Here is a 113,513-nt window from a genome sequence, read left to right as displayed (position 1 = left end):
CTGGCGCAGCGTGCCGGCCCCGCGCCGTGGCGAACTGGTGCGGCTGTTCGGCGAAGTGCTGCGTGAGCACAAGGCCGATCTCGGCGAGCTGGTATCGATCGAAGCCGGCAAGATCACCCAGGAAGGCCTGGGCGAAGTGCAGGAAATGATCGACATCTGCGACTTCGCCGTTGGCCTGTCGCGTCAGCTGTACGGCCTGACCATCGCTTCCGAGCGCCCTGGCCACCACATGCGGGAAACCTGGCACCCGCTGGGCGTGGTCGGTGTGATCAGTGCCTTCAACTTCCCGATCGCGGTCTGGGCCTGGAACACTGCCCTGGCCCTGGTGGCCGGCAACTCGGTGGTGTGGAAGCCGTCGGAGAAGACCCCGCTGACCGCCCTGGCCTGCCAGGCACTGTTCGACAAAGCCCTGAAAGCCTTCGGTGATGCCCCGGCTGGCCTGGCGCAACTGGTAATCGGCGGCCGTGAAGCCGGCGAAGCCCTGGTCGACGACCCGCGCGTACCGCTGGTCAGCGCCACTGGCAGCACCCGCATGGGCCGTGAAGTAGGCCCGCGCGTGGCGGCCCGCTTCGGCCGCAGCATCCTGGAGCTGGGTGGCAACAACGCCATGATCCTGGCCCCGAGTGCCGACCTGGACCTGGCCGTGCGCGGCATCCTGTTCTCCGCTGTCGGTACCGCCGGCCAGCGTTGCACCACCTTGCGCCGCCTGATCGTGCACCGCTCGATCAAGGACGAAGTGGTTGCCCGCGTCAAGGCCGCCTACGGCAAGGTGCGTATTGGCGACCCACGCAAGGACAACCTGGTTGGCCCGCTGATCGACAAGCAGTCGTTCGATGCCATGCAGGGTGCGCTGGCCAAGGCCCGTGACGAAGGCGGCCAGGTGTTTGGCGGCGAGCGCCAGCTGGCCGACCAGTACCCGAATGCCTACTACGTGTCGCCTGCCATTGCCGAAATGCCGGCGCAGAGCGACGTGGTGCGCCACGAAACCTTCGCCCCGATCCTGTACGTGCTGGCCTACGACGATTTCGAAGAGGCCCTGCGCCTGAACAACGAAGTGCCACAAGGCCTGTCGTCGTGCATCTTCACCACCGACATCCGGGAGGCCGAGCGCTTCCAGAGTGCTTCGGGCAGCGACTGCGGTATCGCCAACGTCAACATCGGCACCAGCGGCGCCGAGATCGGCGGTGCGTTCGGTGGCGAGAAGGAAACCGGCGGTGGCCGTGAGTCCGGTTCAGACGCCTGGAAAGGCTACATGCGTCGCCAGACCAACACCGTGAACTACTCGCGCGAGCTGCCGCTGGCGCAGGGTATCGTGTTCGACTGATGGATTGATGCTGCATGGCCGGGGGCCTGGCCCCCGGTTCGCGGGTAAACCCGCTCCCACAGGTTCTCCACTGCCCTTGAGGCCTGTGTGGGTGTCTGTGGGAGCGGGTTTAGCCGCGAATGGGCCGCTTTTGCGGCCCCAACAAGAACAAATCGCTGGAGCCGGGCCATGTCCGAACTGCGTCAACAATGCTTGTGGGAATTCGTCACAGAACCGACCATCGCCGCCCAGGCCCTGGCTGGTGAGCACAAGGCCGATGTCTGTGTGATCGGTGGCGGCATTACCGGCCTGTCAGCGGCCATCCACCTGCTCGAGCAGGGCAAGTCGGTGGTCCTGCTGGAGGCCTGGAAGATCGGCCATGGCGGCTCCGGGCGCAACGTCGGCCTGGTCAACGCCGGCACCTGGATTCGCCCTGACGATGTCGAAGCCACCCTCGGCCTGCAGCAGGGCAGCCGCCTGAACAAGGTGCTGGGTGAGGCCCCGGCTGAAGTGTTCGCCATGATCAAGCGCCTTGGCATCGACTGCCAGGCCCAGCACAAAGGCACCTTGCACATGGCGCACAACGCCACCGGCATCGCCGACCTCGAGGCCCGCCACGAACAATGGCGTCGCCGGGGGGCCGATGTGGAGCTGCTGACCGGCGCCCAATGCCAGGAATACTGTGGTACCGACAAGATCTCCGCCGCGCTGCTCGACCGCCGCGCCGGCACCATCAACCCCATGGGCTACACCCAGGGCCTGGCTGCTGCGGTAGCGCGCCTGGGCGGCAAGCTGTTCCAGCAGTCGTCGGTCGAAGGCCTGGCGCGTGACGGCGATGCCTGGCGGGTGAAGACCGCACGTGGCGCGGTGCGCGCCGACAAGGTGGTGATTTCTACCGGCGCCTATACCGAAGGCGACTGGAGCAACCTGCAGAAGCAGTTCTTCCGCGGTTACTACTACCAGGTGGCGTCCAAGCCGTTGCACGGCGCTGCCGCCGACAAGGTACTGCCGGATGGCCAGGGTTCGTGGGACACCCGCACCGTGCTCAGCAGCATCCGCCGCGACGACCAGGGCCGCCTGCTACTGGGCAGCCTTGGCCGGGTCGACAACAAGCCGGCCTGGTTCATACGCAGCTGGGCCGACCGGATCCAGAGCCACTACTACCCCGAGCTGGGCAAGGTCGAATGGGAGATGCACTGGACCGGCTGCATCGACTTCACCCCCGACCACCTGATGCGCCTGTTCGAGCCGGCGCCGGGGCTGGTCGCTGTCACCGGGTACAACGGGCGTGGCAATACCACCGGGACCGTGATCGGCCGGGCGTTCGCCGAATTCCTGCTGAAGGGCGAGGCGGGCAGCCTGCCGATTCCGTTCTCGCCGATGAAGGGGGTGAGTGCACCCTCGCTGCGCACCGCGTTCTACGAGTCCGGGTTCTCGCTGTATCACGCGGGGCAATGCTTGAGGGTTGTGCTGTAAGCCCTGGGTTGCGCTTGTAGGCGCGGCGGGCCGGCTTACTTGTGCAACCAGCTGAGGAAGCCGCCCTTCTTGATTGAAGCCGGCTTCTGCAGCAGCAGCGACTCCCGGCTCTGCCGCCTGAACCGCTGCAACTTGCCAAGCGCTGCCTGCACCTCGCCACGTTGCACCAGGCAGCTTTTAACCTGTTCCTTGTCGATTCGATACAGCACGCAACTGGTCAACGTGCGGAACTCGGCAAACGAGTCGTCCTCATCGATGATGCCCTCGATCCCCAGCACCTCACCCGGCCCCATGCGCCCGGCTTCCACCAGCCGGTCGCCATCCCGGATCGACGCCGACACCACGCCGCTGCCAATCACCAGCAGGTGCTCGGAATGCTCGCCCACACCCAGGATGACCTGGTCCGCCAGGTATTCCACCGCAGTCATGCGCTGGCTCAGGGCATCGCGTTCTTCATCGGTCAGCGAGCGGAACACTCGTACTTCGTCCAGCACCTCGCGCTGACGGCTGCGTGGCGGCATGGCCAGGTCCACGTTCCACATCACCCCGCTGGCCTCCAGGTGCCGGTGCGCAAGGTCGAACAGCTGGTTGCGCGCATCACCCTTGACGCCTGCGTCGGCGACGAAGCAGCTGGCCTCGTACTCTACTGACTCCAGCGTCGACGCCTTCACCGCGACCTTCGGTTTTGGCGTGGCAAGAATGGCGCTGACACCTTGCAAGGCTTTTTCCAGCGCATCGAACACGCGCTTGGGGCGCACCTTGGCTGGCACCACCACGCTGATCGATACGCCATGTACGTCGGCCGGGCGGCTGTGGTTGAGCAGCCGCGCCTTGGCCGCCACCGAGTTGGGGATCACTGCCAGGCTCCCGCTGCCGGTGAGCAGGCGGGTAGCACGCCAGTCGATTTCCAGCACCTTGCCTTCGGTGCCGTCAATCGAGATCGAATCGCCAATCTGGTAGGGCCGCGTGGTGTTCAGGATGATGCCGCTGAACACGTCGGCCAGCGTGCTTTGCAGCGCCAGGCCGATGACGATGGCCATTACCCCGGAGGTGGCCAGCAGGCCCTTCACCGGCAGTTGCAGCACATAGCCTGCCGCGGCGACCACGGCGGCCAGGAAGATCAACGCCCCCAGCACATCCTGCAGCAAGCGCCCGCCATGGCTGCCACGGGCCACCAGCAACAGGCCGAACACCACCGTTACCGTACGCGCGCCGAACAGCCACCAGCCGATGGCCAATACCGTGGCCAACAGGTTGCGTGAGACATCGTCGGCCCAGGGGGGCGGTTGCAGCGGGCTCATGCCGGCGGCCACCAGTACCGAGCTGAACAGCAGGAACAGCACCAGCCGCGCGCCGATGCGCCAGGCCCGGTGCTGGAGGGGAATGAGCTGCCAGAGCACGAGGTCGAGCAGGATCAAGGCGATGCCGAGCAGCAGCGGGTATGACTGGATGAACGCCAGCATGGAGGTCTCGGGGGCAAGGGGAGGGCTGTGGGTAGTAATAGAGCAGGTTGGCCGGACAGGCAATGGGGCCTGTGCCGGCCTCTTCGCGCCTAAAGCCGCCCCCACAGGTACTGCGCACGATTCAAATCCAGCGCAATCCCTGTGGGAGCGGCTTTAGCCGCGAAGAGGCCGGTACAGCCTACACAAAACCATCGTTCATAAAACAGAACGCTAGAGCCAAGAATCGCTATCTACCGCCAAAAAGGTCATGGTTTTAATCTTCTCCCATCAACGCGAAACACCCAACTTACTGAACTTCAAAACCTTAGGAGCAACGACCATGACCAACTTCAAATACAACCGCCTGAACAAAGACGACGCCGCTGTCCTGCTGGTCGACCACCAGGCTGGCCTGCTGTCGCTGGTGCGCGACATCGAGCCGGACGCGTTCAAGAACAACGTGCTGGCGCTGGCCGACCTGGCCACGTTCTTCAAGCTGCCGACCATCCTCACCACCAGCTTCGAGCAAGGCCCCAACGGCCCGCTGGTTCCCGAGCTGAAAGCGCTGTTCCCGGACGCCCCGTACATCGCCCGCCCAGGCCAGATCAATGCCTGGGACAACGAAGACTTCGTCAAGGCAGTGAAGGCCACCGGCAAGAAGCAGCTGATCATCGCCGGCGTGGTGACCGAGGTCTGTGTGGCCTTCCCGGCGCTGTCGGCCCTGGAAGAAGAGTTCGAAGTGTTCGTGGTGACCGACGCCTCTGGCACCTTCAATGCCATGACCCGTGACGCCGCGCACGACCGCATGAGCCAGGCCGGTGCGCAGCTGATGACCTGGTTCGGCGTGGCCTGCGAGCTGCACCGCGACTGGCGCAACGACATCGAAGGCCTGGCGGCGCTGTGCTCCAACCACATTCCGGACTACCGCAACCTGATGACCAGCTACAACGCCTTCAACGCCAACAAGTAAGCCACGGTCCCGGGCGCCGCCAGTCGGTGCCCGGCCAGTGCAGCACACCCGTCCAATCCTCCGCCCGTCCGTCGTTGCACAGTTGCTGCGGGCAAGCTCATCCCAAGGAACGCCGATGAACACCGCATTCCAAGACAACCGCAACGTGGTGACCCTGGTCATCCAGCACAAGGTCCGCACCGCGTCGCTGGCCGCCTACGAAGTCTGGCTCAAGCGCACGGTCAGCGCTGCGCGCCGGCAGCCTGGGCACCTGGACGTCAATGTCATCCGCCCCGATGACGGCGGGCTGCACTTCACCACCGTGGTGCGCTTCGCCGACGCCAGCCTGTTGCAGGCCTGGGTCAACTCGGCCGAGCGCCAGGCACTGGTCAACGAAGTATTGCCATTGCTCGAAGGCGGAGACCACACCCAGGTGCATGACGACCCGGAGTTCTGGTTCACCCCGCCGAGTAACCGCGCGGCGCAACCGCCGCGTTGGAGGCAGGCGCTGCTGACCTACCTGGTGATCTGCCCGATGACCCTGATCGTTCCGCATCTGTTGGCGCCGCTGTTCGCGCGCTTTCCGCAGTTGGGTGGCGCAATCACCGGCAACCTGATCGGCAACCTGTTCGTCATCCTGCCCGTGGTGTTCTACATCATGCCCTGGGTCACCCGTCGCTGCGCCAACTGGTTGCGCGGCTGAGCAAGCCTTCACCTCGACATTTTCAAGGAGATACCAACATGAGCACGTTCGTTACCCGCGATGGCACTTCGATCTATTACAAGGACTGGGGCAGTGGCAAGCCTGTGCTGTTCAGCCATGGCTGGCCGTTGGATGCCGACATGTGGGATTCGCAGATGGAGTTCCTGGCCAGCCGCGGTTACCGCGCCATCGCCTTCGACCGCCGTGGCTTTGGCCGTTCGAGCCAGCCGTGGAGCGGCTACGACTACGACACCTTCGCCGACGACATCGCCCAGCTGATCGAACACCTCGACCTGCGTGAGGTGACCCTGGTGGGCTTCTCGATGGGTGGTGGCGATGTCAGCCGCTACATTGCCCGTCACGGTAGCGAGCGTGTGGCCGGCCTGGTCTTGCTCGGTGCGGTGACGCCGATCTTCGGCAAGCGTGACGATAACCCACAGGGTGTCGACCAGTCGGTGTTCGAAGGCATCCGCGCCGGTCTGCGTGCCGACCGGGCGCAGTTCATCGCCGATTTCGCCACGCCGTTCTATGGCCTGAACCATGGGCAGCAGGTGTCCCAGGGCGTGCAGACGCAAACCTTGAACATCGCGCTGATGGCGTCGATCAAGGGCACCCTGGACTGCGTGACGGCATTCTCCGAGACCGACTTCCGCCCGGACATGGCCAAGGTCGATGTGCCGACCCTGGTGATCCATGGCGACGACGACCAGATCGTGCCGTTCGAGACCACCGGCAAGCAGGCGGCGGAACTGATTCGTGGGGCTGAACTGAAGGTGTATGCCGGAGCGCCGCACGGGTTTGCCGTGACGCATGCGCAGCAGCTGAACGAGGACCTGTTGGCGTTCTTGCAGAAGTAATTGTGCCAGGCATTCGCGGGCTCGCCCGCTCCCACAGGTACGGCGCAGGCCTCAGGCCTTGTGACCTACCTGTGGGAAACGGGCTTGCCCGCGAAGAGGCCGGCCCAGGCAGCACAAAGCTTGAACAGGGCTAACCTTCTACAACCCACCGCACATCCATCCAAGCCCTGGCCTTGCACCAACCGGCATGCTCCGCAGTTGCGCCTGCCGGCGCCGCCACCAGACGGAGAAGACCATGTCCCAGGACCGCAACGACAAGACCCGTCGCCAGTTCCTCGCCACCAGCAGCGTGCTCGGTGCCGCCGGCGCGCTCTGGTCCGCATTGCCCTTTACCGGTTCCGCTTACGCATCCACTCAAGGAGGTTCCATGACCGCCGACCTGATTCTGTTCAACGGCAAACTGCACACCGTTGATCGTGAAAAGCCCATCGCGACCGCCGTCGCCATCAAGGATGGCCGCTTCATCGCCGTGGGTAACGACGCCGAGGCCATGGCCCACAAGGGCGCCTCCACGCAAATTATCGACCTCAAGCAGCGCACGGTCATTCCGGGCCTGAATGACTCGCACCTGCACCTGATTCGTGGCGGCCTGAACTACAACCTGGAGCTGCGCTGGGAAGGCGTACCCTCGGTGGCCGATGCCCTGCGCATGCTCAAGGACCAGGCCGCGCGCACGCCTACCCCGCAATGGGTGCGCGTGGTCGGTGGCTGGAACGAATTCCAGTTCGCCGAAAAACGTATGCCCACCCTGGAAGAGATCAACCAGGCCGCGCCGGACACGCCAGTGTTCCTGCTGCATCTGTATGACCGCGCATTGCTCAACCGCGCTGCGCTCAAGGCTGTCGGCTACAGCAAGGACACGCCTAACCCGCCGGGTGGCGAGATCCAGCGCGACAAGTTCGGCAACCCGACCGGCATGCTGATCGCCCGCCCCAACGCGATGATCCTCTACGCCACCCTGGCCAAGGGGCCGAAGTTGCCGCTGGAGTACCAGGTCAACTCTACCCGCCAGTTCATGCGTGAACTCAATCGCCTGGGCCTGACCAGCGCCATCGATGCCGGTGGCGGGTACCAGAACTTCCCGGACGACTATCAGGTGATCCAGCAACTGGCCGACAACAACCAGTTGACCGTGCGCATCGCCTACAACCTGTTCACCCAGAAACCCAAGGAAGAGCTGGACGACTTCCGTAAGTGGACCTCCAGCGTCAAGCTGCACAGCGGCACCGACTTCCTGCGCCACAACGGCGCCGGCGAGATGCTGGTGTTCTCCGCCGCCGACTTCGAGGACTTCCTCGAGCCGCGCCCGGACCTGCCGCAGACCATGGAGCAAGAGCTGGAGCCGGTGGTGCGCCACCTGGTCGAACAGCGCTGGCCATTCCGCCTGCACGCCACCTACAACGAATCGATCACGCGCATGCTCGACGTGTTCGAGAAGGTCAACCGCGACATTCCGTTCAATGGCCTGCCGTGGTTCTTCGACCACGCCGAAACCATCACCCCGCAGAACATCGAACGCGTGCGTGCGCTGGGCGGTGGCATCGCCATCCAGGACCGCATGGCCTTCCAGGGTGAGTACTTCGTCGACCGCTACGGCGCCAAGGCTGCCGAGCAGACCCCGCCGATCAAGCGCATGCTCGACATGGGCGTGCCGGTGGGTGCCGGTACCGACGCTACTCGCGTGTCCAGCTACAACCCATGGACCTCGCTGTACTGGCTGGTCAGCGGCAAGACCGTCGGCGGCATGGAGCTGTACCCGGAAGGTCTCAGCCGTGACACCGCATTGCAGCTGTTTACCCAGGGCAGTGCCTGGTTCTCCAGCGAGCAGGGCAAGAAGGGGCAGATCAAGGTGGGCCAGCTGGCCGACCTGGCGGCACTGTCGCTGGACTTCTTCAGCGTCGACGAAGAAGCGATCAAGGGCATCGAGTCGGTGCTGACCGTGGTAGATGGCAAGGTGGTGTACGCCGCGGCAGAGTTCGACAAGCTCGGCCCGCCACAGGTGCCGGTGCTGCCGGAGTGGTCGCCGGTGACCAAGGTACCGGGCCACTGGCGCGTCGGTACGCCATCGCTGGCGGCAGTGGCGCACCAGTGCGTCGGGCCTTGCGGGGTACATGCGCACAGTCATGAGAAAGCACGGCATTCGAATGTGCCAGTGAATGACTTCCAGGGCTTCTGGGGGGCGCTGGGTTGTTCGTGCTTCGCTTTCTAAGCTGAGCTGATGTGAAGAAGGGGCCAGTATCTGGTCCCTTTTTTTGTTCCTTCAGTGCTGGCCTCTTCGCGGGCTCGCCCGCTCCCACAGGTACACCACAGCCCTCAGGCTTTGTGCGATCCCTGTGGGAGCGGGCGAGCCCGCGAAGAGGCCGGAAAAGCCAACATCAATGGTGAGCCTTGTGCTCACCTCCAGCCAACAGATGCCGGATCTTCACTTCCACCCCATCGGTCTGCAACATCCGCACTCGGGCCTCGATCTTCAGCTCACCCCGGGTCACCCGGTGGTGGTGCCGCAAATGCTCCAGCCACGACTCTTCAAAAAAGAACTCCAGCCACACTGCCGGATCGGCACTGTCGCGCATCAACCCCCACGACAATGCGCCATTGCGCTTGCGCATCGCCTCCAGCTCCCGCGCGGCCCGTTGGAAGGCTGCGGCCTTGGCCGGTTCGATATGGTATTCGACGGTGACCATCACCGGCCCGTTGTCCTGGTCGAGGTCATCGCTCAGCACCGGCACCGGCCAGTGCAGCGACGGTGTCAGCTCTTCGGCTTCGGTTTCCGGCAGCGTCACCCTGCAGGTCAGCAGGGTGCCGAAGGCCAGCCCGCCTGCGGCCAGCAGCAAGCTCAAGGTGATCGATGCATGACTGGCCAGCGTGCCCCACAGCAGCCCGCCAGCGGCCATGGCACCAAAGAAGATCAGGATGTACACCGACAATGCCCGCGCCCGTACCCAGGCCGGCACCGAGGTCTGCGCCGCCACTTGCAGGTTGGACAGCACCGCGATCCACGCCGCGCCGCTGAGCAGCATCGCCGGCAATAGCACATAAAAGTTGCGCACCAGCGCCAGGGCCAACAGGAACAGGGCATACAGCAGGCTGGCCAGCATCACCAGGCGGTCGCGACTGATGCGTTCGCGCAGGCGTGGCAGCAAGGTGGCGCCAGCCACTGCGCCAATTCCGATGGCCGCCAGCAGCAAGCCGAAATCTGCTGCGCTGCCGCGCATCTCGCCACGCACGATCAGCGGCAGCAGTGACGTACCGGCACTGGCGCAGAAAAAGAACGCCAGCGCGCGTAGCATCACCGCCTGCAACGGCTTGGCACTGCGGGCAAAGCGCAACCCGGTGCGCATGGCACCAACGAAGCGCTCGGCCGGCAGCAGTGGCTCCTTCACCTCGCGTTTCCACAGGAACAACACTAGGATCACGCCAGCGAACGAGACGGCATTCAGGGCAAAGGTCAGCCACGGGCCGACCAGGCTCACCACCACCCCTGCCAATGCCGGGCCGATGGCGCGGGACACGTTGATGCCGACACTGGAAAGCGCCACTGCGTTGGCCAGGTCCTGCTTGCCCACCAACTCCGGCGTCAGCGCGCTCCACGCCGGCATCATCAACGCCGTACCGATGCCCAGCGCCAGGGTCAGCGCCAGCAGCAAGGTGACGTTCATCAGCCCGAGCAGGGTCAAGGCTGCCAGCACAACGGCCACGCCGGACATCCACAGCTGCACCAGCAGCAGGTAGCGGCGTTTGTCGACGATGTCCGCCGCGGCGCCGGCCGGCAGGGCCAGGAAGAACATCGGCAGCGAGCCGGCCACCTGGATCAGCGCCACATGCAGCGGGCTCGCCGACAGCGTGGTCATCAGCCAGCCGGCGCCCACCTCGTGCATCCAGGTGCCGATGTTCGAGGCAATGGTGGCGATCCACAGCATGCGGAAGGTGGTGTTGCGCAACGGGCTCCAGGCGCCTGAAGGGGATGTGCTCATGATCAGAAGCTGCCTTTGAGTGGGTATTCGATGATCAGGTAGAGGCGATCGATGTCATCGCCGGCCTGGGCCTGGTTGGCGCGGTGGCTGACATGGGAGAGCGACAGGCTCAGGTCCTTGGCGGCGCCCGACTGCACCAGGTATTTCAGGTCGATGTCGCGCTCCCAATGCTTGCCGCCATCGCCATATTGGCCTACGTAGGCGCCGCGCGCCGGGGCGTGGCTGCCGTCGATGCCACGGCCGCTGACGTAGCGGCCCATCAGGCTCAGACCAGGCACGCCGAGGGTGGCGAAATCGAGGTCATAGCGCATTTGCCATGAGCGCTCGCCGGGGCCATTGAAGTCGGCGTACTTGATCGAGTTGGCCAGGTAGATGGAGTCGCCTCCGACGAAGTCGAACGGGGTAGCGCCTTCGACCTTCTGGTAGGCCAGGCTCAGCGCCTGGGCGCCGAAGCTGTATCTGCCCAGCAAGCTGTAGGCGAGGGTATCGATCGCCCCGGCGCTGGCGTTGCCGGTGTCGCGGGTCTTGTACAGGTTACCGTCCAGGCGCCAGCTGCCCTCGGCAAGGTTCAGGTTGAGATAGGCCTGGCGCCAGGTGTCCTGCAGCTGCCCGGCGTACAGCGCAGCGCCGAATGGGCCTGGGGGCGCGAAGGTAGCGCCGGCCAGGCTGATGGCGCGGTTCTCGGTGCTGGCGCCGTAGCCGCTGAAATCATCATGGGTAGCGCTGTTGTCCTGGTTGTTGAAGGCGGTGAAGCGCCCGGCCTGCAGGTGCCAGTCGGGCAGGCTGCGGTTCTCCAGCAACCAGCCGGTGGCGTATTCCGGGTGCAGGCGTTTGTCGGCGGTATCGAACACCGGGGTTTCCACGGTCATCTCGCCGTAGCGCAGCTGGGTGTCGCCCAGGCGCAGCTTGAGTGCGGCGCCGGCACTGGAATAGTCGGACTCGGCACGGCCATCGCTGTCGCGCGGCAGCAGGCCGGTACCGGCATGGCCGCGGCCACCGTCGAGCTTGAGGCCGAGAAAACCGTGGGCATCGATACCGACGCCGAGCGTGCCCTCGGTGAAGCCGGAACGGATGTCGCCGATGAAGCCCTGGGCCCATTCCTGGCGGTAGTTCTGGCCGCTGGCGGAGGGTGAGCGGAAGTCGCTGTGCAGGAAATAATTGCGGCTGAGCAGCGACCAGCCAGCTTCGTCGGCCTGGCTGAGCAACGGGCAGAGGGCAAGGGTGGTGAGCAGGACGCGGCCTGGTCCGGGGTTGGCGCGGATCATGGGGGCTCCAGCGGGGATGATCCGGGACTATGGCTGAAGCATAGGCCAGCGGTCTTGTAAGGGTGTGCTGGAAGGCAAGTCGGCTAGTCAGCGAAAGCCTGCACGATAGCTTCGATCACCGCCCGCACGCGTGCCGTACGCCGCACATCCTGATGGGTCACCAGCCAGATGTCATAAGGCTTGCCGTGCGCCCACACCTGCTGCAACCCATCCCGCTCGCCCAGCGGCACCGGCAACTCGCCCAGCCCGAGCCCGCTGGCCAGTGCCCGCCGCACCATCAACCCCGATGTGCAGGTCATGGCAATCCGCCCGCGCGCGATCGGCTCACCGGCCAGCATCACCTCCTTGCCGCTGTCCAGATAAGGTTGGTAGACCACCAGCTCATGCCCGGCAAACCTGCTGCCTGGCGCGGGTTCGCCAAAGCGCTGCAGATAATCCCGTGAGGCGAACAGGCCACTGTGCCAGCGCGCCAGCCGGCGCACCACCAGCTCCGGGTTGTCCGGTTTTTGCGTGCGCACGGCAATATCCGCTTCGCGCTGGCTGAGGTTGAGCATTTGCGTGGATGCCTGCAACTGCACCTCTATTCCCGGATGATCCATGCGCAGCCGGGCAACCGCAGGGATGATGAAGTCCAGGGCGAAGGAGTCGGTAGTGGTGACCCGGACCACGCCGCTAAGGCGGTCGTCGAGGCCGAGTACCTGCCGCTGCAGGCCGGCGGCGGCGGCTTCCATCGCGACGGCTGCGCGCATCGCCGCTTCGCCAGCGGGAGTCAGCGAATAGCCATTGGCCGCACGCAGGAACAGCGTGGCGTGCAGCGCCTGTTCCAGCGAAGCAAGCCGGCGGCCGACAGTCGCCTGGTCGACACCCAGGCTGCGGGCTGCGCCGCGCAGCGTCCGCTCCCGGCACAGGGCGAGAAAAACACGGGTGTCGTCCCAGTTCATCAGGTTGTCCTCCATGATGCAAAAGTGCATGCCTGCAATGAGAAATCGCTGCGTTATTTCATCGCCTTGCGACTTTATGCTTTTCCCATCGCCATCAACAAGCGCTGCCTGCGGCGCAAGGGAAGAACATGACTGCAGAAACTCAACGCACGCCCTGGCTGCCGATCTGGGCCGGGCTGTGTGCCAGCCTGGTCGGTATCGGCCTGGCGCGGTTTGCCTATACACCGCTGGTGCCGGCACTGATCGAGGCGCACTGGTTCGCGAGCTCGGCGGTGGTCTACCTGGGCGCGGCCAACCTTGCCGGCTACCTGGTCGGCGCCCTGGCCGGCAGACCGCTGGCAAGGCGCTGGTCGAGCGCAGCGGTGCTGCGCGGCATGATGGTGTTGGTCAGCCTGGCATTCCTGGCCTGCGCCTGGCCGCTGTCGGTTGCCTGGTTCTTTGCCTGGCGCCTGCTGTCGGGGGTTGCTGGCGGGGTGATCATGGTGCTGGCGGCCAGCGCGATCCTGCCGCATGTCGCTGCCACGCGGCGGGGCCTGGCCAGTGGTGCGATCTTCCTTGGCATTGGCCTGGGCATCGCCGGTGCTGCCAGCCTGGTACCGTGGCTGCTGGGCAAAGGGCTGCAGGAAACCTGGTTCGGGCTGGCCGCGTTGTCACTTTTGCTCAGCCTCAGCAGCTGGCTCGGGTGGCCGGCCGAGCAGGAGCATCAACAGGGCAGCCATGCACCGGGCCCGGCAGCAGTTTCACCGGCGGTGCTGGTACTGTTCGGGCAGTACGCGCTGATGGCCACCGCTTTGGTGGCGCCGATGATGTTTCTGGTGGACTACGTCAGCCGTGGGCTGGGTGCGGGTACCCATGCCGGTGCAATGATCTGGGGTTTGTATGGCCTGGGGGCGATCGCCGGCCCGGTGCTCTACGGGTTGCTGGCTGATCATCTGGGGGCGCGTGCCGGCATCCGCTGGGTGTTGCTGGCACAGCTGGCTGCCCTGGCTGTGTTGCTGGGTAGCCACGACTTGCGCCTGCTGGGGGCCGCAGCGCTGTTGATCGGCTCGTTCCCGCCCGGCATCGTGCCGCTGGCGTTGGCGCGGGTCCATCAACTGGTGCCGGGGCATGCCCGACAGAATGCTACCTGGAGCCGTGCTACGGTGTCCTTCGCCAGCTTCCAGGCCATTGCCGGCTACGCCTATTCGGCGCTGTTCGCCGCCAGCGGTGGCCACTACGGCGTGCTGTTTGCCGTGGCGGCCGCTGCCGTGGTGCTGGCACTGCTGGTGGATATGCTGGTCCGGGACAATCAAGCCATGTCGCTGATGGCGAACTCCTCGGCCAGGTGATCGATCAAGGCCCGTACCGAGGGCAGCAAACCGCGCCGCGACGGGAAGATCGCGTGCACAATGCCGCAGCGCGGGTGCCAACCCGGCAACAGCTCCACCAGCCGCCCGGCCACCAGGTCCTCGCGCACCGCCACCCGCGGCAGGTGCGCGATGCCCACGCCGGCGACGACGAAATGACGCAGTGCGAACAGGTCGTCGGTGACCATGCGGGGCGTATGCGGGATGACGATACTGTGGCTGGTGTCCTCGCCCTGGAACAGCTCCCAGTGGTATTCGCGCTGGGCGCTGCCCCAGTGCAGGCTGGGCAGCGTGCCGAGCAGTTGCGGGTCGAAGCCTTTGGGCAGTTGCTCCAGATACTGCGGCTGGCCGACCAGGCATTGGGTACTGTTGCTCAGCACCTTCATCACCATGTCGGTGTTTTCCAGTGGCGGGAAGCGCACCCGCAGAGCGACGTCGAAACCTTCGTGCAGCAGGTCGACGCGGCGGTTGGTGCTCTCGATGAACAGTTCCACCTGCGGGTACTTGAGCATGTAGCGGGTCAGCATCGGCCCGACCCAGGAGTTGAGCAGGGTCGTCGGGCAGCTGATGCGTACCAGGCCGCGCGGTTCGCTGCGGTTGCGTTCGATGATCTCCGCCGCGCCCTCGGCTTCCACGCGCATGGCCAGGCAGCGGTTGTAGTAGGCCTGGCCGATCTCGGTGAGCGAACAATGGCGGCTGGTGCGGTGCAGCAGGCGCACGCCCAGGCGGTCTTCAAGGTCGGCGATGCGCCGGCTGAGCTTTGACTTGGGCATGTCCAGCGCCCGCCCGGCCGGGGCGAAACCGCCATGCTCGACTACCTGGGTGAAGTAGTAGAGGGAGTTAAGGTCTTCCAATGATCGGTCTCCGGGTACTTGGTTGCCTGTGCCGGCCCTTTCGCGGGTAAACCCGCTCCCACAGGTGCTGCACAGCGCTCAAGCCCGGCGCTATCCCTGTGGGAGCGGGTTTACCCGCGAAGAGGCCGGTACAGCCCCTGCAAATCCATCGTTCATATATCAGAACGCTAAAGCCAAATTCTGCTATCTACCGCCGTAAAGGTGATGATTTTAATCTGTGCCCATCAACACGAAACACCCCGGATTGCTGAAAAATTCATAAACCTTAGGAGCACAGACCATGAGCAAATTCACCTACAACCGCCTGAACAAAGACGACGCCGCTGTCCTGCTGGTCGACCACCAGGCTGGCCTGCTGTCGCTGGTGCGTGACATCGAGCCGGACGCGTTCAAGAACAACGTGCTGGCGCTGGCCGACCTGGCCAAGTTCTTCAACCTGCCGACCATCCTCACCACCAGCTTCGAGCAAGGCCCCAACGGCCCGCTGGTTCCCGAGCTGAAAGCGCTGTTCCCAGATGCCCCGTACATCGCCCGCCCAGGCCAGATCAACGCCTGGGACAACGAAGACTTCGTCAAGGCAGTGAAGGCCACCGGCAAGAAGCAGCTGATCATCGCCGGCGTGGTGACCGAGGTCTGTGTGGCCTTCCCGGCGCTGTCGGCCTTGGAAGAAGAGTTCGAAGTGTTCGTGGTGACCGACGCATCTGGCACCTTCAACTCCATGACCCGCGACGCCGCCCACGACCGCATGAGCCAGGCCGGTGCACAGCTGATGACCTGGTTCGGCGTGGCCTGTGAACTGCACCGCGACTGGCGCAACGACATTGAAGGGCTGGCGGCGCTGTGCTCCAACCATATTCCGGACTATCGCAATCTGATTACCAGCTATAACGCTCTGACTGCGGCTAAGTAACATCAAGCAACTTGATGGATGGCCTCTGCCGGAGGCCATCGTTGACTAGGGCCAAGAGTGTTGTTAGCGTTTCACCTGAGCGCGAAACCAGCTGCCATTCAGCGGCATTAGCTGGTGTAGGAACCCCGTCGATGGCTGAATCATCAGCGTCGGGTGAGACCTCCACACCCCGGCTTGAGGGTGTGTATATGAATATCAAGCACGGACATAGGGCCACTGGTGACAGTGGCCCTTTTCGTTGCTCGCCAGAAAGGTGTACCGCTTGTAAAGCAGCTTACCGTGGCGATGCTTGTTCAGTGCCTTTGCATCGCATTGCATGAAATTCCACAGCATTTTGCCTCTATCGAGCGTCACGACCACCAGCCTCTGCCGCTTGGTTTCGTAGACGCCAATGAAGGCCAGCCTGTGGGTGCGATTGGTGTAGGCGACCTGCCAGATCTCAAATGGTCCGAGCAGCGTATCCAGCGCTACTTTCACATAGCGTTCTCGGGCGTCTTGCCGCTTTTCGAAGATGTGATAGAGACAGCTCCGCTGAATCCGAACATCACCCATTGGGCGTTTTGACAGTTACAACACCGGCTTTATCTGTATCCAAACCCAGATACTGTGCAGCGAATTCAATTGCGGAGTCATGCGAATCGGCAGCAGCCAGCTCTTCGATAGCCTGGGCACGTAATTCACGTGCAAGCGTTCTGAGGTCCGGTAGTTTTTCATCCAGCCAAGTGCTCTGGCCTTTCTTCTCGGCGATCTTCGCGACTGGGTTGTTGGGGCTCAATGCAATACCTGGCTGCGACCAGTGTCGCTGACGCGATGGCGGCAAGTGAGCCTAGGGAGAAGGGTTTCCTCGAACAATCAGACGGGGAGTGACTCGTCTTGTAGGGCGTTTCCTAAATGGGGTTCCAGCAGTCCCGCTATCGCGAGGCAAAAAAAAGAGGGCTGAGCCCTCTTCCTATGTTTATGCGCCTTCCTTCAATCCGCATCCGAAGCAAACAACCGCTCCAACTCCACCCGCGCCTCCTTGGCCGTCTGCATTACCTTGGCCCGGTCATCGCGCACCTGCCCCTGGGCCACCAGCACCTCTTCGTCATGCTGGGTAAACCGCTCGATGCGGTCTGCCGCCTGTTCGTCGCTCAAGCCCAACCCCACCAATGCCCGGCGGGTCATCTCGAGACTGGAGTAGAACGTCTCGCGAATCGGTTCGGCACCGGCATCCACGAGTTTGTGCACATGCTGGCGGTTACGCGCTCGGGCGAGCACTTTCAGGTGCGGGTACAGGCGTTTGACCCGCTCTGCCGTATGGATGGCGGCCTCCGGATCATCGATGGTGATGATGAAATACTCCGCCTCACCCACCTTGGCCGCATGCAGCACCTCAGGCCGCAGCGGGTCGCCGTAGAACACCGGCACCTGTTCGAACATGCGCGTCATCTCGATGGTGTCCACCGATGTTTCCAGGGCAATGAACGGGATCTTCTGGGCGCGCAGGATGCGCGCGACGATCTGGCCCATGCGGCCCATGCCGACGATCACCACCCGTGGCGTGTCGGTCTGGATCTGCTTGTACTGCTCAGGCACTTCACGCACCGCTTGCGGGCGCTTGAGGGCGCGGGCGCAGCTAATCATCAACAGCGGGGTAATCGCCATCGACAGGGTGATGGTCATCAACAGCAGGTCGTAGGTCTGGGTATCGAACAGGCCCTGGTCCTTGCCCAGCTTGAACACCACGAAGGCGAACTCGCCACCTGCGGCCAGCACCATGCCCAGGCGCAGCGCACTGGCGCTGCTCAGGCCACCGGCCAGACGGCCGACGCCGATCAGCAGCACCAGCTTCACCGCCACCAGCAACAGGGTCAGGCCCAGCAGCACCAACGGCATCTCCAGCAGCAGGCGCAGGTTGGCCCCCATGCCGACGCTGATGAAGAACAGCCCCAGCAGCAGGCCCTTGAACGGTTCGATCTGCGATTCCAGCTCGTGGCGGTACTCCGAATCGGCCAACAGCAGGCCGGCAAGGAACGCACCCAGGGCCATGGAGATACCGGCTTGTTCCATCAGCCAGGCGGTGCCGATCACCACCAGCAATGCGGTGGCCGTGGACACTTCCGGCAGGCGCGTGCGGGCCACGGCGCGAAATACCGGGCGCAGCAGGTAACGGCCACCGACGATGACCACGGCGATGCTGGCGAACACCTTCAGGCCATGCCCCAGGCTATCGCCACCGCTGGTGTCCGGACCGCTGGCGGCCAGCAGCGGGACCAGGGCAATCAGCGGGATCGCGGCAATGTCCTGGAACAGCAGGATGGCGAACGCCAGGCGGCCGTGTGGCGCGTTGAGCTGCTTGCTCTCGGCCAGGCTCTGCAGGCCGAGGGCGGTGGACGACAAGGCCAGGCCCAGGCCGAGCACGATGGCTGCCGGTAGCGTCTGGCTGAAGCCGAACAGGGCGATGGCGCCGATCACTGCGCCGGTCAGCAGCACCTGGGCGGTACCGACACCGAACACCGCCTTGCGCATCAGCCACAAGCGCTTGGGCGACAGTTCCAGGCCGATGATGAACAGCAGCAAGACCACGCCCAGTTCGGAAATGTGCGCCACGCTTTCGGTATCGCGGATCAGGCCGAGTGCCTGCGGGCCGATGATCACCCCGGCAAGCAGGTAGCCGAGCACGGCCCCCAGCTGCAGGCGCTTGGCCAGGGGGACAGCGAGGACCGCCGCGAGCAGGAAGATCACGGCGGTTTGCAGAAGGCTGCCTTCGTGTGGCATTGGCTCGTACTCCATGAGCTGCCGGGGCAGCATTAGACCAGTTTGGCGGACAATTCTGGGGGTTGTGATGGAGTCGGACAATCTGCTATTGCGGAGAAACATTGTCCCGGCCCAGGTGACAACCTGTGGTGGTCTCTTCGCGGGCACGCCCGCTCCCACAGGTACAACACTGCCCCTGAGGCCAGTGTTATCGCTGTGGGAGCGGGCGTGCCCGCGAAGAAGGCAGCGCAGATCCGACTATTCACCGCCACCAAACTGTGCCCGATACTGCGCCGGCGTCATGCCAATCCGTTCACAGAACACCTTGCGCATGTGCCGGTCGCTGCCAAACCCGCACCGTGCTGCCACCACCTTCAATGGCAGGTCACTGCCTTCCAGCAACTTGCGCGCGCGGTCGATGCGCGCGTTCTGCAGGTACTGCAACGGCGTGATGCCCACCTCGCGCTGGAACGTGCGGGCAAAGTTGCGCCCACTCATGGCCACCAGGTCGGCCATCTTCTGCACGGTGAACGCCTGCTCGATATGGTCGACGATGTATGCCTGTACCCGGGCAATCGGCGAGTCATCCCGCGGCACCGCCGCCAGCAACGGCCCATAGGGCGTTTGCCCGCCCTGGCGATGACGGGCGACCAGCAGCACTTTGGCCACGTCCAGGGCCAGCGCCTTGCCGTGATCTTCGGCGACCACCGCCAATGCCAGGTCGATACCTGCGGTGATGCCGCCCGAAGTGATCAGGCAGCGGTCGATCACATAGATCTGCTCGGTTTCGACCTTGGCCTGGGGAAACGCCTGGGCCAGGCGCTCTACGTAGTTCCAGTGGGTGGTGCAGCGATAGCCATCCAGCAGCCCGGCCCGCCCCAGCAGGAACACGCCGGTACAGATGGCGCCGAAGCGCCTGGCCCGGCGCACGGCCTGGGGCAGCCAGTGCTCGATCCCGGGCAGCGCGATGTCATAGGCCCCCGGGCCGCCAGGCACCAGCAGCAGGTCGACGGATTCCGGCAGGTCTTCCAGGCGCCGGTCAGCCAGCACTTTCAGGCCGCATGAGCCACGCACCGCTGCTGGTCCCTCGGCCAAGGTCAGCAGCCGGTACTGCCGTTCTGCAGGCAGGAACCGGTTGGCAATGGCGAATGCATCCATGGGGCCGGTGACATCCAGCAGCAACATATCGTTGAACAGCACCATGGCCACGGTGCGGTGGGCGGGTTTTTCCTGCATGCCTCTTTCGCCTTGAATGCCGGCCACTGGCAGCGGCCGGAAGCTGAATACGAAACGCATCTTAAGGTATCGGCAAAACAGCCTGGGCCAGCAGCGCACAATTAACAACAATTCAGGTTTGGCTCAGGACTTTGTCATGCGCCGGGGGCGAGACTTCCTGCCATTGAATAGGAGAGTTGCCATGCACCCTGGGACGCCCGAAGCGCCGCTGCAAACCCCCGGCGCACTAACGCCCGCGCGGCTGCGCCGGGCCAAGGAACTGATGTTGCACAGCCCGTTGTCGATCATCGAGATCGCCACGGTATGCAACCTCACCCGCAGCCATTTCTCCCGCGCGTTCAAAGTAGCTACCGGCCTGTCGCCCCAGGCCTGGCGCCTGCTGGCGCGCATGGAAAAGGCCAAGCGCCTGCTCGCCACCGAGGCGCCCATCACCCACGTGAGCCTGGAATGCGGCTTTTGCGACCAGGCCCATTTCACCCGCGCCTTCAGCCGTCTGGTCGGCCAGCCACCGAAGGCCTGGCGTCAGGCGCAGGTACTTTCTTAAGCCAAAGCTATCCGCCGGTATAACCCCTGCGGAGAGTGCCGGCCCGTTATCCCAACCCAAGGAGTCACCCCCATGAGCCAACCCGATTACAAGCGCTTGAACAAAGACGACGCCGTGGTGCTGCTGGTCGACCACCAGACCGGCCTGATCTCGCTGGTACAGGATTTCTCGCCCAACGAGTTCAAGAACAACGTGCTGGCGCTGGGCGACCTGGCCAAGTTCTTCGGCCTGCCGACCATCCTCACCACCAGCTTCGAGCAAGGCCCGAACGGCCCGCTGGTGCCCGAGCTGAAAGAAATGTTCCCGGACGCGCCCTACATTGCCCGCCCAGGCCAGATCAATGCCTGGGACAACGAAGACTTCGTCAAGGCAATCAAGGCCACTGGCCGCAAGCAGCTGATCATCGCCGGTGTGGTGACCGATGTGTGCGTGGCTTTCCCGACCCTGTCGGCGCTGGCGGAAGGCTTTGAAGTGTTCGTGGTGACCGATGCCTCGGGCACCTTCAACGAGACCGTGCAGCAGGCAGCCTGGGTGCGCATGACCCAGGCGGGTGCGCAGATGATGAACTGGTTCTCGGTGGCCTGTGAGCTGCATCGCGACTGGCGCAACGACATCGAAGGGCTGGCCAACCTGCTGTCGCAGCGCATCCCCAACTACCGCAACCTGATGAACAGCTATGCGGCCTTGAGCTCGCGTTGATGTAGACCTGCGCCGGCCCCATCGCGGGTTTATCCGCGAAGGGGCCGGTACAGGCTAGGCTCTGTACGAAAAGCCTTGATACTTGTTCATGCTGCGTTGAAAACAGCCTCGGAATGCTCATGTACTCCAGTACACTCCGCTTCCTCGGCTGTTTTCGCCTTGCCTGACCTGCGTCTCAAGACTTTTCGTAGAGAGCCTAGGAAGGATTCACCGGCAGGGTGAAACGAATCCGGCAGCCACCCAGCTGCGACACCAGCGCCTGCAACTGCCCGCCGTGCGCCTGGGCCACCGAGCTGCAGATCGCCAAACCCATGCCCATGCCACCGGTCTTGGTGGTATGAAACGCATCGAAGACACGCTCGCGCTCGTCCGCAGCGATCCCCGGCCCATTGTCGTCCACGCAGATCTCCACGCCATCCTCGACCAGCGCCGAGGCAATCCGCAGCAGCCCATCGCTGCGATACCCCGCCAACGCCTCCAGGGCATTGGTGATCAGGTTGAATACCAGCTGTTGCAACTGCACCGGGTCTGCCATCACGCACACCCCGGCCTGCAACTGTGTCTGCACGTCGACCCGGCTCCTGGTGGCATCGGCCGAGGTCAGGCGCACCACCTCGCGGATCAGCTCGTCGAGCTTCACCGCCTTGAGTTGCATCGGCGACTGCTTGGCCAGCGCCCGCAACGCCCGCACGATGTTGGCGGCCCGTTCGCTGTCATTGCGGATGTCTTCCAGGCCGGCAATCGCTTCTTCCAGGTCGGGTTTGGCGCGTTTCAGCCAGCGCAGGCTGGCTGCGGCGTTGGAAGCGATACCCAGCAGCGGCTGGCTGATTTCGTGGGCGATGGATGCCGACAGCTCGTTCATCACCTGCAGGTGCGCGCTGCGCGCCAGCTCGGCCCGCGAGCGGCGCAGTTCGGCTTCCATCTGGGCGCGGGTCTGGTTGTCTTCGGCCAGGCGGGTATAGAACTTGGCGGTTTGCAGCGACACCGCTGCCTGTGAGGCGAGGATTTCCAGCATGGCCAGGCGCTGGCTGCCGAACAGGTTCGGCACCAGGCGGTTTTCCAGGTACACCAGGCCGATCAGCACGCCCTGGATTACCAGTGGCAGGCACAGCACCGAGCGGGCATTGCGCGCCTGCAACTGCTGGCGGAAAGCCTCCGGGCAATCGCTGAGCGCATCGTTGAGTACCAGCGGCTTGCGGGTGCGCATGGTGGCGTTGATGACCGACAGCGGCGCCTGGGTCATGAACTTCTGGCAATTGTCCATGCTCACGTGCAACCCGTCATCGTCGATGTAGGCGAGGGCGGCCATCTGGAACTCGGCGCCGCTGACGATCAGCAACACACCATGATCGGCGCCGGAGTGCTGGGTCAGGTGGCCCATCAGGGTTTCGATCAGGCCTTCGAGCAGCACTTCCTCGGACAGCGCGCGCGCGGCTTCGATGCCGGCTTCCAGGTCCAGCTTGGCCTGCTGGGTGGCGCGATAGGTCTCCTGGATTGGCTGGGTGCGCAGGAACGGGTGCAGCGTCTCCAGCTGGTGCACCTTGCCGGTCGCGCCCCAGATATGGAAGCAGTCGCGGGCGATTCGCAGGTGCAGGTTGGCGCCGGAAATCAGGCCGCTGGGGATGCACACCTCGGCCAGTTGTTCATGGGCCAGCGCCTGCTCGTGGATGAAGCCGGCGGCGGTGGCAGCGATCTGCGCCTGGTCGAAGCAGCGGATCGCGGCCAGGCCGTCGCCTTCGAGCTTGGCGATCATGCCTTCGACCAGCAGCAGCTTGTTGCGGAAGGTGGCCGGGTTGAATCCGGCCCAACGGCTGAAGCGTTCACGCACGGCCTGCAGCTCGCGCAGCTTGTCGGCCAGGCAGCCGGGTGCCTCCGGGCTGCCCAGGGCCAAGCCGCGGAACAAGTGGTAGTCGGCCAGGTTGATATGCGCCGGTGCTGCCCACGCGTTGTCAGCGGCCAGTGCCAGGTTGCGCATGGCCTGCGCAATATCGCCCATGTAGAAGGCGCCCATGCCGCTGAACAGGTGCTGGAAGAACCGCGTGGTGGGCGATTTCGACGGGCTAGCCGAGGCCGGGCAGGGCATGCCGCTCAGGGTGGCGACGACCGCTTGCTGGGCCTGCAGGATCTGTTCGACATCGCGGTAGCCGTGGCGGCGCACGGTGGCCAGGCCTTGCGCCACTTCGTCGATCACTTCCGGCAGATAGCGGCCCATGAACAGCGAGTCGGAAACCAGGTGGTTGCAGGCATAGCAGCTCATTGCCAGATCGCCGCTCAGGCGCGCTGAATCGACCGCATCCAGCGCAGTGCGGCGGGCGAACTCCATGGGCGAAGTCCAGGCGCTGACCTGGTCCAGGGCCAGCAGCACGCTGGTCAAGTCAGCCTCGAAACCGTGCCGTTCGATCAGCTTGAGCGCGGCCAGGCAGCAGGCATGGCCGTCATGGTAAGCGCCGAACCGCTCGGCAATCATTACCCCATACCAGGCCATGCCGTAGGTACTGCCTGGGGCAACGCCGTGCAGCAGCGATATCTCCATGAGTTTGGCCAGGTGCAGGAAGCAGATGTCGTCCTTCACGAAAAACGATGATGACAGCGTGGCCAGCAGGCTGATCGCAACCGTTACCTCCTCCGAGTCGGTGCGCGGCAGCGATTCCAGGCAATGCCGGCCTTGTTGTTCGACCAAAGCCTGTACCTGGGCATGACTGGCCTCGACCTGTTGCCAATCGACGCCCCGTACCGGGCTCATACCCAGCAAGTCCAGGCCGGACAGGGCGCTGTCGATAGCCGCCTGATAGTCGCCGCGCAGGGGTTGCAGCAGCGCCTGCAGCCGGCACGCTCGTGCCTGGTCCAGCAACGAGCGTGCGCGCTGGCGGCACTCGGTGAGGCGCGCCTCGGCGGTGCCCGTCCGCGACAGCTGGATATCGCACTCGGTCGCCATGCAGGCGATGGCAAAGCCATGCGTGGCGCGGCTTTCCCGCGAGGCACAGTGGTGCAGCAACTGCTCGGCGGTGTGCAGATAGTCAGCGGCTTGCTCGAAGGCGCCGCCGTCGCGTGCGCGTGCTGCGGCTTCGCGCAAAAGCTGCAGGAACGCTTCGCAGTCATCCGCTGCAAACCCGCATGGGCTGGCGCGTTGCAGCTGGCTGGCGAGTTCGAACAGCACCTCGTGCAGGTACTCTGGCCAAGCCTTGCGCATGGCCAGGGCAATGCGGGCATGCAGCGAGGGGCGCTCGTGCTCGGCGGTCAGCGCGTAAGCGGCTTCCATCACGCGGTCATGCGTGAAGCTCAGGCCGTTCTGGCCCGGTTGCAGGAAACCCGCGCCAATCAAGGCTTTCAACGGTTCGCCTGGCGGCTGCGCGAGCACCTGCCGGAGCAGGCGTTCATCGCAGCGGCTGCCCGCCGCGCTGGCGACCCGCAACAGCTCGCGTTGCGCTGCCGGCAGGCGCGCCAGGCGCTGCACCATCAGGTCGGCGACATTGTCGGCGTAGCAGTGTCGGGCCACGGCCTGCAGGGACCACGACCAGCGCATGGCCTGGGTGTCGAAGGTGAACAGCTGGTCTTCGACCATGGCCTTGAGGATCTGGTTGATGAAGAACGGATTGCCGGCGGTCTTGTCGTGCACCCGTTCGGCCAGCGGCAACGCGTCCGCGGTGGCGACGTGGTAGCGCTCGCCAATCAGCTCGGTCACCGCCTCCACAGCCAACGGCTGCAGGCTCAGCGTGGTGCTGCGCAGCGCTGCGGGTATGGCCAGCGGCGCGCTGCTGGCGCACGCGTCGTTGCAGCGGGCGAAAATCAGCAACAGGTTATCGGGCGCGTCAGCCAGCAGTTGGGCCAGCAGTTGCCGGCTGGCGTCGTCGGCCCATTGCAGGTCGTCGAAGAACAACACCAGCGGTTGCCCAGGGCGGCTGAACACCTGCAGGAATTCGACGATCGCGTGCGATTCCTTGTGCAGCGCAAGGCGCGTGAGCTTGGCCGGTAGTTGGGGCAGCGGGCCGAGGATGAGTTGCAAATCCGGCGCCAGTTTGCCGAGCAGGCGGCCATGGCCTTTGATGCGGCGCAGGATCTCGCGACGCAGGGTGTCGAGGTCCTGGCTGTTGGTGGCCAGCAACTGGGTGGTCAGCGCACCGAGGATTTCCACCCAGGGCGTGTAGGGCACGGCCTGGTCCAGGCTGTTGCATTTGCCGACGGCCCGGTAGCCCTCGACGTCGGCCTTGAGTGCGGCTTCGACCAGGCTCGACTTGCCCATGCCGGCAGCACCGTTGACGAGCAGTACCTGTGGCTTGCTGTCGCGGCGCATGGCCTTGAGCAGCAGGGCGATGGCTTGCTGTTCGGCGCTGCGACCATACAGGCGTGCGCGGCTGGGCGCGACCGGGTCGGCGCAGCCTGGAGTGAAGGGCGCTATGGCTTGCGTGGCTGCCCACTGCCGCTGGCAGTGAGCCAGGTCCACTGCAAGGGCGCGCGCGCTCTGGTAACGGGCGTCCGGCTCTTTGGCCAAGGCCTTGGCCAGGATCAGGCTGAGGGGGTGTGGCACGTCGCTGTTCACATCGCAGGCCGCTCGCGGCTGTACGCCGGCATGCAGCTGGCGCCAGTGCTGGGTGTCGCGCCCGGCCAGCGGCAGCTCGCCCAGCAATAGCTGGTAGAGGATTGCGCCCAGGGCATAGATGTCACTGCGGCGGTCGCTGCTGCTACCGTGCGGGCAAACCTGTTCCGGTGCCAGGTAGGCCCAGTTGCCGGGCGGGGTACCCTGTTCGCTGATCCGCTGTGCCGGGTCGGCGCGAAAGAAGCCCAGCCGCACCCGCTGCTGGGCACGCAGGCACACATGCTCGGGCTGCAGCGCACCGTGCAGTACATTGCGTTCGTGCGCCAGCGCCAGTGCATGCGCCGCATTCACTGCGATGTCGAGAAACGGCGTCAGCGCCACGGGGCCTTCAGCGATCAGGTCGGCGACTGAGCGGCCAGCCGGATACACCAGCAACGGGCCTTCGGCCGAGCGCACGAATGCCGACGGGATCACCGCCCACTGCGGGTCCAGTTGCAGGCGGTAGTCACGTTCCAGGCGCTGGCAGGCAGTGGGGGCCTCGAGCGGGGCGCGCACCGCAATCCAGGCCTGGTGGGTAGCCGGGTCGCGCAGGCGGAAGTAACTGAGCTCACCTTCCTGGCCCAGTGCGCTGATCTCGCATCGGTTCAGCCAGCCCTCATCGATTGACTGGTCGTAATCGATGGGCCTGTGGGCAAGGCGTTCATCGAGCATAGAGCACCCCCTGCTAGCGACATCCCGAGGCGCGAGTATACGCAGCGAGCCCAGCAAGGATGCGGGTTGCAGCTTGCTTGGCAGGAACGGGCACGCTGTTGTCCGTTATCGTCCCCTTGGGGCTGGCGGGCTTTTGTATAGTCCTCAAGCCAACCTATCCCTCGGGATAGTTGTCTGAACGCGTACGCTGGCCTAGGCTGCCCAGGCAGCGAAAACGCCCGTGCCCGCGCGAGGAAGCCATGATCCGAATAGGCAATGCCCAGGTGTCGCTGGAGCGGCGCGAAGTCTTTGTCGACGGCAAGCCGATCCTGCTGGGTGGGCGTGCGTTCGAGGTACTGGCCACTTTGATCAGGGCCAACGGCCGGGTCGTCGGCAAGGAAGAGCTGTTCAGCCAGGTGTGGGCCGGCACGGTGGTCGAGGACAATAACCTGCAGGTACAGGTGTCCTTGCTGCGCAAGGCCTTTGGTGACCGTGGGCTGATCCAGACCGTGCCGCGTCGGGGTTATCGCCTGGCCGCCGAAATCAGCCTCGAAGTGCCAGGCCAGGCGATGAGCAAGGCATTGCTGCGCAGCGTGGCCGAGACCGTCGAGCCGCTTGGTGAGCGCTTGGAGGTGCCGGTGCTGGTCGTGGATGACGACCCGTCGGTGCGCACTGCTCTGGGCCGCCTGTTGCGCTCGCAGGACATCCCGCATCACTTGTTTGCCAGTGCCGAGGCGCTGTTCGAAGCCTGCCTGGAAACGCCCTGTGCCTGCCTGCTGCTGGACATGCACCTGCCCGGCACCAGCGGCCTGGAGGTACAGGAGGCACTGCGCCGGCTGGCGTTGCCCTGGCCGATCGTGTTCATGACTGGCTTCGGCACCATCCCGATGACCGTCCAGGCCATGCGTGCCGGGGCGGTGGAATTCCTGACCAAGCCGTTCGAGGAAGACCAGTTGCTGACCCTGTTGCAGGCGGTGCGCAGCCGTGCCGTGACCGAGGGGCGCAAGTGGCACCACGCGCGGCAGGTCGAGGAAAAGTACCAGCGCCTGACCCAGCGTGAACGCCAGGTGTTCTCGCTGGTGGTCGGCGGTTTGTCGCACAAGCAGATCGCCCGGCAGATCGGCACCAGCGAGGTGACCACCAAGGTGCACAAGAAGAACATCATGAACAAGATGCAGTCCCGCTCGCTCGTTGAGCTGGTGGCCATGCACAACGTCCTCGGAGCACGACCTGAGGGCCTGGGCGGCGCATGAGCAGAGGGGTGTGCATCGTCGACGACGATGCGTCGGTGCGTAAAAGCCTGGCCAACCTGCTGCGTTCGGCGGGCTTCGAGACCCTGACGTTTGCCGCGGGGGAAGCCTTCCTGGCATCGCCACTGGCGGGCGAGGCGGGCTGTGTGTTGCTGGACCTGAAGATGCCGGGCATGAGCGGGCTGGAGGTACAGCGTGAGCTGGCGCAGCGGAGCTGGCGTTTGCCGGTGATCTGCATGTCGGCGCACTGGGATGATGGCTCGGTGCAGGCGGCGATGGGGCAGGGGGCGCTGGCCTGCCTGGGCAAGCCGTTTTCTGAAGAGGTGTTGCTCAAGGCGGTAGAACAGGCACTCGCCGGTAGCCGGTGATGCGCGGGCTCCGCACCAATACGGCAGTCGACCCAGCACATCTGCACAATCAATTTACCTGGCGCTGCGCAATGCTCCCGGGCTGATCGACCAGAGAGCCAGAGTCATGCCTCGCCTGAAGCCTTTCCTTGATGCCCCATCGCCACGCCTGACCGACAGCGGCCTGTTGTTCCTGCGGGTCATGGCCGCCTTGCTGCTGCTGTTCATCCATGGCCTGCCCAAACTGTTGAATTGGAGCGCAGAGCTGCAGCGCATTGAGGACCCCTTCGGTCTTGGCGCATCGCTGACGTTGGGGCTGGCAGTATTTGCCGAAGTGGTCTGCCCGCTGCTGCTGATGCTGGGGGTGGCCGCACGCCTGGCTTGCCTGCCGGTGCTGGCGGTATTGCTGATAGCGCTGGTGGTGGTGCACCCGGACTGGACGCTGGAGCAGGGGCAGTTTGCCTGGTTGCTGGTGGCCCTTTATGGCGGGCTTGCCTTGACCGGGCCGGGAGCCTATTCGGTTGCCGGGCTTTGCTGCCGGAGCAAGGTTGCCTGACGGATGTTTAGGCCGCTTTGCGACCCATCGCCGGCAAGCCCCACAGGTAAAGCGCAGCCCTGACAAGCTAACTGCTCCCCGGCCGGTACTGCAGGGCCTCGGCCAGGTGCGCCCGGCCAATTGCCTGGCTACCTTCCAGATCGGCCAGTGTTCGCGCCACCTTCAGCAAACGGTGCGCCGCGCGCAACGACAGGGTCAGCCGTTCACACGCACTCTCCAGCCAGGCCTGGTCTGCCGCTGCCAGTCCGCAATTACGGCGCAGCCCGTCAAGGTCGAGAAACGCATTGGCGCATCCTTGCCGTCTTTGCTGGACGTCCCGTGCCTCGGCAACCTTGGCGGCGACGTCGGCACTGGTTTCACCGCAAGGCTGGTTGTTCAGCGTGGTGCTCTCGCGGGCCACGGTCAGGTGCAGGTCGATACGGTCCAGCAACGGCCCGGACAGCTTGTTGCGGTACCGCGCGATCTGCTCGGTGCTGCAGCGACAGCGCCCGGTGGGATCGCCCAGGTAGCCACAAGGGCACGGGTTCATTGCCGCCACCAACTGGAACCGGGCGGGGAAGCGCACCTTGTCGCGGGCCCGGGCAATCACGATCTCGCCGGATTCCAGGGGCTCGCGCAGCACTTCCAGTACCCGCCGTTCGAATTCCGGCAGCTCATCCAGAAACAGCACACCATGGTGGGCAAGGGTGATTTCGCCCGGCTGCGGTCGGCTGCCGCCACCGACCAACGCCGGGCCGGAGGCCGAGTGGTGCGGATCGCGAAAGGGCCGCTGCGGCCAACTGCTCAGCGGTGTATGGCCACTCACCGAGCGGATCGCAGCCACTTCCAGCGCCTCGTGCTCGTCCAGCGGCGGCAGCAGCCCCGGCAGGCGGCTGGCGAGCAAGGTCTTGCCAGTGCCGGGTGGCCCGGTGAACAACAGGTTATGCGCCCCGGCCGCGGCCAGCAGCAATGCGCGCTTGGCCGCCAGCTGGCCTTGCACCTCGCTCAGGTCCGGGTAGGGGCGTTGCTGCAGTATCAGGCCGTTGGCGGCATAAGGCGGCAGTGGTACCTGGCCGTTCAGGTGGGCGACCAGTTCCAGCAGATGCCCCACCGCATACACCACCAGACCGCCAGCCAGGCTGGCTTCCTCGGCATTTTCCCGCGGCACCACCAGCGCCCTGCCTGCATCGCGTGCTGCCAGCGCTGCGGGCAGCACGCCCTGAACCGGGCGCAGCTTGCCAGACAAAGCCAGTTCACCCAGGCATTCAAGTTCGGTTAACGGCGCCGTTGGCACCTGGCCATCGGCGGCCAGGATGCCCAGGGCAATGGCCAGGTCGTAGCGCCCGCCATCCTTGGGCAGGTCGGCGGGCGCAAGGTTCTGGGTGATGCGCCGCGGCGGGTAGTTCAGCCCGGAATTGACAATGGCGCTGCGCACCCGGTCCTTGCTTTCCTTGACCGTGGTTTCCGGCAGGCCGACCAGGGTGAGATGGGGCAAACCATTGGCCAGGTGAGTTTCGACACTGACCGCTGGTGCCTGTACGCCCACCTGGGCGCGGCTATGGACGAGGGCTAGGGACATGGACGCTCCGTTGTCGCTGGAAAAGGCCGCTTCCTGCGGCTTTGCAAGCATAGCGGGCACCCTGCAGGCCAGCGCAGGAAGTGTGCTTCCGGGTTTTGCGAGGCAGGTTTTGTTGCGGACTTTGATGCGCTGCAGAGAATGGATCCAATCACTTTGCGCAAGTGCCAGGTATGGCTTAGTGTTATTGGGCAACAGCGGTTGCCATGGGATGGCACCGCAGCTTCCTTCAAATGGACTTGAGGTGGTGCTCTCGTGCAAACGCTAACCCGCACGCGACAGGTAATCCGCGACCTGGTGCAGGCCAACGCATTCGTTGAACTCAACCGCTTTTTCGACACCCTCGAAGGGCAATGGCGGCAAGCCCCGCCCGGTGAATTTCCCCTCTATTTGGCAGCTGTCGAAGGGCATCTGCTGACCGACCTGGACTGCCAGGGTGACAAGGCCCTGAGCCAGGTGCTCAAGGCGTGGATCGACGCCTGCCCCAAGGCTTATCACCCCCAGGTGGTCATGGGCTTTCACTGCTTCCAGCGGGCTTGCCAGGTGCAGGAAAGTGGCAGGCACAACGCGGCGCGTGCGCTGGCCGTCGAGCAGATCTGCGAAACCGCGACCGCGCACCTGCTACGGGCCATGGGCCGCTCCACCCAGCCCGTGGCGGCAGCCATTGGCATGCTGCATGTCTGTGCCCGGTTTCGTGAGCCGGGCTGGCTGGCCGAACTGTTCCAAGGGCAGCCGGCGCGCTACCGGCCCAGCGCTCACGCTGATGTGGAAGTGCAAGAGGCCGTGGCCCCGATTCTGGTGAGGCACGGGTTGCAGCCATTGGCCGAACTGCCGCAGGCATTGCCAGCATGCCTGGGCTGGCGAGCCGAGCGCGAAAGCCAGGACCCTCGCTATTACTGGTTGCGCCATGCCCTGGCTGCGCGCCCCGGTTGCTTCGAGGCGGTTCAGGCCTTGGCTATTTACCTGCAGCCTCGACCGGGTACCAGCCCGGATGCGATCGAGTTGCTGGCCAATGGTCCGCTGTGCGAAGCGTGGGACGAGACCATGCGTAATGCGCTGCGCTGGATGCCTGTCGAAGAGCGGCTGACGCTGCCCCATGCTGACCAATTGCAAGCCATTGCCGAGTGGCAGCAGCTGTTCGAAGCCTGGTCGCAGCGCCCGCTGAGGCCCAGGGAGCGTGCCGTCCTGCTGGGCTGGCGCGGGGCGTTGTACAGCCTGGTGTTGCAAGACCCTTCTGGCGGCATGCGTGACATCGCCGCGAGCCTGGCGTGCCAGGCTGATCTTGCGGCCATTCCGGCCATGGGAGCGCCTTTTCGCTGTCTGGTCGAACTCATACTGCTGAACGGCATGACCGATGAAAAGCAGCTGTTACGCAGTGCCATCGAGCAGCTGTGCGAGGGCCGCTCGCATGCAGCCGCCTGCGCATTGCGTGCCGCCGGGCACCGCTTCGGCCTGTGGGGCTTGACACGTTCCGACGAACAGGCCAAAGCCTGGGTACAGATTGCGGTAAAGCGCCAGCGTGCGGGCCGGGCGCCGGGTTTCGGAGTGCTCGACGCGGCACGACTGCTGTGGGCAGGTAACCGGCATGAAGTGGCCTGCTATCTGTACGAACGTTTTGCCGAGCTGAACCTGCCGGGGGCGGCCCTTGCACTGTACGGCTTGTATCACGGCGAGCTGGGCGACACCCCTGAGCAATACCTGGATGACGAGGCGGCCCGGCACTGGCTGCAGCGCGCCGTGGAGGCGGGCAGCCGGCACGCCAAGTACGAACTGGCCCGTCTGCGCATGGAGGGCGATGAAGACCTCAACGATCGCGATGCCATGCTGGCGGTCCGGCATTTGCTGGTCGACGCGCTGGGCAACGCGCAGACCAATGCACAAGCGCGTTTGCACCTGGGGATCTTGTTGCGTCAGTTTGGCGAGCCGCAGGAGCGGGCCGAGGCGGTCGCCTACCTGCTGAGCCTGGTCGAGCACCCCGACCCATGGATTGCCGGGCGCGCCAGCGCCGAGCTGGGGCTGGCCTGGATGCAGGGGCGCGGTACCCGCAAACAAAGCCGTTTTGCCGCCATCGAATGGGTGAACCGGGCCGCCACCTTGCAGCCGGGGGATTCGGCCATCGGCGAAATCCAGGCCGAGATCCTCAATTCACGCAACCGGGTGAAGACCTTGTTCACCCAGTGCGGTGCGGCCTTGTTCCGCGGCACCCTGCACGCCAGCGAGCTGCCGCCCGTGTGAACGGTGCAGCCTGGAGGGGTTCAGGCGCGCACGTAGACCCAGGCAGTCAGGCCCGAGGCGAGGGTGACGGCGATGCGCTTGTAGTCAGCGACTTCATAGCGGTCGGCAGCCGCCAGCTCTTCTTCGCTGATCTGGAAGACCATGCCGGCGACGCTGTCGTCGGCCTGGCTGCTGGGGGACACGATGGGGTGGTGGGTCTTGCCGCTGGTCGCCAGCACGGCCGGGTCGGTAATTTCGACCCAGTCCTGCCGGTAGCCAGGCATCCGGTCGGCCTGGCCAGTCAGCTCGCGGCCGAAATTGGCCAGTTGCACGGCCTTGTCCTGCAAGGTGCCGTAGGAGAACAGCAGTACCGGGTATGCGCTGGAGGGCTGCATTCAGTTGTCCTGTGGGTTCGGGTTCAGCCGTGCTTCCAGCTCGGCTACTTGTTGTTCCAGGGCTTCGAGGCGGGCACGGGTGCGCGCCAGCACGACCATCTGGCTGTCGAATTCATCGCGGCTGACCAGGTCCAGCTTGCTGAAGGCACCTTGCATCAGCACCTTGAACTGGCTTTCCAGTTCGGCACGGGGCTGGGCGGTATCGCTGCTGAACAGGCGCGAGGCCTGGTCGCTCAGGGCGTCGAGGAGGGCTTTGGGCGCGAGCATGGTTCGGCTGTCCACTGATACTGGGAAATGGCCGGCAGTGTAACACGCACAAACCGGGCCTTTGAGTGGACGTTGGCCAGTGCTGCAGGAACGCGCAGTTGCACATTTTTCGAGCAAGGCGGCGAACCGCTACGCACCGAATTTGTGCATGTTTCCGGTGCTGGCGACTGGCCAATCCCCACTTGTTCCCATAAGCCGCTGTTTTCTCGTGGCTTGGTAGAACTGGCAAGGTTTCTGCAAAGACCACTACGAGCCATGCACTGATGCGGTTCTTTGTGACCAGGCAGTGCGCATGCGGAGCCGGATGCCGACGACGCGTTACAAAGCCAACTGCTGCGCTTAGACTTGAGACGGGTTTGTTTTCCTGGGGCAAGTCCACCAAATCGGGAGAGAGTTTCATGAAGCTAGTCACAGCCATCATCAAGCCGTTCAAGCTGGACGACGTGCGCGAGTCGTTGTCGGAAATCGGCGTGCAGGGCATCACCGTCACCGAAGTCAAAGGCTTCGGTCGGCAGAAAGGCCACACCGAGCTGTATCGCGGTGCTGAATATGTGGTCGATTTCCTGCCCAAGGTGAAGATCGATGTCGCCATCGATGACAAGGACCTTGATCGGGTAATCGAAGCCATCACCAAGGCAGCCAACACCGGCAAGATCGGTGACGGCAAGATTTTCGTGGTGAATCTGGAGCAGGCGATCCGAATCCGTACCGGCGAAACCGATACCGACGCGATCTAAGCAGCAAAAAAAGCCTCACCAAACCCAACGCCCCAGGAGAAAACAACATGACTCTGCGTAAGATCGCAGGGCTAGGAGCCCTATTGTCCCTCGTAATGCCCGGGCTTACCCTGGCAGAGGAAGCTGCCCCAGCGCTGAACTCCGGCGACACCGCCTGGATGCTGACCGCAACGGCGCTGGTGCTGTTCATGACCATTCCAGGCCTGGCCTTGTTCTATGGCGGCATGGTGCGTTCCAAGAACGTGCTGTCGGTGATGATGCAGTGCTTTGCCATCACTGGCCTGATGAGCATTCTCTGGGTCATCTACGGCTACAGCATGGCCTTCGATACCAGCGGTATGGAAAAGGGCGTGCTCAACTTCAATTCCTTCGTCGGTGGCTTCTCCAAGGCGTTCCTCAGCGGCGTCACGCCCGGGAACCTGACCTCGGCCACCGCGCTGTTCCCCGAGGCGGTGTTCATCACCTTCCAGATGACCTTCGCCATCATCACCCCGGCGCTGATCGTCGGTGCCTTCGCCGAGCGCATGAAGTTCTCCGCGATGCTGGTATTCATGGGTATCTGGTTCACCCTGGTCTACGCGCCGATCGCCCACATGGTCTGGAGCGGTGACGGTGCCCTGATGTGGGACTGGGGCGTACTGGACTTCGCTGGCGGCACCGTGGTGCACATCAACGCCGGTGTCGCTGGCCTGGTCTGCTGCCTGGTGCTGGGCAAGCGCAAGGGCTACCCGACCACCCCGATGGCCCCGCACAACCTGGGCTACACCCTGGTGGGCGCGGCCATGCTGTGGGTCGGCTGGTTCGGCTTCAACGCAGGTTCGGCCGCTGCCGCCAACGGTACCGCCGGCATGGCCATGCTGGTGACCCAGATCGCGACTGCCGCTGCCGCACTGAGCTGGATGTTCGCCGAGTGGGTTGGCCACGGCAAACCGAGCGCCCTGGGTATCGCTTCGGGCGTGGTCGCCGGCCTGGTCGCGATTACCCCGGCTGCCGGTACCGTGGGCCCGATGGGCGCCTTGGTGATCGGCCTGGCCGCAGGTGTGATCTGCTACTTCTGCGCCACCAGCCTGAAACGCAAGCTGGGCTATGACGACTCGCTGGATGCCTTCGGCGTACACGGCATCGGCGGTATCGTCGGCGCCATCCTCACCGGCGTGTTCGCGGCCCCGGCACTGGGTGGCTTCGGTACCGTGACCGACATCGGCATGCAGGTCTGGATCCAGGCCAAAGGCGTGATCCTGACCGTGCTGTACACCGCCATCGTCACCTACGTGATCCTCAAGGTGCTGGATGTGGTGATGGGCCTGCGGGTCAACGAAGAAGAAGAGTCGGTCGGCCTCGACCTGGCTCAGCACAACGAACGCGGCTACAACCTGTAACCGCGGCGCGGTAAAAAACTTGCCCGGCTTGCCGGGCATTTTTTTTGCCAGATTTTTAGCATTTCGCGTACGGCAAACGGTTTATTCGCTACGTTTGCGACGTGGGCATAAAACTTACAAAACGTAGAGCGTTCAGGGTGCTTTGCTTTTTCTTCTGGCGCGCTAGAATGCGCGCCGAAGGGTGTTTGACAGTTGTCCGCACGCTTCGCCAGCCTTTGCTAGGCTTGCCAATAGCGAGTGGCCAGCAGGGGCTTATGGATTTGTCAGGTCCTGCCAGGAGCAGGGTCTGCTGGGTACCGCCTCCCATCAGGAGCGCCGACCCTAGGGCAGTGGCCTTACCACGGCCAGTTGAATTTTCACTGGTGGCTGCCGGTCTACGGCTGCACTGGTCTATAACTAACCTGCTTTTCGCAAGTCATGAGGTAGAACATGAGCGACGACGATCTGGAAAATGATGACCTCGAAGTAGGCGACGAAGACGAGGCTGATGATGGCCTTGAAGCTGCGGCTGATGATGTCGCCGAAGATGCCGGCGATGATGACAGCAGCCCGGCACCCACTGCCAAGGGCAAATCCAAGGCGGCCGTCTCGGTAGACGAGATGCCGAGCATGGAAGCCAAGCAGAAGGAACGTGATGCCCTGGCCAAGGCCATGGAAGAGTTCCTCGCTCGCGGTGGCAAGGTTCAGGAGGTCGAGGCCAACGTGGTCGCCGACCCACCCAAGAAGCCGGACAACAAGTACGGCAGCCGCCCTATCTGAGTGGCTGATCGTCAAGAAGCCCGCCGTCGCTGCGGGCTTTTTTGTGCCAGTTTCACAGCCTGTTCTTTGGCCCCTGTAGGAGCGGCCTTGTGTCGCGATAGGGGTGCGCAGCGCCCCCAAGGTTTCAGCTTCGCTGCATGAATTGATGGGGCCGCTTTGCGGCCCTTTCGCGACACAAGGCCGCTCCTACAGGGGTTCGCGAGGGGCAGGAGGGGAGTCTGTCAGCGCCAGCGCGCGAGCACGTCGGGTAGCTGCGACAGGCGCTGGATCTCGGCATCGGGCGCCTGATCGCCGATCCAGGCCTTGCCCTGCGGGTTGAACCACACCGCCCGCAGCCCGGCGCGCTGGGCGCCGGCGATGTCGTCGCCGGGGTGATCGCCAATGTGCACGGCGGCACTGGCTTCCACTTCACCGCGGCGCAGCGCCTCCAGGAATGGCGCCGGGTCGGGCTTGCCGATGCCGAGGTCTTCGGCACACAGGGCAAAGCGGAAATAATCGGCCAGGCCCAGCCGGCTCACGTCGGCATTACCGTTGGTTACTACACCCAGGGTGTAGTGGTGGCGCAGGATTTCCAGCACCGGCTGCACTTCCGGGAAGATCTCGACCTGGTGGCGGGCATGCAGGAACACTTCGAAACCTTCGTTGGCCAGCGCCTGCGCCTGCTTCTCGCTGTAGCCAACCTCTTCCAGGGCATGGAACAGCACCCGTCGGCGCAGGGCGCTGATACGGTGCTTGAGGCCAGGCTCGGCCTGCACCAGGCGCTCGCGGATGGCGAACAGGTGTTCCACCGGCACGCCACCGAGGATCGGGGCATTGGCTTCGAGCCAGTCGCGCAGCACCACTTCTGCGCTGGCAATCACCGGCGCGGTGTCCCACAGGGTATCGTCGAGGTCGAAGGTGATCAGCTTGATGCTCATGAGTCTGTGCCTTTGCTGCGTTTGGCCCGAGGGTGGGCGCTGTCGTACACCGCGGCCAGGTGCTGGAAGTCCAGGTGGGTGTAGATCTGTGTGGTGCCGATGTCGGCATGGCCGAGCATCTCCTGCACCGCGCGCAGGTCCTGGGACGATTCCAGCACATGGCTGGCGAAGGAATGGCGAAGCATGTGCGGGTGCAGGTGCTGGCCCAGCTCGCGCTCGCCAGCCGCCTTCACCCGCTGCTGGACTGCCCTTGGGCTGATGCGGTTGCCCTGGCGGGTGATGAACACCGCGCGGTCGCGTGGGTTGCCGATGCCGCGCAGGCGGTACCAGGCTTGCAGCGCTTCGCGGGCCTTGCGACCTACTGGCAATACGCGCGTCTTGCTGCCCTTGCCCAGCACCTGCACCAGGCCGGCGGCGAGGTCGAGGTGGTCGAGGTCGAGGTTGGTCAGCTCGGACAGGCGCAGGCCCGACGAATAGAACAGTTCGAGCATGGCCTGGTCACGGCGGGCGATGAAATCGTCGTCGACGCCACCATCCAGCAGTTGCAGAGCGCGGTCGGTGTCCAGGACCTTGGGCAACCGGCGTTCACCCTTGGGCGGGCTCAGGCCGCTGGCCGGGTCGTGCTGGCACAAGCCCTCGCGATTGAGATAGCGGTACAGGCCGCGTACTGCCGACAGCAGCCGCGCCAGGCTGCGCGAGGACTGGCCATGGTGGTGCTGGCGGGCGATCAGCTGGCGCAGTTGCTGGATCTGCAGCGCCGGCCAGCCGGCAATGCCATGTTCCTTGCAGTAGGCAACGACCTTGTCGAGGTCGCGACGGTAGCCCAGCAGGGTATGCTCGGACACCTGGCGCTCGTTGCGCAGGTGTGCGCAATAAGCCTCCAGCTGGCGTTCCATCAGCGTACCGGGCGTAGCGGCTGGGTTACGCGCGGCACAACGCGGCCAAGCACTTCGGCGATATAGCCGAGGAACAGGGTGCCGACGCTGCTCTTGTAGTGTTGCGGGTCGCGGCTGCCGATTGCCAATACCCCGTGCAGGCCTTGATATTCCAAGGCGGCAACGGCGCTGGAGCCCACTTCCCGGCGCTGCTCTTCACCAAACAGGAAGGCCAACTCATGCTCGCGCAGGTTGCCGCTGACGGTCTTGCCGCCGCCCAGCAGGGCGCCGATGGCCTGCTGCGCGTCGGCATTGCTGACCCAGCGCCCGACCGGCGCAACGTTATCGCCGAACAGGATCAGGCTGACGAAGGGCACCTGGAATTCCTGGCGCAGGCTGTCTTCGACCGCCATTACCACTTCCTCCAGGCTGCCGGCATCGAGCAGGTCGAGGATCAGCCGACGGGTCTTGTCGAACAGCCGGTCATTGTCACGGGCCACGTCCATCAACTGCGAAAGGCGGTGGCGCATTTCGATGTTGCGATCGCGCAGCAGCTTGAGCTGGCGTTCCACCAGCGACACGCTGTCGCCGCGTTGGTGCGGGATGCGCTGCTCGAGCAGCAATTCATCGTGCTCGGCGAAGAAGGTGGGGTGTGCGCGCAGGTACGCGACAACCGCATCGGCATCGAGCTCGGCGGACTGCTTGGGTACAACCTTGGGCTGATCGGTCATGGCGGTTACTCGCTTAGAGACGAACCTGTCCTTCGTAGACGCGTACGGCCGGGCCAGTCATCAGCACCGGTTTGCCGGGGCCGGCCCATTCGATGTGCAGGCGGCCACCGGGCAGGTCGAGGGACACCGGGGAATCCATCCAGCCCTGGCTGATCGCCGCGACGGCAGCGGCGCAGGCGCCGGTGCCGCAGGCCTGGGTTTCACCCGCGCCGCGTTCCCACACGCGCAGGTTGGCGCGGTGACGGTCGACGATCTGGAGGAAGCCGGCATTCACCCGCTGCGGGAAGCGCGGGTGGTTTTCGATTTTCGGCCCCAACTGGTGCACCGGCGCGCTACGCACGTCGTCGACCCGCAGCACGGCATGCGGGTTACCCATGGACAGGGCGGCAATCGGATACACCTGGCCGTCGACTTCCAGCGGGTAGCTCAGCGCCTGCTCTTCGGCGACGAAGGGAATGTCCGCAGGGCTGAAGCGTGGCGGGCCCATGTCGACACTGACCTGGCCGTCGTTCTGCACGTCCAGTTCGATGATGCCGCTTTTGGTTTCCACGCGAATGCGCTTCTTCGCGGTCAGGCGCTTGTCCAGCACGAAGCGGGCGAAGCAGCGCGCACCGTTGCCGCACTGCTCGACTTCCGAGCCGTCGGCGTTGAAGATGCGGTAGCGGAAGTCCACTTCCGGGTTGTTCGGCGCCTCGACGATCAGCAACTGGTCGAAGCCGATGCCGGTGTGGCGGTCGCCCCACTGTTTGGCATGCTTGGGCTGGATGTGCGCGTGCTGGCTGACCAGGTCGAGGACCATGAAGTCGTTGCCCAGCCCATGCATCTTGGTAAAACGCAGCAGCATGGGCTTACTCCGGCAGCAGGCTTTCGCCAGCGTACAATTCGGCGATGGTCTCGCGGCGGCGTACTTCGAAGGCCTGGTCGCCGTCGACCAGGATTTCAGCGCAACGGCCACGGGTGTTGTAGTTGGAGCTCATGACAAAACCATAGGCGCCCGCGGACTGAACGGCCAGCAGGTCACCTTCGGCCAGGTTCAGCACGCGGTCCTTGGCAAGGAAGTCACCGGTCTCGCAGATCGGCCCGACCAGGTCGTAGGCACGGCCTTGGCCTTCACGCGGGGTGACCGCGCTGACGCTCATCCAGGCCTGGTACAGGGCCGGACGGATCAGGTCGTTCATCGCCGCATCGACGATGGCGAAGTCCTTGTGTTCGGTGTGCTTGAGGTATTCCACACGGGTCAGCAGAACGCCGGCATTGGCGACGATGTAGCGACCCGGCTCGAACACCAGGGCCAGGTCGCGGTCGCCGATGCGCTCGCGGATGGCCTTGATGTAGTCGGCCACCAGGGGTGGCTGTTCATCGCGATAGCGCACACCGACACCGCCGCCCAGGTCCAGGTGGCGCAGGTGGATGCCACATTCGGCCAGGCGGTCGACCAGCACCAGCAGGCGGTCGAGGGCGTCAAGGAAAGGCTCGACGCTGGTCAGCTGCGAACCGATGTGGCAGTCGACCCCGACCACTTCCAGGTTCGGCAGCTGCGCGGCGCGCACGTAGATGGCCTCGGCGTCGGCGATGGCGATGCCGAACTTGTTTTCCTTGAGGCCGGTGGAGATGTACGGGTGGGTGCCAGCGTCGACGTCCGGGTTGACCCGCAGCGAGACCGGGGCAACCTTGCCCATCTCGGCGGCCACCACCTGCAGGCGTTCCAGCTCGTCGGTGGACTCGACGTTGAAGCAGTGCACGCCGACTTCCAGGGCACGGCGCATGTCCTCGCGGGTTTTGCCAACGCCGGAGAACACCACGCGGTCGGCGCGGCCGCCAGCGGCCAATACGCGCTCCAGCTCACCGCCGGAGACGATATCGAAACCGGCGCCCAGGCGTGCCAGTACGTTCAGCACGCCCAGGTTGGAGTTGGCCTTGACCGCGAAGCACACCAGGTGCTCGGTGCCTTGCAGGGCATCGGTGTAGCTGCGGTACTGGGCTTCGATGTGGGCGCGCGAATACACGTAGGTGGGGGTGCCGTAACGTTCGGCGATGGCCGACAGGCCCACGCCCTCCGCGCACAGCTCGCCGCCGCGGTAGTTGAAAGCGTTCATCTGGTTTCCTTACTGCGCTGGCGCCTGCTCGGGCTCGGGTTGCAGCTCGGGCTGCTGCTCTTGCGTCGGGGCCGGCTGCGCTTTTGGCTGGTACTGGTGCGACTTGTGGTTGGCCTTGCCGTCCTTGCCGTCTTCAGGCAGGTACAGCGGGCCTTTCTGACCGCAGGCCGAAACGAGGCAGGCAACAGCGACCAGCGCCGCGAGGGAGGAAATCAGGCGCTTCATGGGTGAAATCCTTAGAAATATGCAGTATTGCGCCGAGTATACCGAGCGACCGACGGCTTGCCTATGCAAGGGCAGGGCCGCCGGGCGGGCTATCCTTGGTGCTTGCAACGGCCCTTTCCCAAACCCACAGGCAATGCGCTGGCCTCGAGTTCGTGCCGGTGCAGGCAACGGCTAAAACTTTGCATTCGGCGGCAAGCGCCCGTATCTTGCCCGGCATGCCAGTAACGCAGCCAATTTCGAGGTTCCTGCAATGAGTTTGAGTGAAGCGCGTTTCCATGATCTGGTCGACACTACCCAGCAGGCCCTGGAAGACCTGTTCGACGAGAGCGGCCTGGACCTGGACATGGAGAACTCCGCTGGCGTCCTGACCATCAAGTTCGACAACGGCAGCACGCTGATCTTCAGCCGCCAGGAGCCGCTGCGCCAGCTGTGGCTGGCCGACCGTTCCGGTGGTTTCCACTTCGACTACGACGAGGACAGCGGCAAGTGGGTGTGCGAGAAGAGCGAGGAGCTGCTCGGCGAAATGCTCGAGCGCATCGTCTGGGAACGGGCCGGCGAAAAGCTGGACTTCGACGAGATCTGACATGAGCGACACCCAGGCCCGGCCGCCCAAGCCGCTCTACAGCAATGTCAGCCCCGCCGTACCGTCGCCGTGCATCAGCGTGTGTCGGTTGGACGCGCAGCGTATCTGCACGGGCTGCCACCGGCATGTCGAGCACATCCGCGAATGGCGTTCAGCCGATGACCAGCGGCGCCGACAGATCTGCCGCGAAGCCCAGGCCCTGCGCGACCAGGCTAAGGCACACTGATCGCAGGGGCTTGAGTATTTGCCCGGCTGTGGTAGTGTCGGGTTCTGCGTCGCTGACGCAACGCCATTACAAACCCCGCCCTTGGGCGGGGTTTTGCTTTATCTGCACAATGAAAACCGCCTGTTCAAAGGAGTCTGACTGGATCATGAGCACCAAGCCTTCCCTCATCCTCACCCGATTGGACGTACAACGTCTGGAGCGTCTGATCGACAGCCTCGACGAGAATACGCCGGGTGTGCTTGCCTTGATGGGCGAGCTGGACCGCGCCGAACAGGTGGTCGGCCATGAGGAAGTGCCAGCTGGCGTGGTGACCATGAATTCACGCGTGCACTGCCGCGAGGAAGCCAGTGGCAAGGACTACCACCTGACCCTGGTGTACCCGAAGGATGCGGGGCCTGAAGGCACGGTCTCGATTCTTGCGCCGATTGGCTGCGCCTTGCTGGGGTTGTCGGTGGGCGAGCAGATCGACTGGCCGGCACCGGGGGGCAAGACCCTCAAGCTGAAGCTGCTGGAAGTCGAGTACCAGCCGGAAGCGGCGGGCGATTTCGACCTTTGAGACCCTTGGGGCTGCAAGGCAGCCCCGGTCATTCACTGAATACCTGTTCCAACCCCTCGTTCAACGCCTGCTCCAGCTCCCGCTTGTAGCGCAGGTACAGCTGCGTCGACCCCAGTTGGTCATCCAGCAGCTCGGACAAGTCCAGGTCAGTGATGTAGCACCGGTAGTGCCTGTCACCGCGCCGCTGCCCAATGATCTGGCTGGCAACCACCGCATACAGCTGCTCGCCATGCTCCAGCTCGGAAAACTCCTGCTGGTCGCAGTACAGCGTCACATGCGCAGCACCCGCCACGCCTGCCTGGATAATGGCCTGCACCTCGTAGTAGGGCTGGTCGTTGCCTTCGAAGGGGACCGGGCGTGGCTCGCTGCTGCGCGCCTTGCCTGGGCCGGAAGGCAGCAGTTGTGCGTAATGGATATCCAGCGACGCCGGCCGCAGGGTGTCCATCGGCAGTCGGGCATCGCGGCGCATCACTACCGAACGTAGGAAACGCTGCAGCGGCAGCAGCAGGTGCGCTTCGTCATGCAGCGGCAGGCGTTGTTGCCACAAGGCATTGTATTCATCCAGCACATACAGTTCGGCCCAGCTCCCCTGCAGGCGGTAGAACACCTGGATGCAGGCTGGCTGGCCCTGTTCCAGGACCAGGCGCAGGTCGTGGTCCAGCAGGGCGTTGGCGTCCAGGTACAGCGGGCTGTAGCTGCTGCGCTCTTCGCCCAGGTACGCCAGTAATGCCTCATGCTCGGCCAGGGTCGTCAGGCTGACGTGCCCGGCCAGCAGCTCGAGCACATGCGTATGCTGGGCAACCTGCAGCAGGTAGCGGTGCTCAAGGCCCTGGTCCAACAGAAGTTGCACAGTGTCGAAGACTTCTTCCACGCGCTGGGCGATGGCCTGGGCGCGGCTCTGGCAGAAACAGCGCACCCGTATCCGTGGCCGCTGGCCGTGCAGCACCGGGCTGTTGAGGAAGTCGCGCAGGCAGCGCACCAGCGCATGTTCGCCCTCATAGCGCTGAACCAGCACCTCGTTCCAGCTGTTAAGGGTGACCTGGTCCAGGGTCAGCACCAGGTTTTCGCGTACCCCGGCATAGCTCAGCGAGTCGGTGCGCTCGGTGGTCATCAGGATGTTCAGGTCACGGTGGTGACGCAGCGGGTCGATGGCGACGTTGACCAGCAGCAGTACCTCGTCGGCAACGCTGGGCTGCAGCAGGCGCACCTCGCTGACGATCGGCAAGGGCAGGGGAATGCTCTGCTGCAGGCAGCCCACCAGGTTGAACAGCTCGATTTCGCTGAGGTCGCTGACGCCGGGGTGCAATGCCAGGCGTGTGCTGCTGTCGATCACCCCGTTGCGGTGCGCCCAGGCCAGCAATTCGATCAGTTCGCGGCAGCGTTTCAGCGGGCTGAAATGCTCCACGTCATGCGTGCTCAGGTTGCCGGTGTACAGCCCCCAGTGATGGCTGCCGGGCTCCTTGCGGTTGGGCGCCTGGACCAGCGTCAGGGTGCCTTCGGCGAGGTCCGGGGCGATGCCGGGGTTGATCAGTTCGACCTTGCCGGCGCGGCGCTCGAACGCTGCGTACAGGCGTCGGCCCAGCACGTTGAGGTCGCGCTGGTCGGCGCGGCTGCTGGCGTTCTGGGTGCGGGCGAACTGGCTGAGAAAGCGGTAGCTGTGGTTCAGTTCGGCTACCAGGTCACGGCGCTCCACGGCGACTTGCTGGACTTTCCACTGGCTGCGGCTGTCCAGCAGTGCCAGCTGGCGCCTGTCCCAGCCCCATTCGTCGGTCAGGCGCTGCAGCAGCCGGCGTTGCCAGCCATTGGTCCGGGACGGGTCGCTGAGCTTCTTGTTCACCTTCAGGTACAGGCTGCGGCGTACCAACTCCAGGCGGGCCCGCTCGCCACGCTGCAGCAGGTAGTGTTCTATGCGCCGATAGACCATCACGTAGGGGTCCAGCTCGTCGAGGTCGAGCTGGTTGGCGAATACGGCTTGCTTGTAGTCCAGGCTCAGGCAGCGCACGGTAGGATGTTCGCTGGCATAGGCCTCGGTCAGCAACAGCTTGAGCAGTGACTTGTAGGGCGAGTCGATGCCTTTGAACAACTGCCACAGGCCGGCCCCGACGAACTCACCAGGCGGGATGTTCGCCAGGCTGCCGAGGTCGAGAGCGTCCTGGCTGCGGATGAAGCGCTTGGACAGCAGGGTCTGGGTGTAGGTGTGGTAGTGCTGTTCCTGGTATACCGGCACCAGCCACCACAACGGCGTGCGCCCGGCCAGCCAGATGGTGGTGCGGTAGAACTCGTCCAGCAGTAAGTAGTGCTGGGTCGTACCGCAATCGTCGGAGCCGAGCTGGCCGTCGCGTTGGCCCTGGGCGAAACCTTGCGTGTCGATCAGGAAGAAATGCGCCTCGGCACCCAGGCTTGCTGCCCATGCCTCCAGCAGTTGGCATTTGCGCCGCAGTTCGCCCAGCAGTTCGTCGGCCAGGCCGGGGGCATGGCATACCCACAGGTCCATGTCGCTGTGCTCGGCCTGCGCCAGCGAGCCCAGGCTGCCCATCAGGAACAGGCCATGGATCGGGCGCGGCGGGTTGCCGTGGCGGGCCTTGTAAGTAAACGAGCGGGCCAGGCGCTGGGCCTCGAGCACCAGCTCGGCACCTGGTTCGTAGCCTGATACACCGGCAGGTGTGCTGCCCGAAACATAGCCTGGCAGCAGCGGATGGTTCACGTGGAACAGCAGCGGCAGCAGCGTCAGTACCTGTTGCTGGCGCGTCGACAGGCCTTCCAGTGCCCGCTGCAGCCGGCCCTGGTTAAGCCGCAGGAACCGCGCACGCAATGTCGCCAGGACCTTACGGTCTATGCCTTCGTCCAGGTCGGGGCGGATTTCGTGAGGGTGGTTCATTGCGCACTCGGCAGGCCAGTGGAGCTGTGGCGAGTGTAGCCTGAGGCATCGGTGGTGGATAAGCGCCAATTGAAAGATTGACGCCATTTTGCCAGCACGGGTGGGCGGCAAGCTCCAGCTTTCCCTGCCGTTGAGGCATGATGGGAGCCTTGAGTTAATGACGAGGTTACCCGATGCGTGTGTGGATCGATGCCGACGCCTGCCCCAAGGCGGCCAAGGATCTGGTCGTCAAGTTCGCCCTCAAGCGCAAGTTCGAAGTGGTCATGGTCGCGGGCCAGGCTGTGGCCAAGCCGGCGTTCGCCATCGTGCGCCTGATCGTGGTGCCCAGCGGCATGGACGCGGCGGACGACTACCTGGTGGAGCACGCCGTGCCCGGCGAGCTGGTGATCTGCAGTGACGTACCGTTGGCCGACCGCCTGGTGAAAAAGGGCGTGGCAGCGCTGGACCCGCGTGGGCGCGAGTTCGACGAGCGCAACATGGGTGACCGGCTGGCGGCGCGCAACCTGTTCACCGAACTGCGCGAGCAGGGCCAGGTGGGGGGAGGGCAGGCGCCTTATGGCGAGCGCGAGAAGCAGGCGTTTGCCAATGCGCTGGACCGGATCATTGCCCGGCTTTCGAAAGCCTGAAGCATACGCGCCCCTGTGCAGGCGCGGCCTCGCGTCGCGATCGGGCTGCGTAGCAGCCCCTCGATTGCAGCTGCAACGCAGATAACGCTGGGGTTGCCTTGCAGCCCGATCGCGACGCAAGGCCGCGCCTACACCCGGCGCGCCAGCAAGAACCTATCCGTGCGCCAGCTCCATCACCCGATCCACCAGCTTGTAGATGCCGCCAGCCGCTTCACTGATCGACTTGGCCTCCATGTACGCCGGGGTAGTCACCAGTTTGCGCTGGGTGTCTTCGACGATATCGTGCACATCGCATTGTTCATGGGTGCCGCCCATCTTCACCACGGCCGCCGCGGTGTCTGCGTCGGTACCGATGGTGCAGACCACACCCGGCCCGTAGATCTTCGCCGCCAGCGCCGGCGATATGCAGATCAGGCCAACCGGCTTGCATGCGCTGGCGAAGGCTTCGGCCAGAGCCAGCACGTCCGGGTTGACGCTGCAGTTGGCGCCTTCCACGGCAAAGTTGGAGAGGTTCTTCGCCGCACCGAAACCGCCCGGCACGATCAGCGCATCGAAGTCCTCGGCCTTGGCTTCGCGAATGTCCTTGACCTGGCCGCGGGCGATACGTGCCGACTCCACCAGTACATTGCGCGACTCGGGCATCTCCTCGCCGGTCAGGTGGTTGATCACGTGCAGCTGCGCAATGTTGGGCGCGAAGCACTGCACCTGCGCACCGCGCTGGTCGAGGCGCAGCAGGGTGATCACGCTTTCGTGGATCTCGGCGCCGTCGTAGACGCCACAGCCGGAAAGAATCACCGCTACTTTTTTTGTCATGCTTATTACTCCAGTGTCGAGGCGCTAAATGTCCTCTAGTTTGGCAGATGTCGCCATAGGGGTTCTGGCACGCGCGGCCTAATCTTGGTGGATAACGCCTGAGTTCGTGCCCATGGACCTGATATTGCTGGCCGTGCCGTTCTTCTTCGTGCTGATCGCCGTGGAACTGGTAGCCGACCGTGTGCGTGGCCAGCGCAACTTCACCCTGGCCGACTCGATCAACAGCCTCAGCACCGGCGCACTGTCGACCAGCACCGGGCTGCTGACCAAAGGGCTGGGGCTGCTGACCTATGCCTTCGCCTTCGAGCACCTGGCGCTGCTGCGCCTGCCGTCGCAGGCTTGGTGGGTGTGGTTGCTGGCCTTTGTCCTGTACGACTTCTGCTACTACTGGCTGCACCGTCTGGGGCACGAGCGCAACGTGCTGTGGGCTGCGCATTCGGTGCATCACCAGAGCGAGGAGTACAACCTCACCACTGCACTGCGCCAGACCAGCAGCGGTTTCATCTTTTCCTGGATCTTCTACCTGCCGCTGGCGCTGGTCGGGGTGCCGCCAGTGGTGTTCATCACCGTGGCGTCGCTCAACCTGTTGTATCAGTTCTGGGTACATACCCGGCATATCGCCAAGCTTGGCTGGCTCGAGTGGGTGTTGATCACGCCATCCAACCATCGCGTCCACCATGCGCAAAATCCTGCTTACTTGGATCGCAACTACGGCGGCGTGTTCATTCTCTGGGACCGTCTGTTCGGCACCTTCAAGGAGGAGGATCCGGCCGAGCCGGTAGTGTTCGGGGTGACTACGCCGCTGGCCAGCTGGAACCCGCTGTGGGCCAACCTGCAGTTCTATGCCCAGCTCTGGCACGACGCCCGGCGTGCCGACAGCGTGTGGGACAAGCTGCGCATCTGGTTCATGCCCACGGGCTGGCGCCCGGCCGATGTGGCCGCACGCTATCCGCAGGCCAGGCAGGACCTGGCGCGGTTTCGCAAGTTCGCGGTGGCCCTGGGCCGCCCGCAGCAGGCCTACGTGGCGGCGCAGTTCGTGGTTTACGTGGCGTTGGGCAGCTATCTGATGGACGTGGCCGAGCGTGTGCCAGGTGCCGCGCTGGTGCTCGGCTGGGCGCTGATGGCGTTTGGCTTGTTCGTGCTGGGCGCGCTGCTGGAGAACCGGCCGTGGGCCACGCGCCTGGAGCTGGTACGGCTGCTGGCCACTGTGCCGGCGCTGTACCTGGCCGGCGCCCTGGGCCTAGCGGTGGTCGTGCCGTTGGCCTGGCTCGTGCTCGTGGCTTATTGCCTGCTCAGCTTCTGGGGCCTGGGCCTGGCCCGCCGCCTTGCGCTCCGCACGCAAGGTCCGGAAGCGTCGGCGCAGCCATAGCAGGCCCCCCAGCGCCAGCAAGCCACCCAGCACCCATAGCTCGTAGCGCTTCACATTGCCCAGCAGGCCTTCGAGAATGGCGCCGAAGTGGTACGCGGCGGCGCCCAGGGCCACTGCCCAGATCGCCGCGCCCAGGCCGTTCAGCAGCAGGTAGCGGCGCGGCGGGTAGCCCGACAGGCCGATGGCCACCGGCATGACCGTGCGCAGGCCATAGACGAAGCGGAAACTCAGCACCCAGATGTCGGGGTGGCGGCGGATGTGGTCCAGCGCCCGGTCGCCCATTGCCTGCCAGCGCGGTTTGCGGGCCAGTATCCTGCGCCCATGGCGACGGCCCATGAAGTACCACAGCTGATCGCCGGCATAGCTGCCGAAAAACGCCACCAGGCACACCAGGTTGATGTCCATGTAGCCGCGGAACGCAAGGAATCCCGCAAGCACCAGAATGGTCTCGCCTTCAAAGAAGGTGCCTAGAAAAAGGGCGAAGTAGCCGAAATCCTGCAGGAATTGTTGAAGCATTTTCTGAGGTGCTGGCGAAATGAACGCGCAGCCTACCCCTTCGCGCGCATTCGTGAAAGTGTCCAAATGTGTCTCGACGTGAACATTTCCTACACGGAGAATGCCGGAAGGCACGCGCCACGGCTTGCCCTGCTGTGTAACACAGGCGTCATAATGGGCGCTTATCTTGCCGCTCAATTGATGATAGGGCGTTAACGTCCTCAGGAACGCCAGATGAATAATGAAGTGCTAACCCCTGTCGCGATCAAGGATGCTCAGGAACTCCCCGAAGAGATGGTGCAGACCCCGCCAGACCTGCCGCCGGCGCCCCAGCCCGTGGTAGAACCAGTGGCCCCGGCGCCTGCGCCGGCCCCGGCGATCACCGTCCCCGGCCTGGACGACAGCAGCCTGTACATTCATCGCGAACTCTCGCAGCTGCAGTTCAACATCCGCGTACTGGAACAGGCGCTGGATGAAAGCTATCCACTGCTCGAACGCCTCAAGTTCCTGCTGATCTTTTCCAGCAACCTCGACGAGTTCTTCGAGATCCGTGTCGCCGGCCTGAAGAAGCAGATCAATTTTGCCCGGGAACTGGCCGGCGCCGACGGCCTGCAGCCACACCAGGCACTGGCGCGCATCAGCGATCTGGTACACAGCGAAGTGGAGCGCCAGTACGCGATCCTCAATGACGTGCTGCTGCCAGAGCTGGAAAAGCACCAGATTCGCTTCATCCGCCGCCGTTACTGGACACCCAAGCTCAAGACCTGGGTGCGCCGCTATTTCCGTGACGAAATCGCCCCGATCATCACCCCGATCGGCCTCGACCCGACCCACCCGTTCCCGCTGCTGGTGAACAAGAGCCTCAACTTCATTGTCGAGCTCGAGGGGGTCGACGCCTTCGGCCGCGATTCCGGCCTGGCGATCATCCCGGCCCCGCGCCTGCTGCCGCGGGTCATCCGCGTGCCGGAAGAGGTGGGTGGCGCAGGGGACAACTATGTGTTCCTGTCGTCGATGATCCACGCACACGCCGACGACCTGTTCCAGGGCATGAAGGTAAAGGGCTGCTACCAGTTCCGCCTGACCCGCAACGCCGACCTGGCGCTGGATTCCGAAGAGGTCGACGACCTGGCCCGCGCGCTGCGCGGCGAGTTGTTCTCGCGTCGCTACGGCGATGCCGTGCGCCTGGAAGTGGCCGATACCTGCCCGAAACACCTGTCGGACTACCTGCTCAAGCAGTTCAGCCTCAGTGAAAGCGAGTTGTACCAGGTCAACGGCCCGGTCAACCTCACCCGCCTGTTCAGCATTACGGGCCTGGACAGCCACCCCGAGCTGCAATACACGCCGTTCACCCCGGCGATCCCCAAGCTGCTGCAAAACGCTGACAACATCTTCAGCGTGATCGGTAAGCAGGACATCCTGCTGATGCACCCGTTCGAGTCGTTCACCCCGGTGATCGACCTGCTGCGCCAGGCTGCCAAGGACCCGCACGTGCTCGCCGTGCGCCAGACCCTGTACCGCTCCGGTGCCAACTCGGAAATCGTCGACGCGCTGGTGGACGCGGCGCGTAACGGCAAGGAAGTCACTGCGGTGATCGAACTGCGTGCGCGTTTCGACGAAGAATCCAACCTGCAGATGGCCAGCCGCCTGCAGGCCGCTGGTGCGGTGGTGATCTACGGTGTGGTCGGCTTCAAGACCCACGCCAAGATGATGCTGATCCTGCGCCGCGAACAGGGCGAGATCGTGCGCTATGCGCACCTGGGTACCGGTAACTACCACGCCGGCAACGCCCGCCTGTACACCGACTACAGCCTGTTGACCTCCGACGACGCCCTCACCGAGGACGTCGGCAAGCTGTTCAGCCAGCTGATCGGCATGGGCAAGACCCTGCGCATGAAGAAGCTGCTGCACGCGCCGTTCACCCTGAAGAAGGGCATGCTCGACATGATCGCGCGGGAAACCCAGTTCGCCCTCGAAGGCAAGCCGGCGCACATCATCGCCAAGTTCAACTCGCTGACCGACGCCAAGGTCATCAAGGCGTTGTACAAGGCCAGCCAGTCGGGCGTGAAGATCGACCTGGTGGTGCGTGGCATGTGCTGCCTGCGCCCGGGTATTCCGGGGGTTTCGCACAACATCCAGGTGCGCTCGATCATCGGCCGCTTCCTCGAGCACACGCGGGTGTTCTACTTCCTCAATGGCGGCGAAGAGCAGATCTACCTGTCCAGCGCCGACTGGATGGAGCGCAACCTCGACAAGCGTGTCGAGACCTGCTTCCCGGTGGAAGGCAAGAAGCTGTTGCTGCGGGTGAAGAAGGAGCTGGAAGGCTACCTGACCGACAACACCCACGCCTGGACCCTGCAGCCAGACGGGCGCTACGTGCGCAGCACGCCGACCGGCAACCAGAACCCGCGGAGTGCCCAGGCGACCCTGCTGGAGCGCCTGAGCAACCCGGTCCTCAACGTACGCTGAGGACGAAGCCGACCCGGGCCAGCCACTCCGCCTCGTTGGCGAAGTCGGCCTGGGTCAGCTGGTTCTGTTCCAGCCAGCCTTGCGGGAATACCACGTCCAGGCAATCGCCGGCAGCCTTCAGTTCCACCTTTGGCATCTGCTGGTTGCCGCGGATGTGGTGGAACAGGATGGCGAAGCGCAGCAGCACGCACAGGCGCAGCAGCTTGACCCCTTCCTCGCCCAGCTCGGCGTATTTGTCCTTGGGGATGTTGCGGCGGTGGCCGCGTACCAGCAAGGCCATCATCTGCTGATCCTCGCGGGAGAAGCCCGACAGGTCGGAGTGCTCGATCAGGTAGGCGCCGTGCTTGTGGTAATGGTAATGGGCGATGTCCAGGCCGATCTCGTGCACCTTCGCCGCCCAGCCCAGCAGGTCGCGCCAGTTTCCGTCTTTCAGGTCCCAGGCTTCGGCGACCTGGTCGAACGCGTGCAGCGCCTTGCGCTCGACGCGTGCAGCCTGGCCCTGGTCCACGTGGTAGCGCTCCATCAGCGAGTTCAGGGTGCGCTCGCGCACGTCTTCGTGGTGGTGGCGGCCCAGCAGGTCGAACAGCACACCCTCGCGCAGGGCGCCGTCGCAGTGGTCCATGCGCTGCAGTTCCAGCGCATCGAAGATCGCCTCGAGAATCGCCAGGCCGGCCGGGAAGATGGCCCGACGGTCGGGTTTGACGCCGTCGAAGTCGATCTTGTCGACCTCACCCAGCTTGAACAGTTTGCGCTTGACCCAGGCCAGGCCCTCGGCGTTGACCTCGCCATTGCCCAGGCCACCGGCCTTGATGGCTGCGCCGATGGCGCGGATGGTACCGGACGAACCGATGGCCTCATCCCAGGTCAGGCGATGCAGGGCATTCTCGATGCTCATCAGTTCCAGGCGCGCGGCGGTGTAGGCCTGGGCGTAGCGGGCCGGGGTGATCTTGCCGTCGCGGAAGTAGCGCTGGGTGAAGCTGACGCAGCCCATCTGCAGGCTTTCGCGCAGCAGCGGCTCGAAGCGTTGGCCGATGATGAATTCGGTACTGCCGCCGCCGATGTCGGCGACCAGGCGCTTGCCCGGTGTATCGGCCAGGGTGTGCGACACGCCGAGGTAGATCAGGCGCGCTTCTTCGCGACCGGAGATGACCTCCACCGGATGACCGAGGATGGCTTCGGCGCGCTGGATGAATTCGTTGCGGTTGCGCGCTTCGCGCAAGGCGTTGGTACCGACGATGCGCACCGAGCCGGCGGGCATGCCGTTGATCAGCTGGGAAAAGCGCTTGAGGCAGTCCAGGCCCCGTTCCATGGCTTCTTCGCTGAGCTTGCGCTCGTCGTCGATGCCGGCGGCCAGCTGAACCTTCTCGCCGAGCCGCTCGAGGATGCGGATTTCGGTATGGTGGGCCTTGGCCACGACCATGTGAAAGCTGTTGGAGCCAAGGTCGATGGCGGCGATCAGGGACAGGTTCTTCGCGATGGTATGCGGCATGATCTGGTTGTTCTCGGTCGTTAACCCGGCAATCGTGCCACGATAGCAGGCTATCGCCAACGCGTGGCATACAGCCGTTGAGCAGGCCTTGATGCAAGGCAATGTGCCATTCGATGCTATGACACTGGCATGACAGTTTCGATTCGTGGCGTCTTGCACAACTATAGTTACACTCAATCGTCCGCGGCTTCCTGTAGGAGTCGGGTGCGGCTATGATGGGCAACGTTTTTTATTGCTTACGACCTTGGAGATTTCCATGAGCGACAAAATCAAACACGTCACCGACGCCAGCTTCGAAGCCGAAGTACTGCAGGCTCAGGGCCCGGTGCTGGTCGACTACTGGGCTGAATGGTGCGGCCCATGCAAGATGATCGCTCCGGTTCTGGACGACATCGCTGCCACCTACGAGGGCAAACTGACCGTCGCCAAGCTGAACATCGACGAGAACCAGGAAACTCCGGCCAAGCACGGCGTGCGTGGCATCCCAACGCTGATGCTGTTCAAGAACGGCAATGTCGAGGCCACCAAGGTCGGCGCACTGTCGAAATCGCAGCTGGCCGCGTTCCTCGACGCCCACCTGTGATAGCAAGAAGCCCCGCGAATGCGGGGTTTTTTTTGCCTGCAAAGGTCTGCGGCGGTACGATTTCCACCGTCAAAACCACTAGACGTCGAAAAAAGCAAGTGTTACATTCGGCCTCGCACTGCTTCTCCAGTGCCCTCTACACGCCGTCGCCGAAGCATCCCTAATTCGAATCAGTACGCGATCCTGTCGCCATCTAGCGGCGCGGCTTCATTAAGCCAGAAGCTTAATTCTCCCTTCTTACATGATTACGTCATTCCCCTTATGAACCTGACTGAACTCAAGCAAAAGCCGATTACCGATCTTTTGGAAATGGCCGAACAGATGGGCATCGAAAACATGGCCCGTTCGCGCAAACAGGACGTGATTTTCGCCCTGTTGAAGAAGCACGCGAAAAGCGGCGAAGAGATCTCGGGTGACGGCGTGCTGGAGATTCTCCAGGATGGTTTCGGTTTCCTGCGTTCGGCTGATGCGTCCTACCTGGCCGGCCCCGACGATATCTACGTCTCGCCCAGCCAGATCCGCCGCTTCAACCTGCGTACCGGCGACACCATCGTCGGCAAGATCCGCCCACCGAAGGAAGGGGAGCGTTACTTCGCCCTGCTGAAGGTCGACACCATCAACTTCGACCGCCCGGAAAACGCGAAGAACAAGATCCTGTTCGAAAACCTGACGCCGCTGTTCCCGAACAAGCGCCTGAAGATGGAAGCCGGTAACGGCTCCACCGAAGACCTGACCGGCCGCGTCATCGACCTGTGCGCGCCGATCGGCAAAGGCCAGCGTGGCCTGATCGTGGCGCCGCCGAAGGCCGGCAAGACGATCATGCTGCAGAACATCGCGGCCAACATCACCCGGAACAATCCCGAGTGCCACCTGATCGTCCTGCTGATCGACGAGCGCCCGGAAGAAGTGACCGAAATGCAGCGTACCGTGCGCGGCGAAGTGGTTGCCTCCACCTTCGACGAGCCACCAACCCGCCACGTGCAGGTTGCCGAGATGGTGATCGAGAAGGCCAAGCGCCTGGTCGAGCACAAGAAGGACGTAGTCATCCTGCTCGACTCCATCACCCGTCTGGCGCGTGCCTACAACACCGTGATCCCGAGCTCCGGCAAGGTACTGACCGGTGGTGTCGACGCCCATGCCCTGGAGAAGCCGAAGCGCTTCTTCGGTGCTGCGCGTAACATCGAGGAAGGCGGCTCGCTGACCATCATCGCTACCGCGCTGGTCGAAACCGGCTCGAAGATGGACGAAGTGATCTACGAAGAGTTCAAGGGCACCGGCAACATGGAACTGCCACTGGACCGTCGCATCGCCGAGAAGCGTGTGTTCCCGGCCATCAACATCAACCGCTCGGGTACCCGTCGCGAAGAGCTGCTGACCGCCGACGACGAACTGCAGCGCATGTGGATCCTGCGCAAGCTGCTGCACCCGATGGACGAAATCGCCGCCATCGAGTTCCTGGTCGACAAGCTCAAGCAGACCAAGACCAACGATGAGTTCTTCCTGTCGATGAAGCGCAAGTAAGCGTCCCGGCCAGGTATTGAATGGGGCTGCTTCGCAGCCCATCGCGACACAAGGCCGCTCCTACAGGGAATACGTAACCTGTAGGAGCGGCCTTGTGTCGCGATGGGACGCGAAGCGGCCCCAAGTCATTTTTGGCCACTGAGCCCCGAACGGCGCTACACTCTGCACCCCGACCGATACGGCCAACATGAGGCTCCTGCATGCAGTATCGCGACTTGCGCGACTTCATCCGTGGCCTGGAACAGCGCGGCGAGCTCAAGCGCATCCAGGTTCCGATCTCCCCAGTGCTGGAAATGACCGAGGTCTGCGACCGCACCCTGCGCGCCAAGGGCCCAGCGTTGCTGTTCGAAAAGCCCACCGGCTTCGACATCCCGGTGCTGGGCAACCTGTTCGGCACCCCGGAGCGCGTGGCCATGGGCATGGGCGCCGAATCGGTGGCGGAACTGCGCGAAATCGGCAAGCTGCTGGCCTTCCTCAAGGAGCCCGAGCCGCCGAAAGGCCTGAAGGACGCTTGGTCCAAGCTGCCGATCTTCAAGAAAGTCGTGTCGATGGCGCCAAAGGTGGTCAAGGACGCGGTGTGCCAGGAAGTGGTGGTCGAGGGTGACGATGTCGACCTCGGGGCACTGCCGATCCAGCACTGCTGGCCGGGCGACGTCGCACCGCTGATCACCTGGGGGCTCACCGTCACCCGTGGCCCGAACAAGGACCGCCAGAACCTGGGCATCTATCGCCAGCAGGTGATCGGCCGCAACAAGGTCATCATGCGCTGGCTCAGCCACCGTGGCGGTGCCCTGGACTACCGCGAGTGGTGCGAGAAGCACCCCGGCCAGCCGTTCCCGGTCGCCGTGGCCCTGGGGGCGGACCCGGCAACCATCCTTGGCGCGGTGACGCCGGTGCCGGATACCCTGTCGGAATATGCCTTCGCCGGCCTGCTGCGTGGCAACCGTACCGAGCTGGTCAAGTGCCGGGGCAGCAGCCTGCAGGTGCCGGCCACCGCCGAGATCATTCTGGAAGGGGTGATCCACCCGGGCGAGATGGCCCCGGAAGGCCCGTATGGCGACCACACCGGCTATTACAACGAAGTGGACAGCTTCCCGGTGTTCACCGTCGAGCGCATCACCCACCGGCAGAAACCGATCTACCACAGCACCTATACCGGCCGCCCACCGGATGAGCCGGCGATTCTCGGTGTGGCACTGAACGAAGTGTTCGTGCCGATCCTGCAAAAGCAGTTCCCGGAAATTGTCGACTTCTACCTGCCGCCGGAAGGCTGTTCGTACCGCATGGCGGTGGTCACCATGAAAAAGCAGTACCCAGGCCACGCCAAGCGCGTGATGCTGGGTGTGTGGTCGTTCCTGCGACAGTTCATGTACACCAAGTTCGTTATTGTCACCGACGATGACATCAACGCCCGCGACTGGAACGATGTGATCTGGGCCATCACCACGCGCATGGACCCCAAGCGTGATACGGTAATGATCGACAACACGCCTATCGACTACCTCGACTTTGCGTCGCCGGTATCGGGGTTGGGGTCGAAGATGGGCCTGGACGCCACGCACAAGTGGCCGGGCGAGACGACACGCGAATGGGGGCGGGTCATCGTCAAGGACGAAGCCGTTACCCGCCGTATTGATGAGCTGTGGGATCAGTTGGGAATAGATTGATGCAGGTAACGTTGCAGCCGTCCGGGGCGGTGCTGGCGCTCGAACCCGGGGAACGGATCCTGGATGGAGCGCGGCGGCTGGGCTATGACTGCCCGAACAGCTGCCGCAATGGCAATTGCCATGTTTGCGCCGCGTTGCTGGTCGAAGGCCGGGTTTGCCAGGATGGCGAGGTCCGCGACCATGGTGAGCTGTTTACCTGCATAGCCGAACCGCTGGAGGACTGCGTGTTGCTCTGGGATGGTGTGCTCGCCCTGGGCGAGCTGCCGGTGCGCAAGCTGGCATGCAGCGTCAGTGAGTGCGTCGAGGTGGGTGGCGATGTTTGGCGTGTGCGCTTGCTCGCACCAGCCGGCAAGCCGCCGCGCTATCACGCTGGGCAATACCTGATGATCGAGCGCGACGGTGGCAAGCAGGCGGCGTTTTCGCTGGCTTCCGCCCCTCATTCCGGGCGTGAGCTGGAGTTGCATGTGCTGGCGCGCGAGCCCAGCGCGGTGCAACTGATTGCCCAGCTGCAGCGCGACCGCCTGGCGCGCATCGAAATGCCGTTCGGCGACACCCACCTGGCCGAGCTGCCTGACGGGCCGCTGGTGCTGATCGCCGCCGGCACAGGCATGGGCCAGATGCACAGCCTGGTCGAGCATTGCCGGGCGCAGGGCTTCCGCCACCCGGTGCACCTGTACTGGGGCGTGCGCCGGCCCGAGGACTTCTACCAGATCGAGCATTGGCAAGAATGGCAGCGCCTGCCCAACCTGTTCCTGCATCAGGTCGTCAGCGACCTGTGCGGCTGGGAAGGCCGTTGCGGCATGCTGCATGAGGCGGTCTGCGAAGACATTGCCGACCTCAATACCGTGCATGTCTATGCCAGCGGCTCGCCAAACATGATCTATGCCACCCTCGATGCCCTGGTCGAAGCTGGCATGGATGCGCACCGCATGCGCGCAGATGTGTTTGCCTACGCCCCGCGCGGTTAATAACCAAAGTTTCAAAGTGCGGCCATAAGGCGGTAATTGTTACCGCCTTGGCTAATAACTTTCATGCTGCCTGGAATAATAATTCCCAATCGTCGGAATGCCCGATGAAAATTTCGACATATACTTGAGCTAGTGCACCGGTCTGCCTTAGGTTATGCATGACTCCCCTGCGGGAGCTGGCTTGCCGGCGACAAGGTCGGCACAGGCGGTACATTACGACTGCCTCGAATCGTTTTTTCGCTACATGTGTAGTTCACAGGGAATCATGGCGGCAGCTTATGTCGGCACTTGAAAGTTCGTCCTGGAAAGTTACTTATCCTCCCTCGCTCGACTTCGGTCAGCAACTGACCCACGAGCAACTGTACAACTCCATGCAGAGCACCATGTCTCGCCATCAGGGTGGGCCGGTCTGGCTGTTTGCCTATGGTTCTTTGATATGGCGACCAGAGTGCAACTCCGTGGAACGCCAGCGCGCCCGGGTGCACGGTTACCACCGGGGCTTGTATTTGTGGTCGCACGAACACCGCGGCACCCCGGAAACTCCTGGGCTGGTATTCGGCCTGGACCGGGGTGGCTCCTGCAGCGGCTTTGCCTACCGGTTGGATGAAAGCAACCTGGACGACTCACTGATGGCCCTGTGGCAACGCGAAATGCCGTACCCGGCGTATCGGCCGCACTGGCTCAACTGCCGGCTGGGTGATGGCAGCAAGGTGCAGGCGCTGGGCTTTGTGCTGGAGCGGCACCTGCCGTGCTATGCCGGGAATTTGCCCGATACCTTGCTGAGCCAGATCCTGGCCAGCGCCAAGGGGCGCTATGGCACTACCCGTGATTATGTCGAGCAGACCTTGAATGCCCTGCGTAGTCACCAGATGCCCGATCGCAATCTCGAAGCGCGGTTCCGCCGCTGCCATAACCTGCGGGAAGTTTGAGTATTTCCGGGGCCGCTTTGCGGCCCATCGCGACACAAGGCCGCTCCTACAGGGGAATGCGTAACCCTGCAGGAGCGGCCTTGTGTCGCGATGGGCTGCGCAGCAGCCCCAAAATCAGTGAGCCAGCACCACCAACTTACCCACAGCCTGCCGCTGCCCCAGCCTTTCAATGGCCGCGCCCGCCTCGGCCAGTGGATAAGTCTGCGACACCAGCGGCTTAAGCTTGCCTTCGGCATGCCAGGCAAACAGTTGCTGGAAGTTGGCCGCGTTGTCCTGCGGCTGGCGTTGCGCAAACGCTCCCCAGAACACCCCCAGCACCGCTGCGCCCTTGAGCAGCACCAGGTTGGCTGCAAGTTGCGGGATGGTCCCGCTGGCAAAGCCCACCACCAACAGCCGGCCATTCCAGGCCAGCCCGCGCACCGCCTGCTCGAACAGCTCACCGCCCACCGGATCATAGATCACGTCCACGCCCTGGCCGCCGGTCAGGCACTTGATCTCGTCACGCAGGCTGGCCTGGCTGTAGTCGATCAGTTCATCGGCGCCGGCCGCCTTGGCCACGGCCAGTTTTTCCGCACTGCTGGCCGCCGCGATCACGCGCGCGCCCATGGCCTTGCCGATCTCCACCGCCGCCAGGCCGACCCCACCGGATGCGCCCAGCACCAGCAGGGTTTCACCTGCCTGCAGCTGGCCACGCTGGCGCAGGGCATGCATGGAGGTGCCGTAGGTCATGCCGAATGCTGCTGCGGTGGTGAAGTCCATGCTCGCTGGCATCGGCAACACGTTGTAGAACGGCACCGCCACCTGTTCCGCGAACGCCCCCCAGCCGGTGAGCGCCATGACCCGGTCGCCGACCTTGAACGCGCCGGCCTTTTCTCCGACTGCGGCGACCATGCCTGCCGCCTCACCGCCGGGAGAGAATGGCAAGGGTGGCTGGAACTGGTACTTGCCTTCGATGATCAGGGTATCGGGAAAGTTGACCCCGGCAGCTTGTACATCCAGCAGGATCTCGTTCTTCTTCGGTACCGGGCTGGCCACTTCTTCCAGCACCAGGTCACGCGCCGGGCCCAGGGTTTTGCACAACACAGCTTTCATCGGGGCTATTCCTTTGCGGGTAGTGGCCGATAAGTGTAGGAGGGCCGCCTTGCCGGTCAACGAGCATGGCTCGTCCTGATGGCGCGGCATAAGCCCGGGCTTGGGTTTGAGCGGTGGGCTGGGTAAGCTGGCGACAACTGTATTGAGGAGCGAATTCGTGAAAGCGTGGATCTTGATGGTGCTGGCGCTGCTGCTGCCGGCTGCGGCCATGGCCGAGGAAGCCAAGGAAGGGGCGCCCAAGGTCGCCTACATCAGCCTGAGCCCGCCCTTTGTCGGCAACTATGCCCTCGACGGCAGCCCGCGGCTGCGCGTGTACAAGGCCGATGTGGCCCTGCGCGTGACCGGCGACGAAGCCGCCAAGGCGGTGAAGCACCACGAGCCGCTGATCCGCAACCAGCTGGTGGCGCTGTTTACCCAGCAATCGGTGGACAGCATGAGCAATGTCGAGGCCAAGGAGCATCTGCGCCAGGAAGCGCTGAAGCAGGTGCAGCAGGTGATGGAAGCGGAAGAGGGCAAGCCGATCGTTGAAGACTTGCTGTTCAATAACCTGATTGTGCAGTGACCGGTAAGCCGGCTCTCTCAGGAACAGTGCATCCGGACTGTGGCGCAATCCCTGTGGGAGCGGCTTTAGCCGCGAAGAATCCAACGCGGTGCGTGGCACCGGCTGCGCCGGTGTTCGCGGGTAAACCCGCTCCCACAGGAATCGCGCAATCTTTCAGATTTTGAGCCGGGTATGCTTGGGTCAGGACGCCAGGCTACGGCGAAACCGTGCCAGGGCCACGCTGAAGAACACCAGGCCAATCACGGCCAGTGCCAGGATGTCCGGCCACACCACTGTCCACCCGGCATCACGGAACAGGATCGCCGCGCCAAGGCTGACGAAGTGCGTCGATGGCGAGCCCTGCATCAGCCATTGCAACCATTGCGGCATGCTGTCCAGTGGTGTGCTGCCGCCGGACAGCATCAGCATCGGGATGATCACCGGGATCGCCAACAGGCCGAACTGCGGCGTCGAACGCGCCAGGGTGGCGAGGAAGATGCCCAAGGCAGTACTGGCGAACAGGTACAGCGCCGTCACCGCCAGGAACAACCCCATCGAGCCGGACAGCGGCACGCCCAGCGCACCCTTGACCACCACCACCAGCGAAATCCAGGTGCAGATCACCACCACCAGCGCATTGCTGGCGATTTTCGCCAGCATGATTTCCAGGGCGGTCAGCGGCAGCACCAGCAGGTGGTCGAGGGTGCCATGTTCGCGCTCGCGCAGCAGCGCGGTGCCGGTGAGGATGATCGCCAGGATGGTAATGTTGTTGACGATCTGGATCACCGCCAGGAACCAGCCACCCTCCAGATTGGGGTTGAACAGGGCCTTGGCGTTGAGCGCGATCGGGCTCTGGGCGTCCGCCCGCTGGCCGTAGTCGAGCAGCTCGCGTTCGAAGATGCGGCCGATATAGCCGGCGCCCATGAACGCCTGGCTCATGGCGGTGGCATCGACGTTGATCTGCAGCTCTGGCGAGCGCCCTGCCAGCAGGTCGCTCTGGAAGTTCACCGGCACATTGATGACGAAGGTGTACTGGCCGCTGTCCATGGCCTGGTCCAGGCGCTCCGGGGCCAGCGGCACGGCGGGCTGGAACTCGGGCGGTTGCAAGGCTTCGCTGAGCTTGCGTGACAGCAGGCTGTGGTCTTCGTCGACCACTGCCACGCTGGCATTGTGCACGCCGATCACCGAACCGGCTGCCGGCATGTAGATGGCCACGCTGAAGGCGTAAAGCAGGAACAGCAGCAACACGCTGTCGTGGCGCAGGCTGGTCAGCTCCTTGAGGCCCAGGCGCAGGGTATGGCTCAGGTGCGACATGTCAGGCCTCCTGCTTCTTCAGCATGGCCAGGCTGAGGCCGGTGAATACGGTGAAGAAGCCCAGCAGGATCAGGCACTGCGGCCACAGTTCGCGCAGGCCCAGCGCCTTGGTGAAGGTGCCCACCGCAATATCGAGAAAGTAGCCCGCCGGGAACAACTGGCCCATCACCGCCGCTGCACCGTCCAGCGACGAGCGTGGCACGATCAGGCCGGAAAACTGGATGGTCGGCAGGCTGGTGATGATCATGGTGCCGAGGATGGCGGCGATCTGGGTGCGAGTGAAAGCCGAGATCAGCAGGCCCAGGCTGGTGGTTGCCAGCAGGTAGGCAACGCCGCCACAGGCCAGGGCCAGCACGCTGCCCTTGAGCGGTACGGCGAACAGCCAGCGGTTCATCGCCACCAGCAGCGCCAGGTTGACCAGGCTCACGGCCAGGTACGGCATCTGCTTGCCGAGCAGGAACTCCAGGCGGGTGAGCGGTGTGGCGTAGAAGTTGGTGATGGCGCCAAGTTCTTTCTCGCGGACGATGCCCAGCGCGGTAAGCATGGCCGGGATGAAGGCCAGGATCAGGGCCATCACACCCGGGCCGATGGCATTCACGCTGACCACGTCCTGGTTGTAGCGAAAACGTGTTTCCAGGCGCACCAGGTCCTGGCGTGGCTGTGGCTGTTTGCTGGCCTTCGCCAGCTGTTCGAGGTTGGCCTGGTGCACGGCTTCCACGTAGTTGCGGCTGGTTTCGGCGCGGAACGGCATGCCACCGTCGAGCCAGGCGGCCACCACCGGTTGGCGGCCGGCATACAGGTCGCGGCCAAAGCCGGGCGGAATCTCCAGCGCCAGCTTGATCTCCGAGCGCTGCAGGCGCTGGTGCATGTCGCGGGAATCGCGGATCAGCGGTTGCTCGGCGAAATAGCGCGAGCCACGGAAGGCTTCTAGGTAGGCGCGGCTTTGCGGGCTCTGGTCTTGATCGTGGACGGCGAAGGCGAGGTTTTCCACATCCAGCGAAATGCCATAGCCGAAGATCACCATCATGAACATCGCACCCAGCAGGGCGAAGGCCAGGCGTACCTTGTCGCGCAGCAGTTCCTTGCCCTCGCGGCTGGCCACGGCCAGCAGGCGCCGCAGGCTGAAGCCTTGGCGTAGCGCTGGTGCAGGCGTGGCAGCCTGCTCCAGCACGGTGCTGTCGGTGGTCGACGGGGCCAGCTCCTGGGCTTGTTCCAGGCAGCGCACGAACGCGTCTTCGAGGGTGTCGCCCTGGTACTGGCGCTGCAGGGCATCCGGCGTGTCGCAGGCCAGTACCTGGCCGGCGTGCATCAGCGAGATGCGGTCGCAGCGCTGCGCTTCGTTCATGAAGTGAGTGGACAGGAAAATGGTCACGCCCTGCTCGCGTGACAGTTCTACCAGCAGGCGCCAGAAGTCGTCGCGGGCGGCCGGGTCGACACCGGAGGTGGGTTCGTCGAGGATCAGCACTTCCGGGCGGTGCAATACTGCGACCGCCAGCGACAGGCGCTGGCGCAGGCCGAGGGGCAGGGCGCCGGACGGCTGGTTGGCAATGGCGCCGAGGTCGAAGCGCTCGATCAGTTCATCGATGCGTTGGGCGCTCTCCGCCTTGGGCAGGTCGAACAAGCGCGCATGCAGGGTCAGGTTCTGCCGTGTGCTGAGCTCGCCATACAGCGAAAAGCTCTGCGACATGAAACCGACCCGCTTGCGTGTGGCCAGGTCGCTGGCATCCACCGGACGGCCGAGCAGGCTGGCGCTGCCCTCACTGGCCGGTATCAGCCCGGTGAGCACTTTCATGGTGGTAGTCTTGCCGCAGCCGTTGGAGCCGAGAAAGCCGAAAATTTCCCCGCGGCCAATGGCGAAACTGACCTTGTTCACCGCCGTGAAGTCGCCAAAGCGCAAGGTCAGGTCGTGGGCTTCGATCGCCACCGGGCCGTCAGACGCCGGGCGTGGCGGGATGATCAGCGGCGGGTGTTGCGCCTTGCCCGCACCCTGGTACTGGGTGAAGGCATCGTCCAGCTTGCCGCTGGGGGTGGCCGCAGCCAATTCGTGGCTAGGCCCGGCGGCCAGCAGGTGGCCGCCATCGAGCATCAGGCAGTGCTCGAACTGTTCGGCTTCTTCCATGTACGCGGTGGCCACCAGCAGGGTCAGTTGCGGGCGCTGCGCGCGAACCTCTTCGACCAGCTCCCAGAAGCGCCGCCGCGACAGCGGGTCGACGCCAGTGGTCGGCTCATCGAGGATCAGCAGGTCCGGCTCGTGGATCAACGCACAACACAGGCCCAGTTTCTGTTTCATGCCGCCTGACAGCTTGCCCGCCGGGCGCTCGGCGAAGCGCTGCAGGTCGGTGGCCTGCAGCAGGTTGGCCATGCGCTGCTCGCATTCGCGGCGGCCAAGGCCGAACAGGGTGGCGAAAAAGCGGATGTTCTCGCTGATCGACAGTTCCGGATAAAGGTTGTTGCCCAGCCCTTGCGGCATGAACGCCACTTTGGGGTACAGCGCCGCGCGGTGGCGCCGCTGACGGATCGAACCACCCAACACCTGCAGTTCGCCCTGTTGCAGGCGCTTGACCCCGGCGATCAGGCCCAGCAGGGTCGACTTGCCAGCCCCGTCCGGGCCGATCAGCGCGCAGCGGGTGCCCGCCGGCAGGCTGAAGCCGAGGGTGTGCAATGCCACCAGGTCGCCATAGCGGTGGCTGATGCCTTCGGCCAGCAGTGCCGGGGCGTTCATTGCAGGTTGGCCGGCCAGTCCACCTCAGCCGTGCGTACATAGCCGGCGCCTGGCATGCCCGGTTTGGCCTGCGGCACGGCGCCCGGGTCGCTCAGGCGCAGCTTGACGCGGAACACCAGCTTCTGCCGTTCGTCGCGGGTTTCCACCTGCTTGGGGGTGAACTGGGCCTTGGCGGCGACGAAGGCTACCTTCGCTGGCAGCGCCCGCTCGGGCAGGGCGTCGAGCACGATGCGCGCCTGATCGCCGACGGTCAGGCGGCCGCTGGTGGAGGCCGGCAGGTACAGGTTCATGTACTGGTCGCTGGGGTCGATCAGCATCAATACACGGCCGCCGGCACCCAGCACTTCACCGGGTTCGGCCAGGCGCAGTTGAATGATGCCGTTGATCGGTGCGCGCAGGCTGCTGTCGTCGATTTCGCTGGTGAGTTGCGCCACCTGGGCTTCGGCAGCACCGATGGCAGCCTTGATGGCGGCCAGCTGGGCGCGGGCGGCGACCACCGCTGCGTTTGCCGTGTCGAAGCGCGCCTGTTGCTGGTCAAGCAACTGCTGGCTGGCGTATTTGCGCTGGAAAATCTCGCGCACACGCTTGAGTTCCTGGCTGGCCAGCAGCAGTTCGCTCTGGCGCAGCTGCACGCTGGCCTGGGCCGCGGCATAGTTTTCCCGGGCGCGCAGCACTTCGGCTTCGGCCTGGCTGCGTTGGGCTTCCATGGTGCGCGTGTCGATACGTGCAAGCAATTGCCCGCGGGTGACCTTGTCACCTTCATCGACCAGCACTTCGGCCAGGCGGCCGGGGATCTTGCTGGCGATTTGCACTTCGGTGGCTTCGAGGCGACCGTTGCCCATGCTCAGGCCTTCGGGCAACTGGTCGTGCAGCGACTTCCAGTACCCCAGCCCAGCGGCTGCCGCAAGCAGGGCGAGCAGCGCGGTGGCGAAGATTCTGGGGGCGTATCGGTTCATCGTTCTGCATCCTTGCGGTCATGCACACTGCATCATGGCCTGCGGCCATGGGTGGTGTGTTGATATTGGTCAAATCCATGACGGGGCCTGCCCCGCAGCCCCATTTGGTTTATGACCTTAGCCGCAGTTTCAACGCAAAGCGACAATCACCGCCCATTGCTCTGCAGTCACCGGCATCACCGACAGGCGGCTGCCCTTCTGTACCAGCGGCAGTTCGGCCAGGCCGGCCTGCTGTTTCAGCCAGCCCAGTTCCAGCACCCGTGGCAGCGTCTGCACATGGGCCACATCCACCGCGCTCCACGGGTTCTTTTCCGGCGTGGCCTTGGCATCGTGATAAGGGCTTTGCGGGTCCAGCGCGGTCGGGTCCGGGTAGGCCGCGCGGGTGATTCTGGCAATGCCGGCGATGCCCGGTTGCGGGCAACTGGAGTGGTAGAAGAAAAATTCGTCGCCAACGCTCATGGCCCGCAGGAAGTTACGTGCCTGGTAGTTGCGCACGCCGTCCCAGCGCGCTTCGCCGAGGCGGCCAAGGGCTTCGATGGAGAGCTCGTCGGGCTCGGATTTCATCAGCCAGTAGGCCATGGAGGTGCTCCTGAAATGGTTTGAAATAACCTGTTGCACGAAACCGACAGCCGGTTGACGTCAAGGTTTGCGTGTAGACGCAGGTTGTCGGAAAATGCGCCCCGATAAAAGCACGATGCTCCGGCGATACCCAGAAAATCGCCGAGCGCTGGACAGTTTGCCGGGGGGGCAATCTTCGATGAATCAACGCAACAAGCCAGACTTGCTGTGGGTCTTGGTGTTCATTTTCGGCCTGGGTGTGGTCACTACCGGTTATGCGCAAGGGTTCTGGGAGCGCAAGCTGGACAATGCCTACCAGATGCCGGTCGATGCCAGCCAGCCACAACGTTGATCCCCCTCGCTGGCGCCCTTCAACGTGGCGCCAGGTACCAGCCGCGGTCCGAGACCGTGCCCTGCAGCGGTACATCCCAGCTGGCCTGCGCCAGCCGCTCGACCTTCTGGCATTCATGCGCCAGCCCTAACAGCAATGGCTTTTTCCAGGTCTGGCGACGCGCCTGGTAGGCCAGGCTGCGATCATAGAAGCCGCCGCCCATTCCCAGGCGCCCGCCCACTTCGTCGAAACCGACCAGCGGTAGCAGGATCAGGTCCAGCGACCAGATCGGGCGCTGGCGCTTGCGCTCGGTGACTGGCTCGGGAATGCGAAAGCGGTTGGGCTTGAGCTTTTCGCCCTGTTCGAAGCGCTGGAACACCATTCGTGTGCGTGGCCAGGCATGGAGTACCGGCAGGTAGACACGCTTGCCACGGCGCTGGGCCTCGCGCAGCAGCAGGGCAGGGTCGATCTCGCCGTCATTGGGCAGGTACAGGGCAATGTGCCGGGCCCGGCGGAATAGCGGGTGTTGCGCCAGCTGGCGGTACAGGCCGACAGCGGCCTGGCGTTGCTGGGCCGGGGTGAGGGCGCGGCGGGCATTGCGCAGCAGGCGGCGAAGCTGGGGGCGGGTGAGCGGCGCGGTGTCGGTCATGGCACGAGCGGTCCCAAGTGTGTTGGCCGACATGGCCGACCAAAACGAATTGCCCGCCGGTAGAGGCGGGCAAGAGAATTCAGGCTCCCCGATAAGACCGCTATCGGTGTAGCCCTTGAACCCGAAAGTTCAAGGTGGAGATTGCAGGGGGCGTTAAGGCTTTCCGTCGGGCGGACATGCACACCGGCCCCAGCGTGCAACCCCCGTGGTTGTGCGTATCGGCTCAGGGACATAACCGACTGGCGCATCCCCCAGGGAGTGGCGCCAGTATACCAACCTCAGCCGATTTTGGTATCCGCATCGTCGGACAGCGCCTGATCGACCCGCTCCAGCAGGTCGCGCACCTGTTCGCGGGTGGTACCGCCGGCCGGCGCATCATTGCGGTCTTCCTGGCGGTGCAGCATTTCGTGGGTGATGTTCAACGCGGCCATGACCGCGATGCGGTCGGCGCCGATCACCTTGCCGCTGCTGCGGATCTCGCGCATCTTGCCGTCCAGGTAGCGCGCCGCGCTGACCAGGTTGTTGCGCTCTTCCGGCGGGCAGATGATCGAATATTCCTTGTCGAGGATCTGCACGGTGACGCTATTGCTTGAACTCATGAGTCTTGCTCCAGAGCCTTGAGGCGTAAAATCATCGACTCGACCTTGCGCCTGGCGATCTCGTTCTTTTCGATGAGGTGGGCGCGCTCTTCGCGCCAGGATTTTTCCTGAGCTACTAGGAGTGCATTTTGCCGTTTTAGTTGCTCGACGCGTTGGATCAGCAACTCGAATCGGCTCATCAGTGCCTGCAGGTCGTTCTCTTGCGTGGGTTGCACTCGATTCGCTCCGTCATTGAGTCACCGTGGCGATGATGATGCCTCTCGCCGGGCGGCGACGGCCAGTGCCGATGGTCTTGGCGCGCCTGCCGGTGCTAGGATACAAGGTCTCCATTCTAGTCATTGCGCCGTCTGGCGCCTAGCTGCCCATGCCCAATACCCAATCGCCCTACATCGCCTTCGCCATGCTGCTGTCCAGCAATGGCCATCCTGTCACCCCGGCCGAACTGCACGGCCTGCTGATCGGCCGCAGTTGCGCCGGTGCCGGCTTCGACGCCGAAGGCTGGCTGGCCGATGCCGCCCAGCTGCTGGAAACCGAACCTGGCGACACTGTGCGCAACGCCCTGGTTGGCCTGCAGGAAATGGTCAAGGGCGAGCTGACCAGCGACGACATGGCGATCGTCCTGCTGCTGCCTTCCGACGACGCCGCCCTGAGCGACCGTGCCACCGCGCTCGGCCAGTGGTGCCAAGGCTTCATTACCGGTTTCGGTCTGAATGCCGGTGGCAAGGAGCTGTCCGACGAGGCCAAGGAAGTGCTGCAGGACCTGGTGGCCATTTCCCAGGTCCAGGAAGCCCTCGAAGAGTCCGAGGACGGCGAGAGCGACTACATGGAGGTCATGGAATACCTGCGTGTGGCGCCGCTGCTGCTGTTCTCCGAGCTGGCCAAGCCGGCCGCCCCCGCGCCCAAGCCATCGCTGCACTGATCAACCGGGGTAGTCTGCCCATGAGCCACATTCCCAAAGCCGAATATGCCCGTCGGCGCAAGGCGCTGATGGCGCAGATGGTCCCCAACAGCATCGCCATCCTGCCCGCCGCTGCGGTTGCCATTCGTAACCGCGACGTCGAGCATGTGTACCGCCAGGACAGCGACTTCCAGTACCTCAGCGGCTTCCCCGAGCCGGAGGCGGTGATCGCGCTGATCCCGGGGCGCGAGCATGGCGAATACGTGCTGTTCTGCCGTGAACGCAACCCCGAGCGCGAGCTGTGGGACGGCCTGCGTGCCGGCCAGGAGGGCGCGGTGCGCGACTTTGGCGCCGACGATGCCTTCCCCATCACCGACATCGACGAGATCCTGCCGGGCCTGATCGAAGGCCGCGAGCGGGTCTACAGCGCCATGGGCAGCAACCCCGAATTCGACCGCCGGCTGATGGACTGGATCAACGTGATCCGCTCCAAGGCACGCCTGGGCGCCCAGCCGCCGAACGAGTTCGTTGCGCTGGATCATCTGCTGCACGACATGCGCCTGTATAAATCAGCGGCGGAAGTGAAAGTGATGCGTGCTGCCGCAGACATCTCGGCACGGGCCCACGTGCGGGCCATGCAGGCCTGCCGGGCCGGGCTGCATGAATACAGCCTGGAAGCCGAGCTGGACTACGAGTTCCGCAAGGGCGGGGCGAAGATGCCGGCCTACGGCTCGATCGTCGCGGCCGGGCGCAATGCCTGCATCCTGCACTACCAGCAGAACGACGCGCCGCTCAAGGATGGCGACCTGGTGCTGATCGATGCCGGCTGCGAGATCGACTGCTACGCCAGCGACATCACCCGTACCTTCCCGGTCAGCGGGCGTTTTTCGCCCGAGCAGAAGGCCATCTACGAGCTGGTGCTCAAGGCCCAGGCGGCGGCGTTTGCCGAAATCGCCCCGGGCAAGCACTGGAACCACGCCCACGAGGCGACCGTGCGGGTGATCACCGAGGGCCTGGTGCAATTGGGCCTGCTCCAAGGCGAAGTGCAGGCCTTGATCGACAGTGAGGCCTACCGCGCCTTCTACATGCACCGCGCCGGGCACTGGCTGGGCATGGATGTGCATGACGTGGGCGAGTACAAGGTTGGCGGCGAATGGCGGGTGCTTGAACCCGGCATGGCGCTGACCGTCGAGCCGGGCATCTATATCGGCGCCGACAATCAGGCCGTGGCGAAGAAGTGGCGCGGCATCGGTGTAAGAATCGAGGATGACGTGGTGGTGACCAGGCAAGGCTGTGAAATCCTGACTTCGGGCGTGCCGCGCACGGTCGCCGAGATCGAGGCGCTGATGCAGGCAGCGCGCAAGGACGTCGCATGAACCGGGTGAATCTGGCGATCATCGGTGGCGGCCTGGTCGGCGCAAGCCTGGCCTTGGCCCTGCAAGCCGGGGCCAAGGCGCGCGGCTGGAAAATCCTGCTGATCGAGCCATTCGCCCCCGGCGACAGCTTCCAGCCCAGCTATGATGCGCGCTCGTCGGCACTGTCGTTCGGCACCCGGCAGATCTACCAGCAGTTGGGCTTGTGGCAAGCGATCGAGCGCCGCGCCGAGCCGATCCGGCAGATTCATGTTTCCGATCGTGGCCGCTTCGGCGCTACCCGCCTGGATGCCCAGGAAGAAGGCGTGCCGGCGCTGGGTTACGTGGTGGAAAACGCCTGGTTGGGCCAATGCCTGTGGCAAGGCCTGGACACTGACGTGGTGAGCTGGCGCTGCCCGGCGGAAGTGACCTCGATGCAGGCGATCGAAGGTGGCTACCGGCTGATGCTGAACGACGACACCCAGCTTGAATGTGACCTGGCGGTGCTTGCCGACGGTGGTCGCTCCGGCCTGCGCGAACAGCTGGGCATCCATGTGCGTCACACGCCCTACCAACAAAGCGCGTTGATCGCCAATATCACCCCGGGCGAGGCCCACGGTGGCCAGGCCTTCGAGCGTTTCACCGAAGCCGGCCCCATGGCCCTGCTGCCGCTGCCGGAAAACCGCTGCGCGCTGGTCTGGACCCGCCAGGGCATGGATGCGCGGCGCCTGGCCGATATCGACGAGCGCCACTTCCTGCGCGAGTTGCAGGCGGTGTTCGGCTACCGCCTGGGCGCGCTGCGCCAGGTTGGCGCGCGGCACCTCTACCCGTTGTCGCTGATCGAGGCCGAGGAGCAGGTGCGGCCGCACCTGGTGGTGCTGGGCAACGCCGCGCACAGCCTGCACCCGATTGCCGGGCAGGGCTTCAACCTGTCACTGCGTGACGTGCAGGCGCTGGCCGAAGCATTGCTGGCCGGCCCGCAGCGGCCTGGCGACCTGACCACCCTGCAGGCTTATCAACAGCGCCAGCGCCTGGACCAGGCCTTGACCATCGGTTTTTCCGATCAGGTTACCCGCCTGTTCGGCAGCAGCCAGCCGTTGCTGGCCGCCGGGCGCAACCTCGGGCTGCTCGGGCTCGACCTGCTGCCGCCGGCGAAAAGCTGGTTTGCCCGCCAGGCCATGGGCCTGGGCACCCGCGCCGATTCGCGGGGGCAGGCATGACCGCTGATGCACGCCGGCTGGCGCGCCGCGCGCGCCTGTTGCGTTGGCGCCTGAACCTGTTCCCGCCGCACCTCGGCGCCGGTATCCGCGTGCAGCACATCAGTGCCGACCTGCGCAGCGTCAAGGTAGCGATGAAGCTGACCCGCTGGAACCGCAACTACGTTGGTACCCAGTGCGGCGGCAGCCTGTACGGCATGGTCGACCCGTTCTACATGCTGTTGCTGATCGAGCAGCTGGGGCGTGACTACATCGTCTGGGACAAGGCCGCCAGCATCGATTTCATTTCACCGGGCAAAGGCCCGGTGTATGCCGAACTCCACGTCGATGACGCGTTGCTGGACGAGATTCGCCAGCAGACCGCCACTGGCAAGAAGTGCCTGCCGCGGCTGCAGGTCGATATTCGCGACGGCGCCGGCGAGCTGGTGGCGCGGGTCGATAAAACCCTATATGTGCGGCTCAAGCCGCAAGCGAGGCTGGCGTAAGGCATGGAAATGCGCGCAGATCTGTTGATTGTCGGTGCCGGTATGGTCGGCAGCGCCCTGGCCCTGGCGTTACGCCACAGCGGCCTGCAAATCCTCTTGCTCGACGGTGGCCCGCTGGCGGTCAAGCCGTTCGATGCCCAGGCCCCGTTCGAACCGCGAGTCAGCGCGCTGTCGGCGGCCAGCCAGCGCATCCTCGAACGCCTGGGCGCCTGGGATGGCATTGCCCGGCGGCGCGCTACGCCCTACTCGGACATGCATGTGTGGGACGGCAGTGGCACCGGCCAGATTCACTTCTCGGCTGCCAGCGTGCATGCCCAGGTACTTGGCCACATCGTCGAGAACCGGGTGGTGCAGGATGGCCTGCTGGAGCGCCTGCATGACAGTGACATCGGCCTGCTAGCCAACGCGCGGCTCGAACAGTTGCGCCGCTCGGGCGATGAATGGCTGCTGACCCTGGCCGACGGCCGTCAGCTGCGCACGCCGCTGGTGATCGCCGCCGACGGCGCCAACTCGGCGGTGCGCCGTCTGGCTGGTTGCGAAACCCGCGAGTGGGATTACCTGCACCATGCCATCGTCACCAGCGTGCGTTGCAGCGCCGGGCACCAGGCCACGGCCTGGCAGCGTTTCACCGATGAAGGGCCGTTGGCGTTCCTGCCGTTGACCCGCGATGGCCAGCAGGACTGGTGCTCGATCGTCTGGTCGACCACGCCGGAGCATGCCGAGCAGTTGATGGCATTGGATGAAGCGGCCTTCGTGAAGGCCCTGCAGCAGGCTTTCGAGGGGCGCCTGGGGGATGTCCTGCAGGCCGACCCGCGGGTGTGCGTGCCGTTGCGCCAGCGCCATGCCAAGCGTTATGTGGATGAAGGCCTGGCCTTGATCGGCGATGCCGCGCATACCATTCACCCGTTGGCCGGGCAGGGTGTCAACCTGGGCTTCCTCGATGCGGCAGTGCTGGCCGAGGTGCTGGTAAATGCCTGCGAGCGTGGCGAGCGGCTGGCGGATGTGAAAGTGCTGAGCCGTTACGAGCGCCGACGCATGCCGCACAACCTGGCGCTGATGGCGGCGATGGAAGGGTTCGAGCGGTTGTTCCAGGCCAACCCGTTGCCGTTGCGCTGGTTACGTAACACTGGCTTGAAGCTGGTGCAGCAGATGCCGGAGGCCAAGGCGCTGTTCGTGCGCCAGGCGCTGGGTTTGACCGGTGATCTGCCGGATCTCGCCAAGGCATGAGATTGCTGGAATCTGTGGGAGCGGGCATGCCCGCGAAACAGGCAACGCGGTGTATGGCGCCGGCTTTGCCGGTGTTCGCGGGCATGCCCGCTCCCACAGGAACCTCGCAACTGTTATCCCTCTGCAACATCCAGTAACGGCTAGGTAGATGAGCCGGAAAATGGGATTCACTACCATTTGCGCCTCTCATACGATCCGAGGAGCGCTTTCCATGTTGCCACGCAAGCCCCTACTGGCCGCCCTGGCCCTGACCCTGTTCGGCGGCACTGCCCAGGCGGCGGACGAAGTGGTGGTGTACTCCTCGCGCATCGACGAGCTGATCAAGCCAGTGTTCGATGCCTATACCGCCAAGACCGGGGTGAAGATCAAGTTCATCACCGACAAGGAGGCCCCACTGATGCAACGCATCAAGGCCGAGGGCGACAACGGCGTGGCCGACCTGCTGCTGACCGTCGATGCCGGTAACCTGTGGCAGGCCGAGCAGATGGGCATCCTGCAGCCGATCCAGTCCGACATCATCGACCGCAACATCCCGCCGCAGTACCGCGCTTCGTCGCACGACTGGACTGGCCTGAGCCTGCGCGCGCGCACCATCATCTACTCCACCGAGCGGGTCAAGCCGGAGGAGTTGAGCACCTACGAGGCCCTGGCCGACAAACAGTGGGAAGGCCGCCTGTGCCTGCGTACGGCAAAGAAGGTGTACAACCAGTCGCTGACTGCCACCCTGATCGAGACCCACGGCGAGGCGAAGACCGAGCAGATCGTCAAAGGCTGGGTCAACAACCTGTCCACCGACGTGTTCTCCGATGACAACGCGGTGATCCAGGCCATCGAGGCCGGCCAGTGCGACGTGGGCGTGGTCAACACCTATTACTACGGCCGGCTGCACCAGCAGAACCCGAAACTGCCGGTGAAGATCTTCTGGCCCAACCAGGGTGACCGTGGCGTGCACGTGAACCTGTCCGGCATCGGCCTGACCAAGCATGCGCCACACCCGGAGGCGGCGAAGAAACTGGTGGAATGGATGACTACTGAAGAGGCGCAGAAGCTGTTTGCCGACATCAACCAGGAGTTCCCGGCCAACCCCAAGGTCAAGCCATCGGACGAAGTGGCGGCGTGGGGCAGCTTCAAGGCCGACAGCATTCCGGTGGAGATCGCCGGCAAGCGTCAGGCTGAAGCGATTCGCTTGATGGACCGGGCTGGCTGGAACTAAGCGCCAGGCTTTATCCTTCCGGGGCTTATCAGGCCTTTTCGCGGGCACGCCCGCTGCTACAGGTTGGCCACTGCCTTTGGCGCATGTGGGGTCCCTGTGGGAGCGGGCATGCCCGCGAACGACCGCAAGGCGGTCGCAAATCATCCACAGAGACATTCTACTTGCCGCACACCGCCCAACGCCGCTGGTACCTCCCGGTCGCCCTGATCGCCGCCCTGGTGCTCCTGCCCCTGAGCGTGTTGCTGCTGTCGTGGCAGTCGATCGACCTGCAGATCTGGTCGCACCTGCTCGACACCCAGATGAGCCGCCTGCTGGGCAATACCCTGACGCTGGTGGTGGGCGTTGGCATCGGCGTCACCCTGCTGGGTGTCAGCCTGGCCTGGCTGACCAGCCTCTGCGAGTTCCCCGGCCGGCGCTGGCTGGACTGGGCGCTGATGCTCCCGTTCGCCATCCCTGCCTACGTGCTGGCGTTCGTCTTCGTTGGCCTGCTGGACTTCGCCGGCCCGGTACAAAGCGCCTTGCGCGAGCTGTTCGGGCCAATGCGCCTGCCGCGGGTGCGTTCGACCGGTGGGGTGATCATCGTGCTGGTGCTGGTGTTCTACCCCTATGTCTACCTGCTGGCGCGCAGCGCCTTCCTGGCCCAGGGCAAAGGCCTGATGGAAGCGGCGCGGGTGCTTGGGCTGTCCCCGCTGCAAGCATTCTGGCGCGTGGCGCTGCCCATGGCGCGGCCGGCTATCGGCGCCGGGATAGCCCTGGCGTTGATGGAAACCCTGGCGGACTTTGGCGCTGTGGCGGTGTTCAACTTCGACACCTTCACCACCGCCATCTACAAGACCTGGTACGGCTTCTTCAGCCTGTCCAGCGCAGCCCAGCTGGCCAGCCTGCTGTTGCTGGCGGTGATGCTGGTGCTGTACGGCGAACGCCGGGCACGCGGCGCCAGCCGCAGCGGCAACGAGCGCCCGCGCGGGCAGGCGCTGTACCACCTGCGTGGGATCAAGGCGTTGCTGGCCAGTGGCTGGTGCCTGCTGGTGTTCGCCTGCGCCTTCGTCATCCCGCTGTTGCAACTGCTGAGCTGGTTCTGGCAGCGCGGCCGGCATGACCTGGACGAGCGCTACGTCGGCCTGGTGCTGCACACCCTGTACCTGGGCGGCATGGCGGCGCTGGTCACGGTGAGCGTGGCGCTGCTGCTGGCCTTTGCACGGCGCCAGGCACCGACGAATGCCATCCGCGCCGGGGTCGGCCTGGCCAACCTGGGCTATGCCTTGCCTGGTTCGGTGCTGGCGGTATCGATCATGCTGGCCTTCAGCTACCTCGATAACCAGCTGGTCATCCCGCTGTCCAGCTGGCTGGGCGGGGCTGGCAAGCCACTATTGCTGGGTAGCCTTGCTGCGTTGCTGCTGGCCTACCTGGTGCGCTTCATCGCGGTGGCTTACGGGCCGCTGGAAAGCAGCCTGGAGCGTATTCGCCCGTCGCTTCCCGAGGCATCGCGCAGTCTGGGTGTCGGTGGCATGAGATTGTTTTTCAAGGTGTATCTGCCGCTGCTGGTACCGGGTGCCCTCAGCGCCGCCTTGCTGGTATTCGTCGACGTCCTCAAGGAAATGCCGGCCACCTTGCTGATGCGCCCGTTCGGCTGGGACACCCTGGCCGTGCGGGTGTTCGAGATGACCAGCGAGGGTGAGTGGGCACGTGCATCGCTGCCGGCACTGAGCCTGGTGCTGGTGGGGTTGCTGCCGGTCATCGGCCTGATTCGCCGTTCGGCTCGTCGACCCGGTCACAGTCACTGAGGGTGTCAGCCCGCGCCCTTGCGGCTACAATGCGCGGCACTCGCGCGGCGGGTCCTGTACAAGAAGAGCTGACGACCCAACGTCATCGACCGCCGCCGCTTCGCCACGCCCGGAAGGAGAAACCCATGGGACAGCGCACGCTTTTGTACGACCTGCACCTGGCGCTGGGCGCCAAGACGGTCGATTTCGGTGGCTGGGACATGCCCCTGCACTATGGCTCGCAGGTCGAGGAGCACCATCAGGTGCGCAGCGATTGCGGGGTGTTCGATGTGTCCCACATGACCGTGATCGATGTCGACGGCAGCGACGCCACTGCCTGGTTGCAGCGCCTGCTGGCCAACGACGTGGCCCGTCTCGACGATATCGGCAAGGCACTGTACAGCCCGTTGCTGCAGGAGCAGGGCAAGGTCATCGACGACCTGATCGTCTACCGCACCGAAACCGGCTACCGCCTGGTCACCAACGCCGCCACCCGGGCCAAGGTACTCGATTGGCTGGCCGCACAGCGTGCCGGTTTTGCCGTGGATTTCCGGGCCCGTCCCGATCTGGCCATCCTCGCCATCCAGGGCCCGCATGCACGCGAAAAGGTCGCTGCCCTGCTCAGCCCTGCGCGCGCCGCGCTGATTCGCGAACTGCGCCCATTCGAGGGCATTGCCGAAGGCGACTGGTTCATTGCCCGCACCGGGTATACAGGTGAAGACGGCCTGGAGATCATCCTTCCTGGCGAGCAGGCCGTGGCCTTCTTCAACGACCTGGTCGGCGCCGGTATTGCCCCAAGCGGCCTTGGCGCCCGCGACACCCTGCGCCTGGAAGCCGGCATGAACCTGTACGGCCAGGACATCGACGAAGCACACACACCACTCACTTCCAACCTGGGCTGGAGCATCGCCTGGGAGCCCGCCGAGCGCGACTTCATCGGCCGCGCCGGCCTGCTGGCGGAAATCGAACAAGGTGTACAGGAAAAACTGGTCGGCCTGGTGCTGGAAGAGCGTGGTGTACTGCGTGCCCACCAGGTGGTCCGGGTGGCAGGGATTGGCGAAGGGGAGATCACCAGTGGTAGTTTCTCGCCTACGCTGAGCAAGTCCATTGCCCTTGCACGCGTACCCATGGCCACCGGCGACCGGGCCGAGGTGGAAATTCGCGGTAAGTGGTACCCGGTGCGGGTGGTCAAACCGACCTTCGTGCGCCACGGCAAGATCCTGATCTGAACAATTTTCAACCGGCGGGCGTACCGCTGAGCCAATCGAGGAATTCAAGACATGAGCGATATCCCTAGCGACCTGCGTTATGCCAAAAGCCATGAGTGGGCCCGCCTGGAAGCCGACGGCACTGTGACCGTGGGTATCAGCGACCACGCCCAGGAAGCCCTGGGTGACGTGGTGTTCGTCGAACTGGCCGAGGTCGGCAAGGCGTTTGGCGCTGGCGACGCCGCCGGTGTGGTCGAGTCGGTGAAGGCCGCTTCGGACATCTATGCCCCGGTGGGTGGCGAAGTGATTGCGGTCAACGAGGAGCTGGCTGAAAGCCCGGGACTGCTCAACGAAGCACCTTACGAAGCGTGGATCTTCAAGCTGAAGCCAAGCAACCCGGCCGAGCTGGACAAGCTGCTGGATGCTGCTGGCTACAAGGCTGCCATCGGCGAGTAACAGCAGGATCCTTGGGGCTGTTTCGCAGCCCTATCGACACCAGGCCGGTCCTATAGGCGATCGCGATCCATTGTAGGAGCGGCCTTGTGTCGCGATAGGGGCGCAAAGCGCCCCCGGCAGTCGCCAGGCGAAAACAAGTTTCCCCGCACAATCGGCAATCCCTTCCTAGACTTGTAAGTCTCCATGAGAGCTGTTCCAGGAAGAGAGCGTCGTCATGTCCCAGTCGCCATCCCTGCATCAACTGCAAGAGCCCAACCCTTTCCTGCGTCGTCACCTGGGCCCCGATGCTGCAGAGCAGCAGGCCATGCTCAATGCGCTTGGCGTCGCCAGCCGCAGTGAGCTGATCGAGCAGACCGTACCGCCAGACATCCGTCTCGATCGCCCGCTCGACTTGCCCGCTGCGCTGGACGAACAGGCCGCCCTGGCCAAACTCGCCAGCTACGCCGAACAGAACCAGGTCTGGACGAGCCTGATCGGCATGGGCTACCACGGCACCATCACGCCGACGGTCATCCTGCGCAACGTGCTGGAAAACCCCGGCTGGTACACCGCCTATACCCCGTATCAGCCCGAAATCGCCCAAGGCCGGCTGGAGGCGCTGCTGAATTTCCAGCAGATGGTCATCGACCTTACCGGGCTGGCCCTGGCCAATGCCTCGCTGCTCGACGAGGCTACTGCTGCCGCCGAAGCCATGGCATTGGCCAAGCGGGTGGCACGCAACAAGAGCAAAGCCTTCTTTGCCGACGAACATTGCCACCCGCAGACCCTGTCGGTGCTGAAGACTCGCGCTGAGGGCTTTGGCTTCGAACTGATCGTCGACGCTGTGGATAACCTTGGCAAACACGCGGTATTCGGTGCTTTGCTGCAGTACCCCGACACTCATGGCGAAGTACGCGACCTGCGCCCGCTGATCGACCAGTTGCACAGCCAGCATGCACTGGCCTGTGTGGCGGCGGACCTGCTCAGCCTCGTGCTGTTGGCGCCGCCTGGGGAACTGGGTGCGGATGTGGTACTGGGTTCGACCCAGCGCTTTGGCGTACCGATGGGGTATGGCGGCCCTCATGCGGCCTATTTCGCCTGTCGCGACGACTACAAGCGGGCCATGCCGGGGCGCATCATCGGCGTATCGCGCGATGCCCGTGGCAACACCGCCCTGCGCATGGCCCTGCAAACCCGCGAGCAGCATATTCGCCGCGAAAAGGCCAACTCCAACATCTGCACGGCGCAGGTGCTGCTGGCCAACATTGCCGGCTTCTACGCGGTCTACCATGGCCCCGAAGGCCTGCAGCGCATCGCCCAGCGTGTGCATCGGTTGACCTTCATCCTGGCCGCCGGCCTCGAAGCCAAGGGTATCCGGCGGTTGAACCAGCATTTCTTCGACACGCTGACCGTGGATGTCGGTGGCGCCCAGGCGGCCATCATCGAAAGCGCCGAAGCTGCGCAGGTCAATTTGCGTATCCTTGGCCGCGGGCGCCTGGGCGTGAGCCTTGACGAGACCTGTTCGGAGCAGACGGTGCTGCGCCTGTTCGACATCTTCCTGGGCGTGGACCACGGCCTGGACATTGCCGCTCTCGACCAGCTCGCCCTGCCCGAAGGGATTCCAGCGAGTCTGGTGCGGCGCACGCCGTTCCTCGCGCACCCGGTGTTCAACCTGCACCACAGCGAAACCGAAATGCTGCGCTACCTCAAGCAGCTGGAGAACAAGGACCTGGCGCTGAACCAGTCGATGATCCCGCTGGGCTCGTGCACCATGAAGCTCAACGCCACCAGCGAGATGATCCCTATCACCTGGCCGGGCTTTGCTCAGTTGCACCCGTTTGCCCCAGCCGCCCAGGCCGCCGGCTACAAGGCGATGATCGACGAACTGGAAAGCTGGTTGTGCGCCATTACCGGCTTCGATGCCATCTGCATGCAGCCCAATTCCGGTGCCCAGGGCGAATATGCCGGCCTGATGGCCATCACCCGCTACCACCGCAGCCGTCACCAGCCGCAACGCACCTTGTGCCTGATCCCGTCCTCAGCCCACGGTACAAACCCGGCCTCGGCGCAGATGGCCGGCATGGAGGTGGTGATCGTTGATTGCGACGACCATGGCAACGTTGACCTGGCCGACCTCAAGGCCAAGGCGCACGCCGCCGCAGACCGCCTGTCGTGCCTGATGATCACCTACCCGTCGACCCACGGCGTATACGAAGAGGGCATTCGCGAAATCTGCGAAGTTGTGCACCAGCACGGTGGCCAGGTGTACATGGATGGCGCCAACCTCAATGCCCAGGTGGGGCTGGCGCGCCCGGCCGATATTGGCGCCGACGTTTCCCACATGAACCTGCACAAGACGTTCTGCATACCCCACGGCGGTGGCGGCCCCGGCATGGGCCCGATCGGCATCCGCGAGCACCTCAAACCGTTCGTTGCCAGCCACCCGGTGGTGCCGGTACCCGGCCTGGAGCCGAACAACAGTGCAGTCAGTGCCGCGCCCTGGGGGAGTGCGAGCATCTTGCCGATCAGCTGGATGTACATCGCCATGATGGGCCCACAGCTGGCTGATGCCAGCGAAGTGGCGATCCTTTCGGCCAACTACCTGGCCAGCCAGTTGAGCGGCGCCTTCCCCGTGCTCTACCGCGGGCGCAACCAGCGGGTGGCGCATGAGTGCATCCTCGACCTGCGCCCCCTGAAGGCGCTGACCGGTATCAGTGAAGAGGATGTGGCCAAGCGCCTGATGGACTATGGCTTCCATGCGCCGACCATGTCCTTCCCGGTGCCGGGCACGCTGATGGTCGAGCCGACGGAGAGTGAGTCGAAGGCCGAACTGGACCGGTTCGTCGAGGCGATGCTGGCGATTCGCGCGGAAATCGGCGAAGTGCAGGAGGGTAACTGGCCGGCGGAGAACAACCCGCTCAAGCATGCGCCGCATACGCTAGCTGACGTGCTGGGGGCGTGGGACAGGCCCTATAGCCTGGAGCAGGCGGTGGCGCCCAGTGCTCACGTACGACAGCACAAGTACTGGCCGACGGTGAACCGGGTCGACAACGTTTATGGGGACAGGAATCTGTTCTGTGCTTGTGTGCCGGTGGAGGCTTATCGGTAGGGCTGCAGATCGCTGTTGAATGCTTCGCGGGCATGCCCGCGAAGCAGGCGACGCGGTTACTCGGCTACGGCATTCTTGGCCAGAATGGCATTGGCCAGTTCCATGTCGGTGGCCTGCAGGCCCGGGTTCTCGGCGCGGGCCTGACGAATTGCCGCTTCCAGGAACGGCCCACGAATCGCGCCTTCGCTGGCCACGAAGCTGCCGGCGTCATCCTGCGCCGCCATCACCAGCTTGTGGTCCCCCGAGGTCAGGTAGCTCGATGCCGTGGTAGCACCAGTGGTCATCACGTTACGCCAGAAGGTATCGGCCATGGCCGAGCCAATAGGCAGCGAAAGCAAGGCAGCGGCGGCGATGGCGGTTTTGAGACGCATGTTGAAACACCTCGAAAGGGGTGAGGGTTGAAGATGCGCGGTTGGATTTGCGGCAACGAGCTAAGTTCCTTGAATACAAGCCGTTTTTGCCTACGAACAGACCCGTAGCACTTCCTCTTGTCGGGTCTGCCCGCAGGCTACCTTGGTCTCCCCACAAGTCCGCAAGTCGAGCAGGCCATCGGCCTTTGCCTGGCGCCGCAAACTGGCCAGATCGCTGCCGGGGCCTATTTGTGCGCGCAGGCTATCGCTGGGCACCAGCAGTTCGAACAAGCCAGTGCGGCCGTGGAACCCAGTGCCCCGGCAGGTACGGCAGGGCTGGGCGGCGGGCATTGTCACTGCGCCGCGGCAATCTGCGCACAGCGTACGCACCAGGCGCTGAGCCATGACGCCTACCAGGGTCGCCTTGATCAGGTAGTCGGCCACGCCCAATTCCTGCAGGCGGGTGATTGCACTGCAGGCGTCGTTGGTATGCAGGGTGGATAGCACCAGATGACCGGTCAGCGCCGCCTGTACCGCCACCAGGGCAGTTTCGCGGTCGCGAATTTCGCCGATCATGATGATATCCGGGTCCTGGCGCAGCAGGGCCCGTACCCCATTGGCAAAGCCCAGGTCCAGGGCGGGCTGTACCTGCAACTGATTGAATGCGGGCTCCAGGCGCTCGATGGGGTCCTCGATGGTGCACAGATTGACTTGCGGCGTGGCCAGCAGCTTGAGGCTGGCGTACAGCGTGCTGGTCTTGCCGGAACCGGTCGGGCCGGTGACCAGGATGATGCCCTGGCGCTGCTGCAGCAGGCCTTGCCATTGCGCCAGTTGCGACCCTTCCAGGCCGAGGCGATCGAAGCCCTCTTGCAACTGTTGCGGGTCGAACAGGCGCAGCACCAGTTTCTCGCCGAACGGGGTCGGCAGGGTCGACAGCCGCAGCTCCACCTCGGCGCCGCCAGGCAGGCAGCTTTGCAGGCGGCCATCCTGTGGCCGGCGTTTTTCCGCGACGTCCATGCGTGCCAGATGTTTCAGGCGGCTGACCAGCGCCAGGGTGACCCCGGCCGGGAAGGCATACACGCAGTGCAGCAGACCATCGATGCGGTAGCGCAGCTGGCCCTGGTCACGGCGGGGCTCCAGGTGGATGTCGCTGGCGCGTTGTTCGATGGCGTACTGCAGCAGCCAGTCGACGATATGCACGATATGGGCGTCGTCGGCGCTGGCCTCGGCCTGGCGCTTGCCCAGTTCCAGCAGCTGCTCGAGTTCACCGAGGCTGGCCGATTGCTGGTTTTGCGCACCCTTGACCGACTGAACCAGCCGGTGGAATGACTGTCCTGCCTGACGAATCTGCAGCGGGCTGGCCAGCACGCGACGTATCGGCCGGCCCAGGCTGCGGGCCAGGTCGGCCTGCCAGTCATCCTGGTACGGCTGGGCGCTGGCGACTGTGACACCGGTGTCGTCGGCGGCGACGATGAGAATGCCATGGCGCTGGGCGAAGGCAGGGGAGATCAGGCCGCTGATCTGCGTCAGGTCGAGTTGCATCGGGTCGATGCGCAGATAGGGCTGGCCGACCCTGTGGGCCAACCATTGGCAGAGGCGATCCAGGTCCAGGGGCTGACCGGGGTGCTGGCGGTCCTCCAGGGCGCAGGCGGCGATCTGCTCCAGTGGGTGAGTGCTGGGGTGGGTGTTGGCGTGCTCAAGTACTGGCAGGGTGTCGTTGGCGTGCAGGTGCTGGTCGGCGAGCAGGGCCTGGAGCACGCGCCTGAGGTCGAGTGCCGGGTTGTCGGGGGTGTGCATTGGGGCGTCCGTGCCTGATGGGGAAGTGCTGATCAAGCCTAGCCGGGCGCTGGAAAATGGTTGGCGTGAAGCGTTTCTGAATCTTGCTGTTTGCGCTGGTAAACCCGTTTCCACAGAAACAGCGAACCGTTCACACCACAGACAGCTCCATCCGCTGCAGGTTGGTCAGGCTCACCTCGCCCACACACACCAGGTTACGCAGCTTCTGCGCGATCACTTCGGCCCGGTGCCAGCTCAGGCCGCCGATGCCGACCTCGATGTCCAGCCAGTCATCCTGCTGGCTGACCTGCACGCTGTGCGGGGTCAGGAATTGCAGGGCGAACAGGTTGAGGACCCGGCACAGGCTGTCAGGCTCGGCTTCGGCCTGCAGGCGGTAGTGCACGGTGCTGTGGGCGTTGGTGGCGGCCCAGGCGTCGGTACGGGATTGTGCGTTCATGCTGGTCTCCGCAGATGTGGGAGAAATTCTTGCACGTTGGCAGGGGTATTTTTTCGCTATGATTCAATCAATTCGCTGTATTGGCGAATAGAAGTGTTCGTAGTTTGACTTTCTGGAGAATAATCAATGCACAGCGAGCTGGACGCCTACGACCGCCGCATCCTCGAGCTCTTGCAGGAGGATGCTTCGCTCTCCAGTGCGCAGATCGCCGAACGTGTGGGGCTGTCGCAATCGCCGTGCTGGCGACGCATCCAACGCTTGAAGGAGGAGGGGGTGATCCGTGGGCAGGTGACACTGCTGGACCGCAAGAAGGTCGGCTTGAATACGCAGATCTTCGCCGAAGTGAAACTGAATGCTCATGGCCGCTCCAACTTCACCGAGTTCACCGAGGCGATCCGCGGGTTTCCGGAGGTGCTGGAGTGTTATGTGCTGATGGGGTCGGTGGACTTTCTGCTGCGGATCGTTACGTCGGATATCGAGGCTTATGAACGGTTCTTCTTCGAAAAGCTATCGAACGTGCCAGGGATTCAGGAGGTGAACTCGATCGTGGCGCTGTCAGAGATCAAGTCCACCACCAGCCTGCCTCTGTCGCGGTGAAGCAACGCTATCCCCTGTAGGAGCGGCCTTGCGTCGCGAAAGGGCCGCGAAGCGGTCCCGGCGATATCAGCATCGTGGGGGCGCTTCGCACCCCTTTCGCGACGCAAGGCCGCTGCACAAAGGCTGCATGAGCCTTCAGAAGGGCTCAAGCCTTGAGCAAGTGCTTCCAGCCGCGGCTCTGGTCGACAACCCGGGCCTGCTCGACACGCGCTTCCAGCACCTCATCGCTGATCGGCTGCTCGGCCAGCTCGTGCAGCTTCTTCAGGTCGCCGTACAGGCGGTCCATCTGTGGTGCCTCCAGCACCTGGCGGGCATGGTGCAGCCAGGCCAGCAACTGCTCGATACGCGGCAATTGCTCGGCCAGGTCTTCCGGGCGCTGGGTGTACAGCGGCAGCTTCAACGCACGGCCCTCTTCGCCCAGCAGGTGTGCCAGCCAGCTGGCCAGTTGCGCCTTGCCCTGGCGCTCGCCACGGCCCTTGCGCTCCACGGTCCAGGCACGCGCCAGCAGCCAGCGCGAGGTTTCCAGCGAGAACTGGCCCCAGCGCACGTCCTCCAGCTCTTCGGCGAACTGTTCGGGGGCGGCACGGCGGATGTCTTCGTCATCGTTGCCAGCCTGCACCAGCGGGCGCCAGTCTTCCAGCAGCGCGTCGAGGCTGCTGCGCAGCTCGCGGGTGGTGGCGCGCGGGGCGGCCTGGCCCAGGCTGGCGGTCAGGGCCCGCAGTTCGCTCAGGCACTCGACCCAGTCCTGCAGCAGGCGCCAGTGACCGTTGTGGCGGTACTGCTCGGCCAGGCGCTGGCTGCTGCCCAGCAGTTGCCAGGCCAGCGCGGCGTAGGCATCGTCCACGGCGGTTTCGGCTTCCAGCTCGGCGTGTGGCAGGCCCAGCTCGTAGCTGTCCGGCTCCAGCAGGCGGTAGCCGCGCTCGGCCTTGCTGATGTCGCAGGGCATCAGCGGCAGGCTGGCGGCCAGCTCGGCAGCCAGTTCCAGCAGGGCCTGGGGCTCACCTTCGCGCAGCTCCAGTTCCAGCTCGCAGATCTCTTCCTTGCGCTTGCCGGCGATCACGAAGCCTTGGTCAAGCGCCGCCTCGATCACCACCTTGCTCTTGCCACGGCCCCAGGCGATTTCGGCGTATTCACGGCTGAAGTCGGTGGTGAACAGCGGTTTGATGGTTTTCTTGTCGAGGTCGGCCAATTGCGCGGGCCAGCAGGTGGCGTCGAGCTTTTTCAGGTCGAGCTTGACCTTGTCCAGCGGCCATTCGTACTCATTGCGCTCGGACAGGCCGGCGACGCTCTGGCCGCGGCACTTGAGGGTCTGGATGATGGCCTCGCCGTCGCGGCGCAGGCGCAGGGCGACACGGGCGGCGGAAAGCTCGCGCTCGGGTGTGTCGAAGTACTGGTTGAGCAGTTCGCGGGTCTGCCAGCCGGACTTGTTGCGCTTTTTCAGCAGAGGGTGCTCGCGCAGGGCGGCAAGGGTCTCGCGGCTGGCGCGGAGCTTGAGTTCGGTTTCTTTGTGCATCACAGGCTCGAAGGAGGGGCGTGGTTGGCGGAGAGTCTACAGCAGTCGGCCGTCAACGGTTTATTCCAGACAGCGGATAGTCCTATGATGGGGGACGTTTCCGAGGAGTACGGGCATGCCGTTGCCAATGTTGAAAGACCAGTTCGCCGCCTTGATTGCCGCGCCCTCGGTCAGTTGCACTCAGCCCGCACTGGACCAGTCCAACCGCCAGGTCATCGACCTGCTGGCCGGCTGGCTGGGCGACCTTGGCTTCAACTGCGACATCCGCCAGGTCAGCCCCGGCAAGTTCAACCTGCTGGCCAGCCGTGGCAGTGGCCCAGGCGGCCTGGTGCTGGCGGGGCACAGCGACACCGTACCGTATGACGACCAGCTATGGGCCAGCGATCCGCTGAAGCTGACCGAAGTCGATGGCCGCTGGGTCGGCCTGGGCAGCTGCGACATGAAGGGGTTCTTCGCCCTGGTCATCGAAGCGGTTATCCCGCTGCTGGAGCACGACTTCAAGCAACCGCTGCTGATCCTGGCCACCTGTGATGAAGAAAGCTCGATGTCCGGGGCCCGCGCCCTGGCCGACGCCGGCCAGCCGCTTGGCCGGGCGGCAGTGATCGGTGAGCCCACCGGCCTGCGGCCGATCCGCATGCACAAAGGTATCCTGATGGACCGCATCGACATCCTGGGGCGTAGCGGTCATTCCTCGGACCCAAGCCTGGGCCGCAGCGCCATGGAGGCCATGCACGCCGTGATGGGCGAATTGATGGGCCTGCGCCAGCAATGGCAGCAACGCTACCGCAATCCGCAATTCACCGTGCCGACCCCGACCCTTAATTTTGGCTGCATCCATGGCGGCGACAACCCCAACCGCATCTGCGGCCAGTGCGCCCTGGAGTTCGACCTGCGCCCGCTGCCGGGCATGGACGTGGAGCAACTGCGCGCGGCCATCCGCGACAAGCTGGCACCCGTGGCAGAGCGCTTCGAGGTGCGCATCGACTATGCGCCGCTGTTCTCGGAGGTGCCGCCATTCGAGCAGGCTGCCGACGCCGAACTGGTGCAGGTGGCGGAGCGTCTTACCGGCCATCGTGCCGAAGCGGTGGCGTTCGGCACCGAAGCACCTTATCTTCAGCAACTGGGCTGCCAGACCATCGTGCTGGGCCCTGGCGACATCGCCTGTGCCCACCAGCCCGGCGAATACCTTGAAATGTCACGAATCGCGCCTACCGTGCGTCTATTGCGTGACCTGATCCGGCATTATTGCCTGGACTAAACGTCAACCCAATTGATTCGTTCCTGCCTAGAGGAGACCGCGCGTGACCGCAAGCCTGTTCCGACGATGATCCTGAACGCCCCCTGTATCGCCGTTCTCCGTCCACTTATCCACAGGCCCTGTCATGCCCGACTACGTCAACTGGCTGCGTCATGCCTCCCCGTACATCAACGCCCATCGCGACTGCACCTTCGTGGTCATGCTTCCTGGCGATGGGGTGGAACACCCTAATTTCGGCAACATCGTCCACGACCTGGTATTGCTGCACAGCCTTGGCGTGCGTCTGGTGCTGGTGCATGGTTCGCGCCCGCAGATCGAGAGCCGCCTGGCCAACCGTGGCCTGACCCCGCACTACCACCGTGGCCTGCGCATTACCGATGCCGCCACCCTGGATTGCGTGATCGATGCCGTCGGTGCCCTGCGCCTGGCCATCGAGGCGCGCCTGTCGATGGACATCGCCGCTTCGCCGATGCAGGGCTCGCGGCTGCGCGTGGCGTCCGGCAACCTGGTCACGGCGCGGCCGATCGGCGTGCTCGAAGGGGTGGACTACCACCATACCGGCGAAGTGCGCCGGGTCGACCGCAAGGGTATCAGCCGCCTGCTCGACGAGCGTTCCATTGTGCTGTTGTCGCCGTTGGGCTACTCACCCACGGGGGAAATCTTCAACCTGGCCTGCGAAGACGTAGCCACCCGTGCTGCCATCGAGCTGGGTGCCGACAAGCTGCTGCTGTTCGGCGCCGAGCCGGGCCTGCTGGATGAGGACGGCAAGCTGGTGCGCGAGCTGCGCCCACAACAGGTTGCCCCGCATCTGCAGCGCTTGGGCAGCGACTACCAGGCTGAATTGCTGGATGCTGCCGCAGAAGCCTGCAAAGGCGGGGTGGCGCGTAGCCATATCGTCAGCTATGCCGAGGACGGAGCCCTGCTGACCGAGCTGTTTACCCGTGGCGGTGGCGGTACGCTGGTTTCGCAGGAGCAGTTCGAAGTGGTGCGCGAGGCGACCATCGATGATGTCGGCGGCCTGCTGGAACTGATCAGCCCCCTGGAAGAGCAGGGCATCCTGGTGCGCCGTTCGCGCGAAGTGCTGGAGCGGGAGATCGAGCAGTTCAGCGTCGTCGAGCGCGAAGGCATGATCATCGCCTGCGCGGCGTTGTACCCGATTGCCGACTCCGATGCCGGCGAGCTGGCGTGCCTGGCGGTGAACCCGGAGTACCGTCACGGCGGGCGCGGCGACGAGCTGCTGGCGCGTATCGAGGGCCGGGCGCGGGAGGCGGGGCTCAAGACCCTGTTCGTGCTTACCACGCGCACCGCGCACTGGTTCCGCGAGCGCGGGTTCGCACCGAGTGGCGTGGAGCGGCTGCCGGCGGCGCGGGCTTCGCTGTACAACTACCAGCGCAATTCGAAAATCTTCGAGAAGCCTCTGTAAGCCTGTACCGGCCTCTTCGCGGGCTCGCCCGCTCCCACAGGTACACCGCAGGCTTCAGACTTTGTGATTACCTTGTGGGAGCGGGCAAGCCCGCGAAGCAGGCGACACCGATCTCGAACAAAAACGCCGCCCTTGTGGGCGGCGTTTTTGTTTACACGGTATGCAGGTACCAGTTGTACTCGAGGTCGGAAATCGAATGCTCGAATTCCTCCAGCTCGCTCTCCTTGCACGCGACGAAGATGTCGATGTACTTCGGATCGATGTACTTGTTGAGGATTTCGCTGTCGTCCAGTTCGCGCAGTGCGTCGCGCAGGTTGTTCGGCAGGCTCTGCTCCAGCTGCTCGTACGAGTTGCCTTCGATCGGCTCACCCGGCTCGATCTGGTTGGTCAGGCCATGGTGCACGCCAGCCAGCACGGCAGCCATCATCAGGTACGGGTTGGCATCGGCACCGGCCACGCGGTGTTCGATACGTACGGCGTCCGGCGAGCCGGTCGGCACGCGCAGGGCCACGGTGCGGTTGTCCAGGCCCCAGCTTGGCGCGTTCGGTACATAGAACTGCGCACCAAAGCGACGGTACGAGTTGACGTTCGGGCAGAGGAACGCCATGGACGCGGGCAGGGTCTCGAGCACACCGCCGACAGCGTGACGTAGCGCGGCGTTCTGCTCGGGATCCTCGCTGGTGAAGATGTTGTTGCCATCTTTGTCCAGCACGGAAATATGTACATGCAGGCCGTTGCCTGCCTGGCCCGGGTAGGGCTTGGCCATGAAGGTGGTGTCCATTTCATGGTCGTAGGCGATGTTCTTGATCAACCGCTTCAGCAGTACGGCGTAGTCGCAGGCCTTGAGCGGGTCGGCAACGTGGTGCAGGTTGACTTCGAACTGCGCCGGGGCGCTTTCCTTGACGATGGCGTCGGCCGGGATGCCTTGTTCCTTGGCGCCTTCGAGGATGTCCTGCAGGCAGTCGGCATATTCGTCGAGGTCGTCGATCAGGTAGACCTGGGTCGACTGTGGGCGTTTACCCGAAATCGGCGAGCGCGGCGGCTGCGGGCGGCCGTTCACGTTCTCCTGGTCGATCAGGTAGAACTCCAGCTCGAACGCGGCACAGATGGTCAGGCCCATCTCGGTGAACTTGCTCACGACTTGGCGCAGTACTTCACGCGGGTCGGCGAAGAACGGCTCGCCTTCGAGCTCGTGCATGGTCATCAGCAGCTGGGCGGTCGGGCGCTTCTGCCAGGGTTCGTTGGAGAGGGTGCCAGGAATCGGGTAGCAGATGCGGTCGGCATCGCCGATGTCCAGGCCAAGCCCGGTGCTCTCGACGGTGGAACCGTTGATGTCCAGGGCGAAGAGGGAGGCAGGCAGGTTGATGCCTTTCTCGTAAACCTTGTGGAGGCTGGTGCGCTCGATGCGCTTGCCACGCACCACACCATTCATATCTGCAATCAGAAGGTCAACGTAGAGAACCTCAGGATGTTCCTTAAGGAACGCGTTCGCTTCGTTAAGCTGAACGGCACGCGGGGGTACCGACATGATGCAACACCTTTGTTGTTAAAAATATCAATCAAGGGGGGCTTGCAGGTCCAGTCAATCGAAAACCCAAACTGATGTCAAGCCAACCCCATGATGCCCTGAAATGGCTCATCGAAGGCAGATTTGCTGCATATCGGGGCAAGCCATTATCCGCTATTTACCGCACGAAGGGCTATCTCCGACGAGCCGTGTTTTATTTTTTACGGAGGTGTTGTGTAAAAAAATGAACAAAGCTAAGCTCGGTCTCAACCCAGAACACAATAATACGAGGGTCACATGGTCCGCTTGCCGCGACCTGAATGCACTGCCTGCGCAGTGCTATCGGGTACCTCCGTCAATTTTGCAAGCTTCGTCAATGGCGTGGCCGCCATGGCCGCAATAATTGACGTTTGGCAGCCCCGGACTCGCCCTCGCAGCGGCTTGCCGCCCTTCGTTTCGTCTTCCTGCCCTTCGAACTCATTACGGATGCAGCTGTTTTCAGTGTATCCACTGTGGCTCTGCGCGGGGGTTTTTGCTTTAGCAATCTACTCCATCCAGAATCAATGCGCGGCCCACCTTACCTCCTGAGGTATTTATGAGTAACAACCTCGACCAGCTCACCGATTGGTTGAAAGAGCACAAGATCACCGAAGTCGAATGCATGATCAGCGACCTGACCGGCATCACGCGCGGCAAGATTTCGCCCACCAACAAGTTCATCGCCGAAAAAGGCATGCGCCTGCCCGAGAGCGTGCTGCTGCAGACCGTGACCGGCGACTACGTCGACGACGACATCTATTACGAACTGCTTGACCCGGCGGACATCGACATGATCTGCCGCCCCGACGAGAAGGCTGTGTTCCTGGTGCCGTGGGCCATCGAGCCGACCGCGCAGGTTATCCACGACACCTACGACAAGAAGGGCAACCCGGTCGAGCTGTCGCCGCGCAACGTCCTGAAGAAAGTCCTCAAGCTCTACGCTGACAAGGGCTGGCAGCCGATTGTCGCGCCGGAGATGGAGTTCTACCTGACCAAGCGTAGCGAAGACCCGGACTTCCCCCTGCAGCCCCCGGTAGGCCGTTCGGGCCGCCCGGAAACCGGCCGCCAGTCGTTCTCGATCGAAGCCGCCAACGAATTCGACCCGCTGTTCGAAGACGTCTACGACTGGTGCGAACTACAGCAGCTGGACCTGGACACGCTGATCCATGAAGACGGCACGGCGCAGATGGAGATCAACTTCCGTCACGGCGACGCCCTGCACCTGGCCGACCAGATCCTGGTGTTCAAGCGCACCATGCGCGAGGCCGCGCTCAAGCACAACGTGGCCGCCACCTTCATGGCCAAGCCCATGACCGGCGAGCCTGGCAGTGCCATGCACCTGCACCAGAGCGTGGTCGACCTGGCCACCGGCAAGAACATCTTCAGCAATGAGGATGGCAGCATGAGCGAGCTGTTCCTGCACTACATCGGTGGCCTGCAGAAATTCATCCCCGAGGCGTTGCCGCTGTTCGCGCCCAACGTCAACTCGTTCCGCCGCTTCCTGCCCGACACCTCGGCACCGGTGAACGTGGAATGGGGCGAAGAGAACCGCACCGTCGGCCTGCGCGTGCCGGACGCCGGGCCACAGAGCCGTCGGGTCGAGAACCGCTTGCCAGGCGCCGACGCCAACCCCTACCTGGCGATTGCCGCCAGCCTGCTGTGTGGCTACATCGGCATGGTCGAAGGCATCGCGGCCAGTGCGCCGGTGCAGGGCCGTGGCTACGAGCGCCGCAACCTGCGCCTGCCGCTGACCATCGAGGACGCCCTGGAGCGCATGGAAAACAGCCGCGCGCTGGTGCAGTACCTGGGCAAGAAATTCATCACCGGCTACGTCGCCACCAAGCGCGCCGAGCACGAGAACTTCAAACGCGTCATCAGCTCCTGGGAGCGTGAGTTCCTGCTGTTCGCTGTCTGATCAACCCTGAGGCCGCCCGCGCGGCCGCCGGAAACTGGAGAGGCACATGAGCGTCAACAACCCGCAAACCCGTGAATGGCAGAACCTGAGCGGCGAGCACCACCTGGCACCTTTCTCTGACTACAAGCAGCTGAAGGAGAAGGGGCCGCGCATCATCACCAAGGCGCAGGGTGTGCATTTGTGGGACAGCGAGGGGCACAAGATTCTCGACGGCATGGCTGGCCTGTGGTGCGTGGCGGTGGGCTATGGCCGTGAAGAACTGGTGCAGGCGGCGGAAAAGCAGATGCGCGAGCTGCCGTACTACAACCTGTTCTTCCAGACCGCCCACCCGCCGGCGCTGGAGCTGGCCAAGGCGATCACCGACGTGGCGCCGGCAGGCATGACCCATGTGTTCTTCACCGGTTCCGGCTCCGAAGGCAACGACACCGTGCTGCGCATGGTCCGCCACTACTGGGCACTGAAAGGCAAGCCGCAGAAGCAGACCATCATCGGCCGTATCAACGGCTACCACGGCTCCACCGTGGCCGGTGCCAGCCTGGGCGGCATGAGCGGCATGCACGAGCAGGGCGGCCTGCCGATTCCTGGCATCGTGCATATTCCGCAGCCGTACTGGTTCGGCGAAGGCGGCGACATGACCCCGGACGAGTTTGGCGTATGGGCGGCCGAGCAGCTGGAGAAGAAAATCCTCGAAGTTGGCGAAGACAACGTCGCTGCCTTCATCGCCGAGCCGATCCAGGGCGCCGGCGGCGTGATCATCCCGCCGGAGACCTACTGGCCGAAGGTGAAGGAAATTCTCGCCCGGTACGACATCCTGTTCGTCGCCGACGAAGTGATCTGCGGCTTCGGCCGTACCGGCGAGTGGTTCGGCTCCGACTACTACGACCTCAAGCCAGACCTGATGACCATCGCCAAGGGCCTGACCTCCGGTTACATCCCCATGGGTGGTGTGATCGTGCGTGACAAGGTGGCCCAGGTACTGAGTGAAGGCGGCGACTTCAACCATGGTTTCACCTACTCCGGGCACCCGGTGGCGGCTGCGGTGGGCCTGGAAAACCTGCGCATCCTGCGCGACGGGCACATCGTCGAGAAAGCGCGCAGCGAAGCGGCACCGTATTTGCAAAAGCGTTTGCGTGAGTTGCAGGACCACCCGCTGGTGGGCGAAGTGCGCGGCCTGGGCCTGCTCGGCGCGATCGAGCTGGTCAAGGACAAGACCACCCGCAGCCGTTACGAAGGCAAGGGCGTAGGCATGATCTGCCGCACGTTCTGCTTTGAAAACGGCCTGATCATGCGGGCGGTGGGTGACACCATGATCATCGCGCCACCGCTGGTCATCAGCCACGCAGAGATCGATGAATTGGTGGAAAAGGCGCGCAAATGCCTCGACCTGACCCTTGAGGCGATTCGTTAAGCGTTTGCTAGTCTAGCGATGTGACATGTAAGTGCTTTACAAGGCCCTGCTTTCCTTGAAACAGAGCCTTGTAACTTGCCAGACTAGCGGTTGTTTCAGTCGCCGCGCGCTCTGCACCGTAGGTCCTGGCTACTGAACAGATGGCTAAATAAAAAATTCCGGAGCATTACGCATGAATAAAATGGGCAAGACGTTGCTGGCTGCGGCCCTGATGGGCGCCATGGCCACCGCTGTTCAGGCTGAAGACAAAGTGTTGAACGTCTACAACTGGTCGGACTATATCGCACCAGACACCATCGCCAAGTTCGAGAAGCAGACCGGTATCAAGGTCAAGTACGACGTGTTCGACAGCAACGAAACCCTCGAGGCCAAGCTGCTGGCGGGCAAGTCGGGTTACGACATCGTGGTGCCGTCCAACAATTTCCTGGCCAAGCAGATCAAGGCCGGCGTGTACGAGGAACTGGACCGCTCGAAACTGCCGAACTGGAAGAACCTCGACCCGGACCTGCTCAAGGCCGTCGGCGATGCCAGCGACAAGGACAACAAGCATGCCTTCCCATACATGTGGGGTTCGATCGGCATCGGTTACAACCCGGAGAAGGTCAAGGCCGCGCTGGGCGTGGACAAGATCGATTCGTGGGATGCGGTGTTCAAGCCTGAGAACATCGCCAAGCTCAAGAGCTGCGGCGTGAGCTTCCTCGACGCACCGACCGAAATGCTCCCGGCTGCGCTGCACTACCTGGGCAAGCCGACCGACAGCACCAAGAAGGAAGACCTGAAGGCCGCCGAGGAGCTGTTCCTCAAGATTCGTCCTTCGATCACCTACTTCCACTCGTCCAAGTACATTGGCGACATGGCCAACGGCAACATCTGCGTAGCCGTCGGTTACTCGGGTGACCTGGAACAGTCCAAGGCCCGTGCGCACGAGGCTGGCGACAAGGTCAAGGTTGAGTACGTGATTCCGAAAGAGGGTGCCGGTACCTTCTACGACATGGTCGCCATCCCCAAGGATGCCGAGCACAAGGACGCTGCCTACCAGTTCATGAATTTCCTGATGCAGCCGGAAATCATGGCTGAAATCACCAACGCCGTGCGCTTCCCGAACGGTAACCAGGCGGCTACCCAGTTCGTCGACAAGGAAATCACCAGCGACCCAAGCATCTATCCGCCAGCCGAAGTGAAGAAACAGCTGTATGCCATCGCTGCTCCTGAAGCCAAGGCCCAGCGTGACATCACCCGTAGCTGGACCAAGATCAAGTCGGGCAAGTAAGCCCGATGCAGCACCTCTGGGCCGGGATACCCGGCCCAGAGCCAGTGAAAGGCAATTGATGATTGCGGCATCGAAGCTGCGAAGGTAAGTTGCGCGCCGGTTTTGCGTGTGCGGCAGCATTGTCGCTACCCAGGCACTGATTGTGAGGAGCACCCACTTGTCCATTTCTGTATTCCGCAAGGCCTTGCTGGCTGGTGCGGGCCTGACGCTGGCATGCAGCGTCCAAGCGGCGCCTACGGTGCACTTCTACAACTGGTCCGACTACATCGGCCCGACCACACTCGCGGACTTCGAGAAAGCGACGGGCATCAAGCCCGTGCAAGACGTGTTCGATTCCAACGAAACACTGGAAGGCAAACTGCTGGCCGGCAACACCGGCTATGACGTGGTGGTGCCATCCAACCATTTCCTCGGCAAGCAGATCAAGGCGGGCGCGTTCCAGAAGCTCGACAAGAACCTGCTGCCCAACTATTCCAACCTGGACCCGGCGCTGATGAAGCGCCTGGAAAGGAACGACCCGGGCAACCAGTACGCCGTGCCTTACCTGTGGGGCACCAACGGCATCGGTTACAACGTCGACAAGGTGAAGGCTGCGCTGGGCGTGGACACCATCGACTCCTGGGCAGTGCTGTTCGAGCCCGAGAACATGAAGAAGCTCGCCAAGTGCGGCGTGGCCTTCCTCGACTCGGCGGACGAAATGCTGCCGGCGGTGCTCAACTACATGGGGCTGGACCCCAACAGCAGCAACGCCAAGGACTACCAGGCCGCCGAGAAGAAACTGCTGGCGGTACGCCCGTACGTGACCTATTTCCACTCATCCAAGTACATCACCGACCTGGCCAACGGCGACATCTGCGTCGCGGCAGGTTTCTCGGGCGATGTGTTCCAGGCCAGGACCCGCGCCGAAGAAGCGAAAAAGGGTGTGCACCTGGCCTACGCCATTCCCAAGGAAGGCGGCAACCTCTGGTTCGACGTGCTGGCGATTCCCAAGGACGCCAGGAATGTCAAAGAGGCGCATGCCTTCATCAACTATTTGCTGAAGCCTGAGGTTATCGCCCAGGTCAGTGATTACGTCGGTTACGCCAACCCGAACCCCAAGGCTGGCGACCTGATGGACCAGGCCGTGAGGACTGACGCCGCGGTTTACCCACCGCAGGAAGTGCTGGACAAGATGTTCGTGAATGCAGAGTTGCCACCCAAGGTGCAACGGCTGATGACCCGCAGCTGGACCAAGGTCAAGTCGGGCAAGTAAATATCCAGGCCCGTGGCGGCACCTGCAGAGCAGGCCACGCGGGCACAAAAATCTTGTTGGGAGTTTCACTCATGGCAGTTGCCTCCGGTGCCTATAAAAAAGCCCTCGAGGGTGGCCAGCAACCCAAGCAGGTGCTGGTCAAGATCGACCGGGTCACGAAAAAATTCGACGAAACGGTAGCCGTGGACGATGTGTCCCTGGAAATCCGCAAGGGTGAGATTTTCGCCCTGCTGGGTGGCTCCGGTTCCGGCAAGTCGACCTTGCTGCGCATGCTGGCCGGCTTCGAGCGCCCGACCGAAGGGCGGATTTTCCTCGATGGCGTCGACATCACCGACATGCCGCCCTACGAGCGGCCAATCAACATGATGTTCCAGTCCTACGCGCTGTTCCCGCACATGACCGTGGCGCAGAACATCGCCTTCGGCCTGCAGCAGGACAAGATGCCCAAGGCCGAGATCGACGCCCGCGTGGCCGAGATGCTCAAGCTGGTGCACATGACCCAGTATGCCAAGCGCAAGCCGCACCAGTTGTCCGGTGGCCAGCGCCAGCGCGTGGCCCTGGCCCGCTCGCTGGCCAAGCGCCCCAAGCTGCTGCTGCTCGACGAGCCGATGGGCGCACTGGACAAGAAGCTGCGCTCGCAGATGCAACTGGAACTGGTGGAAATCATCGAGCGCGTAGGCGTGACCTGCGTGATGGTGACCCACGACCAGGAAGAGGCCATGACCATGGCCCAGCGCATCGCCATCATGCACCTGGGCTGGATCGCCCAGATCGGCTCGCCGGTGGACATCTACGAGACCCCCACCAGCCGCCTGGTGTGCGAGTTCATCGGCAGCGTCAACCTGTTCGACGGTGAAGTGGTCGACGACGCCGAGGGCCACGCGATCATTGCCAGCCCCGAGCTTGAGCGCAAGATCTACGTTGGCCATGGCATCACCACCTCGGTGGAAGACAAGCACATCACCTACGCCCTGCGCCCGGAAAAAATGCTGGTCACCACCCAGCAACCGACCTGCGAGCATAACTGGTCGCGCGGCAAGGTCCACGACATCGCCTACCTCGGTGGCCACTCGGTGTTCTACGTCGAGCTGCCGAGCGGCAAGATCGTCCAGTCGTTCGTGGCCAACACCGAGCGCCAGGGCACCCGGCCGACCTGGGGCGATGAAGTGTACGTATGGTGGGAAGACGACAGCGGCGTGGTACTGCGGTCATGAAACCTCGCAAGCTCAAGCGAGCCTTCCAGCGCATCATCCCGGAGGGGCGGCACCTGGTGATCGGCGTGCCGTTCATCTGGCTGTTCCTGTTCTTCATGCTGCCGTTCTTCATCGTGCTGAAGATCAGCTTCGCCGAAGCCGACGTGGCGATCCCGCCCTACACCGAGATCTACAGCTACGTCGAGGACAAGGTCCAGCTCGTGCTCAACCTGGCCAACTATGGCCTGCTGACCGAAGACGAGCTGTACATTTCGGCCTACCTGGGTTCGCTGAAGATGGCCTTCTTCAGCACCCTGCTGTGCCTGTTGATCGGCTACCCGATGGCCTATGCCATTGCCAATGCCAAGAAGGAAACCCAGACGGTCCTGCTGTTGTTGATCATGATGCCGACCTGGACTGCGATCCTGATCCGCGTCTACGCCTGGATGGGCATCCTCAGCAACAACGGCCTGCTCAATGGCTTCCTGCTGTGGATCGGGTTGATCGACCAGCCGCTGCAGATCCTCAACACCAACCTGGCGGTCTATATCGGCGTGGTCTACTCGTACCTGCCGTTCATGATCCTGCCGCTGTTCGCCAACCTGGTAAAGCACGACCCGAGCTTGCTCGAGGCTGCCTCGGACCTGGGTTCGAGCACCTTCAACAGCTTCTGGAAGATCACCGTGCCGTTGTCGAAGAACGGCATCATCGCCGGCTGCATGCTGGTGTTCATCCCGGTGGTGGGTGAGTTCGTGATTCCGGAACTGCTTGGCGGCCCGGAAACCCTGATGATCGGCAAGGTGCTGTGGCAGGAATTCTTCAACAACCGTGACTGGCCGGTGGCGTCCGCGCTGGCGGTGGTGATGCTGGCGATCCTGATCGTGCCGATCCTGCTGTTCAACCGCAGCCAGGCCAAAGAAATGGAGGGCAGGGCATGAAGCGCTTCAGTTTCTCCAAGCTGATGCTGGTGCTCGGCTTGCTGTTCATCTACCTGCCGATGCTGATCCTGGTGATCTACTCGTTCAACGCCTCCAAGCTGGTGACCGTGTGGGGCGGCTGGTCGGTGAAGTGGTACGTCGGCCTGCTCGACAACACTCAGCTGATGGGTTCGGTGATGCGCTCGCTGGAGATCGCCTGCTACACGGCGGTGGCTGCGGTGGCGCTGGGTACCCTGGCGGCATTCGTGCTCACCCGTGTCACCCGCTTCAAGGGCCGCACGTTGTTCGGCGGCCTGGTCACCGCACCGCTGGTGATGCCCGAGGTGATTACCGGCTTGTCGCTGTTGCTGCTGTTCGTGGCCATGGCGCAGATGATTGGCTGGCCGCAGGAGCGTGGCATCGTCACCATCTGGATCGCCCACACCACGTTCTGTGCGGCGTATGTGGCGGTAGTGGTGTCGGCACGCCTGCGTGAGCTGGACCTGTCGATCGAAGAAGCGGCGATGGACCTGGGTGCCAAGCCGTGGAAGGTGTTCTTCCTGATCACCATCCCGATGATTGCGCCGTCGCTGGCGGCGGGCGGCATGATGTCGTTCGCGCTGTCGCTGGATGACCTGGTACTGGCCAGCTTCGTGTCCGGCCCGGGTTCGACTACCTTGCCGATGGAAGTGTTCTCGGCGGTGCGCCTGGGTGTGAAACCGGAAATCAACGCCGTGGCCAGCCTGATCCTGCTGTCGGTGTCGTTGGTGACCTTCCTGGTCTGGTACTTCAGCCGCCAGGCCGAAGAACGTCGCCGCAAGGCGATTCAGCAGGCGATCGAAGAGGGTGCGGCAGCCAATGCTTCGCAGCCGCAGGTCAAGCGCCCGGCGCAGGTGGCTGCTTCGGCCTGATCCGGCCTCTTCGCGGGCTTGCCCGCTCCCTCAGGGACATCACAGCCTTAAGGTCAATGGTGATCCCTGTGGGAGCGGGTTTACCCGCGAAGGCCGCAGCACCTATTCAAAGCCAGGCTGCATCCCAATGTGGATAGTCCCTGATGCTTCTGACCAAGCCGGCTCGCAAGGGGTTGGCAATAATGTATCTGGCAACATGCACCGTGCTCTCCTCCCGCCGCAGTGCACGGTCCTGATATCCAGGCTGCCACACCGGATCATGCTCAACCCCCGCCTGATGCAAAACCAGACTGGACCTGGATTTGAACCTGCGCATCAAAGTGCCTAGCGTCGTGCCTTTCAATTCGATTAACCAATGCAGATGGTCGGGCATCAGCACCCAGGCCAGAGACCGGCATGCGTATTCCTGGTCAGATTTCCGAAGTTGGTGAATGACCAGCCGGGCATGGTGGAAATCATGGAACAGCGGCTTGCGCTGGTGGGTGACGGTGGTCAGCAGATAGAGCCGGCCAAGTTCTGAATAGCGACCGCGGCGAAGCAGGTGAGACTGAGCTCGCGACATTGGCTTCTTCCTTGAAAAGCAGATGACTTTTCAAAGGTAGTGGCTGAGATGCAGGTGCTGTGTAGATGATGGTTTCTGGATATGGCAGAGATTTGTGGATGGCAGTACCGGCCCTTTCGCGGGTGAACCCGCTCCCACACGGTCATGTGCAGCCTCAGGGTTTGCGCAATCTCTGTGGGAGCGGGTTTACCCGCGAAGAGGCCCGCACAGGCGCTGAAAATGCCGAACTGATCCTCGACAGTGCTGTTTATCGAACCCTGAACTACGCTGACAGTCGCATCCCACAAATCATTTGTGCGCAAGCAAGGAGCCTGCATGACGTGGTTACGTCCGCTGTCGGTCGTTTGCCTGGGGCTGTTGTACCTGCTCACGGGCTGCAGCAAGGAAGAAGTCCCCGAGACACTGCCCCGGGTTGGCGTGCAGCAGGTCCAGCCGACTGACTTCGCCGCCAGGGTCACCCTGACCGGTGACGTACAGGCGCGGGTGCAGACCGACCTGTCGTTCCGCGTCGGCGGCAAGATCATTTCGCGCAGCGTCGATGTCGGCGACCACGTCAAGGCCAACCAGGTGCTGGCGCGCCTGGACCCGAAAGACCTGCAAAACAACGTCGACTCGGCCAAGGCCGAAGTGTTCGCCGCCCAGGCGCGGGTCACCCAGAGCAGCGCCGCTTTCGTACGCCAGCAGAAACTGCTGCCCAAGGGCTACACCAGCCAGAGCGAATACGACGCCGCCGAGGCCGCCCTGCGCAGCGACCAGAGCGCACTCAAGGCCGCCCAGGCGCAATTGGCCGATGCCAATGAACAACTCAGCTACACCGCCCTGGTTTCCGAAGCCGATGGCGTGATCACCGAGCGCCAGGCCGAGGTTGGCCAGGTGGTGCAGGCGACCATGCCGATCTTCAGCCTGGCCCGCGACGGCGATCGCGATGCCGTGTTCAACGTCTATGAGTCGCTGCTGGTGGCGCCGCCCAGTGATGCCGGGGTGATCGTCAGCCTGCTGGATGACCCCAAGGTAAAGGCCCATGGCTTCGTTCGCGAAATCACCCCGACGGTGTCCGCGCAAAGTGGCACGGTACAGGTCAAGGTCGGGCTCAGGGATGTGCCGCCGGCAATGCAGCTGGGCGCACCGGTGACCGCCACCACCAATGCCGAGGGGCGACCCAGTATCGAACTGCCGTGGTCTGCCTTGACCAAGGCGCTGCATGAACCAGCGGTGTGGGTTGTGGGTGAGGGCGACAAGGTGGAACTGCGCAAGGTCGAGGTCAGCCGGTATCTCACCGGCAGGATCGTGGTTGCCCATGGCCTGAAGGGAGGGGAGACCGTAGTGGTCAATGGCGGGCAATTGCTGCACCCCGGCATGCAGGTACAGAAGATCGATGCCAAGGCCAAAGGGGGGGAGCTATGAAGCACCTGCTGATGATGGTGTCGGCCGGCATGCTGTTGCTCGGCTGCAGCAGCGAGGACGAAGCGCCGGAGCCGATTCGGCCGGTGCTGTCGATCAAGGTCGAACCCCAGGTGCAGTCGCAGCTGGGCCGCTTTGCCGGCTCTATCCAGGCGCGTTTCGAAAGCACCCTGGGCTTTCGCGTATCTGGGCGCATCGCCCGGCGCTGGCTGGATGTGGGTGCCCAGGTGAAGCCGGGTGACACCCTGGCCACGCTCGACCCCACCGACCAGCAGAACCAGTTGCGCGCCGCCGAAGGCGACCTGGCCAAGGTGCAGGCCCAGTGGATCAACGCCCAGGCCGATGCCCGTCGCCAGCAGCAGTTGTATGACCGCGGCGTAGGTGCCCAGGCCCAGCTGGATATTGCCCAGACCAACCTGAAAACCACCAGCGCCGCATTGGAACAGGCGCGCTCGGCGGTCAGCCAGGCCCGTGACCAGCTCGACTACAGCACCCTGCGCAGCGACCATGCTGCGGTGATCACCGACTGGAAAGCCGAAGCCGGGCAAACCGTCACCGCCGGCCAGGCCGTGGTGACCCTGGCCCGGCCGGACGTGAAGGAAGCGGTGATCGACCTGCCGATCGGCCTGGCCGAACAGTTGAACAAAGGCCTGACCTTTACCGTTGCCTCGCAACTCGACCCGACCATCAACACCACGGCCAGCCTGCGCGAGCTGGAACCCCAGGCCGACGCCACCACCCGTACCCGCCGCGCCCGCCTGAGCCTGGCCAGCACACCCGCGGCGTTCCACCTGGGCACTGCCATCAGCGTGACCCTGAGTTCGGCGGTGACGCCACGCAGCGAGTTGCCCTTGAGCGCCTTGCTCGAGCGGGATGGCAAAACCCAGGTGTGGGTGATCGATCCGCAGCAGAAAACCGTGGCCACCCGTGACGTGGCCCTGATCGACCGCACCGACCAGAGCATCGTCCTGACCTCTGGTGTACAGCCCGGCGAGCGGGTGGTGACGGCAGGCGTGAACAGCCTCAAGCCTGGCCAGAAGGTGACCTTCGACGAGGATGCGCAATGAAAGGAAGCTTCAACCTGTCCGACTGGGCACTCAAGCATCAATCGTTCGTCTGGTACCTGATGTTCGTTGCGCTGCTGATGGGGATCTTCTCCTACTTCAACCTGGGCCGTGAGGAAGACCCGTCGTTCACCATCAAGACCATGGTGATCCAGACCCGTTGGCCCGGCGCGACCCAGGACGAGACCCTGTACCAGGTCACCGACCGCATCGAGAAGAAGCTCGAAGAACTCGACTCGCTCGACTACACCAAAAGCTACACCCGCCCGGGTGAATCCACGGTCTATGTGTATCTGCGCGACACCACCAAGGCCAAGGACATCCCGGAAATCTGGTATCAGGTGCGCAAGAAGATCCAGGACATCCGTGGTGAGTTCCCGGCAGGCATCCAGGGCCCGGGGTTCAACGACGAGTTCGGCGACGTGTTCGGCTCGATCTATGCCTTTACCGCCGACGGCCTGACCCTGCGCCAGCTGCGCGACTATGTGGAGCAGGCGCGGGCTGAAGTGCGTGACGTACCCAACATCGGCAAGATCGAGCTGATCGGCACCCAGGACGAAGTGCTGTACCTGAACTTCTCCACCCGCAAGCTGGCAGCCCTGGGCATTGACCAGCGCCAGGTGATGCAAGCCCTGCAATCGCAGAACGCGGTGACCCCGGCCGGAGTGATCGAGGCCGGTCCGGAGCGCATTTCCGTGCGTACCACCGGGCAGTTCGCCTCGGAAAAGGACCTGCAAACCGTCAACTTGAAGATCAACGACCGCTTCTTCCGCCTGGCCGACATCGCCGACATCGAGCGCGGCTATGTCGACCCGCCCTCGCCGATGTTCCGCTACAACGGCCAGACGGCGCTGGGCCTGGCTATCGGCATGAAAGCCGGGGGCAATATCCAAGTGTTCGGTGCGGCACTGAAAAAACGCATGGACCAGGTGATCGAGGACCTGCCGATAGGCGTTGGGGTGCATACCGTTTCCGACCAGGCCGTGGTGGTCAAGCAGGCGGTCGGCGGCTTCACCAGTGCGCTGTTCGAGGCGGTGGTGATCGTGCTCGGGGTGAGCTTTGTCAGCCTGGGGGTGCGCGCCGGGCTGGTGGTGGCCTGTTCGATCCCGCTGGTGCTGGCCATGGTATTCGTGTTCATGGAATACAGCGGCATCACCATGCAGCGTATTTCGCTGGGTGCGCTGATCATCGCGCTGGGCCTGCTGGTGGATGACGCGATGATCACCGTGGAGGTCATGGTCACGCGGTTGGAGATGGGCGAGAGCAAGGAGCAGGCGGCAACCTTCGCCTATACCTCCACGGCGTTCCCGATGCTCACCGGCACCTTGGTCACCGTGGCCGGGTTCGTGCCCATTGGCCTCAATGCCAGCTCGGCGGGCGAATATACCTTCACCCTGTTCGCGGTGATTGCCGTGGCCCTGCTGGTGTCGTGGATCGTGGCGGTGTTCTTTGCCCCGGTGCTAGGGGTGCATATGCTCAGCAGCAACCTCAAGGCCCATGATGCCGAGCCTGGAAGGCTCGGCCGGGCCTTCGAGCACGGCTTGCTGTGGTGCATGCGCAACCGCTGGCTGACCATCATCGGCACCGTGCTGCTGTTCGCCCTGGCGATCTTCTGCCAGCGCTTCGTGCAGAACCAGTTCTTCCCGTCTTCGGACCGCCCGGAAATCCTCGTCGACCTCAACCTGCCACAGAATGCCTCGATCGAAGAGACGCGCAAGGTGGTCGACCGCTTCGAGGCGCGGATCAAGGACGACCCGGACCTGGTGCACTGGAGCACCTACATCGGCCAGGGCGCGATCCGCTTCTACCTGCCCCTCGACCAGCAACTGCAGAACCCGTATTACGCGCAGTTGGTGATCGTCAGCAAGGGCTTCGAAGAGCGCCAGGGCATGATGGCGCGGCTGCAGAAGATCCTGCATGAGGAATTCGTCGGCATCGGTACCAACGTGCAGTCGCTGGAAATGGGCCCGCCGGTGGGCCGGCCGATCCAGTACCGGGTCAGCGGCGCCAATATCGACGAGGTACGCAAGCATGCCATCGAGCTGGCCACCTTGCTCGACCAGAACGAGCACATTGGCGAGATGATCTACGACTGGAACGAGCCGGGTAAGGTGCTGCGGGTGGAAATTGCCCAGGACAAGGCGCGTCAGCTGGGCTTGTCATCGGAAGACGTGGCCAATGTGATGAACAGCATCGTCAGCGGCGTCCAGATCACCCAGGTCAACGACAACATCTACCTTGTCGACGTGGTTGCCCGCGCCCAGGACAGCGAGCGCGGCTCGCCGGACACCCTGCAGAACCTGCAGATCCTCACGCCCAACGGCACCGCGATCCCGCTGCTGTCGTTCGCCACCGTACGCTACGAGCTGGAGCAGCCGCTGGTGTGGCGCCGTGACCGCAAGCCGACCATCACCATCAAGGCCTCGGTCAATGGCGACATCCAGCCCACCGACCTGGTGGCCCAGCTGAAGCCGAAGATCGACGAGTTCGCCAGCAAGCTGCCGGTGGGCTTCGAAGTGGCCACTGGCGGTACGGTGGAAGAGAGTGCCAAGGCGCAAGGCCCGATCCGCAAGGTGATCCCGCTGATGCTGTTCCTGATGGCGACCTTCCTGATGATTCAGCTGCACAGTGTGCAGAAGCTGTTCCTGGTGGTCAGCGTGGCCCCCTTGGGGCTTATCGGTGTAGTGCTGGCGCTGGTGCCTACCGGCACACCGATGGGCTTCGTGGCGATCCTCGGCATCCTCGCGCTCGCGGGTATCATCATTCGTAACTCGGTGATCCTGGTGACCCAGATCGACGAGTTCGAGGCTCAGGGCTTCTCGCCGTGGGATGCAGTGGTGGAAGCCACCAATCACCGGCGCCGGCCGATCCTGCTGACGGCGGCGGCCGCAAGCCTGGGCATGATCCCGATCGCCCGCGAAGTGTTCTGGGGGCCGATGGCCTACGCCATGATTGGCGGGATCATCGTGGCCACCCTGCTGACGCTGCTGTTCCTGCCGGCGTTGTATGTGGCCTGGTACAAGATCCGCGAGCCACAGAAAAACTCCTGAAACCCTACAGCAAACCCTGTGGGAGCGGGTTTACCCGCGAATGCGATGGTGGAGCCGCTGCCGCATTCGCGGGTGAACCCGCTCCCACAGCGGCTTCTGTCGCTTTCAATATCGCCTTTTGGGTTTGGTTATATAAAAATTCTTAAACAGTATTTTTAAGAATAAAACCGTCTCTCTACTATTGCCCTCAAGCCAGGCGCAAATCCCCTTCAAACCTCAGCCCGGCACCCTCATTCCAAGGAGAACGAGCATGAGTGCATCTCTGCGTAGCATCGACGGTCAGGACGAAGCCACCATTCTGCGGGAAATCCAGAGCGCCCTGCGCGACCTGCGTTTCGGTGCGGTGGAGATCACTGTGCACAACGCTCAGGTCGTACAGATCGAGCGCAAGGAGAAATTCCGCCTGCAACAGCCCGGCAACAAGACCGGCTGATCGCTTACCCATCCAAAACTAGAAAAATGCCAATCGGGAGCTTCACCATGTCCATCCGCCGTTATGCGCTCGCCGCCCTGGCCAGTGCTGTTTTTGCCGGTTCCGCCATCGCCAAGGACTACGAACTGCTGAACGTGTCCTACGACCCGACCCGTGAGCTTTATCAGCAATACAACGCCGAGTTCATCAAGCACTGGCAGCAGGCTCACCCGGGCGACACGTTGAAGATCCAGCAATCTCATGGCGGCTCGGGCAAGCAGGCCCGTGCGGTGATCGACGGCCTGCGCGCCGACGTGGTGACCCTGGCCCTGGCTGGCGACATCGACGAAGTCGCCAAGCTTGGCAAGACCTTGCCCGCGGACTGGCAGAAGCGTCTGCCGGACGCCAGCACGCCTTATACCTCGACCATCGTGTTCCTGGTGCGCAAGGGCAACCCCAAAGGCATCAAGGATTGGGGCGACCTGGTCAAGAAGGATGTGTCGGTGATCACCCCCAACCCGAAGACCTCCGGCGGCGCCCGCTGGAACTTCCTCGCCGCATGGGCCTATGGTCTGAAGACCGGGGGAAGTGAAGACAAGGCCAAGGCCTACGTGCAGGAGCTATTCAAGCACGTGCCGGTGCTGGATACCGGCGCCCGTGGCTCGACCATCACCTTCGTCAACAACGGCCAGGGCGACGTGCTGCTGGCCTGGGAAAACGAGGCCTTCCTGGCGTTGAAGGAAGACGGTGGCGCCGACAAGTTCGAGATCGTCGTGCCCTCGCTGTCGATCCTGGCCGAACCGCCGGTGGCAGTGGTCGACAAGAACGCCGAGAAGAAGGGCAACACCGAGATCGCCAACGAATACCTCAAGCACCTGTACAGCCCGGCCGGGCAGAAGATTGCGGCCGAGAACTTCTATCGCCCGCGTGATGCCAAGGTGGCTGCCGAGTTCGGCAAGCAGTTCCCGAAACTGGAGCTGGTCACTATCGACAAGGACTTCGGTGGCTGGAAGACTGCACAGCCAAAGTTCTTCAATGATGGCAGTGTGTTCGACCAGATCTATCAGGCACAGTAAGCGCCACGGAAAAGCGGGGGCCGCTTGGCGGCCCTTTCGCAACGCAAGGCCGCTCCTACAGAACATCGCGTAGTCCTTGTAGGAGCGGCCTTGCGTCGCGAAAGGGCTGCAAGGCAGCCTCAGGATTTACAAGCCTGCACCGGCCCGGGATTGATCCCGGGCTTCGTGCGTTCAACCAGGGATATTTATGTCACGCCGTATTTCCCCCGTCATACCCGGCTTCGGGCTGACGCTGGGCTACACCTTGGTGTACCTCAGCCTGATCGTGCTGATACCGCTGGCCGCCATGTTCGTGCATGCCGCGCAGCTGACCTGGGAGCAGTTCTGGAACGTCATCAGTGCACCGCGGGTGATCGCCGCGCTCAAGCTGAGTTTCGGCACCGCCCTGTTCGCCGCCATCATCAACGGCGTGATCGGCACCTTGCTGGCCTGGGTGCTGGTACGCTACACCTTCCCTGGGCGCAAGGTCATCGATGCGATGATCGACCTGCCATTCGCCCTGCCCACCGCCGTTGCCGGCATCGCCCTGACTGCCCTGTACGCGCCTTCGGGCTGGGTCGGCCAGTTCGCCACCGAGCTTGGCTTCAAGATCGCCTACACCCCGCTGGGCATCACCCTGGCCCTGACCTTCGTCACCCTGCCGTTCGTGGTGCGCACGGTACAACCGGTACTGGCCGACATCCCGCGCGAGGTCGAGGAGGCCGCTGCCTGCCTGGGCGCCAAGCCGCTGCAGGTGTTCCGCCATGTGCTGGCGCCGGCGCTGCTGCCCGCCTGGCTCACCGGTTTTGCCCTGGCCTTTGCCCGTGGTGTGGGGGAGTATGGTTCAGTGATCTTCATTGCCGGCAACATGCCGATGAAGACCGAGATCCTGCCGCTGCTGATCATGGTCAAGCTCGACCAGTACGACTACACCGGCGCGACCGCCATCGGCGTATTGATGCTGGTGGTTTCCTTCATCCTGCTGCTGCTGATCAACCTGCTGCAGCGCCGCATCGAAACCCCTTGAAGGAGGCCGGCATGTCCAGTTCAACCCTGAATGCAACCGCCGCCGCCAACGCCGCCCGCCGTGGCAGTGCGACGTCGCGGCGCGTCCTGATCAGCCTTGGCTGGCTGGTATTCGCGCTGTTCCTGTTGCTGCCGCTGGTGATCGTGGTGTCGCAGGCGCTGAAGAACGGCTTTGGCACATTCTTCGAGGCGATCCTCGAACCGGATGCGTTGTCGGCCTTGAAGCTGACCCTGATCGCGGTAGCCATTTCGGTACCGCTCAACCTGGTGTTCGGCGTCAGCGCCGCCTGGTGCGTGAGCAAATACACCTTCCGTGGCAAGAGCCTCCTGGTCACCCTGATCGACCTGCCGTTCTCGGTGTCGCCGGTGATCGCCGGCCTGGTGTACGTGCTCATGTTCGGCGCGCAGGGCCTGTTCGGGCCGTGGCTGCAGGACCACGACATCCAGATCGTGTTCGCCCTGCCGGGCATCGTCCTCGCCACCATCTTCGTCACCGTGCCGTTCGTGGCCCGTGAACTGATCCCGCTGATGCAGGAGCAGGGCACGCAAGAGGAGGAGGCTGCGCGCCTGCTCGGCGCCAATGGCTGGCAGATGTTCTGGCATGTGACTTTGCCGAACATCAAATGGGGACTGATCTACGGCGTGGTGCTGTGCACCGCGCGGGCCATGGGCGAGTTTGGCGCCGTGTCGGTGGTGTCAGGCCATATTCGCGGCGTGACCAACACCTTGCCGCTGCACGTGGAGATTCTCTACAACGAGTACAACCACGTGGCGGCCTTCAGCGTGGCCAGCCTGCTGCTGATCATGGCGCTCTTCATCCTGCTGCTCAAGCAGTGGAGCGAGAACCGTATTAACCGCCTGCGCCACAGCGCCGCGGAGGAATGATTCATGTCGATCGAAGTTCGTAACGTCAGCAAGCGCTTCAACAGCTTCCAGGCACTGGACAACATCAACCTGGACATCAACAGCGGCGAGCTGGTGGCCCTGCTTGGCCCGTCCGGCTGCGGCAAGACCACCCTGCTGCGCATCATTGCCGGGCTGGAAACCCCCGACCAGGGCAATATCGTGTTCCATGGCGAAGATGTGTCCGGCCATGACGTGCGTGACCGCAACGTCGGTTTCGTGTTCCAGCACTACGCCTTGTTCCGCCACATGAGTGTGTTCGACAACGTCGCCTTCGGCCTGCGCATGAAGCCCAAGGGTGAGCGCCCGAGCGAAAGCAGGATTGCCGAAAAGGTGCATGAGCTGCTGAACATGGTGCAGCTGGACTGGCTGTCCGACCGCTACCCCGAGCAGCTGTCCGGTGGCCAGCGCCAGCGGATCGCCCTGGCCCGTGCGCTGGCAGTGGAACCCAAGGTGCTGCTGCTGGACGAGCCGTTCGGTGCGCTGGATGCCAAGGTGCGCAAGGAGCTGCGCCGCTGGCTGGCGCGCCTGCACGAGGACATCAACCTGACCTCGGTATTCGTCACCCACGACCAGGAAGAAGCCATGGAAGTGGCCGACCGCATCGTGGTGATGAACAAGGGCGTGATCGAGCAGATCGGCTCGCCGGGCGAGGTGTACGAGCACCCGGCCAACGATTTCGTCTATCACTTCCTGGGTGACTCCAACCGCCTGGCCTTGAGCGAAGGGCACCATGTGCTGTTCCGCCCGCACGAGGTGTCGTTGTCGCGGCACGAGACCGAAGGGCATCATGCGGCCGAAGTGCGCGATATTCGACCGTTGGGCGCTACCACGCGGGTGACCCTGAAGGTTGAAGGGCAGAGCGAGCTGATCGAGGCCGAGGTGGTCAAGGACCACGACAGCCTGACCGGGTTGGCACGGGGCGAGACATTGTTCTTCCGGCCGAAGGTCTGGCAGAAACTGGCGGATATCTAAGTCGCCTCAGTACAGAAAAACCCGGGTAACCTCCCGGGTTTTTTCATGCCTGGCAGAAGCCGGAGAACCTCCGCAGTGGGCCAGATCGGTCGAGTCAGGGGGCAACGTTGCGGTGCATCGTGACACAAGGAGTTTCGCGCAAATTTAGTTATTAATAAATAGCTTCTTATTCCTTTACTGGTATAACCACCACCCTATACTGGCCTCCAAGCACGCAAACCCACTGGAGGCGTCCCCATGCGCAACGAGTCGATCCGTTACCTGATTGTGCCGGGCTGGCAAGGATCGCCAGACAACCATTGGCAAAGTCACTGGCAGCGCACCCTGCCCAACAGCGCACGGGTCGAGCAGCATGACTGGTTGACCCCGCAGCGCCAGGACTGGGTACAGGCGCTGGAGCAGGCGATTGCCGCAGAGCACTCGCCGGTGATTCTGATTGCCCACAGCCTGGGCTGCATCACCGTCGCTCATTGGGCCGTGCAGGCCAGCCCGACCTTGCTGCGGCGGGTGCGTGGTGCCTTGCTGGTGGCGCCGGCGGATGTCGAGCGGCCCAGTTGCGCACCCGCCTTGCGCAACTTCGCGCCGATCCCGACCGAGGCCCTGCCGTTCCCCAGCCAGGTAGTCAGTTCGGACAACGACCCGGCCGTGAGCGTGCCACGGGCGCTGTACCTGGCCCAGGCCTGGGGCGCCGAAGCGGGGCTGCTGACCAACGCCGGGCACATCAACGTCAAGTCCGGCCATGAGCGCTGGGAACAAGGTTTCGCTTACCTGTATCGCTTGCAGAACCGGGTCGAGCAGCGCGCTCTGCGCCGCGCCTGATCGCCCTGACTGTCTACCGTTTGCCGACGCCCGGCCATTGCAGGCCAGGGGCGGGAGTTTGTCATGACTTTTCAAAACCCGTTTGGCCAGCCGCTGCTGACTTTCCCCGAACTGGACAAGAGCCCACTGAGCATTCGCGCCAAGGCGCTGGTGTTCATCGACCCGCGTTCCCAGCAGCTGCGCGAGCAACTCGAGCGCCTGGCGCCACAGCCCCTGCCAGTACTGATCCGTGGTGAAACCGGCACCGGCAAGGAGCTGCTGGCTCGGCAGATACACCGCGCCAGTGACCGCGGCGGGTTGTTCGTCTCGGTCAACTGTGCGGCCATCAGCACCAACTATGCCGAAGCCGAGCTGTTCGGCTACAGCGCCGGCAGCCATGGCGGCACGGCCAGCAGCCGCGCTGGCTGGTTCGGTTCAGCCAATGGCGGCACGCTGTACCTGGACGAAATCGCCGACTTGCCATTGGTCATTCAGGGCAAGCTGCTGGCCGCCCTGGAAAACCGCGAGGTTACCCGGGTCGGGGCGCAACAGCCGCAACCGGTGGATGTGCGCCTGGTGGCCGCCACCAGCATCGACCTGGCCCGGGTCGTGCGGGCGGGTCGCTTCAACGAGCGCTTGTACCAGTACTTGCGCGAAGGGGCGCTGGAACTGCCGCCGCTGCGTGAGCGGCCAGGCGATATCCTGCCGCTGGCCGAATATTTCGTGGGTATCTACAGCGTGCGTCTGCAACGGCCAGTGCCGCTGGTGAGCGAGGCCGCGCAACAGGTGCTGGAGGCGCACGCCTGGCCGGGCAATACCCGCGAACTGGAAAATGTCATTCACTTCGCCTTGTTGGTGAACGAGGGCGAGGAAATCGTGCCCGAGGACCTCGATATACCCAGCCCCGCGCGCTAGACCTCGCTAATGAACAAAGTGACTGATAGCAGTTTGATTTTGGAATAAGCAGCAAATTAAAAGATATTTTTACGGAATAAAAAATCTAGGTATCGTCCAGTCCACGCCCACTGATGAATCGGTTGGGCACCCGATTCGCCATCGTCGATGGCCCAGAACCAGAACAAGGACCACCATGAAGAAGACCCTGCTGACCACCGCCCTGGCCGCTGCCCTGTCGTTCGCTGGCCTGGCTGCCGCTGCCGAGAAACTGGTGGTAGCCGCCACCCCGGTACCGCACGCTGAAATCCTTGAACTGATCAAACCGACCTTGGCCAAGGAAGGTGTGGACCTGCAGATCAAGGTGTTCACCGACTACGTGCAGCCAAACGTGCAGGTTGACCAGAAGCGCCTGGACGCCAACTACTTCCAGACCCTGCCATACCTGCAGAACTTCAACGAAGGCAAGGGCACCCACCTGGAAACCGTGATCGGTGTTCATGTCGAGCCGTTTGGTGGCTACTCGAAGAAGGTCAAGAACCTGAGCGAACTGAAAGAAGGCGCCACCGTTGCCATCCCCAACGAGGGTAGCAACAGCGGCCGTGCCCTGCTGCTGCTGCAGAAGGCCGGCCTGATTACCCTGAAGGACCCGAAAAACGCCTTGGCCACGCCCAAGGACATCGCCGAGAACCCGAAGAAGCTGAAGTTCCGCGAGCTTGAATCGGCCATGCTGCCGCGCGTGCTGGATCAGGTCGACCTGGACATGATCAACACCAACTACGCCTTGGAAGCCGGCCTGAACCCGGCCAAGGATGCGCTGGTGATCGAAGGCAGCGACTCGCCATACGTGAACTTCCTGGTCGCCCGCCCGGACAACAAGAACAGCGAAGCCATCCAGAAGCTGGCCAAGGCCCTGACCAGCCCGGAAGTGAAAGCTTTCATCGCCAAGAAGTATGAAGGTGCCGTACTGCCGGCGTTCTGATCCGCAGCCGTATGGAAAAAACGCCGACGCATTCGTGTCGGCGTTTTTGTTTCTACAGGGTTGTCACAGGCTCTGCCGGCGATAGGCTGCAAAGCAGCCCCGGCAATCTCACGGGTTGCGCGGCAGCCAGTTCAGCAGGAATTCATTGACCACCCGTGGGTTCTCCAGGCTGGAGATATGCCCGGCGAAGGGGATCTGCGCCGCCAGGCAACCAATGAGCTGCGCCATTTCGATGGACTCTGCTGGTGGCCGTGGAATGTCCTGGTCGCCACAGACCACGATGGTCCGCTCGCTGGCCAACTCACCCAGCCGTGACAGCAGGTCCGGTCGGCCAAAAATCACTCGCCCCAGGGGATCGAGGCTTTGCCGAATAACTTCGGCACTGCTCGCCTTCAGTGCTGCCCGGAAGCTTTCCCGCACCTGCGGCACCGTCTGCCCGCCCGCGTGGAAGAAGATCGGCACGACGATATCCAGCAAGGGCTCCGGGAACATGCCTGCGCCACTGGCCGCGTCCAGCAGGCCGAAATACTTGAGCCGGGTCGCCTCCGGTTCGGCGCCGAGGTAGGTATCCATCAATACCAGGCGGTCGACCCGCTGGGGATACTCCAGGGCCAGCTGCGCGCCCCACATGCCACCGACCGACAGACCGACCAGATGGCATTGGCCGATATCCAGGGCATCCAGCAGCGCCAGGTGCTGGCGGGCCAGGGCGCTCATGTCGGTGGTCGTGGCGGGCGGGGCGTCGGAGCCGCCGTGGCCCCACAGCTCGGGCACGATGACGCGAAAGTGCGCCGACAGGGCCTCGATCTGTGGCTGCCACATGTCGGCTGACCACAGGTAGCTGTGGCCGAGCAGCACCGGGAAGCCCTGGCCCTGGTCGACGTAGCTCATCCGGGCGCCGTCGATTTCGATGAAGTGTCTTTGCATGGAGTGGGTCTCGGCTGGAGGACTGTAGAGTATTTGAAATTGTCGGGGCCGCTGTGCGGCCCATCGCGACACAAGGCCGCTGCTACAGGGTGGGCGCGGAAGCAGACCCTCACGGCCCTGGCACCAATCGCAAGGTGCTCTGCGCTGGAATCACGCCCATTTGCGCCCGCTGGTACTGCCCCTGCACATAGCCCTCGGCCTGGTCCGCGTAGTGCCCGTCGAACGGCACGCCACTCTGCCCGACCGGGTTGCTGGTCAACGCCTGCCCAGCATCGGCAAAGTCGATCAACCGCCGCGTAGAGGGCCCATAGGTCACCGGCCAGGGCGCCGGGCCAATCTTCGCCGAGAGGTTGTTCGGTACCTCATGGGTACCCGGCGCGGCGAACGGGCCGACGTTGAACAGCAGGTGCAGTGGCTTCTTCACCCCAAGCGGGTGGTTGTGGGTCAGGGTGTGGGCCTTGCCCCACTGCCAGCTGGACGGGTCGTTGCCCAAGGTGTCGCGCAGGTGCTTCAGGCTGTGCTGCCAAGCCGTGCGCACGATGGCGGTACGGTCGCTGCGCTGATTGTCACCACGGCTGTTCCACCAGGGCGAATCGGCATCCGCCGCCAGGCGCGGCAGCGCGGCGTCGATGGCGCGGGTGCTGATCAGCACCGGGAACCAGGTATCGCCCAGTTCGTCATGCAGTGCGGCGAACGCCAGTTCGTAGAGGAACTGGTTGAAGAGCGTGGCGCTGACCGAATCCAGCGGATAGTCACCCGCCCAGGCGGCCAGTTGCTCCACCAGCTCCTTCTCTTCGTCACCCTCGGCCACCGCGCGCAGTGTTGCCAGCAGCGGGGCAAGGGTACGCGGGCCATAATCGCTGGCGGTGCCCAGCTGCAACGTCTGGCTGTTTTGCGTGTCCCACTTCACCTCGGGGCTGGCCAGTTGGTTGTCGAGCTGACGGCCACGGTCCGGCAGGTTGTAGTAACCCGGTATCGGCACCGCTGCCGGCGGTTGGTAATTGGCCGACACGATATAGCCGCGCGCTGGGTTCTCCTGCTGCGGGTTGACGCTGAAGGGGTAGAAGCCGAGCTTGTTGGCCTGGGCGCTGGCGCCGTCGAGAATGAAGGCCGGGTCGACCCCGTCGGGGCGGATCGGCAGCTGCGCCGCCGCCCACCAGCCAATGTCGCCACGGGCATTGGCCCAGACGAAGTTCAGCCCAGGCGCGTGCACCTTGGCGGCGGCTTCGCGCATTTTGCTCAGGGTGTCGGCACGGTTGATCTGGTAGAAGCCATCGAGGATCGGGTTTTCGGTTTCCAGGAATGCCCACCACATGGCGATCGGCGTGGGCCCGGCGGTGGCGCCCAGTACGTCGTTGACGATCGGGCCGTGGGGCGATCGGCGCAGGTTGAGGGTCACCGGCGCTGCGCCTTTCACGGCGACCTGCTGCTCGGTCTTCTCCAGCGCCTGCCATTGGCCATCGATCATGACTTGGTTGGCGTCAGCCGGGTTAGTACGTTCGGCAATCAGGTCGATGTCATCGTTCTGGAACATGGTCAGGCTCCAGCCGAAGTCGCGGTTGTGGCCGAGCAGGGCGAATGGGTTAAGTGCCTGGAAGTAGCCGTACAGGTTGAAACCGGGCGCCGACAGTTCGGCCTCGTACCACACCGCCGGCACGGCGAAGCCGATATGCGGGTCGCCGGCCAGCAACGGCTTGCCGCTGCGGGTACGGCTGCCGGATACGGCCCAGGCGTTGCTGCCTTCGAACTGCGGGATGCCGGCCGCGCCGAGCGCCTCATGGCTAAGGCGGGCGAGCGCCTCCAGGCTGTGCCAGTCGGCAGCGGCCAGCGGCGTACCCAGGGCGCCCTCCGGCTGCCAGGCGAGGTCGAAGATGCCCAGGTACTCGGGGCCCAGCTGGTCACGGATATAAGTCAGTGCCGGCTCGGTACGAAAGGCAGCGGCGAAACTGTAGGCCATGTAGCCGGCAATGCTCAGGGTGTCTTCGGCGGTGAATGGGCGCGGGGTGATACCGAGCAGGTCGAATTCGACGGGCTTGGGGTGGCTGGCCTGCCAGCGATTGACGCCGTCGAGATAGGCC

Annotated in this window: 98 protein-coding genes, 1 other RNA gene and 2 pseudogenes (2 of these 101 only partly in view); 61 read left to right on the top strand and 40 right to left on the bottom strand. The window is 63.8% G+C overall.

The genetic code is table 11. From position 1 onward, the window contains the following. Positions 1–1,324, top strand: the 3' portion of a protein-coding gene (gene amaB / locus JKP78_RS08660) for an L-piperidine-6-carboxylate dehydrogenase (RefSeq protein ID WP_200626551.1). The gene continues 167 nt to the left of window position 1, outside the view; 1,324 of the gene's 1,491 nt are visible here — the last part of the coding sequence; its start codon lies off the left edge, out of view; the stop codon is at positions 1,322–1,324. Positions 1,325–1,492: 168 nt separating this feature from the next. Beyond that, on the top strand, positions 1,493–2,779 hold the full coding sequence (gene amaA / locus JKP78_RS08655; protein WP_200626550.1) for an L-pipecolate oxidase: 1,287 nt from the start codon (positions 1,493–1,495) through the stop codon (positions 2,777–2,779). Positions 2,780–2,814: 35 nt separating this feature from the next. Here the strand turns inward: amaA and JKP78_RS08650 are convergent, their stop codons facing one another. After that, positions 2,815–4,242, bottom strand: a complete 1,428-nt coding sequence (locus tag JKP78_RS08650) for a mechanosensitive ion channel family protein (protein ID WP_200626549.1) — start codon at positions 4,240–4,242, stop codon at positions 2,815–2,817. Positions 4,243–4,561: 319 nt separating this feature from the next. On the opposite strand from JKP78_RS08650, the gene ycaC (JKP78_RS08645) reads away from it, so the two are divergent. The 4 genes from ycaC (JKP78_RS08645) to JKP78_RS08630 all read left to right on the top strand — a co-directional run bounded on the left by ycaC (JKP78_RS08645) (position 4,562) and on the right by JKP78_RS08630 (position 8,939). Beyond that, complete coding sequence (gene ycaC, locus JKP78_RS08645) at positions 4,562–5,191, top strand: isochorismate family cysteine hydrolase YcaC (protein WP_200626548.1); 630 nt, start codon at positions 4,562–4,564, stop codon at positions 5,189–5,191. 115 nt (positions 5,192–5,306) lie between these two features. Further along, the gene (locus JKP78_RS08640; RefSeq protein WP_200626547.1) at positions 5,307–5,873 is read left to right on the top strand and encodes an antibiotic biosynthesis monooxygenase; all 567 of its coding nucleotides are present in this window, start codon (positions 5,307–5,309) and stop codon (positions 5,871–5,873) included. Positions 5,874–5,911: 38 nt separating this feature from the next. After that, positions 5,912–6,730 (top strand): alpha/beta fold hydrolase, encoded by an 819-nt coding sequence (locus JKP78_RS08635; protein WP_200626546.1) that lies wholly within the window; start codon positions 5,912–5,914, stop codon positions 6,728–6,730. A gap of 367 nt (positions 6,731–7,097) precedes the next feature. After that, positions 7,098–8,939, top strand: a complete 1,842-nt coding sequence (locus JKP78_RS08630; protein WP_186684431.1) for an amidohydrolase — start codon at positions 7,098–7,100, stop codon at positions 8,937–8,939. A gap of 166 nt (positions 8,940–9,105) precedes the next feature. Here the strand turns inward: JKP78_RS08630 and JKP78_RS08625 are convergent, their stop codons facing one another. The 3 genes from JKP78_RS08625 to JKP78_RS08615 form a co-directional block, all read right to left on the bottom strand. Next, a complete protein-coding gene (locus JKP78_RS08625) occupies positions 9,106–10,704 on the bottom strand; it encodes an MFS transporter (protein WP_200626545.1) in 1,599 nt (532 codons plus the stop codon). A gap of 2 nt (positions 10,705–10,706) precedes the next feature. Continuing rightward, positions 10,707–11,969 carry an OprD family porin gene (locus tag JKP78_RS08620; RefSeq protein ID WP_200626544.1) on the bottom strand — a complete coding sequence of 421 codons (1,263 nt, stop codon included), beginning with the start codon at positions 11,967–11,969 and terminating at the stop codon, positions 10,707–10,709. Positions 11,970–12,052: 83 nt separating this feature from the next. Beyond that, positions 12,053–12,910, bottom strand: coding sequence for a LysR family transcriptional regulator (locus tag JKP78_RS08615; protein ID WP_186684067.1), 858 nt, complete (start codon positions 12,908–12,910; stop codon positions 12,053–12,055). Between the two features lie 128 nt (positions 12,911–13,038). Between JKP78_RS08615 and JKP78_RS08610 the strand changes: the two genes are divergently transcribed. Beyond that, positions 13,039–14,238: a YbfB/YjiJ family MFS transporter gene (locus tag JKP78_RS08610; RefSeq protein WP_200626543.1), complete on the top strand. Its 1,200-nt coding sequence runs from the start codon at positions 13,039–13,041 to the stop codon at positions 14,236–14,238. Here JKP78_RS08610 and JKP78_RS08605 read toward each other — a convergent pair. Next, entirely contained in the window at positions 14,199–15,110 is a 912-nt protein-coding gene (locus JKP78_RS08605; protein ID WP_186684071.1) for a LysR substrate-binding domain-containing protein, read from the bottom strand. The genes JKP78_RS08610 and JKP78_RS08605 overlap by 40 nt on opposite strands. Before the next feature lie 280 nt (positions 15,111–15,390). Here JKP78_RS08605 and ycaC (JKP78_RS08600) point away from each other — a divergent pair, with 280 nt between their 5' ends. Then, positions 15,391–16,020, top strand: coding sequence for an isochorismate family cysteine hydrolase YcaC (gene ycaC / locus JKP78_RS08600; RefSeq protein ID WP_186684073.1), 630 nt, complete (start codon positions 15,391–15,393; stop codon positions 16,018–16,020). A gap of 195 nt (positions 16,021–16,215) precedes the next feature. On the opposite strand, the gene JKP78_RS08595 is transcribed toward ycaC (JKP78_RS08600), so the two are convergent. The 4 genes from JKP78_RS08595 to JKP78_RS08580 form a co-directional block, all read right to left on the bottom strand. Next, the gene (locus JKP78_RS08595) at positions 16,216–16,572 is read right to left on the bottom strand and encodes a PBECR2 nuclease fold domain-containing protein (protein ID WP_200626542.1); all 357 of its coding nucleotides are present in this window, start codon (positions 16,570–16,572) and stop codon (positions 16,216–16,218) included. Further along, positions 16,565–16,795: a hypothetical protein gene (locus tag JKP78_RS08590; RefSeq protein WP_200626541.1), complete on the bottom strand. Its 231-nt coding sequence runs from the start codon at positions 16,793–16,795 to the stop codon at positions 16,565–16,567. Before JKP78_RS08590 ends, JKP78_RS08595 begins: the two co-directional genes overlap by 8 nt. Positions 16,796–16,989: 194 nt before the next feature. Next, positions 16,990–18,777 (bottom strand): monovalent cation:proton antiporter-2 (CPA2) family protein, encoded by a 1,788-nt coding sequence (locus tag JKP78_RS08585; RefSeq protein WP_200626540.1) that lies wholly within the window; start codon positions 18,775–18,777, stop codon positions 16,990–16,992. Positions 18,778–19,014: 237 nt separating this feature from the next. After that, a complete protein-coding gene (locus JKP78_RS08580) occupies positions 19,015–19,992 on the bottom strand; it encodes a GlxA family transcriptional regulator (protein WP_186684432.1) in 978 nt (325 codons plus the stop codon). A gap of 181 nt (positions 19,993–20,173) precedes the next feature. On the opposite strand from JKP78_RS08580, the gene JKP78_RS08575 reads away from it, so the two are divergent. Both JKP78_RS08575 and ycaC (JKP78_RS08570) read left to right on the top strand, forming a co-directional pair. Continuing rightward, on the top strand, positions 20,174–20,536 hold the full coding sequence (locus JKP78_RS08575; protein WP_186684077.1) for a helix-turn-helix domain-containing protein: 363 nt from the start codon (positions 20,174–20,176) through the stop codon (positions 20,534–20,536). 72 nt (positions 20,537–20,608) lie between these two features. Further along, entirely contained in the window at positions 20,609–21,235 is a 627-nt protein-coding gene (ycaC, locus tag JKP78_RS08570) for an isochorismate family cysteine hydrolase YcaC (RefSeq protein ID WP_200626539.1), read from the top strand. A gap of 196 nt (positions 21,236–21,431) precedes the next feature. On the opposite strand, the gene JKP78_RS08565 is transcribed toward ycaC (JKP78_RS08570), so the two are convergent. Further along, on the bottom strand, positions 21,432–26,480 hold the full coding sequence (locus JKP78_RS08565; protein ID WP_200626538.1) for a trifunctional serine/threonine-protein kinase/ATP-binding protein/sensor histidine kinase: 5,049 nt from the start codon (positions 26,478–26,480) through the stop codon (positions 21,432–21,434). Between the two features lie 239 nt (positions 26,481–26,719). Between JKP78_RS08565 and JKP78_RS08560 the strand changes: the two genes are divergently transcribed. From JKP78_RS08560 to JKP78_RS08550, 3 genes are all read left to right on the top strand, one after another. Beyond that, positions 26,720–27,712, top strand: coding sequence for a response regulator (locus tag JKP78_RS08560; protein ID WP_200626537.1), 993 nt, complete (start codon positions 26,720–26,722; stop codon positions 27,710–27,712). Continuing rightward, positions 27,709–28,077, top strand: a complete 369-nt coding sequence (locus JKP78_RS08555; protein ID WP_170033717.1) for a response regulator transcription factor — start codon at positions 27,709–27,711, stop codon at positions 28,075–28,077. The genes JKP78_RS08560 and JKP78_RS08555 overlap by 4 nt, the downstream gene beginning before the upstream one ends. A 106-nt stretch (positions 28,078–28,183) precedes the next feature. Beyond that, positions 28,184–28,612, top strand: a complete 429-nt coding sequence (locus tag JKP78_RS08550) for a DoxX family protein (RefSeq protein WP_186684083.1) — start codon at positions 28,184–28,186, stop codon at positions 28,610–28,612. 67 nt (positions 28,613–28,679) lie between these two features. On the opposite strand, the gene JKP78_RS08545 is transcribed toward JKP78_RS08550, so the two are convergent. Beyond that, positions 28,680–30,170: a YifB family Mg chelatase-like AAA ATPase gene (locus tag JKP78_RS08545; protein ID WP_200626536.1), complete on the bottom strand. Its 1,491-nt coding sequence runs from the start codon at positions 30,168–30,170 to the stop codon at positions 28,680–28,682. A 252-nt stretch (positions 30,171–30,422) separates the two neighbouring features. On the opposite strand from JKP78_RS08545, the pseudogene JKP78_RS08540 reads away from it, so the two are divergent. After that, positions 30,423–32,469, top strand: a pseudogene (locus tag JKP78_RS08540) (DUF4034 domain-containing protein). Here the strand turns inward: JKP78_RS08540 and JKP78_RS08535 are convergent. Next, positions 32,423–32,776, bottom strand: coding sequence for a gamma-glutamylcyclotransferase family protein (locus JKP78_RS08535; protein ID WP_186684088.1), 354 nt, complete (start codon positions 32,774–32,776; stop codon positions 32,423–32,425). The pseudogene JKP78_RS08540 and the gene JKP78_RS08535 sit on opposite strands and share 47 nt — an antisense overlap. Then, entirely contained in the window at positions 32,777–33,043 is a 267-nt protein-coding gene (locus tag JKP78_RS08530; RefSeq protein WP_186684089.1) for an accessory factor UbiK family protein, read from the bottom strand. Between the two features lie 398 nt (positions 33,044–33,441). On the opposite strand from JKP78_RS08530, the gene glnK reads away from it, so the two are divergent. From glnK to sutA, 3 genes are all read left to right on the top strand, one after another. Continuing rightward, positions 33,442–33,780 carry a P-II family nitrogen regulator gene (glnK, locus tag JKP78_RS08525; protein WP_002555808.1) on the top strand — a complete coding sequence of 113 codons (339 nt, stop codon included), beginning with the start codon at positions 33,442–33,444 and terminating at the stop codon, positions 33,778–33,780. 47 nt (positions 33,781–33,827) lie between these two features. Further along, a complete protein-coding gene (locus JKP78_RS08520) occupies positions 33,828–35,159 on the top strand; it encodes an ammonium transporter (protein ID WP_200626535.1) in 1,332 nt (443 codons plus the stop codon). Between the two features lie 429 nt (positions 35,160–35,588). Beyond that, positions 35,589–35,918 (top strand): transcriptional regulator SutA, encoded by a 330-nt coding sequence (gene sutA / locus JKP78_RS08515; RefSeq protein ID WP_170033703.1) that lies wholly within the window; start codon positions 35,589–35,591, stop codon positions 35,916–35,918. Between the two features lie 221 nt (positions 35,919–36,139). Here the strand turns inward: sutA and JKP78_RS08510 are convergent, their stop codons facing one another. Genes JKP78_RS08510 through lptM form a run of 6 tightly spaced genes read right to left on the bottom strand, consistent with a single transcriptional unit; the run spans position 36,140 to position 40,762 of the window. Next, on the bottom strand, positions 36,140–36,835 hold the full coding sequence (locus tag JKP78_RS08510) for an HAD family hydrolase (protein ID WP_186684090.1): 696 nt from the start codon (positions 36,833–36,835) through the stop codon (positions 36,140–36,142). After that, positions 36,832–37,731, bottom strand: coding sequence for a tyrosine recombinase XerC (gene xerC / locus JKP78_RS08505; RefSeq protein WP_186684091.1), 900 nt, complete (start codon positions 37,729–37,731; stop codon positions 36,832–36,834). Before xerC ends, JKP78_RS08510 begins: the two co-directional genes overlap by 4 nt. Next, the gene (locus JKP78_RS08500; protein WP_200626534.1) at positions 37,731–38,441 is read right to left on the bottom strand and encodes a DUF484 family protein; all 711 of its coding nucleotides are present in this window, start codon (positions 38,439–38,441) and stop codon (positions 37,731–37,733) included. Before JKP78_RS08500 ends, xerC begins: the two co-directional genes overlap by 1 nt. Positions 38,442–38,454: 13 nt before the next feature. After that, on the bottom strand, positions 38,455–39,285 hold the full coding sequence (gene dapF / locus JKP78_RS08495) for a diaminopimelate epimerase (RefSeq protein WP_200626533.1): 831 nt from the start codon (positions 39,283–39,285) through the stop codon (positions 38,455–38,457). Between the two features lie 4 nt (positions 39,286–39,289). Next, positions 39,290–40,537, bottom strand: a complete 1,248-nt coding sequence (gene lysA, locus JKP78_RS08490) for a diaminopimelate decarboxylase (RefSeq protein ID WP_200626532.1) — start codon at positions 40,535–40,537, stop codon at positions 39,290–39,292. Positions 40,538–40,546: 9 nt separating this feature from the next. After that, the gene (lptM, locus tag JKP78_RS08485; RefSeq protein ID WP_186684098.1) at positions 40,547–40,762 is read right to left on the bottom strand and encodes an LPS translocon maturation chaperone LptM; all 216 of its coding nucleotides are present in this window, start codon (positions 40,760–40,762) and stop codon (positions 40,547–40,549) included. Positions 40,763–41,012: 250 nt separating this feature from the next. On the opposite strand from lptM, the gene cyaY reads away from it, so the two are divergent. From cyaY to rnk, 3 genes are all read left to right on the top strand, one after another. Beyond that, positions 41,013–41,345, top strand: coding sequence for an iron donor protein CyaY (gene cyaY / locus JKP78_RS08480; RefSeq protein ID WP_186684100.1), 333 nt, complete (start codon positions 41,013–41,015; stop codon positions 41,343–41,345). Position 41,346: 1 nt separating this feature from the next. Continuing rightward, positions 41,347–41,571 (top strand): DUF1289 domain-containing protein, encoded by a 225-nt coding sequence (locus tag JKP78_RS08475; RefSeq protein WP_186684102.1) that lies wholly within the window; start codon positions 41,347–41,349, stop codon positions 41,569–41,571. Positions 41,572–41,716: 145 nt separating this feature from the next. Next, positions 41,717–42,127, top strand: a complete 411-nt coding sequence (gene rnk, locus JKP78_RS08470; RefSeq protein ID WP_186684104.1) for a nucleoside diphosphate kinase regulator — start codon at positions 41,717–41,719, stop codon at positions 42,125–42,127. Positions 42,128–42,155: 28 nt separating this feature from the next. On the opposite strand, the gene JKP78_RS08465 is transcribed toward rnk, so the two are convergent. After that, entirely contained in the window at positions 42,156–45,005 is a 2,850-nt protein-coding gene (locus JKP78_RS08465) for a class I adenylate cyclase (protein WP_200626531.1), read from the bottom strand. A 173-nt stretch (positions 45,006–45,178) separates the two neighbouring features. On the opposite strand from JKP78_RS08465, the gene JKP78_RS08460 reads away from it, so the two are divergent. Further along, on the top strand, positions 45,179–45,631 hold the full coding sequence (locus tag JKP78_RS08460; protein ID WP_170033681.1) for a YaiI/YqxD family protein: 453 nt from the start codon (positions 45,179–45,181) through the stop codon (positions 45,629–45,631). 153 nt (positions 45,632–45,784) lie between these two features. Here JKP78_RS08460 and elbB read toward each other — a convergent pair whose 3' ends face one another. Continuing rightward, positions 45,785–46,444 (bottom strand): isoprenoid biosynthesis glyoxalase ElbB, encoded by a 660-nt coding sequence (gene elbB, locus JKP78_RS08455; RefSeq protein WP_200626530.1) that lies wholly within the window; start codon positions 46,442–46,444, stop codon positions 45,785–45,787. Positions 46,445–46,556: 112 nt separating this feature from the next. Here elbB and JKP78_RS25065 point away from each other — a divergent pair. Continuing rightward, a pseudogene (locus tag JKP78_RS25065) lies at positions 46,557–47,183 on the top strand (sterol desaturase family protein); the annotation flags it as partial. A gap of 501 nt (positions 47,184–47,684) precedes the next feature. Here JKP78_RS25065 and JKP78_RS08445 read toward each other — a convergent pair. Then, entirely contained in the window at positions 47,685–48,329 is a 645-nt protein-coding gene (locus JKP78_RS08445; RefSeq protein WP_170033677.1) for a DedA family protein, read from the bottom strand. A gap of 213 nt (positions 48,330–48,542) precedes the next feature. Between JKP78_RS08445 and ppk1 the strand changes: the two genes are divergently transcribed. Beyond that, positions 48,543–50,774, top strand: coding sequence for a polyphosphate kinase 1 (ppk1, locus tag JKP78_RS08440; RefSeq protein ID WP_170033675.1), 2,232 nt, complete (start codon positions 48,543–48,545; stop codon positions 50,772–50,774). Here the strand turns inward: ppk1 and ppx are convergent. After that, positions 50,761–52,263 carry an exopolyphosphatase gene (ppx, locus tag JKP78_RS08435; RefSeq protein WP_170033673.1) on the bottom strand — a complete coding sequence of 501 codons (1,503 nt, stop codon included), beginning with the start codon at positions 52,261–52,263 and terminating at the stop codon, positions 50,761–50,763. The two genes, ppk1 and ppx, sit on opposite strands and share 14 nt — an antisense overlap. Positions 52,264–52,519: 256 nt before the next feature. Here ppx and trxA point away from each other — a divergent pair, with 256 nt between their 5' ends. The 5 genes from trxA to JKP78_RS08410 all read left to right on the top strand — a co-directional run bounded on the left by trxA (position 52,520) and on the right by JKP78_RS08410 (position 57,931). After that, positions 52,520–52,846, top strand: a complete 327-nt coding sequence (gene trxA / locus JKP78_RS08430; protein WP_056794137.1) for a thioredoxin TrxA — start codon at positions 52,520–52,522, stop codon at positions 52,844–52,846. Positions 52,847–53,107: 261 nt separating this feature from the next. Next, a complete protein-coding gene (rho, locus tag JKP78_RS08425) occupies positions 53,108–54,367 on the top strand; it encodes a transcription termination factor Rho (RefSeq protein ID WP_003253661.1) in 1,260 nt (419 codons plus the stop codon). A 200-nt stretch (positions 54,368–54,567) separates the two neighbouring features. After that, positions 54,568–56,034, top strand: a complete 1,467-nt coding sequence (gene ubiD / locus JKP78_RS08420; protein WP_170033669.1) for a 4-hydroxy-3-polyprenylbenzoate decarboxylase — start codon at positions 54,568–54,570, stop codon at positions 56,032–56,034. After that, a complete protein-coding gene (locus JKP78_RS08415) occupies positions 56,034–57,002 on the top strand; it encodes a CDP-6-deoxy-delta-3,4-glucoseen reductase (protein WP_186684109.1) in 969 nt (322 codons plus the stop codon). The genes ubiD and JKP78_RS08415 overlap by 1 nt, the downstream gene beginning before the upstream one ends. Positions 57,003–57,280: 278 nt before the next feature. Then, a complete protein-coding gene (locus JKP78_RS08410) occupies positions 57,281–57,931 on the top strand; it encodes a gamma-glutamylcyclotransferase (RefSeq protein WP_186684110.1) in 651 nt (216 codons plus the stop codon). A gap of 114 nt (positions 57,932–58,045) precedes the next feature. Here JKP78_RS08410 and JKP78_RS08405 read toward each other — a convergent pair whose 3' ends face one another. After that, positions 58,046–59,023, bottom strand: a complete 978-nt coding sequence (locus JKP78_RS08405; RefSeq protein ID WP_200626529.1) for an NADPH:quinone oxidoreductase family protein — start codon at positions 59,021–59,023, stop codon at positions 58,046–58,048. Positions 59,024–59,180: 157 nt separating this feature from the next. Here JKP78_RS08405 and JKP78_RS08400 point away from each other — a divergent pair, with 157 nt between their 5' ends. After that, positions 59,181–59,585, top strand: a complete 405-nt coding sequence (locus JKP78_RS08400) for a flagellar basal body-associated protein FliL (RefSeq protein ID WP_025341058.1) — start codon at positions 59,181–59,183, stop codon at positions 59,583–59,585. 180 nt (positions 59,586–59,765) lie between these two features. Here the strand turns inward: JKP78_RS08400 and JKP78_RS08395 are convergent, their stop codons facing one another. The 4 genes from JKP78_RS08395 to JKP78_RS08380 form a co-directional block, all read right to left on the bottom strand. Beyond that, complete coding sequence (locus tag JKP78_RS08395) at positions 59,766–60,878, bottom strand: ABC transporter permease (RefSeq protein ID WP_186684113.1); 1,113 nt, start codon at positions 60,876–60,878, stop codon at positions 59,766–59,768. A 1-nt stretch (position 60,879) separates the two neighbouring features. After that, positions 60,880–63,600 (bottom strand): ribosome-associated ATPase/putative transporter RbbA, encoded by a 2,721-nt coding sequence (gene rbbA / locus JKP78_RS08390; RefSeq protein ID WP_200626527.1) that lies wholly within the window; start codon positions 63,598–63,600, stop codon positions 60,880–60,882. Next, on the bottom strand, positions 63,597–64,556 hold the full coding sequence (locus JKP78_RS08385; RefSeq protein WP_170033655.1) for an HlyD family secretion protein: 960 nt from the start codon (positions 64,554–64,556) through the stop codon (positions 63,597–63,599). Before JKP78_RS08385 ends, rbbA begins: the two co-directional genes overlap by 4 nt. A gap of 129 nt (positions 64,557–64,685) precedes the next feature. Next, positions 64,686–65,135 (bottom strand): EVE domain-containing protein, encoded by a 450-nt coding sequence (locus JKP78_RS08380; protein WP_170033653.1) that lies wholly within the window; start codon positions 65,133–65,135, stop codon positions 64,686–64,688. A gap of 178 nt (positions 65,136–65,313) precedes the next feature. Between JKP78_RS08380 and JKP78_RS08375 the strand changes: the two genes are divergently transcribed. Then, positions 65,314–65,466 (top strand): hypothetical protein, encoded by a 153-nt coding sequence (locus tag JKP78_RS08375; protein ID WP_170033651.1) that lies wholly within the window; start codon positions 65,314–65,316, stop codon positions 65,464–65,466. A 19-nt stretch (positions 65,467–65,485) separates the two neighbouring features. Here the strand turns inward: JKP78_RS08375 and JKP78_RS08370 are convergent, their stop codons facing one another. The 4 genes from JKP78_RS08370 to JKP78_RS08355 all read right to left on the bottom strand — a co-directional run bounded on the left by JKP78_RS08370 (position 65,486) and on the right by JKP78_RS08355 (position 66,872). After that, entirely contained in the window at positions 65,486–66,094 is a 609-nt protein-coding gene (locus JKP78_RS08370) for a 5-formyltetrahydrofolate cyclo-ligase (RefSeq protein WP_170033649.1), read from the bottom strand. Between the two features lie 81 nt (positions 66,095–66,175). Then, a non-coding RNA gene (ssrS, locus tag JKP78_RS08365) (6S RNA) lies at positions 66,176–66,355 on the bottom strand. 17 nt (positions 66,356–66,372) lie between these two features. Next, positions 66,373–66,693, bottom strand: a complete 321-nt coding sequence (locus tag JKP78_RS08360; protein ID WP_003259368.1) for a cell division protein ZapA — start codon at positions 66,691–66,693, stop codon at positions 66,373–66,375. After that, positions 66,690–66,872: a TIGR02449 family protein gene (locus JKP78_RS08355; protein WP_170034340.1), complete on the bottom strand. Its 183-nt coding sequence runs from the start codon at positions 66,870–66,872 to the stop codon at positions 66,690–66,692. Before JKP78_RS08355 ends, JKP78_RS08360 begins: the two co-directional genes overlap by 4 nt. A 185-nt stretch (positions 66,873–67,057) precedes the next feature. Here JKP78_RS08355 and JKP78_RS08350 point away from each other — a divergent pair, with 185 nt between their 5' ends. The 10 genes from JKP78_RS08350 (at position 67,058) to gcvP (ending at position 79,600) form a co-directional block, all read left to right on the top strand. Beyond that, entirely contained in the window at positions 67,058–67,612 is a 555-nt protein-coding gene (locus JKP78_RS08350; RefSeq protein ID WP_170033647.1) for a YecA/YgfB family protein, read from the top strand. A gap of 20 nt (positions 67,613–67,632) precedes the next feature. Then, positions 67,633–68,967 carry a Xaa-Pro aminopeptidase gene (gene pepP, locus JKP78_RS08345; RefSeq protein WP_170033645.1) on the top strand — a complete coding sequence of 445 codons (1,335 nt, stop codon included), beginning with the start codon at positions 67,633–67,635 and terminating at the stop codon, positions 68,965–68,967. Next, positions 68,964–70,163 carry a 2-octaprenyl-6-methoxyphenyl hydroxylase gene (ubiH, locus tag JKP78_RS08340; protein ID WP_186684119.1) on the top strand — a complete coding sequence of 400 codons (1,200 nt, stop codon included), beginning with the start codon at positions 68,964–68,966 and terminating at the stop codon, positions 70,161–70,163. The genes pepP and ubiH overlap by 4 nt, the downstream gene beginning before the upstream one ends. After that, complete coding sequence (locus JKP78_RS08335; RefSeq protein ID WP_186684121.1) at positions 70,160–70,645, top strand: DUF4442 domain-containing protein; 486 nt, start codon at positions 70,160–70,162, stop codon at positions 70,643–70,645. The genes ubiH and JKP78_RS08335 overlap by 4 nt, the downstream gene beginning before the upstream one ends. 9 nt (positions 70,646–70,654) lie before the next feature. Beyond that, the gene (locus JKP78_RS08330) at positions 70,655–71,872 is read left to right on the top strand and encodes a 2-octaprenyl-3-methyl-6-methoxy-1,4-benzoquinol hydroxylase (RefSeq protein WP_170033639.1); all 1,218 of its coding nucleotides are present in this window, start codon (positions 70,655–70,657) and stop codon (positions 71,870–71,872) included. 211 nt (positions 71,873–72,083) lie between these two features. Further along, positions 72,084–73,085: an extracellular solute-binding protein gene (locus JKP78_RS08325; RefSeq protein WP_170033637.1), complete on the top strand. Its 1,002-nt coding sequence runs from the start codon at positions 72,084–72,086 to the stop codon at positions 73,083–73,085. Positions 73,086–73,246: 161 nt separating this feature from the next. Further along, positions 73,247–74,869: an ABC transporter permease gene (locus JKP78_RS08320; protein WP_170033635.1), complete on the top strand. Its 1,623-nt coding sequence runs from the start codon at positions 73,247–73,249 to the stop codon at positions 74,867–74,869. 125 nt (positions 74,870–74,994) lie between these two features. Continuing rightward, positions 74,995–76,077 (top strand): glycine cleavage system aminomethyltransferase GcvT, encoded by a 1,083-nt coding sequence (gene gcvT, locus JKP78_RS08315; RefSeq protein WP_186684123.1) that lies wholly within the window; start codon positions 74,995–74,997, stop codon positions 76,075–76,077. A 51-nt stretch (positions 76,078–76,128) separates the two neighbouring features. After that, positions 76,129–76,512 (top strand): glycine cleavage system protein GcvH, encoded by a 384-nt coding sequence (gene gcvH, locus JKP78_RS08310; protein WP_186684125.1) that lies wholly within the window; start codon positions 76,129–76,131, stop codon positions 76,510–76,512. A gap of 214 nt (positions 76,513–76,726) precedes the next feature. Further along, complete coding sequence (gene gcvP / locus JKP78_RS08305) at positions 76,727–79,600, top strand: aminomethyl-transferring glycine dehydrogenase (protein WP_186684127.1); 2,874 nt, start codon at positions 76,727–76,729, stop codon at positions 79,598–79,600. Between the two features lie 56 nt (positions 79,601–79,656). Here gcvP and JKP78_RS08300 read toward each other — a convergent pair whose 3' ends face one another. The 3 genes from JKP78_RS08300 to JKP78_RS08290 form a co-directional block, all read right to left on the bottom strand. Next, positions 79,657–79,971: a DUF2388 domain-containing protein gene (locus tag JKP78_RS08300; RefSeq protein WP_186671998.1), complete on the bottom strand. Its 315-nt coding sequence runs from the start codon at positions 79,969–79,971 to the stop codon at positions 79,657–79,659. 90 nt (positions 79,972–80,061) lie between these two features. Beyond that, positions 80,062–81,747 carry a GspE/PulE family protein gene (locus JKP78_RS08295; RefSeq protein WP_186684128.1) on the bottom strand — a complete coding sequence of 562 codons (1,686 nt, stop codon included), beginning with the start codon at positions 81,745–81,747 and terminating at the stop codon, positions 80,062–80,064. A gap of 130 nt (positions 81,748–81,877) precedes the next feature. Beyond that, entirely contained in the window at positions 81,878–82,183 is a 306-nt protein-coding gene (locus JKP78_RS08290) for a hypothetical protein (RefSeq protein WP_186684129.1), read from the bottom strand. Positions 82,184–82,309: 126 nt separating this feature from the next. Between JKP78_RS08290 and JKP78_RS08285 the strand changes: the two genes are divergently transcribed. Then, a complete protein-coding gene (locus tag JKP78_RS08285) occupies positions 82,310–82,780 on the top strand; it encodes an Lrp/AsnC family transcriptional regulator (protein ID WP_043198918.1) in 471 nt (156 codons plus the stop codon). 145 nt (positions 82,781–82,925) lie between these two features. Here the strand turns inward: JKP78_RS08285 and JKP78_RS08280 are convergent, their stop codons facing one another. Next, positions 82,926–84,293: a CYTH domain-containing protein gene (locus tag JKP78_RS08280; RefSeq protein ID WP_186684130.1), complete on the bottom strand. Its 1,368-nt coding sequence runs from the start codon at positions 84,291–84,293 to the stop codon at positions 82,926–82,928. Between the two features lie 115 nt (positions 84,294–84,408). On the opposite strand from JKP78_RS08280, the gene argE reads away from it, so the two are divergent. Next, positions 84,409–85,551: an acetylornithine deacetylase gene (gene argE / locus JKP78_RS08275; protein ID WP_186684131.1), complete on the top strand. Its 1,143-nt coding sequence runs from the start codon at positions 84,409–84,411 to the stop codon at positions 85,549–85,551. Between the two features lie 124 nt (positions 85,552–85,675). Beyond that, positions 85,676–86,974 (top strand): amino-acid N-acetyltransferase, encoded by a 1,299-nt coding sequence (gene argA, locus JKP78_RS08270; protein ID WP_186684132.1) that lies wholly within the window; start codon positions 85,676–85,678, stop codon positions 86,972–86,974. Positions 86,975–87,125: 151 nt separating this feature from the next. On the opposite strand, the gene JKP78_RS08265 is transcribed toward argA, so the two are convergent. Continuing rightward, on the bottom strand, positions 87,126–88,502 hold the full coding sequence (locus JKP78_RS08265; RefSeq protein WP_084856533.1) for a glutamine synthetase family protein: 1,377 nt from the start codon (positions 88,500–88,502) through the stop codon (positions 87,126–87,128). Between the two features lie 574 nt (positions 88,503–89,076). Here JKP78_RS08265 and JKP78_RS08260 point away from each other — a divergent pair. From JKP78_RS08260 to JKP78_RS08230, 7 genes are all read left to right on the top strand, one after another. Next, positions 89,077–90,435 (top strand): glutamine synthetase family protein, encoded by a 1,359-nt coding sequence (locus JKP78_RS08260; RefSeq protein ID WP_186684134.1) that lies wholly within the window; start codon positions 89,077–89,079, stop codon positions 90,433–90,435. Between the two features lie 46 nt (positions 90,436–90,481). Continuing rightward, complete coding sequence (locus JKP78_RS08255) at positions 90,482–91,843, top strand: aspartate aminotransferase family protein (protein WP_200626525.1); 1,362 nt, start codon at positions 90,482–90,484, stop codon at positions 91,841–91,843. Between the two features lie 172 nt (positions 91,844–92,015). Continuing rightward, positions 92,016–93,113 (top strand): polyamine ABC transporter substrate-binding protein, encoded by a 1,098-nt coding sequence (locus JKP78_RS08250; protein WP_170033609.1) that lies wholly within the window; start codon positions 92,016–92,018, stop codon positions 93,111–93,113. 157 nt (positions 93,114–93,270) lie between these two features. After that, entirely contained in the window at positions 93,271–94,365 is a 1,095-nt protein-coding gene (locus JKP78_RS08245; RefSeq protein ID WP_186684138.1) for a polyamine ABC transporter substrate-binding protein, read from the top strand. 71 nt (positions 94,366–94,436) lie between these two features. Further along, entirely contained in the window at positions 94,437–95,579 is a 1,143-nt protein-coding gene (gene potA, locus JKP78_RS08240; protein WP_186672017.1) for a polyamine ABC transporter ATP-binding protein, read from the top strand. Between the two features lie 35 nt (positions 95,580–95,614). Continuing rightward, complete coding sequence (locus JKP78_RS08235) at positions 95,615–96,496, top strand: ABC transporter permease subunit (protein ID WP_170034338.1); 882 nt, start codon at positions 95,615–95,617, stop codon at positions 96,494–96,496. Beyond that, on the top strand, positions 96,493–97,386 hold the full coding sequence (locus JKP78_RS08230) for an ABC transporter permease subunit (protein ID WP_186672019.1): 894 nt from the start codon (positions 96,493–96,495) through the stop codon (positions 97,384–97,386). Before JKP78_RS08235 ends, JKP78_RS08230 begins: the two co-directional genes overlap by 4 nt. A 106-nt stretch (positions 97,387–97,492) precedes the next feature. Here the strand turns inward: JKP78_RS08230 and JKP78_RS08225 are convergent, their stop codons facing one another. Beyond that, on the bottom strand, positions 97,493–97,948 hold the full coding sequence (locus JKP78_RS08225) for an REP-associated tyrosine transposase (RefSeq protein WP_186684140.1): 456 nt from the start codon (positions 97,946–97,948) through the stop codon (positions 97,493–97,495). Between the two features lie 315 nt (positions 97,949–98,263). On the opposite strand from JKP78_RS08225, the gene JKP78_RS08220 reads away from it, so the two are divergent. The 11 genes from JKP78_RS08220 (at position 98,264) to JKP78_RS08170 (ending at position 110,508) form a co-directional block, all read left to right on the top strand. Then, positions 98,264–99,352: an efflux RND transporter periplasmic adaptor subunit gene (locus JKP78_RS08220; protein ID WP_186672021.1), complete on the top strand. Its 1,089-nt coding sequence runs from the start codon at positions 98,264–98,266 to the stop codon at positions 99,350–99,352. Continuing rightward, the gene (locus JKP78_RS08215) at positions 99,349–100,416 is read left to right on the top strand and encodes an efflux RND transporter periplasmic adaptor subunit (RefSeq protein WP_186672022.1); all 1,068 of its coding nucleotides are present in this window, start codon (positions 99,349–99,351) and stop codon (positions 100,414–100,416) included. The genes JKP78_RS08220 and JKP78_RS08215 overlap by 4 nt, the downstream gene beginning before the upstream one ends. Further along, positions 100,413–103,463, top strand: a complete 3,051-nt coding sequence (locus tag JKP78_RS08210) for an efflux RND transporter permease subunit (RefSeq protein ID WP_186684141.1) — start codon at positions 100,413–100,415, stop codon at positions 103,461–103,463. Before JKP78_RS08215 ends, JKP78_RS08210 begins: the two co-directional genes overlap by 4 nt. Before the next feature lie 250 nt (positions 103,464–103,713). Next, positions 103,714–103,896: a sulfur starvation response protein OscA gene (gene oscA, locus JKP78_RS08205; RefSeq protein ID WP_003258557.1), complete on the top strand. Its 183-nt coding sequence runs from the start codon at positions 103,714–103,716 to the stop codon at positions 103,894–103,896. A gap of 47 nt (positions 103,897–103,943) precedes the next feature. Beyond that, positions 103,944–104,951 (top strand): sulfate ABC transporter substrate-binding protein, encoded by a 1,008-nt coding sequence (locus JKP78_RS08200; protein WP_200626523.1) that lies wholly within the window; start codon positions 103,944–103,946, stop codon positions 104,949–104,951. Positions 104,952–105,138: 187 nt separating this feature from the next. Beyond that, positions 105,139–105,957, top strand: coding sequence for a sulfate ABC transporter permease subunit CysT (gene cysT / locus JKP78_RS08195; RefSeq protein WP_186684145.1), 819 nt, complete (start codon positions 105,139–105,141; stop codon positions 105,955–105,957). Positions 105,958–105,968: 11 nt separating this feature from the next. Next, the gene (gene cysW, locus JKP78_RS08190) at positions 105,969–106,841 is read left to right on the top strand and encodes a sulfate ABC transporter permease subunit CysW (protein WP_170033589.1); all 873 of its coding nucleotides are present in this window, start codon (positions 105,969–105,971) and stop codon (positions 106,839–106,841) included. Between the two features lie 3 nt (positions 106,842–106,844). Continuing rightward, a complete protein-coding gene (locus JKP78_RS08185; RefSeq protein ID WP_186672030.1) occupies positions 106,845–107,834 on the top strand; it encodes a sulfate/molybdate ABC transporter ATP-binding protein in 990 nt (329 codons plus the stop codon). A gap of 237 nt (positions 107,835–108,071) precedes the next feature. Continuing rightward, positions 108,072–108,653, top strand: a complete 582-nt coding sequence (locus tag JKP78_RS08180; protein WP_200626521.1) for an alpha/beta hydrolase — start codon at positions 108,072–108,074, stop codon at positions 108,651–108,653. A 63-nt stretch (positions 108,654–108,716) separates the two neighbouring features. Next, on the top strand, positions 108,717–109,547 hold the full coding sequence (locus JKP78_RS08175; protein ID WP_186672034.1) for a sigma 54-interacting transcriptional regulator: 831 nt from the start codon (positions 108,717–108,719) through the stop codon (positions 109,545–109,547). 175 nt (positions 109,548–109,722) lie between these two features. Further along, positions 109,723–110,508, top strand: coding sequence for a MetQ/NlpA family ABC transporter substrate-binding protein (locus JKP78_RS08170; protein WP_170033555.1), 786 nt, complete (start codon positions 109,723–109,725; stop codon positions 110,506–110,508). 108 nt (positions 110,509–110,616) lie between these two features. On the opposite strand, the gene JKP78_RS08165 is transcribed toward JKP78_RS08170, so the two are convergent. Then, positions 110,617–111,435, bottom strand: coding sequence for an alpha/beta fold hydrolase (locus JKP78_RS08165; protein ID WP_200626519.1), 819 nt, complete (start codon positions 111,433–111,435; stop codon positions 110,617–110,619). A gap of 109 nt (positions 111,436–111,544) precedes the next feature. Then, a protein-coding gene (locus JKP78_RS08160) for a penicillin acylase family protein (protein WP_200626517.1) crosses the window boundary here: on the bottom strand, positions 111,545–113,513 show its 3' portion. Its footprint extends 395 nt past the window's final position; the window shows 1,969 of its 2,364 coding nt (coding positions 396–2,364); its start codon lies off the right edge, out of view; the stop codon is at positions 111,545–111,547.

Source organism: Pseudomonas sp. LAM2023 (genome assembly GCF_016620375.1).
Lineage (GTDB): Bacteria > Pseudomonadota > Gammaproteobacteria > Pseudomonadales > Pseudomonadaceae > Aquipseudomonas > Aquipseudomonas anuradhapurensis.
Note: the sequence above shows the minus strand (reverse complement) of the source record. Positions and strands in the feature narration are given on the sequence as shown.

Coding starts and splice junctions, on each gene's coding strand:
- amaA (WP_200626550.1), top strand. CDS start 1,493: ATGTCCGAACTGCGTCAACAATGCTTGTGGGAATTCGTCACAGAACCG.
- JKP78_RS08650 (WP_200626549.1), bottom strand. CDS start 4,242: ATGCTGGCGTTCATCCAGTCATACCCGCTGCTGCTCGGCATCGCCTTG.
- ycaC (WP_200626548.1), top strand. CDS start 4,562: ATGACCAACTTCAAATACAACCGCCTGAACAAAGACGACGCCGCTGTC.
- JKP78_RS08640 (WP_200626547.1), top strand. CDS start 5,307: ATGAACACCGCATTCCAAGACAACCGCAACGTGGTGACCCTGGTCATC.
- JKP78_RS08635 (WP_200626546.1), top strand. CDS start 5,912: ATGAGCACGTTCGTTACCCGCGATGGCACTTCGATCTATTACAAGGAC.
- JKP78_RS08630 (WP_186684431.1), top strand. CDS start 7,098: ATGACCGCCGACCTGATTCTGTTCAACGGCAAACTGCACACCGTTGAT.
- JKP78_RS08625 (WP_200626545.1), bottom strand. CDS start 10,704: ATGAGCACATCCCCTTCAGGCGCCTGGAGCCCGTTGCGCAACACCACC.
- JKP78_RS08620 (WP_200626544.1), bottom strand. CDS start 11,969: ATGATCCGCGCCAACCCCGGACCAGGCCGCGTCCTGCTCACCACCCTT.
- JKP78_RS08615 (WP_186684067.1), bottom strand. CDS start 12,910: ATGAACTGGGACGACACCCGTGTTTTTCTCGCCCTGTGCCGGGAGCGG.
- JKP78_RS08610 (WP_200626543.1), top strand. CDS start 13,039: ATGACTGCAGAAACTCAACGCACGCCCTGGCTGCCGATCTGGGCCGGG.
- ycaC (WP_186684073.1), top strand. CDS start 15,391: ATGAGCAAATTCACCTACAACCGCCTGAACAAAGACGACGCCGCTGTC.
- JKP78_RS08595 (WP_200626542.1), bottom strand. CDS start 16,572: ATGGGTGATGTTCGGATTCAGCGGAGCTGTCTCTATCACATCTTCGAA.
- JKP78_RS08585 (WP_200626540.1), bottom strand. CDS start 18,777: ATGCCACACGAAGGCAGCCTTCTGCAAACCGCCGTGATCTTCCTGCTC.
- JKP78_RS08580 (WP_186684432.1), bottom strand. CDS start 19,992: ATGCAGGAAAAACCCGCCCACCGCACCGTGGCCATGGTGCTGTTCAAC.
- JKP78_RS08575 (WP_186684077.1), top strand. CDS start 20,174: ATGCACCCTGGGACGCCCGAAGCGCCGCTGCAAACCCCCGGCGCACTA.
- ycaC (WP_200626539.1), top strand. CDS start 20,609: ATGAGCCAACCCGATTACAAGCGCTTGAACAAAGACGACGCCGTGGTG.
- JKP78_RS08565 (WP_200626538.1), bottom strand. CDS start 26,480: ATGCTCGATGAACGCCTTGCCCACAGGCCCATCGATTACGACCAGTCA.
- JKP78_RS08560 (WP_200626537.1), top strand. CDS start 26,720: ATGATCCGAATAGGCAATGCCCAGGTGTCGCTGGAGCGGCGCGAAGTC.
- JKP78_RS08555 (WP_170033717.1), top strand. CDS start 27,709: ATGAGCAGAGGGGTGTGCATCGTCGACGACGATGCGTCGGTGCGTAAA.
- JKP78_RS08550 (WP_186684083.1), top strand. CDS start 28,184: ATGCCTCGCCTGAAGCCTTTCCTTGATGCCCCATCGCCACGCCTGACC.
- JKP78_RS08545 (WP_200626536.1), bottom strand. CDS start 30,170: ATGTCCCTAGCCCTCGTCCATAGCCGCGCCCAGGTGGGCGTACAGGCA.
- JKP78_RS08535 (WP_186684088.1), bottom strand. CDS start 32,776: ATGCAGCCCTCCAGCGCATACCCGGTACTGCTGTTCTCCTACGGCACC.
- JKP78_RS08530 (WP_186684089.1), bottom strand. CDS start 33,043: ATGCTCGCGCCCAAAGCCCTCCTCGACGCCCTGAGCGACCAGGCCTCG.
- glnK (WP_002555808.1), top strand. CDS start 33,442: ATGAAGCTAGTCACAGCCATCATCAAGCCGTTCAAGCTGGACGACGTG.
- JKP78_RS08520 (WP_200626535.1), top strand. CDS start 33,828: ATGACTCTGCGTAAGATCGCAGGGCTAGGAGCCCTATTGTCCCTCGTA.
- sutA (WP_170033703.1), top strand. CDS start 35,589: ATGAGCGACGACGATCTGGAAAATGATGACCTCGAAGTAGGCGACGAA.
- JKP78_RS08510 (WP_186684090.1), bottom strand. CDS start 36,835: ATGAGCATCAAGCTGATCACCTTCGACCTCGACGATACCCTGTGGGAC.
- xerC (WP_186684091.1), bottom strand. CDS start 37,731: ATGGAACGCCAGCTGGAGGCTTATTGCGCACACCTGCGCAACGAGCGC.
- JKP78_RS08500 (WP_200626534.1), bottom strand. CDS start 38,441: ATGACCGATCAGCCCAAGGTTGTACCCAAGCAGTCCGCCGAGCTCGAT.
- dapF (WP_200626533.1), bottom strand. CDS start 39,285: ATGCTGCTGCGTTTTACCAAGATGCATGGGCTGGGCAACGACTTCATG.
- lysA (WP_200626532.1), bottom strand. CDS start 40,537: ATGAACGCTTTCAACTACCGCGGCGGCGAGCTGTGCGCGGAGGGCGTG.
- lptM (WP_186684098.1), bottom strand. CDS start 40,762: ATGAAGCGCCTGATTTCCTCCCTCGCGGCGCTGGTCGCTGTTGCCTGC.
- cyaY (WP_186684100.1), top strand. CDS start 41,013: ATGAGTTTGAGTGAAGCGCGTTTCCATGATCTGGTCGACACTACCCAG.
- JKP78_RS08475 (WP_186684102.1), top strand. CDS start 41,347: ATGAGCGACACCCAGGCCCGGCCGCCCAAGCCGCTCTACAGCAATGTC.
- rnk (WP_186684104.1), top strand. CDS start 41,717: ATGAGCACCAAGCCTTCCCTCATCCTCACCCGATTGGACGTACAACGT.
- JKP78_RS08465 (WP_200626531.1), bottom strand. CDS start 45,005: ATGAACCACCCTCACGAAATCCGCCCCGACCTGGACGAAGGCATAGAC.
- JKP78_RS08460 (WP_170033681.1), top strand. CDS start 45,179: ATGCGTGTGTGGATCGATGCCGACGCCTGCCCCAAGGCGGCCAAGGAT.
- elbB (WP_200626530.1), bottom strand. CDS start 46,444: ATGACAAAAAAAGTAGCGGTGATTCTTTCCGGCTGTGGCGTCTACGAC.
- JKP78_RS08445 (WP_170033677.1), bottom strand. CDS start 48,329: ATGCTTCAACAATTCCTGCAGGATTTCGGCTACTTCGCCCTTTTTCTA.
- ppk1 (WP_170033675.1), top strand. CDS start 48,543: ATGAATAATGAAGTGCTAACCCCTGTCGCGATCAAGGATGCTCAGGAA.
- ppx (WP_170033673.1), bottom strand. CDS start 52,263: ATGCCGCATACCATCGCGAAGAACCTGTCCCTGATCGCCGCCATCGAC.
- trxA (WP_056794137.1), top strand. CDS start 52,520: ATGAGCGACAAAATCAAACACGTCACCGACGCCAGCTTCGAAGCCGAA.
- rho (WP_003253661.1), top strand. CDS start 53,108: ATGAACCTGACTGAACTCAAGCAAAAGCCGATTACCGATCTTTTGGAA.
- ubiD (WP_170033669.1), top strand. CDS start 54,568: ATGCAGTATCGCGACTTGCGCGACTTCATCCGTGGCCTGGAACAGCGC.
- JKP78_RS08415 (WP_186684109.1), top strand. CDS start 56,034: ATGCAGGTAACGTTGCAGCCGTCCGGGGCGGTGCTGGCGCTCGAACCC.
- JKP78_RS08410 (WP_186684110.1), top strand. CDS start 57,281: ATGTCGGCACTTGAAAGTTCGTCCTGGAAAGTTACTTATCCTCCCTCG.
- JKP78_RS08405 (WP_200626529.1), bottom strand. CDS start 59,023: ATGAAAGCTGTGTTGTGCAAAACCCTGGGCCCGGCGCGTGACCTGGTG.
- JKP78_RS08395 (WP_186684113.1), bottom strand. CDS start 60,878: ATGTCGCACCTGAGCCATACCCTGCGCCTGGGCCTCAAGGAGCTGACC.
- rbbA (WP_200626527.1), bottom strand. CDS start 63,600: ATGAACGCCCCGGCACTGCTGGCCGAAGGCATCAGCCACCGCTATGGC.
- JKP78_RS08385 (WP_170033655.1), bottom strand. CDS start 64,556: ATGAACCGATACGCCCCCAGAATCTTCGCCACCGCGCTGCTCGCCCTG.
- JKP78_RS08380 (WP_170033653.1), bottom strand. CDS start 65,135: ATGGCCTACTGGCTGATGAAATCCGAGCCCGACGAGCTCTCCATCGAA.
- JKP78_RS08375 (WP_170033651.1), top strand. CDS start 65,314: ATGAATCAACGCAACAAGCCAGACTTGCTGTGGGTCTTGGTGTTCATT.
- JKP78_RS08370 (WP_170033649.1), bottom strand. CDS start 66,094: ATGACCGACACCGCGCCGCTCACCCGCCCCCAGCTTCGCCGCCTGCTG.
- JKP78_RS08360 (WP_003259368.1), bottom strand. CDS start 66,693: ATGAGTTCAAGCAATAGCGTCACCGTGCAGATCCTCGACAAGGAATAT.
- JKP78_RS08355 (WP_170034340.1), bottom strand. CDS start 66,872: ATGAGCCGATTCGAGTTGCTGATCCAACGCGTCGAGCAACTAAAACGG.
- JKP78_RS08350 (WP_170033647.1), top strand. CDS start 67,058: ATGCCCAATACCCAATCGCCCTACATCGCCTTCGCCATGCTGCTGTCC.
- pepP (WP_170033645.1), top strand. CDS start 67,633: ATGAGCCACATTCCCAAAGCCGAATATGCCCGTCGGCGCAAGGCGCTG.
- ubiH (WP_186684119.1), top strand. CDS start 68,964: ATGAACCGGGTGAATCTGGCGATCATCGGTGGCGGCCTGGTCGGCGCA.
- JKP78_RS08335 (WP_186684121.1), top strand. CDS start 70,160: ATGACCGCTGATGCACGCCGGCTGGCGCGCCGCGCGCGCCTGTTGCGT.
- JKP78_RS08330 (WP_170033639.1), top strand. CDS start 70,655: ATGCGCGCAGATCTGTTGATTGTCGGTGCCGGTATGGTCGGCAGCGCC.
- JKP78_RS08325 (WP_170033637.1), top strand. CDS start 72,084: ATGTTGCCACGCAAGCCCCTACTGGCCGCCCTGGCCCTGACCCTGTTC.
- gcvT (WP_186684123.1), top strand. CDS start 74,995: ATGGGACAGCGCACGCTTTTGTACGACCTGCACCTGGCGCTGGGCGCC.
- gcvH (WP_186684125.1), top strand. CDS start 76,129: ATGAGCGATATCCCTAGCGACCTGCGTTATGCCAAAAGCCATGAGTGG.
- gcvP (WP_186684127.1), top strand. CDS start 76,727: ATGTCCCAGTCGCCATCCCTGCATCAACTGCAAGAGCCCAACCCTTTC.
- JKP78_RS08300 (WP_186671998.1), bottom strand. CDS start 79,971: ATGCGTCTCAAAACCGCCATCGCCGCCGCTGCCTTGCTTTCGCTGCCT.
- JKP78_RS08295 (WP_186684128.1), bottom strand. CDS start 81,747: ATGCACACCCCCGACAACCCGGCACTCGACCTCAGGCGCGTGCTCCAG.
- JKP78_RS08290 (WP_186684129.1), bottom strand. CDS start 82,183: ATGAACGCACAATCCCGTACCGACGCCTGGGCCGCCACCAACGCCCAC.
- JKP78_RS08285 (WP_043198918.1), top strand. CDS start 82,310: ATGCACAGCGAGCTGGACGCCTACGACCGCCGCATCCTCGAGCTCTTG.
- JKP78_RS08280 (WP_186684130.1), bottom strand. CDS start 84,293: ATGCACAAAGAAACCGAACTCAAGCTCCGCGCCAGCCGCGAGACCCTT.
- argE (WP_186684131.1), top strand. CDS start 84,409: ATGCCGTTGCCAATGTTGAAAGACCAGTTCGCCGCCTTGATTGCCGCG.
- argA (WP_186684132.1), top strand. CDS start 85,676: ATGCCCGACTACGTCAACTGGCTGCGTCATGCCTCCCCGTACATCAAC.
- JKP78_RS08265 (WP_084856533.1), bottom strand. CDS start 88,502: ATGTCGGTACCCCCGCGTGCCGTTCAGCTTAACGAAGCGAACGCGTTC.
- JKP78_RS08260 (WP_186684134.1), top strand. CDS start 89,077: ATGAGTAACAACCTCGACCAGCTCACCGATTGGTTGAAAGAGCACAAG.
- JKP78_RS08255 (WP_200626525.1), top strand. CDS start 90,482: ATGAGCGTCAACAACCCGCAAACCCGTGAATGGCAGAACCTGAGCGGC.
- JKP78_RS08250 (WP_170033609.1), top strand. CDS start 92,016: ATGAATAAAATGGGCAAGACGTTGCTGGCTGCGGCCCTGATGGGCGCC.
- potA (WP_186672017.1), top strand. CDS start 94,437: ATGGCAGTTGCCTCCGGTGCCTATAAAAAAGCCCTCGAGGGTGGCCAG.
- JKP78_RS08230 (WP_186672019.1), top strand. CDS start 96,493: ATGAAGCGCTTCAGTTTCTCCAAGCTGATGCTGGTGCTCGGCTTGCTG.
- JKP78_RS08225 (WP_186684140.1), bottom strand. CDS start 97,948: ATGTCGCGAGCTCAGTCTCACCTGCTTCGCCGCGGTCGCTATTCAGAA.
- JKP78_RS08220 (WP_186672021.1), top strand. CDS start 98,264: ATGACGTGGTTACGTCCGCTGTCGGTCGTTTGCCTGGGGCTGTTGTAC.
- JKP78_RS08215 (WP_186672022.1), top strand. CDS start 99,349: ATGAAGCACCTGCTGATGATGGTGTCGGCCGGCATGCTGTTGCTCGGC.
- JKP78_RS08210 (WP_186684141.1), top strand. CDS start 100,413: ATGAAAGGAAGCTTCAACCTGTCCGACTGGGCACTCAAGCATCAATCG.
- oscA (WP_003258557.1), top strand. CDS start 103,714: ATGAGTGCATCTCTGCGTAGCATCGACGGTCAGGACGAAGCCACCATT.
- JKP78_RS08200 (WP_200626523.1), top strand. CDS start 103,944: ATGTCCATCCGCCGTTATGCGCTCGCCGCCCTGGCCAGTGCTGTTTTT.
- cysT (WP_186684145.1), top strand. CDS start 105,139: ATGTCACGCCGTATTTCCCCCGTCATACCCGGCTTCGGGCTGACGCTG.
- cysW (WP_170033589.1), top strand. CDS start 105,969: ATGTCCAGTTCAACCCTGAATGCAACCGCCGCCGCCAACGCCGCCCGC.
- JKP78_RS08185 (WP_186672030.1), top strand. CDS start 106,845: ATGTCGATCGAAGTTCGTAACGTCAGCAAGCGCTTCAACAGCTTCCAG.
- JKP78_RS08180 (WP_200626521.1), top strand. CDS start 108,072: ATGCGCAACGAGTCGATCCGTTACCTGATTGTGCCGGGCTGGCAAGGA.
- JKP78_RS08175 (WP_186672034.1), top strand. CDS start 108,717: ATGACTTTTCAAAACCCGTTTGGCCAGCCGCTGCTGACTTTCCCCGAA.
- JKP78_RS08170 (WP_170033555.1), top strand. CDS start 109,723: ATGAAGAAGACCCTGCTGACCACCGCCCTGGCCGCTGCCCTGTCGTTC.
- JKP78_RS08165 (WP_200626519.1), bottom strand. CDS start 111,435: ATGCAAAGACACTTCATCGAAATCGACGGCGCCCGGATGAGCTACGTC.